A 115,343-nucleotide genomic window follows, 5' to 3' on the forward strand; every position below is an offset into this window, starting at 1 on the left:
TCCGCCACTCGTCAGCAAGAAAGCAAGCTTTCTCCTGCTACCGTTCGACTTGCATGTGTTAAGCCTGCCGCCAGCGTTCAATCTGAGCCATGATCAAACTCTTCAATTCAAGTTCAATCGCTCAATATACTGCTTAGCTATAAATAAAAACACTACTTAAAAAAGTAATTATGAATTTTCAGTTAAGCACCTATTAAGACTTCAAAATTAAAAATATTTTTAAAACAAGTCAATCAACAAGTGCCCACACAGATTGTCTGATACATTGTTAAAGAGCAAAAAACAACGACGCACTTGGAAACTTAAAGACTTCACGACAGTGCGTCGTTGTGTGCGGTGCATTATAGAGATTTTCAAAACCCTTGCAAGTACTTTTTTGTAAAAATATTTAAAAAAATGATCTTTTGATGGAAATATAAACGGATCCCTCAAAAGTGCGGTTAGAATATTCAAATTTTATCGCTATTATTTCTTACGCAATGAAACTTCGCCACCATTAAACATCTGGATTTTATTACCACATAATACTTTTAAATAACCACGTTCATCTATGCCTTGTTCAATACCTGAAATAGCACCTTGTTCAGTCAGCACATTTACTTCATTATTTGAAAACGCATTATATGATTGCCATGCTCGCTGAAATTCAGCATTAATACCATTTTTCTCAAATATATTTAAACGTATATACAAATGTTGTATGAGTTTTGGTAATAAGGTTTGTCGATCTACATCAGGATCAATTTCACATATTTCCGCATAAGGCTGACTAATTTCCGTTTGTTTTGGCAACGACACATTAATACCTACGCCAATCACTAAATTGAGCATACCATTTTTATGGTTAGCAATTTCAACCAAAATTCCGCCTAACTTTCTCCCATCAAACAAAATATCATTTGGCCATTTCACTTGCACATTTAGCACCTCGGCAATCGCCAATCCGATGACTAAACTTAAACCTTCAATTGATTTTTTAGGATCAAATGCCCAATAAAAACTAAACATAATTTGCCCAGCAAAAGGCGATAACCATTGGCGACCACGTCGACCGCGTCCTGCAGTTTGATATTCAGCCACACAAAGATCACCTTTTTTTAAGGAAGGAATATTTTGTAGTATCCATTCATTTGTAGAGGAAATAATCGGCTGATAATAGATATTATAAGGAAAAAGTGCGGTTGAAATTTGCTGAGGATTTAATAAAGGAAGACTAGGCACTAAGCAATAATTTTGGTCATCAACGACAATTTCCAAGCCTAGCTCACGTAATTGTTTAATGTCCTCTTCAATATCTGGAGAAAACTTTTCCAATTCAAACCGCACTTTCGGCTGACAATCAGATAAGTATGTCAATAAAGCGAAATTCATCATTTATTCCTTGTAGCAAACGGAGCGAAAATCATAGCACAAATCCAAAAATTTCGTTTTCAAAATCAAGTAAAATCTGTATAATCCCGCCGCAATATTTTTTAACTTCAACTTAGCGAGAATATTGCAATGTCATTACGCATTAAACAAGAAGCCCTTACTTTTGACGATGTTCTACTCGTCCCAGCACATTCAACAGTGCTTCCAAATACAGCCAATCTTTCAACCAAACTCACTAAAGAAATTAACTTGAATATTCCTATGCTTTCAGCAGCAATGGATACTGTGACCGAAACCAAACTTGCGATCTCTTTAGCACAAGAAGGTGGCATCGGCTTTATTCATAAAAATATGACGATCGAACGCCAAGCTGACCGGGTTCGTAAAGTGAAAAAATTCGAAAGCGGTATCGTTTCTGAACCAGTAACTGTTTCACCAAATTTAACCCTTGCCGAACTTGCTGAAATGGTGAAGAAAAATGGCTTTGCAGGCTACCCTGTTGTCGATAGTGAAAATAACCTAATCGGTATCATTACTGGACGCGATACCCGTTTCGTAAAAGATTTGAGCAAAACTGTTTCACAAGTAATGACGAAAAAAGAAGACTTGGTAACAGTAAAAGAAGGGGCGAGTCGCGAAGAAATTTTGGAATTAATGCATCAACACCGTGTTGAAAAAGTATTAGTGGTTAATGATAGTTTCAAACTTAAAGGTATGATTACCGTTAAAGACTTTCAAAAAGCAGAACAAAAACCAAATGCATGTAAAGATGAATTCGGTCGTTTACGTGTCGGTGCGGCTGTAGGCGCAGGTCCTGGTAACGAAGAACGTATTGATGCTTTAGTGAAAGCTGGCGTAGATGTATTGTTAATCGACTCGTCTCACGGTCATTCCGAAGGTGTATTACAGCGTGTTCGTGAAACGCGTGCAAAATATCCAAACTTACCTATCGTGGCCGGTAACGTAGCAACGGCTGAAGGTGCTATCGCACTTGCAGACGCAGGCGCAAGCGCAGTGAAAGTAGGTATAGGCCCTGGTTCAATTTGTACAACTCGCATCGTAACTGGTGTAGGTGTTCCACAAATCACGGCTATCGCAGATGCAGCAGCAGCATTAAAAGATCGTGGTATTCCAGTTATCGCCGACGGCGGTATCCGTTTCTCTGGTGATATCGCAAAAGCTATCGCAGCGGGCGCAAGCTGTGTAATGGTTGGTTCTATGTTCGCGGGTACAGAAGAAGCACCAGGTGAAATCGAACTTTACCAAGGTCGTGCATTTAAATCTTATCGTGGTATGGGCTCATTAGGCGCCATGGCGAAAGGTTCATCAGATCGTTACTTCCAATCAGATAACGCGGCAGACAAACTTGTACCAGAAGGTATCGAAGGCCGTATTCCATATAAAGGTTACTTAAAAGAAATCATCCACCAACAAATGGGTGGCTTACGTTCTTGCATGGGCTTAACTGGCTGCGCAACCATCGAAGAATTACGTACGAAAGCAGAATTTGTTCGCATCAGTGGCGCAGGTATTAAAGAAAGCCATGTTCACGATGTAACTATTACTAAAGAAGCACCAAACTATCGCATGGGCTAATCCGTAAGGTGGGCTTTAGTCCACCTTTTGTTATTTTAAGTATGAACAAACTCAAGAAATTTTTATGCAAATTTATAATGAATGGGAGAATATAAATTTTTCATGTAAAGGTGATGAAAAATTCCTAATAGATTGTGCTAATGAATTTATTGCATCTTTGAAGGGTAGAGATTCTTTTCAAGTATATGTTTCTAACACTAGCGTATATCCGACTATATGGTTAAACTCACTAAAACAGAATGTTCAATACAGATTGGATAGATACATAAATACAATAAATATAATAGCTGACATCTGTTATCCATCTACATTAAGGAAAATGCCCACATCGTTTTGGCGTCTATTTATAGAATTAGATACGATAGGAAACTTAACATTTTTATCTTTAGCTCCTAATCAAAAAATTCAAAGTAAATTGAATCAAAATAAATCTAAAAGTGTCATTTATAATCTGATAAAAGAAATAGTATTAATGGATGAATATGACAATTTTTCTGTAGATTTTGGATGTCTTCAAATTTCATTTAATTTACTAAATGAGCCCGATAATTTACCAGAAAAAATACTAAGCGCCTTAACTCAATTACATAAAATTAATAAACAATTACAGCAAAAATCACATAAAAGTTAAAATCAATTGTAAAATCTAGGAAAAAAAATGATAAATATCCACAATCACAAAATCCTAATCCTCGACTTTGGTTCACAATATACTCAACTGATTGCTCGTCGTGTGCGTGAAATCGGTGTGTACTGCGAACTTTGGGCGTGGGATGTAACCGAACAACAAATTCGTGAATTTGCTCCAACGGGTATTATTCTTTCTGGTGGTCCTGAAAGCACCACCGAAGAAAACAGCCCGCGTGCACCTGAATACGTATTTAATGCAGGGGTGCCAGTGTTGGGCATTTGCTACGGTATGCAAACTATGGCAATGCAACTTGGCGGTTTAACCGAAACGTCTGAGCACAGGGAGTTCGGCTACGCTTCTGTTTTAATGGATAATCCGACCGCGCTTTTCGCTCATCTAAATGATGGAGACAGCAAATTAGATGTATGGATGAGCCACGGCGATAAAGTGACTCGCTTACCTCAAAACTTCCAAGTAACAGGGACTACCCCAACCTGCCCAATCGCAGCAATGTCTGATGAAAGCCGTCGTTTCTACGGCGTACAATTCCACCCAGAAGTCACTCACACTAAAAAAGGTTTAGAATTATTAACTAATTTTGTCGTGAATATCTGTGGTTGCGAAACCAAATGGACAGCTGAAAACATTATCGAAGATGCCGTTGCTCGCATTAAAGAGCAAGTGGGCGATGATGAAGTGATTTTAGGTTTATCTGGTGGTGTGGACTCTTCTGTGGTTGCATTACTTTTACACCGTGCTATCGGTAAAAACTTACACTGCGTATTCGTCGATAACGGCTTGCTCCGCTTACATGAAGGCGATCAAGTAATGGAAATGTTTGGCAATAAATTCGGCTTGAACATTACCCGTGTTGATGCTGAAAGCCGTTTCTTAGGTGAACTTACAGGCGTATCAGATCCTGAAGCAAAACGCAAAATTATCGGTAAAGTATTCGTTGATGTATTTGATGATGAATCGAAAAAACTCACTAATGTGAAATGGTTGGCACAAGGTACGATCTACCCTGATGTGATAGAATCTGCAGCAAGCAAAACCGGTAAAGCACATGTGATCAAATCACACCACAACGTAGGTGGCTTACCAGACTATATGAAACTCGGCTTAGTTGAACCACTGCGTGAATTATTTAAAGATGAAGTACGTAAAATCGGTTTGGCATTGGGCTTACCAGCTGAAATGATCAACCGCCACCCATTCCCTGGCCCAGGCTTAGGCGTGCGTGTATTAGGCGAAGTGAAAAAAGAATACTGCGACTTATTACGCCGTGCCGATGCTATCTTTATCGAAGAATTATGCAACAGCGGTTGGTATGAAAAAACCAGCCAAGCCTTCAGCGTATTCTTACCTGTGAAATCTGTTGGCGTAATGGGCGATGGCCGTAAATACGACTGGGTTATTTCCCTACGCGCAGTAGAAACAATCGACTTTATGACCGCACATTGGGCTCATTTGCCTTATGATTTATTAGGCAAAGTATCTAACCGTATCATCAACGAGGTGAATGGTATTTCTCGTGTCGTGTACGACATCAGCGGAAAACCACCCGCAACGATCGAGTGGGAATAGAACCAGAATAAATAACGCCTTGTAAAACAAGGCGTTATTTTTTAATTTAACAATATTTTCGCTGCATCTATTACCACTGAAACGGCTTTCTCTTCGGTCTCTTTCATTGTCGCTTCATTTGGAATTTCTTGTTGAGTGCGGTTTACAATCACGCCTGCAACCATGCCTGCTCGTAACCCCAATGCGCTACACATGGTAAACAATGTTGACGATTCCATTTCATAGTTCATAACATTCAAATCTTGCCACTGTTTAAGTAGTCCTTGGTAATCACGATATACTTTACCACTATAGGTATCATAACGTTCTTGACCTGGATAGAATGTATCAGATGATGCGGTCACTCCTACGTAAGGTTCAATCCCTTTTGCTTTCGCTGCATTATAAAGTGCAGTTGTACATTCAAAGTTTGACACAGCCGGATATTCTAACGGTGCAAAATGGCGGCTTGCACCATCTAAGCGAACAGAAGCCGTTGTAATAAGAACATCACCCACATTAACATGTGGTTGAATTGCCCCCGTTGTACCAATACGTAAGAAAGTGCGAATGCCAAGTTGAGCCAGCTCTTCCACACAAATTGAGGTTGATGGCCCGCCAATACCGGTAGAGCATACAACAACAGGTTGCCCATTAAGATAACCTAACCATGAAGTAAATTCACGCGTGCTAGCAAGAAACTCTGGATTATCAAGTTGTTTAGCAATACGCTCACTACGCGCAGGATCGCCGGGGACAATAGCGAGTGTTGCGCCTTTAAGTTGAGATTTTGTAAGATTAAGATGGAATACATCTGACATAGTCGCCTCCTTATTATTTTTATATTGTATGTTTACATGCCAAAAAAATTAAAGCAATAGCATTGAACCCCATTTGATGATATCAAAGAAGAATTTATTTTCATTCGTCGCGATACCATCAGGATTTTTCGGTGTGCCATCTTCATTTTTCTGCACTTCCACCATGCCATTTTTATATTGACCTTTCACGACAGCCAAATCATCGCGCGCTTCATTACGTAATTTTAAACACGCCTGTTCAGTTAAAGGTTCAACATTACCCACTTCGGTACGGAATTTTTTAAACTGATAGCTTGCATAATTCATCGATTTTTCATCTCCTTGAATAATCTTCACATATTGCTCACCAATAATTTTTTCCAATGGGTAAAAAAAGACATATTGTGAATGAATATAGCTATCTTCTTTAGAAAAATGCTGTTGCAAAATTCGAGTTAAATTTGGGTAAACGCATTGTTCTGCTTGCTTACTTGCAATCGCCCATTGTTTTGCATCTTGATCGGAAAGTTGGTAATCCGCACCCGCAAATTCACCTGGGATTGCGGATTGTGAGTTTCCAAAAATTGAGCAGCCAGACAGCAATGCTGCCATACCTAAGGTTGCAATTAATTTCACATTTGATCCTTATAAAAGTGAGAATGCGCAAAATTCTAGCAATATCTTCACAACAGATAAAGCAACAAATGAATTTAGTTTTCCTGATCCGAAAAACTTCCGCTATAATGACCGCACTTTTTTACGTTAATTAAAAGGAATTCTCATGCAAAATCCAAAAGATGATGTGTTATATGCGCCTGTTGAGTGGGTTGATCACAGTGAAGGCTACAGTGACATTCACTATCATAAATCCACTGACGGTATTGCCAGAATCACGATTAACCGCCCAGAAGTTCGTAATGCGTTCCGTCCACAAACAGTGAAAGAAATGATCACTGCATTTTCTGATGCACGCTTCGATGAAAACATTGGTGTCATTGTATTAACTGGCGAAGGCGAAAAAGCATTCTGTTCTGGTGGTGACCAAAAAGTGCGGGGTGACTACGGTGGTTACAAAGATGATAGCGGCGTACATCACTTAAACGTATTAGATTTCCAACGCGATATTCGTTCTTGTCCAAAACCGGTCGTGGCAATGGTGGCAGGTTATGCAATTGGTGGTGGCCATGTATTACATATGCTTTGCGACTTAACAATTGCTGCTGAAAATGCCATTTTCGGGCAAACTGGGCCAAAAGTCGGTTCATTCGATGGTGGCTGGGGCGCAAGCTATATGGCTCGTTTAGTGGGTCAGAAAAAAGCACGTGAAATTTGGTTCTTATGCCGTCAATATAATGCACAAGAAGCATTAGATATGGGCTTAGTCAATACTGTTGTGCCTTATGCTGATCTTGAAAAAGAAACCGTGCGTTGGTGTCGTGAAATGTTACGCAATAGCCCAATCGCGATTCGTTGTTTGAAAGCAGCATTAAATGCGGACTGTGATGGCCAAGCAGGTCTTCAAGAATTAGCGGGTAACGCAACAATGTTGTTCTACATGACTGAAGAAGGTCAAGAAGGCCGCAATGCGTTTAACGAAAAACGCGCCCCAGACTTCAGTAAATTCAGACGTAACCCTTAATTTATTGTTCTAAAGTGCGGTTAAAAATCTTCGTGAATTTTGACCGCACTTTTGTATTGGGAGCAAGCATGGCTGAAAAATCATTTAATCTTTACCGTTATTCCATCCCCGTTGATAGCCAACTTATTCTGCGTGATCGTTTTTTAAAACGCCGTGAAGGCTTAATCGTAAGAGTGAGTTGCAGCCGAGACGGTTGGGGAGAAATCGCCCCGCTACCTGGTTTTAGCGAAGAAACCTTAGACCAAGCTCAAAAACAAGCAATTGAATGGCTAACGACATGGTGCAATGCAAGCTGTGACGCACCTCGCGTACCATTAGATGGCACCTATCCCTCCGTTGCTTTTGGTATCAGTTGCGCAATGGATGAAATGAAAGGTTATTTACAAGCTGAAGGCAATTATCATACGGCACCACTTTGTTATGGTGATCCCGATGAACTGTACGCCAAACTTGCGAGCATGGAAGGCGAAAAAGTGGCAAAGATGAAAGTGGGCATATACGAAGCCAATCGGGATGGATTAATTGCCGATATGTTTTTAGAAGCCATTCCCGATTTACAATTACGACTAGATGCAAACCGCCATTGGTCGTTAGAAAAAGCGTTGCAATTTGCCGCTAAAGTAAAACCGGAACATAGAAAACGTATTCAATTTTTAGAAGAACCTTGTAAAACACAAGAACTCAGTCGTGAATTTGCAGATCAAACCGACATTGCGATTGCATGGGATGAATCCGTGCGAGAGCCTAATTTTTGCCTGGAAAAAGAACCGCACTTATCGGCTGTCGTAATCAAACCCACTTTAATTGGTTCAATTCAACGTTGTACTGAACTCATTAACCAAGCACATTCGTTAGGTCTAAAAGCGGTTATTAGTTCAAGTATCGAAAGCAGTTTAGGGCTCTCTCAGCTCGCGCGAATAGCACAACAATATACCTCGAATGTGACTCCAGGCTTAGACACGTTAGATTTGATGGAATATCAAGTGCTACGTGCTTGGCCTGGTTCTGATTTACCTATTGTGGATTTAGAATCTGAATTTATCACTAAAATTATCTGATTCGACCACCCGAAATCGAAAAATCAGTATAATGCGCCACACAAAAAGGATTAAAAATGTCGCAAACACACAGAATTTTGCTGTTAAATGGCCCGAACTTAAACATGTTAGGGGCTCGCGAGCCAAAACATTATGGCAGTATTTCTCTTACATCCATTGAAGAGAAAATACAAACATTAGCCACTCATCACAATGTAAAAGTGGAATGTTTTCAAGCCAATAGTGAAGAAAAATTAATTAATAAGATCCACGAAAGTTTTCAACAAGTCGATTTTATTTTAATTAATCCTGCTGCTTACACCCATACCAGTGTAGCATTGCGCGATGCACTTTTAGCTGTTTCAATTCCTTTTGTGGAGATTCATTTATCCAACGTACATAAACGTGAACCATTTCGTCATCATTCTTATTTTAGCGATGTGGCTGAAGGCGTTATTTGCGGTTTGGGCGCAAAAGGTTACGAGTTTGCCTTTTTATTTGCTATCGATTACCTTGCTAAAAAATAAGAAAATTGAGCATTTTTGGCGAAATTCACAGAATTTTATCGCAAATTTGCAAAATTTAAGGTAACCTTTACAACATAAAAAATAAGTTTATTCATAACCGCACTTTTTCATTTAAAAGTGCGGTTAAAATTTCAATCTTTTTAGGAAAAACGTATGGACATTCGTAAAATCAAAAAATTAATCGAATTAGTAGAAGAATCTGGCATTACTGAATTAGAAGTGCAAGAGGAAGAAGGTACAGTACGTATTAGCCGTGCAGCCCCAGCAGTTGCTCCAGCAGCAGTTCAATACGCTGCGGCACCAGTAGTAGCACCAACTCCGACTGCTGCGCCAGCTCAAGCGCCAGCAGCGGCGACATCCGCACCAGCTGCATCTGATGAATTATCAGGCCATCTTGTACGTTCACCAATGGTGGGAACGTTCTATCGCAGTCCAAGCCCAGAAGCAAAAGCATTCGTTGAAGTGGGTCAGTCTGTGAAAGTTGGCGATGCACTTTGTATTGTTGAAGCAATGAAAATGATGAACCGCATTGAAGCAGACAAGGCTGGCGTAGTAAAAGCAATTCTTATCAACGACGGTGACGCTGTTGAATTTGACGAACCATTAATCGTTATTGAATAATTTCCAATATTTTCGTCGGGCGGACTTTAGTCCGCCTATTTCATATACAAATAATTAGAGCGAATTTATCGTAGGCGATATAAATTGAAATCTGTTCACGCCAAATTTGAATAGAGAGAACAATATTTCAAAAACCTACATAAAAATTCACGTCTATCTGACTAAACGGACTCTTTTATGTTAGAAAAAGTTGTGATTGCTAACCGCGGTGAAATTGCACTACGCATTTTACGTGCTTGTAAAGAATTAGGTATTAAAACAGTGGCGGTTCACTCCACCGCTGATCGTGATTTAAAACACGTTTTACTCGCTGATGAAACCGTTTGTATCGGTCCAGCACCTTCCGCAAAAAGTTATTTAAATATTCCAGCTATCATTGCTGCCGCCGAAGTAACAGGCGCAGATGCAATTCATCCAGGATACGGGTTTTTATCTGAAAATGCTGACTTTGCTGAACAAGTTGAACGTTCAGGTTTCACTTTCATCGGCCCTACTGCAGATGTCATCCGTTTAATGGGCGATAAAGTTTCAGCTATTAAAGCAATGAAAAAAGCAGGCGTGCCTTGCGTACCGGGTTCTGATGGCCCTGTAGGTAACGACATTGCTAAAAATAAAGAAATTGCTAAACGTATTGGCTATCCAATCATCATCAAAGCATCAGGCGGTGGTGGCGGCCGAGGAATGCGTGTTGTACGTAGCGAAGACACATTAGAAGAATCTATTGCTATGACAAAAGCAGAAGCGAAAGCTGCATTCAACAATGATATGGTCTATATGGAAAAATACTTAGAAAATCCACGTCACGTGGAAATTCAAGTATTAGCAGATACTCATGGCAATGCAGTTTATTTGGCTGAACGTGACTGCTCAATGCAGCGTCGTCACCAAAAAGTTGTGGAAGAAGCACCAGCTCCAGGTATCACAGAAGAAGTTCGCCGTGATATTGGTTCACGCTGTGCAAAAGCCTGCGTAGAAATCGGCTATCGCGGAGCAGGTACGTTTGAATTCTTATATGAAAATGGCGAATTCTATTTCATTGAAATGAATACGCGTATCCAAGTGGAACACCCAGTAACTGAAATGATTACAGGTGTAGATTTAGTGAAAGAGCAATTGCGTATTGCGGCAGGCTTGCCAATTTCCTTTAAACAAGAAGACATCAAAGTTAAAGGCCATGCAATCGAATGCCGTATTAATGCAGAAGATCCAAAAACATTCTTACCATCTCCGGGCAAAGTAAATCACTTACATTCACCGGGCGGATTGGGCGTTCGTTGGGATTCTCATGTTTATGGCGGATATACGGTGCCTCCACATTACGACTCTATGATCGCAAAACTTATCACTTATGGTGATACACGTGAAGTTGCAATCCGTCGTATGCAAAATGCATTATCTGAAACAATTATTGATGGTATCAAGACCAACATCCCACTTCATGAATTAATTCTTGAAGATGAAAATTTCCAAAAAGGTGGAACAAACATCCACTATTTGGAGAAAAAATTAGGTATGCATGAATAATTAAAATTTAAATGGCTAACAGGTGTTAGCCATTTTCTTATTGATTTTATAGACTTTTATTATAAAAAAACAATTATATCGATAGTTTATTAAGACAATTAATCGTTTTTTCTATATAATCCTCCATCAGTTATTTTAGGAGAAATTATGAACATCAATTTAAAAAAATTTAGTTTAACGATACTTGCAGCCCTAACATTAACGGCTTGTGGAAGTGGTGGTGGAAGTGGTAATTCACAATCAGCACATACACCTAGTACATCAATTCATACACCGGATAATTCCAAAAATAATTCTACTCCAAACAAGAATATATTAAATCCCCCAGTAAACGTTTCTAATCCTAATAATCTGGAAATAAAAGATAATGATAAAATTGGAGGTGCTTTTATTATTTCAGGAGAAGATGAACACGTAACATTAAAAACAGTAGATATTACTACTAATTCTGATCTAAATACTTTATATATTGATGGTACTAAAATCCCTCTTTCCTCACTTTCTGTTAAATCAGATAGATGGTTAGATATTAGATCGGACAAAGTTTCTATAGATGGAATAGAAACCTCTCGAGATCTTAAAGTTTGTTGTGGCAAATACACCGATACTCGTATTGGCACAGTATTAAGTAAAAATGAAAATGAAGATACCTACTTCTTTTATAATGGTAACCTAACGAGAAATATGCCCGTTGGTGGTACGGTAAATTATAATACAGGCGATAGCATCCTATCATCTTACCATGACGAATTAGGTGATACTGATGAAGCCGTTGGCACTTCTCAATTTAGTGCTGATTTTATAAATAAAAAATTAACAGGTTCTTTATCTGTTAATAACACAAAATTAAATATTAAGGCTGATATTTCAGGAAATACCTTCTCAGGTATCGCTCAATCCGATGCTTTTAAATCTCAAGGTATTGCCGAAGGTAAATTTTATGGTGAAAACGCGAAAGAATTAGGCGGTTTAGTGAAAGCAAATGATAATTCTTGGGGTGGTACATTCGCAGCCAAAAAATAATCTTTATTTTATTTAATTAAAGCAAGCTCAGGCTTGCTTTATTTTTTCTCAATAAGAATAAAAATGAATATACAAACTAAATTTATTTTATTTCTCAGCTCATCATTATTTCTTACTTCATATTCTCTTGCTGAGGAAAAATCTCCTCAGCCACATGATGGGCGTTTAGATGAACAGCTACATTTGGCTAAACCAAATTTGCCACAAAAAACACCCGCACTTTTGACGAATAATAATCCGTCAAAATTATCGATTACAAAAGAAGAATTAGCGAAACATCCAGATTTGATTATTCGCGGTCTTATTCCTGCCGTATTACAAAATAATGGTGAAGTAGTACAGCTTTTGTTACCGCTATATCAGCCTTTACCTAAAAAAGATCCATTTTTGTTAGAATGGGCTGAAGCGATTAATTTACGAGAAAAAGGACATTTTTCTGATTCCGTTAAAGCCTACCGACACTTATTTTCACAAAAAACTGATCTTTTACCTTTACGCTATCAATTAGCTCAAGCCTTGTTTCTGAATAATGATAACGAGGCGGCAAAAGATCAATTTCAAAAGTTAAGAGCAGAGCAAGTTTCTCCTGATTCCGTAAAAATAATTGAACAATATCTTTCTGCATTGAATCAACGAGATCAATGGAAAATCCAAGGTGGATTTAGTTTTTTAAATGAAAGTAATATCAATAATGCACCAAAAGCAGGCACCAAAATTGACAACTGGACAGCTTGGGAAAAAGAAAGTGCCAGAGGATTTTCGTATTTTGGGAATGCTGAAAAGAAATGGTCATTACCTCACAACTACTTTACAAAATTATCCTTGGAAGGTAGTGGGAAATATTATTGGGATAACAAGAAATATAATGAATTTAACGCGAGAGCTGGTGTGGGTCTTGGATACCAAACTGCACGATTTGAACTCTCATTAATGCCATTTACTGAGAAGCGTTGGTATGCGGGCGGCTCATCTGGCGGAAATACGATGAAACAATACTCTAAAAATTCAGGTGCTAGATTGGATTTATCCAATTGGCTAAATGAAAAATGGCAAATTTCGACCGCACTTGAGTATGGTGAACAACGCTATGAAACTCGTAAACATTTAAATGGAAATAACTATCTAGCTTCCGCTACGCTACTTTACCTGGCGAAAAGTGGACAATATTGGTTTGGTGGCGTTGATTATAATCGCGAAAATACTCGAGATTTAGATAACGCTTATCAACGAAAAAATGTCCGATTAGGATGCGGGAAAGAATGGAAAGCGGGAATATCAACTCGTTTAATCCTGAATTATGCACAACGTGCCTATAAAGAAAAAGATCTTATTGGTATTCGCCAGAAAAATAAGGAATATGCATCAGTATTTACTATCTGGCATAGAAACTTTCATATCTGGGGAATCACACCGAAATTATCTTGGTCGTATCAAAAGGTAAGCAGTACTCATCCTTTTTATGAATATGATAAAAATCGAATTTACTTAGAAATCAGCAAAACATTTTGAATTATTCAAAAAAGTTGTAAGATTAGCAAACATAAGGGGCGTATAAAATATATGCCCCTTATACCATTCAAAAATATACTTTCACTTATAAAAATTTTAAGGAAGAAACATGACATTAAAACAACGTTACCAACAAGCGGCCAAGGAAGCTAGTTGGGCATTAGGTCTATCTATTTTATATGTGATAGGTTGGTGCTTATGTGCTTATTTGCCTAAAGAAACTCAAGGGCCGATTGGTTTCCCCCTCTGGTTCGAACTCTCTTGTATTTATTTGCCTATTCTGTTTATTGTAATTGGCCATTGGATTATCAAAATTATTTATCAAGATATCTCTCTTGAAATCAAGGATGAGGAGAATCAAAAATGAATTTAGGTATTATTCTCCCTTTAATTATTTATCTTGCATTTATATTTGGTGCTGCGATTTTCGCTTATGTAAAACGAACCAAAGGCGATTTCCTAACGGAATATTATGTAGGTAATCGCTCGATGACTGGTTTTGTTCTTGCAATGACAACCGCGTCAACTTATGCCAGTGCAAGTTCTTTTGTAGGCGGCCCTGGAGCAGCTTATAAATATGGATTAGGCTGGGTATTACTTGCGATGATTCAAGTCCCAGCAGCGTGGCTTGCATTAGGCGCATTAGGTAAAAAATTCGCGCTATTATCAAGAGAAACCAATGCGTTAACGATTAACGATCTTTTCCTTTATCGTTATAAAAACAAATATTTAGTCTGGCTATCAAGCCTTGCCCTTCTTCTCGCATTTTTTGCGGCCATGACCGTGCAATTTATTGGTGGTGCGCGTTTATTAGAAACAACCATAGGTATTTCTTATACTCAAGCATTGCTCTTATTTGCTTTAACGGTAGGTATCTATACATTTATCGGGGGGTTTCGTGCCGTCGTACTCACGGATACCATTCAAGGTACTGTCATGATTTTAGGTACTATTATTCTCCTTGTAGGAACCATTTATGCGCTCGGTGGGGTAGAAAGTGCGGTTAATAAATTAACTGAAATCGATCCTGCTTTAGTCACGCCTTACGGGCCAAATGGAATGCTAGATTTTCAATTTATGGCTTCCTTCTGGGTGCTCGTCTGTTTCGGTGTCGTCGGTCTTCCACATACTGCTGTTCGATGCATGGCATTTAAAGATAGCAAAGCCTTACATAGAGGCATGCTGATAGGAACAATTGTTCTTTCCATCATTATGTTCGGTATGCACTTAGCCGGTGCACTTGGTCGTGCAGTGATTCCAAATTTAACCGTATCAGATCAAGTAATTCCAACTTTAATGCTAAAAGTCTTACCACCTATTATTGCCGGTATTTTCTTAGCCGCACCAATGTCAGCAATTATGTCCACAATTGATGCGCAACTTATTCAATCTTCTTCTATTTTTGTAAAAGATTTATACCTTTCTACGAAACCAGAAGCAGCAAAAAATGAGAAAAAAGTAAGTTATTTTTCATCTATTATTACTCTGATTTTGACCGCACTTTTAATCTTTGCTGCACTCAATCCACCAGATATGATTATTTGGTTAAATCTGTTTGCCTTTGGTGGACTAGAAGCCGCATTTTTATGGGTGATTGTGCTGGGTATTTACTGGGATAAAGCAAATGCTTATGGTGCGTTAAGCTCAATGATTATCGGCTTGGGAAGTTATATCTTGCTCACTCAACTTGGCATAAAATTATTTAATTTCCATCAAATCGTACCGTCATTAGTATTTGGATTAATTGCCTTTTTAGTGGGTAATAAATTGGGCGAACGTCGTATTGAAAAAACTCAATTAAAAGTTACCGCACTTTAAGCATTAATCAATATGCTGTCACCTTCTTCTAAATGAGAGGAAGGTGATATTTAATTTTCTCACTTTCAGCAATTTCTACGCTAAAACATAGAATTGGAACAATTCACAGGGATACATCAATGCTCTATCAAATTCTTGCGCTACTTATTTGGAGCAGTTCATTAATCGTCGGTAAACTCACTTATTCGATGATGGATCCTGTGCTTGTTGTGCAAGTGCGGTTAATTATTGCAATGATTATTGTCATGCCACTCTTTTTACGCCGTTGGAAAAAAATTGATAAACCAATGCGTAAACAGCTTTGGTGGTTAGCATTCTTTAACTATACCGCCGTATTTTTATTGCAATTCATCGGACTAAAATATACATCTGCGTCCAGTGCAGTCACCATGATTGGGCTAGAACCGCTGCTCGTTGTATTTGTCGGGCATTTCTTCTTTAAAGACAAAGCGAAATGGTTTCACTGGCTATTCGGTGCAATGGCATTTATTGGCGTGGCGATTTTAATCAATGGTGGAAAAAATAATGAAGGCATTGATAACATCAGTTTATTCGGCTGTTTATTAGTACTAAGTGCTGGGATCATTTTCGCTGCCGTATTACGTTGGACACAGCGAGTTGTGGCCAAAGTCTCAACGCAAGCCTATACTTCCGTCAGCATTGTACTTGGGACAGTCACAACGTTACCATTTACACTATTACTCACAGAAAACTGGCAAATATCATTAAATTCTACGGGTATTGCTGGTTTATTATATCTTGCCATTGGCTGTAGTTGGCTTGCCTATTGGTTATGGAATAAAGGCCTTAATAGTGTGGATGCCAATATCTCCGGTATTTTAGTTGCACTTGAACCGCTATTCGGCATCTTATTTGCCGTATCATTACTTGGCGAAACGCTGTCATTTTCAGCCGCACTTGGTATAACAATCATCATGCTAGCTACACTTGGTTCGACTTTACTGCCGAAACTTTTGAAAAAATCGGTATAATACGCCCCATTTTATGAAATAAAGGATAAAACAAATGGCTTGGATTCAAATTCGCCTAAATAGCACCAATGAAAAAGCAGAACAAATGAGTGATTTTTTAGAAGAAATCGGCTCCGTTTCTGTGACTTTTATGGATAGTCAAGATACACCGATTTTTGAGCCTTTGCCTGGTGAAACTCGTTTATGGGGCAACACCGATGTTATTGCGTTATTTGATGCAGAAACAGATATGGCAGAAATCGTTCGATTATTAAAAGAAGCGAAACACTTAGATAGCAATACGGCATACAAAATTGAACAAATAGAAGATAAAGACTGGGAGCGCGAATGGATGGATAACTTCCACCCAATGCAATTTGGTCAGCGTTTATGGATTTGTCCAAGTTGGCGTGATGTGCCTGATGAAAACGCCGTCAATGTGATGCTCGACCCAGGTTTAGCGTTTGGTACTGGCACTCATCCTACAACGGCACTATGTTTAGAATGGCTAGATGGCCTTGATTTAAAAGATAAAACCGTCATCGATTTTGGTTGTGGTTCAGGCATTTTAGCTATTGCATCATTAAAACTTGGTGCGAAAAGTGCGGTGGGAATTGATATCGATCCACAAGCAATTCTAGCCAGTCGCAATAATGCCGAGCAAAATGGCGTTGCAGATCGCCTACAGCTGTTCTTATCTGATGAAAAACCCTCTGATTTAAAAGCTGATGTCGTGGTGGCAAATATTCTTGCTGGCCCTCTCAAAGAACTTTACCCAATCATTAGTCAACTTGTTAAACCTAATGGCGTTCTTGGTTTATCGGGCATTTTAGAAACTCAAGCTCAATCGGTATGTGACGCCTATACGCAAACATTTACGTTAGAGCCTGTCGCAGTGAGAGAAGAATGGTGCCGAATTACGGGTAAATTAAAAACGCTTTAATTTCTTTTTGTCAATCAAAAAAAGTGTATTTTTTAAACAAATTTCACTTTGCAAAGTAAGGCAAAATGCGTATTATAGCCAGCCTTGTCGGTCGTCGACCAGTTCGACACTAATTAGATTTAGGCTTGCTAGGAAGGTAACGTAAAATGCGAATCGGTTCATACCAATTAAGAAATCGTGTTTTACTTGCACCAATGGCGGGTATTACCGACCAGCCTTTCCGTCGTCTTTGTGCATATTATGGTGCTGGACTCACATTTTCAGAAATGATGTCCACAAATCCGCAAGTTTGGCATACTGAAAAATCCAAATTGCGTTTGGCACATAGCGAAGATTTAGGTCTCAATGCCGTGCAAATTGCAGGCAGTGATCCACTAGAAATGGCACAAGCTGCGGCTATTAACGTGGAATATGGCGCACAAATCATTGACATTAATATGGGGTGTCCTGCCAAAAAAGTAAATCGCAAACTCGCAGGCTCTGCATTGTTGCAATTTCCAGATTTGGTGGAAAAAATCTTGCGAGAAGTAGTGGCAGCCGTCAATGTGCCGGTGACCTTAAAAATTCGTACAGGCTGGGATAAATCTAATCGTAACTGCGTTCAAATCGGCAAAATTGCAGAACAATGTGGCATACAAGCATTAACAGTGCATGGTCGTACACGCGCTTGTCTTTTTGAAGGTGAAGCGGAATATGACAACATCAAAGCCGTTAAACAAGCGATTGCCATACCGGTTATAGCCAATGGTGATATTGATTCTGCTCGGAAAGCAAAATTCGTTCTCGATTATACCGGAGCGGATGCCATTATGATCGGCCGTGCTGCGCTAGGTAACCCTTGGCTATTTCAAGCTGTGGAAAACCTAATTGAGCATGACTCGATAAGCCAAATGCCAAGTTTAAACGAAAAGTGCGGTCAAATTTTGCGTCATATTCAAGAATTACATCAATTCTATGGCGAACAAAAAGGCTATCGCATTGCGCGTAAACACGTGGCTTGGTATTTACAGGGAATTCAACCTGATTCCGTTTTTAAACAGACTTTTAATGCAATTAGTGATCCAAAAGAGCAACTTATTGTATTGGAAGATTTTTTCAATTTAATTTTGGATAAAGAAAAATGTTAGAACAACAACGTAATCCTGCTGAAGCCTTAACGGTATCAGTATTAAATGCGCAATCACAAGTGACCAACAAACCATTACGCGATTCAGTAAAACAAGCATTGCGTAATTATTTAGCGCAATTAGATGGTCAAGATGTGAATGATCTTTACGAATTAGTATTAGCGGAAGTTGAACACCCGATGTTAGATATGATTATGCAATATACTCGTGGTAATCAAACCCGTGCAGCAAATATGCTTGGTATCAACCGTGGTACATTACGTAAAAAACTAAAAAAATACGGTATGGGCTAAGTTATACGTTTTTTTAGATAGAAAAGGGCGAACATTTTTATGTTCGCCCTTTTCATTCAATCAGATAAAGCACAAGCTATAACCTGTGCTTTAAATTTATCTTAAAATCAACCGCACTTTATTCTACGGTGACGGATTTCGCTAAGTTACGAGGTTGATCTACATCAGTACCTTTAATTAAAGCCACATGATAAGAAAGCAACTGCATTGGAATAGTATAAAAAATCGGTGCAACAATATCATTGACTTTTGGCATCGTGATGATTTTCATTCCTTCACTTGGTGTAAAGCCCGCTTCTTTATCAGCAAATACGTATAATTGGCCACCACGAGCACGAACCTCTTCAATGTTCGATTTTACTTTCTCTAATAATTCATTATTTGGTGCCACAACAATTACTGGCATATCAGCATCGATCAACGCTAATGGACCATGTTTCAATTCTCCAGCCGCATACGCTTCAGCATGAATATAAGAAATCTCTTTCAATTTCAAAGAGGCCTCTACGGCAATTGGATAAAATGCACCACGACCTAAGAAAAGCGCATGATGTTTTTCAGCAAAATCTTCAGCCAATGCTTCAATTTCTGTATCAAATGCTAACGCTTTTTCGATTTCCGCAGGTAAAGATTGCATTGCTTTGATAATTTCATGCTCTTTTTCTGCAGAAATATGACCTTTAACTTTACCAAGTGCCGTCACCAACATTAATAACGCAGCGAGCTGTGTCGTAAATGCTTTTGTTGATGCCACTCCCACCTCAACACCGGCACGAGTCATAAATGCAAGATCTGATTCGCGTACTAGCGAAGAGCCTGCCACATTACAAATTGTTAAGGCCGCCATGTAGCCCTTTTCTTTCGCTAAACGAAGTGCAGCTAAAGTATCGGCTGTTTCGCCAGATTGAGAAAGTGTAATCAATAAGCTATTTGGACGGGTAACAAATTTGCGATAACGGAACTCTGAGGCAATTTCAACATCACAGCTCACTCCAGCCAAAGATTCAAACCAATAACGCGCCACCATACCTGCATTATAGGATGTACCACAAGCAACAATTTGAATATGCTCAACTTTTTCTAAAATGCCTTTTGCACCATTGCCAATTGAATCGACGATCACATTTTCATGATTGATACGCCCTTCCATTGTATTGATAAGTGCGGTTGGCTGTTCGTAAATTTCTTTCTGCATAAAATGACGGAATTTACCTTTCTCTGCCGCATCATTTTCAAGATTAGATTCGTGAATTTCACGCTCAACTTTATTTCCGTACGTATCATAAATATCAACTGTACGGCGTGTAATTTCTGCAATATCCCCTTCTTCTAAAAAGATAAAACGGCGGGTAACACTTAAAAGCGCAAGTTGATCTGAGGCTAAGAAATTTTCACCGATACCTAAGCCAATCACTAGCGGACTGCCAGAACGAGCTGCGACTAAATGTTCAGGATAACGGCTGTCCATTACCACCATACCATATGCGCCCGTGAGTTGTTTTACTGCTTTTTTCACAGCTTCTAAAAGTGAATCCGTGCTACGCATTTCCCACTCAACGAGGTGAGCGATCACTTCAGTATCTGTTTGTGATAAAAAGACATAACCACGAGATTTTAGTAATGCTCGAAGTTCCTCATGATTTTCAATAATCCCGTTATGTACTACGGCAAAGGTACCTGACACATGTGGATGAGCATTGGTTTCCGATGGCTCACCATGCGTTGCCCAACGAGTATGCGCAATCCCTGTACCACCAATCAATGGTTTCTCCGATACAGCCTCATCTAATGCTTTAACCTTACCTAAGCAGCGCACGCGTTGTAATTCATAATTTTCATTTACCACTGCTACGCCTGCAGAATCATAACCACGATATTCCAAACGATGTAAACCATTAATTAAGATTTCCGCTACATCACGTTGCGCTACCGCGCCGACAATACCACACATAAGCTTTCCTTACTGTTCATTAAATAAAAAATACGTCTATTTTTTAACCGCACTTTATACGCAAATTACTTCTACGCCATGAGCCAAAATGGCTTGTTTATCTTGTTCTGATAATCCCGTATCAGTAATAAGCACATCAATTTGTTGCCAAGTTAATTCTAAATTTGGCATTTTCCGACCAATTTTCTGAGATTCCACCATCACAACAACTTCACGTGAAACTTCCGCCATCACCTGGCTTAATCCTACAAGTTCATTAAAAGTCGTAGAGCCTCGCGCTAAATCAATGCCATCCGCACCAATAAAAAGTTGGTCAAAATCGTAAGAACGCAGCACCTGTTCAGCTACTTTTCCTTGAAACGATTCCGAACGAGTATCCCAAGTTCCACCAGTCATCAGCAACGTTGGCTCATTTTCTAATGCTCTCAATTCTGTTGCCACCGAAAGTGAATTCGTCATGACCACTAAGCCTTGTTTTAAATTAAGTTGTTTAATCAGAGCCGCCGTAGTACTACCGCTATCTACGATAATACGGTTATGATCGCGAATACGCTCGGCGGCGGCTTTTGCTATGACAAACTTTCGTTTCATAAGTTCATCATTTTCGTTTTCATCCATAATTTCTTTTGGCATTAAAATTGCGCCGCCGTATTTACGCAATAAAAAACCATTTGTTTCTAGCGCACTTAAGTCTTTACGAATAGTCACTTCAGATATATCAAAAAGCTGCACTAGCTGTTCTACGCTCACTTCACCTTGTTCTTGTAAAAGTTGCATAATAGTATGGCGACGTTGTTTAGTATTACGAGACTGGCTATTTTTTTTCATTAAGCTATCTTTAGATAAAAAAATTTCGATTCAAAAGTTTATGCAAGTAATATTGTTTTGTAAAGTAAATTTTAGGTAACAAAAAACCCTGCTCACTAGCAGGGTTTAAAATCATTCAAATATTAATTATTTAATTGCGTCTTTTAATGCTTTACCAGATACGAATGCTGGTACTTTAGATGCGGCGATTTTAATTTCAGCACCAGTTTGTGGGTTACGACCAGTACGCGCTGCGCGTTTATTTACTTTGAATGTACCGAAACCGATTAATTGTACAGGCTCTTCTTTTTTAAGACTTGCTGTGATTGCATCTAAAGTAGCTTCTAATGCAGCCTTAGCTTGTTTTTTATTTAATTCTGCTGCGCTTGCAATCGCATCAATTAGATCTGTTTTGTTCATAAATTTGTACCTTCTGTTAAAAGAAAAATTTTACTATTTAAATACGCCAGCGGGCTTTACCGCAATAGCTTTGCAAAGGATAATCTAACTTTCAAAGAAATAAAAGAAAGATTTTCATTTTTTGTGACAAATATCACATTATTGATGGAATTCTATACCAATATTAGATATACCTTCAGCTCTAATTTCATTCTTTAAGCCTAAAATTAAAGCAATATCTCGCTTTTCACACTCTTTAAGCAAACGATAAACTTGCCATTGTATATCTAATTCACCTTGGATCTCTTCACTTTCTTTCAATTCATGTTCAGTCCAATCTCGTCCTGTTTCAGTTTCTAGCAAACTCGTGATTGTACCTAAAGAAATTTGACTAATTTCAACCGCTCTTTCTAAGGTTTCGCCCGCTATGATGCCGTGTAATATCTCTGAAAGAGATTGACACGCATCTAACGCTGGAATAACCCCAAAACTATTATAATCATTTACATCAGGAATAATTTCTTCTAATTTTTCAAGCTGACTCTCAAAATTGATTTTCGCATCTTTTACGGTTAAATATTCCCATACTAGATTAAGTATGTTTTGATAAACCTTTACTTCCATTTCAAGATTATTCATCTGACAGAATAAATTGAAATTAGGTGCCATTCGTTCACATAATGCAGCCATAAAAGTAAGATGTTGCCAACTTTCTAAATTCTCCAAACGTTTATGAATTGGATTTCGCATGATATTCTCTTATTTATGATAGATTCTAGAATAATGGTGCACCGCATCTACAAAAACTTTAGGTGCATTTTCTGGCACATCTTGATGAATTCCATGCCCAAGATTAAATACATGACCACTTCCAGTACCAAAATCAGCTAAGATTGATTGAACTTCTTGTTCGATACGCTCTGATGATGCATACAATACGCTTGGATCCATATTACCCTGCAATGCAACTTTATGCCCTACACGTGCTTTAGCATCAGCAAGATTCACTGTCCAATCTAATCCAATCGCATCACATCCGGTATTAGCTATGGCTTCTAACCATAAACCACCACCTTTGGTGAACAATGTTACGGGGACTCGACGACCATCATTCTCACGAATCAATCCATCTACAATTTTATGCATATACTGAAGAGAGAAATCTAAATATTCTCTATGTCCCAACACTCCGCCCCAAGTATCAAAGATCATCACAGCCTGAGCGCCAGCCTTAATTTGGGCACTCAAATAAAGCGTGATGGAATCAGCCAGTTTATCGAGTAATAAATGAAGTGTTTTCGGATCAGAATACATCATTTTTTTGATTTTTCCGAAAGTCTTACTTGAGCCACCTTCTACCATATAAGTAGCTAATGTCCAAGGACTACCAGAGAAACCAATGAGAGGGACCTCGCCTTTTAGCTCACCACGAATTGTGCGTACAGCATTCATAACATATTGAAGTTCTTCCTCAGGATCTGGAATAGGTAAATTTTCTACCGCGCTTTTACACTCAATTGGTCGGGCAAATTTAGGACCTTCCCCCGCACCAAAACTTAAACCTAGCCCCATAGCATCTGGAATAGTCAAAATATCAGAAAATAAAATCGCAGCATCTAAATCATAACGACGAAGCGGTTGGAGCGTCACCTCACAAGCTAAGTCAGCATTGCGACAAAGTGACATAAAATCTCCTGCTTGGGCACGCGTCGCTTTATATTCAGGCAAATAACGTCCAGCTTGACGCATCATCCAAACAGGGGTGTAATCCACTGATTCACGTAATAAAGCTTTTAAATAACGATCATTTTTTAATACTGACATTTAGATTTCCTTCTGATTATCCTCTGCTCGACAAAGCTCAAGCGTCGCATGTATAAGTTTATGTGCGATAGTACCTGTTGGCGGTAATTCTGGCAAGAGTTGATCATAAGAAAACCACTTCGCATCATGAATTTCACTTTCCTGCAAAGTAATTTCACCGCTCTCATAATCAGCAAGAAAACCGACCATTTGAGAATTCGGAAATGCCCAAGGCTGGCTACCAAAATAACGAATATTTTTTATCAAAATCCCTGTTTCCTCAAAAACCTCTCTCCGCACCGCTTGTTCAAATGTTTCACCGACCTCTACAAAACCTGCAAGAGTGGTATACATTCCTCCGTTCGGGTGATAATGACGCTTGTGATTAGCAAGCAATATTTCTTTGCCACGTCGAATTGCAACAATAATGGATGGGCAAATTACAGGATAAGTTCGATACCCGCAGTGAGTGCATTGCACGGCAAGCTCTTCTTGAGTTTGTTGTGTTTTATGACCGCACTTTCCACAGAATTTATGGGTTTTCAGGAAATGATTAATTTCCACACCTCGGCTTAATACATGGAATTCATCCTCTGGTAGTGAAAGTAATCCACGTAAACTTACATATTCCCGTTCATCACTTTCTTGCTCAGCCACAAGCCGTAACGGATGATTTTTCCATTCCCCGATTTGCATTGCCTGCAATCCTTCCATTCCAAGTGTTTTAGCCGTACCACAAGGCAACTCATTATTCAGCAAATAAAGATTCGAACCTTGAGTAAGCAACCAATAACCAAAATCATCTGGATGAAGTGTTTTCATTTTTTACTCCATAAAAATAACCGCACTTTCAAAGTGCGGTTATTATAAATCTTCTTTTTACCACTCACTAATAATAAGAGTGCTCTCCACGCTGATGTTCGGTTACATCTTTTGCACCTTTTAATTCATTAGGGAATAGGCTAATAAGTTGTTTTTCTACGCCATCTTTTAACGTAACGTCCACCATTGAGCAACCATTACAGCCACCACCAAATTGTAAAATTGCGTAACCATCTTCAGTAATTTCAATTAAGGTTATGCGTCCACCATGACTTGCAAGCTGTGGATTAATTTGAGTTTGTATCACATATTCAACACGTTCAATTAATGGCGCATCATCAGCCACCTTACGCATTTTGGCATTTGGTGCTTTTAAGGTAAGTTGCGCACCAAGTTCTTCAGTAACATAATCAATTTCTGCTTCTTCTAAGAAAGGCAGGCTGACCTCATCAATAAATGCAGAAAAAGTGTCATATTTCATTTCAAAATCACTTTCTTCTACGGCATTCGGTGGGCAATAAGATACGCCACATTCCGCGTTGGGTGTGCCTGGATTAACCACGAAAATACGAATATTCGTTCCTTCTTCTTGCGTGTCTAAAAGTTTTCGAAAATGCGCTTGTGCGGCATCAGAAATAGCGATTTGCTGGGTTGCTTGTTCCATAATATTATGTCCTAAATACTTGAGAGAAAGTATCGGGAATAATACGCTCATCGCGCTTTTTTTTCCAGTGCTTTATATTAAGCCCGCGCCAGCCCCCACACTTGGATCTCCTCTACACCTAATTTTCGCAATAATTTTGAGATTTCATTGAGTGTAGAACCAGTAGTAATTACATCATCCACCAGCGCGACACGACGATAAGGAAATTCATTTTTCGAAACAGCAAGAGAAAAGGCATTTTTTAAATTCTGACGACGATCTTTTGCACTCAAACCACGTTGGGGATGCGTGTGTCTCACGCGTTTTACGATATTATTCAAATTAGGAATATCCAGCCAACGACTTAATTGCTGAGATAATAAATCAGCCTGATTATAACTCCGTCGCCACTGACGAAAATGATATAAAGGCACAGGAATGATTGCTTCTGGCAATTTAAGTTGATGCGTTCGTTTAGCATCACGCACCGCAAGATATAAAAGCCGAGCCAAAGTGCGGTCAATCCAAAATTGATTTTGAAATTTAAAACGGTGAATCAATATAGAAAGTGGCTCAACATAATGCCCAATAATGACTATCTTATCCCAACTAGGTTCTTGTTTAAGGCAATTACCACAATGCTGCGCATAATATTGCAATTCCGAACCACAATGACCGCAATAAGGAAAAGATTTAATTTGTTTTTGGCAACGTGAACATAGCCCATTTTTTGCGACATAAAGATTGCCACGACAGTGGATACAGCGAAAATTAAAAAAATTCATCATCTAAAAAAGTTATTTTTTACCCGCACTTTTTTGCTTCAAAGCATCTAACGTTTCTCCTGCTTTTAAAATATGCGGCGTCACGAAAATCACTAGCTCACGTTTTTGATGTCGTTCACTTTCTTTACTAAACAATCGTTTAATCCCTGGTATATCGCCAAGTACTGGCACTTTATCTTCGCTTTTTGTGATCGTATCGTGGAACACGCCGCCAAGCACAATGGTTTCCCCATCTTTGGCAAAAACTTGAGTATTAATTTCTTGCTTATCAATAGAAACCACCTCGTTTTGTCCATAAGCGACACGAGAACCTGGGGAATTTTGGCTCACCAATAAATCAAGCAAAATATTGTTATCTTTAGAAATATGTGGTGTCACTTCCAAACCTAGCACTGCCTCACGAAATTCCACAGATTGCGTATCGTTACGAGTATTGCTCACAACATAAGGAATTTCTGTTCCCTGTTTAATACTCGCACTTTTCTTATTCGTGGTTAGTAAGCGAGGACTAGCGATAATTTCTACATTATTTTCACGCTCCAACGCACTCAATTCTAAATCAAGCAATCGCCCATTAATTTTCGCGACTTGTAATGCTATCGAGCCAGCAGGTGTCGTCGTTGTCGCAAAATTTACATTAAGATTATCCGCAATATTTTCAAAGCCATTACCGGCTAAGCTGCCGGCTACACGCGCAGCATTTTCCGTTGGATTAAAAATCCCCCACTGAACGCCAAGTTCTTTCAAACTCTCATCCGTAATTGTCACAATACGAGCTTCAATAGCGATCTGCTCAATAGGTTTATCCATTTCAGAAATTAATTTTTTAATATTTTGCACAGAACGAGGTTCATCCTGAATAACCAGTAAATTACTACGATCATCAAAGGTAATGCTCCCTGCAGGCGAAAGCAACGATCCACTTCCTGTTGTTAAGGATTTCATTAATTCAGAGGCTTTAGCAAAATGGAGTTTTACCGTATGGCTCACTAAGTGCAGTTCATTTGTAGCAAGATTTCCTGCAACTTGACCTTTGCCTGATAGCCCTCCATTCAGATAATAAATACCCTCATCTTTATTCAAAGTAAGCTTCTTACTTTTAGCGATTATTTGTAGCAAACGTGGCATGTCAATATTATCTAATTTCAAAGAAATATTGCCTTCTAGCGTCTCATCCATCACTAAATTGACGTCATGTTGGAAAGCTAATTGCTCCAGAGTTTGAGCTAAAGGCGCTTGCGACAAACGAATAAAAAAACGTTCGTTATCAGTTTTGGGGTTAGCAAAAACGATTAATGGCAACCAAAAATACATTAAAAAACAACCGCACTTTAAAAGATATTTCTTCATAATCTTCCTTTAAAAACTTAATTCTTTCTGTTCAGTGCTATCACATTGCTCACCGAGCTTACGCATAAATTGCACTTTATTTTGATGAATTTTTTCCACTAGATAGCCCTCTTTAGCCACATCAACGCCCTCTAAAACACTGTAAATTTGCAAATCCTGATCCTGCAATAACGCAAAGGCTTTATCTTTAGAAATCACTACGCCTACCAATTTTAAAGCGTTCAAAGGAATTTCAACTGCTTGGCGATTTTCATCCGCTCCACATAGATTATTAGGTACATCTGAGGAAATTATTTCTGTCTGTTCCATTACTGTTTGTGCGTTATCAAACTGAGAACTGTTACGCTGTGTTTTATCGAAAGGATCTTGTCCCCAACTACAATTCATAAAAAATAATATAATCAGGAAAAACCAATGTTTCATTTTGTCTCCTTATCTAGCTGAAAAATAATCTCGGTTTGCAATGGGCTGTCTTCGGGTTTCATAAATTGCAGCCGACTTACAGAAAGCTGTGACGTATTAGCTAAAAGTGCGGTTAAAAATGTCTTCGTTTTTTCAAAATGCCCTGTAAGCTGTAAATGCAAAATGGGCTGTTGCCCCATTTCCCAACGTAAATTCTGAGATAAACCGTTACGCGCAGCTAAACGTTGAATTTGTTTATTCAACGGCATAATTTGTGCAGCCTGTTCTGAAGAAAGTTTTCGACTTTCCGATTGCTGCTGTAAAGAAGTTAAAATTTTCTGTTGATGTAACAATTCTGAACGTTTCACCGCTAACTCATTTTCGATTTCATGAAAACGCGAGCTCCCCTCGATATAATCTAAAACGGGGCGAAAAATCACCACACTTAATAACAATAAAAAAGTTAAACCGTGCACATAAAAAGGCTGACTTAGCCATTTTCCAAAAGGAGTAAAAGGATCGTTAAAAAAGGCTTTCACTTTTCCTCTCCTTGCTCCATATCAAAGCGAAAAAACAATGTATGTTGTTCAGGCTGAACTTGACTTAATTTCACATTGGGAAAATGTTTATTTAAAAATTGATGTACCGATTCAAATTCTGTTTGATCTTGTGCTCGACCTTCCAAACTTAAGTTATAGGCATCTTGTTTAAATCGGTTTAATTCGCCTTTCTGAAGAGGCAATTCACTTAATTGCTGCAAACTATTTTGAACTTGTCTATTCGTGAGAGAGTGCAAAATTTCACCAACTTTCACAGCACTACGTAACTGTTCAATTTGCGTGGTGGTTTTGTAAAGTTGCTGATTAAGTTGTTCAAACGACTTTTGTTGTGCTTGCAAATTTTGTTTCTGTTGTTCAATCAAATTGCTAAAAGCCAACATTAAATTAATAGCAAGCAAGATAAATAAAGCGATATAAAAAGCTAAACGACGTAAACGCTTTTGATGTTGATAAGTACGCCAAGGCAATAAATTCATCGACATTTAGCTACTCACTTTTTGTTGATGTAAATCTTTTTGCCACAGCGCATTGCCAAGTGCGATAAAAGGTAAATCCGTTTCTACTCGCTGCCAGTTTTCTGGTAATGGCGTATGACTTGAAGGAATTTGATAAACAAAAATTCGTTCAATTTGCCCTTCAAAACGTTCGGTAAATTGCTCATAAAGTGCGGTCAAATTTTCATGAGATTGTAAAATTTGCGATTGCTGCGCTCTTTCACAAATCGCCAAGCAATAGTCATCTTCTTGAAATAAAAATAGGGTATTTTCTGACCGCACTTGCTCATTCAACAAATATTGAAATGCACGCAAGATGCTATGAGGAACAACATCTAACACATTAATTCTAAATGGTTGAAAATCCTGCAGATAAGTTTTAGCACTCGCCTCTCGAATGGCTGTAATCTCTAAACGGAAACCTTGCTTTAACGGAGTAGAAATATAATCAAACCACAATTCATCCAAAGGAATAGGCAACTCTTTCTCAATCACAAATTTACATTGTTGATGACATTCTTGCACATTTAATATTTGCGGCAACATTAATACTTTCGACCAAGTCAAGTGAGCAGAAATACTCGCCACAAACTGCAAAGAAAAGGTTTTCCCTTGAGATTGGTTTTTTAAATGTCGCAAAAAACGATTTTTTAAATCACTATCATTGATAGAGGCTTGATAACATTGTGGCTGTTCAAGTTCATCAAACCACACAAAATCAAAATAATCCTGCTTACAATGAACTCCGATTTGTAAAGTGCGGTGATTTTTCAGGGAGAATTGCATATTCTTTCCTATTCTTTAAAGACTGAATCTTTTATACTTAGCAGCCAAATCATAGGTCTCTTGACAAGAATATTCATTAACGAAGCGAGAATTTTACGATGCGGATCGCAAAATTAATATTTAGTACCCTATTAACTTTATGTATTTTAGGTTTAGTCGCAGGCGGAATGCTGTATTTCCACCTAAAATCAGAATTGCCCTCAGTAGAAGCATTAAAAACCGTTGAATTACAACAGCCAATGCAGATTTATACGGCCGACGGTAAATTAATTGGTGAAGTGGGTGAGCAACGACGTATTCCAGTGAAATTAGCAGATGTGCCACAACGCTTAATTGATGCATTTTTAGCGACAGAAGATAGCCGCTTTTACGATCACCACGGATTAGACCCTATCGGCATTGCCCGAGCATTGTTTGTTGCAGTGAATAATGGTGGCGCATCACAAGGTGCAAGTACGATCACCCAACAATTAGCACGTAACTTTTTCTTAACCCCAGAAAAAACCATTATTCGTAAAGCTCGTGAAGCCGTGCTTGCGGTAGAAATTGAAAATACTCTCACTAAACAAGAAATCTTAGAGCTTTATTTAAACAAAATCTTTTTAGGCTATCGTTCTTATGGTGTTGCGGCTGCTGCACAAACCTATTTCGGTAAATCATTAAATGAATTGACGTTATCGGAAATGGCCATTATCGCAGGCTTACCAAAAGCACCTTCAACCATGAACCCGCTTTATTCTTTAAAACGTTCAGAAGAACGCCGCAATGTGGTGCTAAGCCGAATGTTAGATGAAAAATACATCAGCAAAGAAGAATATGATGCGGCATTAAAAGAGCCTATCGTTGCCAGTTATCATGGTGCAAAATTTGAATTTCGTGCTGATTATGTCACTGAAATGGTACGCCAAGAAATGGTTCGCCGTTTTGGTGAAGAAAACGCCTACACCAGTGGTTATAAAGTATTTACCACTGTACTTTCAAAAGACCAAGCTGAAGCCCAAAAAGCCGTACGTAACAACTTAATTGATTACGATATGCGTCGTGGGTATCGTGGTGGTGCGCCTTTATGGCAAAAAAATGAAGCGGCTTGGGATGATGAACGTATTCTAGCATTTTTACGTAAATTGCCAGATTCTAACCCATTTATTCCAGCGGCTGTGGTTGGCATGGCAAAAGGTGGTGCAGATCTATTATTAGCATCCGGTGAAAAAATGACGCTCTCCACTAATGCAATGCGTTGGACTGGCAGAAGCACTCCTGTAAAAGTAGGTGAGCAAATTTGGATTCGTCAACGCACTAATGGTGAATGGCAATTAGGACAAATTCCAGCAGCTAACTCTGCGTTAGTATCGCTTAACTCAGATAATGGTGCGATTGAAGCTATTGTTGGTGGCTTTAGCTATGAACAAAGTAAGTTCAATCGAGCAACTCAATCCTTAGTTCAAGTGGGTTCCTCTATTAAACCATTTATTTACGCAGCGGCATTAGAAAAAGGCTTAACACTTTCTAGTGTATTACAAGACAGCCCAATTTCTATTCAAAAACCTGGACAAAAATTGTGGCAACCCAAAAACTCACCTGATCGTTATGATGGTCCAATGCGTTTACGCGTAGGATTAGGTCAATCTAAAAATATGATTGCTATTCGCGCTATTCAAACAGCAGGTATTGATTTCACAGCAGAGTTTTTACAGCGTTTTGGTTTTAAACGTGATCAATATTTTGCAAGTGAAGCCTTAGCGCTTGGCGCAGCCTCTTTCACACCATTAGAAATGGCTAGAGCTTATGCGGTGTTTGATAATGGCGGTTTCCTCATTGAACCTTATATCATTGAAAAAATTCAAGATAACACGGGTAAAGACTTATTCGTTGCAAACCCTAAAATTGCTTGTATTGAATGTAATGATATCCCTGTTGTTTATGGTGAAACGAAAGACAAAATCAACGGATTTGCGAATATTCCTTTAGGCGAAAATGCCTTAAAACCATCAGATGACAGTACAAACGGTGAAGAAGTTGATCAACAACCTGAAACTGTGCCTGAACTGCCAGAATTACAGTCAAATGTCACCGCACTTAAAGAAGATGCGATTGATTTAATGGCGGATGCAAAAAATGGTTCATCTAAAACTGAATATGCCCCTCGAGTAATCAGTGGCGAATTAGCATTTTTAATTCGCAGCGCCTTAAATACTGCGATTTATGGTGAACAAGGTTTAAGCTGGAAAGGCACCAGCTGGCGTATCGCACAAACTATTAAACGTAGCGATATAGGCGGTAAAACAGGTACCACCAATAGTGCAAAAGTGGCTTGGTATGCGGGATTTGGTGCAAACTTAGTAACCACAACTTATGTCGGGTTTGATGATAACAAACGCGAATTAGGTAAAGGTGAAGCGGGTGCGAAAACTGCAATGCCAGCTTGGGTCGCTTATATGAAAACAGCATTGAGCGATAAACCAGAACGTAAATTATCGTTACCACCAAAAATTATGGAAAAAAGTATTGATACGATGACTGGTTTACTCTCTCCATCCGGTGGACGAAAAGAATACTTTATTGTGGGAACTGAACCAACCCGTACATACGTTTCCGAAATGCAAGAACGCGGTTACTATGTTCCACCAGAATTACAACAACGCTTAAATGGTACTGGAGGCAAAGCGCCCGTGCCAGTTAGCCAGCCAGAAGAACTCTTCTAAAAATGACCGCACTTTAGTGCATAATCAGGCGAGTCAATGGGCTCGCCTTCGTTATTAAACAAAGGATATATTATGCTGAGTTATCGTCACTCATTCCACGCAGGCAATTATGCTGATGTCTTGAAACATATCGTCTTAATGCTCATTTTGGAAAATCTTAAACTCAAAGAAAAAGGCTTTTTTTACTTGGACACACACTCTGGTGTAGGTCGTTATCGTTTATCCTCAAACGAATCAGAAAAAACGGGGGAATATAAAGAAGGTATTGGACGCTTGTGGGATCAAACAGACTTACCCGAAGATATTGCTCGTTATGTAAAAATGATCAAAAAACTCAATTATGGTGGCAAAGAACTACGTTATTACGCTGGCTCACCGTTAATTGCCGCTGAATTGTTGCGCCCACAAGATCGCGCACTATTGACCGAGCTTCATCCTAGCGATTATCCAATTCTTCGCAATAATTTTAGTGACTACAAAAATGTCACCGTAAAATGTGACAATGGCTTTCAACAAGTCAAAGCAACACTACCTCCAAAAGAACGCCGTGGCTTAGTACTAATCGATCCGCCTTATGAATTAAAAGAAGATTATGATCTCGTTGTCAAAGCCATTGAAGAAGGCTATAAACGTTTTGCCACTGGTACCTATGCGATTTGGTATCCTGTTGTATTACGCCAACAAACTAAACGTATTTTTAAGGGATTAGAAGCAACGGGGATTAGAAAAATTCTAAAAATTGAACTCGCCGTTCGCCCTGATAGCGATCAACGAGGTATGACGGCAAGCGGTATGATAGTAATTAACCCACCTTGGACATTAGAAACCCAAATGAAAGAAATTTTGCCTTATCTCACAAAAACATTAGTTCCAAAAGGTACAGGAAGCTGGACGGTCGACTGGATTACACCGGAATAGAAAAATGAGCATCACCAGAAGATAACGCTCATTTTAATCAACTTAACTCTATGGAATAACAGGTGATTAACCTTTCTGTACGTTATATGCTTCCAATGCACGTAAAGAATAAGTATAAGCAGCGCCTGCATTTAATGCGATAGACATTGCTAATGCTGCAGCGACTTCAGCTTCGCTTGCGCCAGCTTTTACAGCTTCTTCTGCGTGTACGCTAATGCAGCTTTCGCAACGAGTTGTTACCGCAACGGCTAATGCGATAAGTTCACGAGTTTTAGCGTCAAGCACATTGCCTTCTGCCGCTGCTGCGCCTAATGCTTGATAAGCTTGTAACATTTTTGGATATTGTTTACCTAACGCACCAAATGATTTTTTAACGTGTGATGTTTCTTCTTTCCAATCTGCAAACATAATGTTCTCCTAAATATATTGAATTAATAACGAACTGGTATGGCAAATTATAGGCAGATTGGATTATGATACTTGCTTATTTATCTCAATTTTTATCGCTAACATCTCATTATGGATTATTTAGATAAACTCACCCATTTAGCACAAGTGCGTGGGGAAATTAATATTCGCTGTGAATTTCAAGGTGAATGGCAAGTCGCCCATCAAGAAAAAGATGCAGGAAAAGGCGTATTCCATCTTATTGAACAAGGCGAATGCTGGCTTACACTCGAACAAAAGCAATTTCATTTAAAGGAAGGTGATATCTTTTTCCTTCCCCAAAATCAACCGCACTTTATGCGTCATTCATCCAACCAAATAAAGGACGCATCATTGAAAAAAAGCTGGCAAGGTGCATTTGAATTGTATCAAGTAGGGCAAGGCACACCAGATTTAAAAATGTTCTGCGGTGCATTTTATTATCAGCAAGATGCTCTCCTCACAGCTTCTATGCCTGAATATTTGCATCTCAATTTATGTGATACACCGATTCATCCTTTGGTTCAACTTTTTCTACAAGAAGCACAAAAAAACGATGCAGGTACGAAATCAGTCGTCGATGCACTTTCGAATGTGCTTTTAATTTATATTTTACGCCATGCGATTCAAGAGAACTTAATTACAGGCGGTGTGCTACTTGCGTTGCAAGACAAGCGATTAAATACGGTGCTAGGTGCGATATTACAACGCCCTCAAGAAGATTGGCGAATTGAACAGTTAGCCGATCTTTCTGCAATGTCTCGTGCAAACTTTATTCGTGTTTTTCAGCAACAACTTGGTATGTCGCCAGGGCGTTTTATTACTCAAGTGCGGTTACAATCGGCAGCGTTTTTATTAAAGCAATCCCAACAATCTGTGCTTGCCATTGCTTTAGAGGTAGGATATCAATCGGAAGCGCATTTTAGTAAAGCCTTCAAGAATTACTACCAAATTTCGCCAAGCCAATACAGAAAATCTGCCAGCCTATAAATTGGAGAATTTTTGCGCTATAATCGCCAAGTTTTTTTGAAAGGCAACATCTGTTGCCTTTTCTTTTTAAGGAAAAGATATGTTTAACAAAATTTTTTCGTGGTTTGAAAACCGTTTAAATCCTTATCCAGAAGGTAATCCAACAACACCTAAAAAAGGCTTATTGCGTTTTATTTGGTCTAGCATTGAAGGAATGAAAGGCTGGATTCTCTTACTGACAGTACTAACGGTTGGTACTGGTGTAATGGAAGCCGTATTATTCCAATTTATGGGAACGCTTGTAGATTGGTTAGGGACATTCACGCCTGAGGCATTATGGCAAGAAAAAGGTCATTTATTAATTGGTATGGCTGCCCTATTACTTGTTAGCGTCGTGTGGGGATTTTTAGCCTCTACCGTACGTTTACAAACCTTACAAGGCGTATTTCCAATGCGATTACGTTGGAATTTCCATCGTTTAATGCTTGGACAAAGTTTGAGTTTCTATCAAGATGAATTTGCTGGCAGAGTGTCTGCCAAAGTAATGCAAACCGCACTTGCTGTTCGTGATACAGTGCTCACACTTGCGGATATGTTTGTATATGTCATCGTATATTTTATTACATCAGGATTAGTTCTAGCAGCATTAGATTCTTGGTTCTTACTGCCATTTATTGCTTGGATTACGATTTTTGTTTTTATCCTACGAACCCTCATTCCTAAATTATCAAAGACAGCTCAACGACAAGCGGATGCTCGTTCTTTAATGACAGGACGCATTACAGATGCTTATTCCAATATTGCCACAGTAAAATTATTCTCTCATGGTTCGCGTGAGGCCGCTTATGCCAAACGTTCTATGGAAGATTTTATGGTCACAGTGCACGCCCAAATGCGCTTAGCCACATCACTAGATACACTCACTTACGCTACAAATATTCTACTTACGTTAAGTACGGCAATACTTGGTATTATTTTATGGAAAAATGGGCAAGTTGGCGTGGGTGCAATTGCAACGGCAACCGCAATGGCATTACGAGTAAATGGGCTGTCTCGCTGGATTATGTGGGAATCTGCCCGTTTATTTGAGAATATCGGCACCGTAAACGACGGAATGAATACTTTAACCAAACCTCACACTATTGTGGATAAACCACAAGCATCTCCGTTACAGGTGACACAAGGGGAAATTAAGTTTAACGATATTACCTTTGCTTATGATCCGACGAAACCATTACTCAATCATTTCAATCTCACCATCAAACCTGGTGAAAAAGTCGGACTGATCGGCCGTTCTGGTGCTGGTAAATCTACAATTGTGAACTTATTACTGCGTTTCTATGAAGCACAACAAGGCTCGATTACTATTGATGGGCAAGATGTACTAGATGTGCAACAAGAAAGTCTACGAAGCCAAATCGGTTTAGTAACTCAAGACACTTCGCTTCTACATCGCTCTGTTCGTGACAATATTATTTACGGACGCCCGAATGCCACAGATGAAGAGATGATTTTAGCTGCTGAACGAGCGGAAGCCGCTGATTTCATTCCATTCCTCACTGATGCTCAGGGCAGAAAAGGCTATGATGCTCATGTGGGTGAAAGAGGTGTAAAACTTTCAGGTGGTCAGCGTCAGCGCATTGCTATTGCTCGTGTCATGTTAAAAGATGCACCAATTCTATTGTTAGATGAAGCCACAAGTGCATTGGATTCGGAAGTGGAAGTGGCGATACAAGAAAGTCTCGATAAGATGATGGAAAATAAAACTGTGATTGCTATTGCCCATCGTTTATCCACCATCGCCGCAATGGATCGCCTGATTGTGCTTGATAAAGGACAAATTGTTGAACAAGGTACCCATGCTGAATTACTGGAGCAAAATGGACTATATGCAAAACTATGGGCTCACCAAAGCGGTGGATTCTTGAGTGAACATATAGAATAAAACCCAAAGTGCGGTTTGTTTTTACCTATTTTTTATTGGAGTCTCAATGAAAAAATTATTACTTCCTATGTTAATTCTCCCCACTCTATGTCTAGCACAGGAAACAAAAATCGATCCTATTTTACTCGGTCTTGGAGAGGTTTTCTTTTTTGATAAATCCCTCTCTCATAATAAGACCCAATCCTGCTCCACTTGCCATATGCCAGCAGCAGCCTTTGCGGACTTGCGTCAAAATGACATCGCTCATATGGTCTCTCAAGGAGATGATCCAACAAAATTTGGTAACCGTAACACGCCAACTGCACTTTATGCTAAGTATTCACCTAGCTTCCATTTTGATGAAAAAATTAAAGATTATGTGGGCGGACAATTCTGGGATGGTAGAGCAAAAGATCTTGCAGAACAAGCTGGAGGTCCGCCATTAAACCCTGTAGAAATGGGCATGAAAGATAAAACAGATGTAGTAAAACGTATTGAAGAAAATCAAGCCGTGAAAGATTACATTACAAAATATTTCGGTGCCGAAATATGGAAAGATAATCAGAAAATATATGCCATTATGGAACAAGCATTAGCTACTTTTGAACATTTAGATTTATTTAACCAATTCAGCTCAAAATACGACCGCACTTTAGCTGGAAAGGATACCCTCACAGAACAAGAATCTTTAGGAAAAGCATTATTTTTTGATAAAGAAAAAACAAATTGCAGTAATTGTCATCAATTACAGACAGACGATCACGAAGAAGAAACTTTCACAAACTATCGTTATTTCAATCTTGGTGTTCCTAAGAATGAAGCCTTAATTGCACATAATAAATTAGACAATAACTGGATTGATAATGGCTTGCTTGATAATCCAATGGTAAAGGGAGATGAAAAACAAAAAGGAAAATTCAAAGTGCCCACACTCCGTAATGTCGCAGTTACTGCACCTTACATGCACAATGGAGTATTTAAAGAACTTCGCACCGTATTATTATTCTTAGATAGCTACAATAACCCTGCACGAAAAATTAATCCAGAAACCAGTAAGCCCTGGGATTTGCCCGAATATGCACCAACTGTAAGCCACGACGCGCTTAAAGGAAAACCATTAACTGATACAGAAATTGATGCACTAGAATCTTTTTTAAAAACCTTAACGGATGCACCTTATGAAAGAAATTAAGAAAACTAGACAATTTTTAATTAAATTGAATCCATCCTAAAATCTAGGCTCTTCTTTACTTAATCTAGCGAGTAAAATAAATAACCCAACTTGTCTCATATAAGTTGGGTTATTTTCTAACTAATAAAGTACTCGCGCACGAATTGTGCCATCGATTTCCTTCAATTTCGCCAGTAATGGCGATGCATCATTTGTTTCTACATCAACGACAACATAACCAATTTTCGGGTCAGTTTGTAAATATTGCGCGGCAATATTCAGGTTGGCTTCGACGAAAATTTGGTTCAGTTTATTCAATATACCAGGACGATTTTCATGAATATGCAATAAACGTTTTGTTCCCTCGTGTTCTGGTAAAGATACTTCAGGGAAGTTGACGGAAGAAAGTGTTGAACCATTGTCTGAATATTTGACAAATTTACCTGCTACTTCAAAACCGATATTTTCCTGTGCCTCTGCTGTTGAACCACCGATATGTGGAGTTAAAATCACATTATCAAATTCGCGTAACGGTGAGACAAATTCTTCATTAATTGACGCAGGTTCAATTGGGAATACATCAATGGCAGCACCGTGAATTTTACCGTCTTTTAAGGCTTGAGCGAGAGAATCAATATCTACCACTGTACCACGCGCAGCATTGATCAAAATTGCACCTTGTTTTAATTGTGCGATACGCTCAGCATTCATTAAGTTTTTGGTAGATGGCAGCTCTGGCACATGTAATGAAACCACATCGCAAGAACTGAGTAATTCTTCAAGGCTACGAACCTGTTTGGCATTACCGAGCGGAAGTTTATTTTCGATATCGTAGAAATGTACATCCATGCCTAATGATTCCGCAATAATACTTAATTGTGAACCAATGTGGCCGTAACCAATAATTCCAAGTTTTTTACCCCGCACTTCATGAGATCCCGTCGCTGATTTATTCCAGACGCCACGATGTACTTCGGCATTCGCCTGTGGCACATTGCGCATAAGTAATAAAATCTCGCCTAATACAAGTTCTGCGACAGAACGAGTGTTTGAGAATGGCGCATTAAATACAGGGATTCCACGCGCTTTTGCCGCATTTAAATCCACTTGGTTGGTACCAATACAGAAACAGCCTACTGCGATTAATTTGGGTGCGGCCTCAATCATTTCTGCCGTTAAATGGGTGCGAGAACGCAAGCCGATAAAGTGTGCATCTTTAATGGCTTCTTTTAATTCATTACCATCTAGTGCTTTTTTATAGTAATCAATATTGGTATAGCCTGCCGCATGGAGCGTATCAAGTGCGCTTTGATGCACACCTTCAAACAATACAAATTTGATTTTTGATTTGTCTAGAGAGACTTTGTTTGTCATGTTTGCTTCCTTATGATTTTTATTATGAATTAGTCAATAATTTTGGCGCCTTCAGGCGTACCGACGATCACAACGTCTGCGCCACGTAACGCGAATATCCCGTTAGTGACGACACCCGCAACGTTGTTTAATTCTTTTTCCATTTCAACTGGATTTAAAATAGTAAAGTTGTGCACATCTAAAATCACATTGCCGTTGTCAGTCACCACTCCTTCACGATATTCCGGTGCGCCACCAAGTGCGGCTAATTTTCTGCCTACTTGTGAACGAGCCATTGAAATAACTTCAACTGGTAATGGGAAGGTCGAACCTAACACATCCACTTGTTTACTCGAATCCACAATACAAATAAATTTTTTCGCTAATGCAGCGACGATTTTTTCACGAGTGAGTGCTGCGCCACCACCTTTAATCATCATTTTTTGTGGATTGATTTCATCTGCACCATCCACATAAATATCTAAGCTCGAGACATCATTTGCATTAAATACTTCGATACCTTGTTTACGGAGTAATTCTTCTGATGCTTTGGAAGCCGCAACTGCGCCTTGAATTTTATCTTTGATTGTACCTAAAGCTTCAATAAAGCAGTTCACAGTGGAGCCACTTCCCACGCCAACAATTGTGTCAGCTTTTACATATTGTAATGCAGCTTGTGCTGCGAGTTTTTTCATTTCTAATTGATTCATTTCTTTTCCTTATTTTAATAAGTAAACGATTGCGTTACTTTATTACGAGAGTATTTAATAAACAAGTGTAATTTTCAGCAGTGATAGGTTTAACGGATAAGCTACGATTCCGTTAAAAATAATTCCAAAAGTCCATTGAGAAATAATTTGCCATGCTCAGTGATTTGCCAAGAATCATTGTTTTCCACAATATAGTTTTGTTGAATAGCAAAATCAATTTGATTTTTCACCGCACTTTGCGATAAACCTGTGTAATCTTCAAATTCTTGTTTGGGTACCGCTTCTAACAAACGAAAGCGATTCATAAAAAATTCAAAAGGGCGGTCAATTTCTGGCACGTTTTTTTCTTCGTAAAGATATTCGCCACGCAAATAACCTTTCGGGTGCTTAGTTTTAGAAAAGCGGGTAATCTCGCCATTCGGAAACGTCAATTTCCCGTGTGCGCCACAGCCAATGGCTAAATAATCCCCAAACCGCCAATAATTCAAATTATGTTTACATTGAAAACCCGCTTTTGTGTAAGCCGATGTTTCATATTGCTGGTAGCCTGCCGCAGTTAACAGTTGGTGGCCTTGTTCAAAAATATCCCAAAGCTCATCATCATCTGGCAATTTAGGTGGGCGGTAAGCAAACATCGTATTTGGCTCAATAGTAAGCTGGTACCAAGAAAGGTGAGGAGGAGATAGCTCAATAGCTTGGCGAAGATCATCTAAGGCTTCTTCCAACGTTTGGTTTGGCAAACCGTGCATTAAATCTAAGTTGAAACTTTTTAGCCCAGAAACTTTCGCTAAATTGACCGCACTTTTTGCCTCTGCTGCATTATGAATCCGCCCAAGACGCTGTAATTTGTCATCATCAAAGCTTTGTATCCCCATAGAAATTCGCGTAATGCCTGCTGATACATAACCTTTAAAACGTTCAGCTTCTACCGTGCCAGGATTCGCTTCTAATGTGATTTCAATATTATCTTCAAAATCAATCTGCGTTTTTATTTCTTTTAAGAGATATGCAATGCTTTTTGCTGAAAATAAACTTGGCGTACCGCCACCAATAAAAATTGAATGGAGTTTTCGTTGTTGAATTGAATCTTTAAAGCGCTGTAAATCAGCCCGTAGATCTTGCAGAAGGTGGTAAATATAGTCTTGTTCTGGTATATCGCCTTTTTGTGCGTGAGAATTAAAATCACAATAAGGGCATTTTTGAACGCACCATGGAATGTGTACATAAAGGGAAAGTGGAGGAAGTTTGAGCATGCTGTTATTAACAAGTTTTAAATGTGAGAACAGTTGAAAAAGTACAAATTAACGTTGTGTAAATATGAAATCTTAGCTGACACTATGAATGTTGATAAAAAGGGCCTGTTTTCACAAGCCCTAAAACATTCAATTAATTGACCGCTCTTGTTGTCTTACTGGTCGCTTTACGGCGGGGTGATTTTGCCGCTTTAGCTTCAACTTTGACAAACTCAATGCCTTCAGGCGGATTTTCCAATGCAAGGCCAAGTACTTCATCAATGGTTTCTACTGCATGAATCGCAAGATTTTGTTTTACGTTTTCTGGAATTTCTTCGAGATCTTTAACGTTCTCTTTTGGAATTAATACGGTTTTAATTCCGCCACGATGTGCAGCAAGAAGTTTTTCTTTTAATCCACCGATTGGTAATACTTTACCGCGTAAACTGATTTCACCTGTCATGGCTACATCCGCACGTACAGGATTACCTGTTAAACAAGAAACTAATGCAGTACACATTGCAATACCTGCACTCGGACCATCTTTTGGTGTTGCACCATCTGGCACATGAATGTGAATATCGCGTTTCTCATGGAATTCAGAATTAATACCAAGTTTATCCGCACGAGCGCGCACAACAGTCATAGCCGCTTGGATGGATTCTTTCATTACATCACCTAATGAACCGGTAAATGTGAGTTTTCCTTTACCAACAACGGAGGCAGTTTCAATAGTGAGTAAGTCGCCGCCGACTTCTGTCCAAGCTAGACCTGTCACTTCACCAATGCGGTTTTGTGTGTCGGCTTTGCCAAATTCAAAGCGTTTGACACCAAGATAATCGTGCAGATTATCTGAATTTACGGTGATAGATTTAAGTTTTGGATTTACCAATAAATTTTTCACTGCTTTACGGCAGATTTTTGAAATTTCACGTTCTAATCCACGAACGCCCGCTTCACGTGTGTAATAGCGGATAATATCTAAAATTGCGCTTTCTTCGACGGTAAGTTCGCCTTTCTTTAAACCATTACGTTCAATTTGTTTCGCTAACAAATGACGCATCGCGATATTAAGTTTTTCATCTTCTGTATAACCAGAAAGACGAATAACTTCCATACGATCCAATAATGGGCCTGGAATGTTCATAGAGTTTGATGTCGCCACAAACATTACATCAGAAAGATCATAATCCACTTCTAAATAGTGATCGTTAAACGTGGTGTTTTGCTCAGGGTCGAGCACCTCAAGTAATGCTGAGGCTGGATCGCCTCGCATATCGGATGCCATTTTGTCGATTTCATCAAGCAAGAATAATGGATTTTTCACCCCCACTTTTGCCATTTTTTGAATTAATTTACCCGGCAATGCACCAATATAGGTTTTACGGTGACCACGGATTTCTGCCTCATCGCGAACACCGCCTAATGCCATGCGTACATATTTACGACCAGTGGCATTCGCAATAGATTGACCAAGAGAGGTTTTACCTACGCCTGGAGGGCCAACTAAGCAAAGAATGGGTCCTTTCACTTTGTTTAAACGAGCTTGTACTGCAAGATATTCAAGAATACGTTCTTTCACTCGTTCTAAACCATAGTGATCGGCATCTAATACTTGTTGTGCTTTCGAAATGTCTTTTTTCACTTTAGAACGTTGATGCCAAGGCACTTGGATCATCCATTCAATGTAACTACGAACAACGGTTGCTTCAGAAGACATGGCTGACATCATTTTGAGTTTTTGTAGCTCATTTTCCACTTTATTGCGCACATCTGCTGGCATGCCAGCAGCTTCTACTTTTTGACGAAGTTGTTCAACTTCATCAATCGTATCCTCACTTTCACCATCATCCATTTCTTTACGAATGGCTTTAATTTGTTCGCTAAGATAATAGTTGCGCTGGCTTTTCTCCATTTGTTTTTTTACTCGGCCACGAATACGTTTTTCAATTTGGAGAATGTCTGCTTCTGATTCCATCATGCCAAGCAGATATTCTAGTCGGTCTTGTACGTTAGCAAGTTCCAAGACACTTTGTTTATGGCGAACACTTACTGGTAAATGAGCTGCCATTGTATCTGATAAACGATCTGCATCACCAAGACGATGAAGTGCATTTAATACATCTGCAGGGATTTTTTTATTTAAGGTGAGATAATTTTCGAATTCAGAAAGTACCGCTTTTTTCGCAACATCTAACTCTTTCTCATCACCATAAGTGGTTTCGATAGGGGTAATTTTTGCGGAAAAGCACTTTTCGCCATCTTCAAGGCTGTTAATTTTCGCGCGATTTTGACCTTCAACTAGCACTTTCACTGTGCCATCAGGTAATTTTAGCAATTGAATAATATTAGCAATGGTACCCACGTCAAATAAATCTTCAGGGGTAGGTTCTTCCAAATCAGCTTCTCTTTGAGATACCAAAAGAAGCTGTTTATCATCGTTCATCGCTTCTTCAAGGGCATTAATTGATTTTGCACGCCCTACAAAAAGTGGCATCACCATATAAGGGAAAACGACGACATCGCGTAATGGCAATACGGGCATCGTACGTTGGGTATTCTTCGCCATAATTTATCTCTCTTAATTCTTTCCGATAATTTGGGTAAATATTGGGATAGGGAAAAAGGAATTCAAGGAAAAGATTATAACAAAATCTGAGTTATAAAGTGGGTTTTAAACAAAAAAGAATTTTGGCAAATGAAGTGATAATCGCTAAAATGGCCGATAATTTTATTAAATTTCACAAAATATTGAGTTATGTCCACGAAAAATAATTTTATTTTCCCCACTTACGTTCAAATGTATCCTTATTCCAAGGATCGCCCTTTTCTCAAACAAGTGCGGGAAAAATTACGCTATTATGGCTATAAATGGTTATATCAAAAGCAATGTAACCAATTAGTGGATTTTCTTAATACAGAAACTCAATGGCAGCCTTTATTTACACAAGATTATTATCGTATCAATACGGTTCTGACTACTTTTTGCGATAAACGCTTTTCTGCTTCAGAACGTTTAACGGCGATTACGGAGAATTTACGTTTGGCTGAAGAGAAAATGGGACGTTCGCTTTGCCAACAATTATTAGAACAACAAAATATCGTGTTAACACAATTAACTGACGATTTGCGTTTATCTTTGAGTATCAACCATATCGATCCCTTTGAAGGGTATTTTTCTATTAATATTCGTAATCAACATAATGAGCGAGTATACGATGCTTCTTTCACTTTTTTGAGCCCAAATAAATTGCTTATCGCCTCGATTCAAGGCCCTTCAAGTGACAATGCTCAAGAACTTGTAAAACAGGCTACGAAGGCATTGCACGGTATGCGCCCAATGTTTCTGTTGGTTAATGCATTCAAAATGCTTGCTGAAAAATGGCAATGTGAGCTAGTGGGCATTCCGCACAAAGCGCAAGGAAAATATCGTCTTGCTGCGCGCAGTAAGATTTTGTTTAATTACGATGAGTTCTGGCAAGAGAATCAAGGGAAATATCGCCATAATTATTGGCAATTACCTTTGGATATTGAACGCAAACAGTTAGAAGATATCGCAAGTAAAAAACGTTCTATGTATCGTAAACGTTATGAAATGTTAGACCAAATGGCATTGGATATTCAGCAACTTTAACAAAGAAAGTGCGGTAAAAATGAGAGAAATTTTTACCGCTCTTCTCAATTAGTTTCCTTGTTTTTTCACTTCATCCCACAACAAATCTAACTCAATAAGTGGCACATCATTAACTTGCTTACCTTGTTGTTGAACCGCTTGTTCTACTGCTCTAAAACGACGTTCAAATTTTAAATTCGCTTTTCTTAATGCATCTTCAGGATCACATTTTAAATGGCGAGCAAGATTGACGGTTGCGAACAATAAATCGCCGATTTCTTCTTCCACTTTGTTCTGTTCAATCGAAGTGCGGTGAATTTCAGCTTGAACTTCTTCTAATTCTTCCTGCACTTTGTCAAATACTGGGGAAATTTCTTCCCAATCAAACCCTACTTTAGAACAACGTTTTTGTAATTTTGCTGCTCGAGTAAGAGAAGGCAAAGCACAAGGTACATTATCTAAAATAGAGGTTTCTTCACTTTTACCTTGTTTTTCTTTCGCTTTCATTTCGTTCCAACGAGAAAGGGCTTCTGTTTCATCCCCAGCTTTTTCATCACCAAACACGTGAGGATGACGGCGCACAATTTTTTCAGCAACATCTTGCAATACATCGTCAAAAGTAAAGTATTTATCTTCCGTAGCAAGCTGGCTGAAGAAAACAACTTGTAACAATAAATCCCCTAGTTCTTCGCGTAAATTTGGTATATCTTTTTTCTCAATCGCTTCGATTACTTCGTAAGTTTCTTCCGTTAAGCAAGGAATCATAGATTCATAATTTTGTTTTAAATCCCAAGGACATCCGTCATTTGGATTGCGCAATTGAGCAATAAGTTGAATAAAATCCTGAATAGAATAATGCATTGTCTCGCCTCCTAATCAATAATCTATCTGTTTAGTAGTATAACGGAACAATAAGAAAAAGGGTGTAAATACAATCGCTTTTTAACTACTTTTTCTTTATACTCTAGCCCCTAGAAAATCTTTTATTAAGCTGGACAAGATGGAAAAAATTATTATCGATCACGATCGTTTTTCTCGTACAATTTCACGCATTTCCCATGAAATCATTGAAAAACACCAATCTCTCGATAATGTAGTGATTGTTGGAATCAAACGCCGAGGGGCTGAAATTGCCGCATTATTACAGCATAGAGTAGAGAAATTAAGTGGTAATAAATTACCATCTATGGAACTGGATATTACCTTTTACCGAGACGATCTAACCTTAGTAGATCAAGAGGATAAAATGCCGGTATACAGTGGCTCCTCACAATATTTGAATATTCAAGACAAAACAGTAATTCTTGTCGATGATGTACTTTTTACTGGTCGAACCATTCGAGCAGCAATGGATGCACTCACTGATTTTGGTAGAGCGGCAAAAATTGAGTTAGTCATTTTTATCGATCGTGGACATCGAGAACTACCAATTAGAGCTGACTATGTAGGAAAAAATGTCCCAACAAGTCGCGAGGAATTAGTACAAGTTCGCACTGAAAAATATGATGGTTGCTATGAAGTTGCTATTATTGGGAAATAATTACTGTCACTTGTGAACCTTCTTTAGAACTGATAATCTAAAGAACATTGTTGATACTTTTTGATAAAACAGAAATGAAAAAATCTACATTTAAATCATTGTTTTTAGCCACTATTAGCGCCATTGTTTTAGCTTCTGTTGTAAAAGCCGAAGAACGTGTTGTAGCAATGGTGAATGGCGTTCCAATCCTTGAAAGCCAGGTTCAAGCAAATATAGGAAAAAGTGGAAATCGCCAAGTTGCTTTAGATAAAATTATTGATGACATTTTGCTTCATCAAGCAATGCAAGATGTGAAAGCCCCTTCAATTGACCCTAAAGCATTAAATGCAGCTGTAGAGCAACAGCTTAATCATATTGCTGCAGCAAACAATTTAACCTTGGGGCAGTTCGCTATTGCGCTAAGTAATGAAGGTTCCTCACTAAATGAATTTCGCCAACGTATCGCAAAAGATGTCAAAAAAGCCTGGGAAAACCAATTACAAACGATGACCCGCGATGCAATTCGAAATAGAGCAATTCATGAAAGCGTGGATGTTGAACAAGCACGTAGTGAAGCTTGGGCCCTTGGACAAAAAATGTTAGAGGAAGCAAAAGAAAAAGGTTCTGCACAGAAAATAACAGGAAAAGAATATGAAGTTCGTCATATTTTGCTTAAACTAAATCCAATGCTAAATGATGCTCAAGCTAAAGCAGAACTTACAAAAATTCGCTCAGATATTCTTGCTGGAAAAATTTCTTTCGCAGATGCAGCGTTAAAATATTCAAAAGATTATTTATCCGGCGCAAATGGCGGCAGTTTAGGTTATGCATTCCCCGAAACTTATGCGCCACAGTTTGCACAAACTGTTGTACAAAGTAAACAAGGTGTAATTTCTGCACCGTTTAAAACAGAGTTTGGCTGGCACATTTTAGAAGTGACAGGGATGAGAGACGGCGATCTTACTGCAGAGGCCTACGCACAAAAAGCCTATGAACATTTAGTAAACTCTCAGTTGCAAGATGCAACAAAAGACTGGGTTAAAGCATTGCGTAAAAAAGCAGATATCCAATATTTTAATAAATGATTTAATATTTAAAAGAAAGGGGCTTAATTGCCCCTTTTGTTGTTTTTTATTTTCTCTTTCTTATATCTTATGAAGAAATTTTTAATTGCGATTTTACTTTTAATTTTGATTTTAGCGGGCGTGGTTAATTTTGGTTATTACAAAATTACTGAATTTGTAAAAACTCCGGTAAATGTGCAGGCAGATCAACTTTTAACTATTGAACGTGGCACAACTGGTTCAAAATTAGCCGCACTTTTTGAGCAAGAAAAGTTAATTGATGATGGGAAATTATTACCTTATTTGCTGAAGTTGAAACCTGAGCTAAATAAAATAAAAGCAGGGACTTATTCTCTTGAGAATGTTAAAACTGTGCAAGATTTACTGGATTTGCTTAATTCAGGTAAGGAAGTGCAGTTCAATGTAAAATGGATTGAAGGAAAAACCTTCAAGGATTGGCGAAAAGATCTTGAAAATACACCGCACTTGGTGCAAACCTTGAAAGATAAGAGTAATGAAGAAATTTTCACATTACTTGATTTGCCAGATTTTGGTCGAAATCTTGAACTAAAAAATGTGGAAGGTTGGCTTTATCCTGATACTTATAACTACACGCCTAAATCGACAGACTTGGAGCTACTTAAGCGATCGGCTGAGCAAATGAAAAAGGCGTTAAATAAGGCGTGGAACGAGCGTGATAAGGATTTACCTTTAGCTAATCCTTATGAAATGTTGATTCTGGCTTCTATCGTAGAAAAAGAAACAGGCATTGCTACTGAGAGAGCAAAAGTGGCCTCTGTATTTATCAACCGTTTGAAGGCAAAAATGAAATTACAAACGGATCCAACGGTAATTTATGGTATGGGTGAGAATTACAGTGGTAATATTCGTAAAAAAGATTTAGAAATGTCAACGCCTTATAATACCTATGTGATTGATGGATTGCCGCCAACACCAATTGCTATGCCAAGTGAAAGTTCGTTACAAGCTGTTGCAAAACCTGAAAAAACAGATTTTTATTATTTTGTGGCAGATGGTTCTGGTGGGCATAAATTTACCCGCAATTTGAATGAACATAATAAAGCGGTACAAGAATATTTACGTTGGTATAGCAGTCAGAAAAATGCCAAATAAAAGAGCGGAAGAAAATATGAAAGGAAAGTTTATTGTTATTGAAGGCTTAGAAGGCGCGGGAAAAAGCTCTGCTCACCAGTCTGTTGTGCAAGTCTTGCATGAACTGGGAATTAAAGATGTGGTGTTTACTCGCGAACCGGGCGGAACGCCATTGGCAGAAAAATTACGTCATCTAATCAAATATGAAACTGAAGAACCTGTGACAGCAAAAGCAGAGTTATTAATGCTTTATGCAGCACGTATTCAGTTAGTAGAAAATGTGATTAAACCTGCTTTAATGCAAGGAAAATGGGTGGTAGGTGATCGCCACGATATGTCATCTCAGGCGTATCAAGGTGGTGGACGTCAATTAGACCCGCATTTTATGCTCACCTTGAAAGAAACCGTATTAGGTGATTTTGAGCCTGATCTCACAATTTATTTGGATATAGAACCGAGTGTCGGTTTAGCACGAGCTCGTGGACGAGGTGAATTAGATCGTATTGAGCAAATGGATTTGGATTTTTTCCATCGCACTCGAGCACGCTATTTAGCGTTAGTAAAAGATAATCCAAAAGCAGTGGTGATTAATGCTGAGCCGAGTATTGAACTTGTTCAAGCTGATATCGAAAGCGCGGTAAAAAATTGGTGGAAATCAAACGAAAAATGATCGCACTTTACCCTTGGCTAATGCCAATTTATCATCAAATTGCTCAAACCTTTGACGAAGGTTTGGGGCATCATGCTGTGCTGATTAAAGCTGATTCTGGTTTAGGTGTAGAACGTTTATTTGATGCACTTGTACAGAAAATAATGTGTGTGGCTCAAGGCGATAAACCTTGTGGTCAATGCCATTCTTGTCATTTAATGCAAGCCCATAGCCATCCAGATTATCATGAATTGAGCCCTATTGATGGTAAGGATATTGGCGTTGATCAAGTGCGCGATATTAATGAAATGGTTGCTCAACACGCACAACAAAACGGCAATAAAGTGGTCTATGTGCAAGGTGCGGAGCGTTTAACGGAAGCGGCTGCCAATGCATTATTGAAAACATTGGAAGAGCCTCGTCCAAATACTTATTTTTTACTTCAGGCGGATAGTTCAGCAAGTTTATTAGCAACCATTTATAGTCGATGCCAAGTGTGGAATTTGTCCGTGCCTAATGAGCAAACGGCTCTTGATTGGTTGAAATCAGAAAGTGCGGCTGAAAATCAGGAAATTTTGACCGCACTTGCGATGAATCTTGGGCGTCCGCTTTTAGCATTAGAGACTTTACAACAAGGGCTTATTGAACAGCGTAAAAACTTCTTACGTCAATTTTGGGTGTTCTATCGCCGACGTTCACCATTGGAATTGCTTCCGTTGTTTGATAAAGAACGCTATGTTCAGCAAGTGGATTGGATTTTGGCTTTTCTTTCCGATTGTTTAAAACATAAACTTGAAATTGATAGTCATCGACAAGTTGCCGATCTTGGCCGCGGTATCGAACAATTCAGCGATGAGCAAACCGCTCTTGGTTTATTACAAGCAATCAAAATTATGCAAAAAGTGCGGTCAGATTTGCTTACAATTAATGGTGTGAATGTTGAATTGATGCTATTAGATAGCTTGACCAGATTAGTCACAGAAGTATTTGAAACGCAATAAATTAAAGATATATCGTCTATGGCGTTCAAGCCTTAGGTATAAGGAAAAATAATTATGTTCATTGTTGACTCCCACTGCCATTTAGATGCATTGGATTATGAAAATTTACATAAAAACATTGCAGATGTGGTGGAAAAAGCGCGCGCGCGTGATGTGAAACATTTGCTCGCAATTGGTGTAACGTTAAGCCGTTTTGAGCAGGCTTATGAATCTTTACGCGAATTTAATAATGTCTCGCTTGCTTGTGGTGTTCACCCACTGGATTTTGAAGAAGAACCTTATGACGCAGAACGCTTATTGCGTTTAGCGCAAGATCCAAAAGTGATTGCGATTGGCGAAATTGGATTAGATTATTATTACAGCGCGGACAATAAAGCGGAGCAACAAGCGGTGTTTGGTAGCCAAATCGATATTGCAAACCAGTTAGATAAGCCTGTAATTATTCATACACGTTCTGCAGGTGATGATACCATTTCAATGTTACGCCAACACCATGCTGAAAAGTGCGGTGGCGTTATTCATTGTTTTACGGAAACCATGGAATTTGCGAAAAAAGCGTTAGATTTAGGTTTTTACATTTCTTGTTCTGGCATTGTGACCTTTAAAAATGCCGAAGTGATTCGTGAGGTTATTCGTTATGTGCCAACGGATCGCTTATTGGTGGAAACAGATTCGCCTTATCTTGCGCCAGTGCCTTATCGGGGAAAAGAAAATCAACCGGCTTATACGAGAGAAGTATGTGAATACGTGGCAACCTTAAAGGGCTTTTCTACTGAGGAGTTTGCTCGAATCACTACGCAAAATTTCGAGCGTTTATTTAAAATTCGTGTAGAATAAATGCACAGTTCTGACAAGGGAAAAGTATGCGAAAGTTTTTTAAATATTTCTTATTTATTGTTGTTTTTTTATTCCACGGTTTTATGTTTTCTGTGGTGAATTATGTGTTCCCTCATTATGATGTGACACGTGTTACTGGCGTAGAAGTTAAACGTGTTGATAAAGATGGGCCAATCACAAAATCGAATCCAGCTGATGGCCCAACACGTGATGTGTATTACATCAACACGCAAAATGACGATGGCAAAATTATGGTGTATCGCAATGAAGATACACGTTGGGGTTTTCCGTTCTACTTCAAATTTGGCTCAGCCAATTTACAGGCTGAAGCGCAGGCTTTGGGTAATGACAACAAACTTGTGCAAATTAAATACTATGGTTGGCGTATTACGATGATGGATGAATATCGCAATGCAACCTCAATTAAAGAAATTACGGCTGATGACACGCCAAGTCATCCAATCGTTTCTTGGATTTTCTATGCATTCCTGTTAGCTACCTTATTCTTGTCTATTCAATTTGTTCGCGGCTGGTTTGACAGCGAAGAGTAATATCCTGAACGGCCGCAAAGTGCGGTCGTTTTCTTTCATATTTTTGAGTAATGATTATGGAATTATTTCATACTATTTTGGCGATTATTGCCTTAATTCTAATTAGTGCGGTTGTTTCTTCTGCAGAAATTTCACTGGCGGGTTCGCGTAAATTGAAACTACAAACCCTTGCGAATGAAGGGGATGTGCGCGCGCTTCAAGTGCTTAAATTGCAAGAGCACCCTGGTCGTTTTATTACCGTGGTTCAAATCGGTTTGAATATGGTGGCGATTCTTGGCGGGGGAATTGGTGAAAGCGCACTAAGCCCTTATATCGCGGAAATTTTAAGCCGCTCTTTTGTGGGCGATTGGATTGAGCCAACCGCTTCTACAATTGCGTTTGTGTTGGTTACTTGTTTCTTTATCTTATTTGCTGATCTTATTCCAAAACGTATTGCCATTACTTATCCTGAAATGGTGGCATTGCGCGTTGTCGGCATTATGAATTTCAGTATGTTTGTCTTTAAGCCGCTTGTGTGGTTTTTTGATACGATTGCTAATGTATTTTTCCGCTTATTTCGTATTTCCACTGTGCGTGAAGATGGCATGACGTCTGAAGATATTTTCGCTGTAGTAGAAGCGGGGGCTGAAGCTGGTGTATTAAAAACTCAAGAGCATTATCTCATTGAAAACATTTTCGATATGCAATCACGTACAGTGACTTCCACCATGACAACGCGTGAAAATATCGTGTATTTAGACCGCACTTTTTCTCGCCAAGAAGTCATGGATACGCTTTCTCGTGATTCTCATTCTAAAATTGTGATTTGTGACAATAGCCTCGACAAAATCTTAGGTTATGTAGAATCCCATACGTTGCTCACCATGTATTTGCAGAATGAAAATGTGGTGCTCACAGATCCTAAACTACTCCGTAAAGCATTATTTGTGCCGGATACGCTTTCTCTTTACGAAGTATTAGAATTGTTTAAATCTACCGGTGAAGATTTTGCGATTATTGTAAATGAATATGCCCTCGTAGTGGGTATTGTTACGCTAAATGATGTCATGAGTATTGTTATGGGGGAATTAGTTTCTAACGAAGAAGAATATATTGTGAGTCGTGATGAAAACTCATGGCTTATTGATGGCGCAACGCCATTAGAAGATGTGACACGAGTATTAGATATTGAATCTTTCCCAGATGAAGAAAATTACGAAACCATCAGTGGCTTTATGATGTATATGCTACGTAAAATCCCGAAAAAAACCGATTCTGTGGTTTACGGAAAATACAAGTTTGAAGTGATTGATACGGAAAACTTTAAAATCGATCAGATTTTGGTGTCTTTAGTAAAAGAGGCGGAATAATTACCGCCCTTTCTTTAATCCCCTTCAGCCAGTATAATGGCGGCGTTTTATTAACTTTAATCAGGTATGACTATGTTTAAAAAAATCTCTGTTTTATTTTTTACGTTAATGTTGGCAGGTTGTTCTTCTTGGTCATCGGTTACCAACTATATTCCATTTATGGGGAACGATAAAAAAGTGATTGATTTAGATAAAGATAAAATCGATCAGAAATCTTATGCAGCAGCTTATGAAGCGACTGTGGCGACATATAAAGGTCGCGTGAATGAAAATTTCTTTGTAGATAATTTTGCAAGTGGTGCGAATGACTGGTATTTGGGGCGTATTTTAGTTCCTGTGAAACAAATTCAAGATAAACTTTACACTGGCGGACATGATTCTGATGTATATGCTTATTATAGTGGTGTGTTACATGCGGAAGCATTGCAAGCTAATATTAAACGTTTGAACGCAAATTGTTGGGAAAAAGTGGATTCGCAAAGCATGACTCAAGGTATTTATGATGCGATGCGTGATTTGCAAAAAGGCAAAGAGCGCGGTGAAAATGATGAATATATTGCGCAAGGTAGTGAAGCACTGCTGAAAGCCTGTACATCTAAATAATTGTTTTTCAACAAGCTGCTGGTCGATTTATTTCACCAGCAGCTTTATTTTTAAATTATTAAGGAGCAAGAATGTTAGAACTTTCGGAAAGCAACATTCATTTAAATGCTAACGCAACTGATAAAGAACAAGCGATTGAAATGGCCGCGTCCGCATTAGTTCAAGCAGATAATGTGGAAAATGGTTACTTGCAAGGAATGTTGGCGCGTGAACAGCAAACCTCAACTTTTTTAGGCAATGGCATCGCTATTCCTCATGGCACCTTGGATACTCGTTCGATGGTAAAGAAAACGGGAGTGCAAGTGTTTCAATTTCCTCAAGGCATAGAATGGGGTGAGGGAAATATTGCTTATGTCGTGATTGGTATTGCGGCGCGATCTGATGAGCATTTGTCCTTATTACGTCAACTTACTCACGTTTTGAGTGATGAAGATACCGCAGCGAAATTAGCAAAAATAACGGATGTTGCTGAATTTCGTGCGATTTTAATGGGCGAGACAATTGAGCCATTTGAAATTCCTGCTGCCAATATCAGTGTAGATGTAGATACCCAAAGTTTATTAACTTTAGTCGCGATTAATGCGGGGCAATTACAGGTGCAAAGTGCGGTAGAAAATCGCTTTATTTCTGAGGTGATTAATAATGCGGCATTACCGCTTGGCAAAGGGTTATGGGTAACGGATTCTGTCGTAGGAAATGTGAAAAATGCCTTGGCATTTAGTCGTGTCAAAACGATTTTTAGCCACAATGGCAAAGCCGTAAAAGGCGTGATAACTGTTGCAGCCGTCAGTGATCAAATTAATCCAACTTTAGCGCGTTTATTAGATGACGATGTTCAAACAACCTTGCTCAATGGTAATTCAACAGAAATTTTGACCGCACTTTTGGGTTCATCGAGTGATGTTGAAACTCAATCTGTAGAAGGTGCTGTTGTAGGAACCTTTACGATTCGTAATGAACACGGTTTACATGCGCGCCCAAGTGCAAATTTGGTTAATGAAGTGAAAAAATTCACTTCGAAAATTACCGTGCAAAATCTTACTCGTGAAAGTGAAGTCGTCAGCGCAAAAAGCTTGATGAAGATTGTTGCGCTTGGTGTAACACAAGGACATCGTTTACGTTTTGTGGCAGAGGGGGAAGATGCAAAACAAGCTATTGAAACATTGGGCAAAGCGATTGCTGATGGTTTGGGTGAGAATGTTTCTGCAGTGCCACCATCTGAACCAGACACCATTGAGATTATGGGAGAACAAATTCACGTACTAGCGGTAAGCGAAGATCATAACTTACCGGCAAATGCCATTGAGGCTGTGTTTGTAATTAAGAACGAACACGGTTTGCACGCTCGCCCAAGTGCAGTGTTAGTAAACGAAGTGAAAAAATATAATGCCTCTGTGGCAGTTCAGAATCTTGATCGTAATTCTCAATTAGTGAGCGCTAAAAGCTTGATGAAAATTGTTGCGCTTGGAGTGGTGAAAGGGACTCGTTTACGTTTTGTTGCGACAGGCGATGAAGCGCAACAGGCTATTGACGGAATCGGTGCTGTGATTGAATCGGGTTTAGGGGAATAGTATGGCAAGCGTCGTAACAATTACTTTAAATGCCGCCTATGATTTAGTCGGGCGTTTAAATCGTATCCAACTTGGTGAAGTAAATACGGTAGAAACCCTTGGCTTATTTCCTGCGGGGAAAGGTATTAATGTTGCAAAAGTACTAAAAGATTTAGGCGTTGATGTTGCAGTAGGCGGTTTCTTGGGCGAGGATAATTCAGCTGATTTCGAGCAAATGTTTAATAAGTACGGTTTGGAAGATAAATTCCACCGTGTTGATGGCAAAACGCGCATCAATGTAAAAATTACCGAGACTGAAGCGGATGTGACAGATTTAAATTTCTTGGGATATCAAATAAGCCCACAAGTTTGGCAACAATTTGTGACTGATTCTTTGGCTTATTGTTTAGATTATGACATTGTCGCAGTTTGTGGCAGTTTACCTCGAGGTGTATCTTCTGAATTATTTGCTGATTGGTTGAATCAGCTTCATCAAGCTGGCGTAAAAGTTGTGCTTGATAGTAGCAATGATGCGCTCACCGCTGGATTAAAAGCGAAACCTTGGCTAGTAAAACCCAATCATCGAGAACTTGAGGCTTGGGTTGGTCATCCATTAAATAGTCTTGAGGAAATTATTGCCGCTGCACAGCAACTCAAAGCACAAGGCATTGAAAACGTGATTATTTCAATGGGCGCAAAAGGTTCTTTATGGATTAATAATGAAGGCGTGCTCAAAGCCGAACCACCAAAATGTGAAAATGTAGTGAGTACCGTTGGGGCTGGGGATTCAATGGTAGCAGGCTTAATCTATGGTTTTGAAAAAGGGTTATCGGAAACAGAAACTTTGTCTTTTGCTACGGCTGTGTCCGCTTTTGCGGTGTCTCAAAGTAATGTTGGTGTGAGTGATTTGAGTTTACTTGACCCCATTTTAGAAAAAGTACAAATAACGATGATTGAAGGATAGTATGAAGTTATTTTTAACCCAATCAGCTAATGTAGGTGATGCGAAAGCCTATTTATTACATGAAGTTTTTCGAGCGGCTGCACAAAAAGCGAATGTCTCTATTGTAGAAACACCAGCCGAAGCAGATCTTGTTCTTGTATTTGGTTCAGTATTACCAAATAACTCTGCGTTAGTTGGTAAAAAAGTCTTTATTATCGGCGAAGCTATCGCCATGATTTCTCCTGAAGTCACGCTGGCAAATGCCTTAGCGAATGGAGCTGATTATGTTGCACCGAAAAGTGCGGTGAGTTTTACAGGTGTTTCTGGTGTAAAAAATATTGTTGCGGTAACTGCTTGTCCGACAGGCGTTGCACATACGTTTATGTCAGCCGAAGCGATCGAAACCTATGCGAAAAAACAAGGTTGGAATGTAAAAGTTGAAACCCGTGGTCAAGTTGGGGCGGGCAATGAAATTACTGCAGAAGAAGTCGCTGCGGCTGATTTGGTATTTGTTGCAGCAGATATTGATGTGCCTTTAGATAAATTTAAAGGTAAACCAATGTACCGAACTTCAACAGGATTAGCCTTGAAGAAAACCGAGCAAGAATTTGATAAAGCATTTAAAGAAGCCAAAATTTTTGATGGTGGAAATAATTCGGAATCAAAAGAAGAAAGCCGTGAGAAAAAAGGTGTGTACAAACACTTAATGACTGGCGTTTCTCATATGTTACCGTTAGTGGTTGCGGGTGGGTTGTTGATCGCGATGTCCTTTATGTTCAGTTTTAATGTAATTGAAAATACAGGAGTTTTACAGGATCTTCCAAATATGTTGATGAATATCGGTAGTGGAGTGGCGTTCAAGTTAATGATTGCCGTGTTTGCCGGTTACGTTGCATTTTCTATCGCGGATCGTCCAGGACTTGCAGTTGGTTTGATTGCGGGGATGCTGGCAAGTGAAGCGGGTGCAGGGATTCTTGGCGGTATTATTGCTGGTTTCTTAGCGGGCTATGTGGTGAAAGGGCTGAATGTGATTATTCGATTGCCAGCAAGCCTGACTTCATTAAAACCGATTTTAATTTTACCGCTCTTAGGTTCGATGATTGTTGGCTTGACGATGATTTACCTCATCAATCCACCAGTGGCTGAAATTATGAAAGAGCTAAGTAATTGGCTTACTTCAATGGGCGAAGTGAATGCGATTGTGTTAGGCGCAATTATCGGTGCAATGATGTGTATAGATATGGGCGGACCGGTAAATAAAGCAGCGTACACCTTTTCTGTTGGATTGATTGCATCCCAAGTTTATACGCCAATGGCTGCTGCAATGGCCGCGGGTATGGTTCCACCAATTGGTATGACAGTTGCGACTTGGATTGCTCGCAATAAATTCACAGTTAGCCAACGCGATGCGGGGAAAGCGTCATTTGTTCTTGGTTTATGTTTTATTTCTGAAGGTGCATTACCATTTGTGGCAGCAGATCCAATTCGAGTCATTATTAGCTCAGTGATTGGTGGTGCGGTGGCTGGTGCGATTTCAATGGGATTAAATATTACATTACAAGCTCCACACGGCGGATTATTTGTCATTCCATTTGTATCTGAGCCATTGAAATATCTTGGTGCAATTGCGATTGGTGCTTTATCAACAGGTGTGGTTTACGCCATTATTAAATCGAAAAACAATGCGGAATAATACCGCACTTTGAATGTAAAAAAGCCGATTCATTTGAATCGGCTTTTGTTTTGGAATAGATTTATTTTTCACGATCGTCGATAGTTTGTAGCAAATAATTTCCATCTGCATCAGCAAGACTGCGGAAACCTACATTCGTGATTTTGTAGGGATACTTTGTTCGATAAGTAAAGTTTTCGTGATGATGACCGTGGAATACTTGCTTAACTCCCATCTTCATGGCCAAATCATTGATTACTTGGAAACCCATCGGATGTGGTTTAGGGGCTTCGTGACAAACCAACACATCCGCTTGTTGGTTTTCTAAGATTTCAATATCTGATGGAAAAATTGACGTGCGATGACGCAAAGGCACACCGCCTCGCCAGATTTTCTCTTGTGGGCTATATTGACAATAATGAATAGGATCAAAAAACATGGGGCGATTGGGCGGCATCCAAATTTGCCCGCGGAATACACCGCCTAATCCTGCAATGCGGGTTCCTTGAATATCAACTACGCGATTGTGTAAATTCCGTGATTGCCATTCAGAGCCCCAAATCGCATCAAAAGCACTAATTGTTTTGCTATCATGATTTCCATGAATAAACCAAATATCACAATGTTGTGCGAGTTTATCCAACTCATCTGTTGTAGTGAGCTGTAAATCGCCTAAAATTATGAGTGCGACATTTTCCTGCTCTCTCACAAAAGGGTAAATATGATCGTAGCTTCCGTGTGGATCACCGGCAAATAAGATCATTGATGTTTTCCTTTTATAACAAATGGACTATTTTGTAATTCACTGATTTCTTCTTCATTTAACACTTTCTCAATGACTGCTTTAACTTGGTTATAGCGATCAAGATAACTTGGCGATTCAATCTCTATATAAGGAACTTTATATTTATCTAACAGTTTTTTGAGCAGTTGTTGAAATTGTTGGCGCTGCTTTTGTGAGCCTAAGCTACGTAAGCCATCATCCACCCATTCAGTATTATTTTTCAGCAAAATAGTGACATCGAAAGGATATTCTTTAATCATCGAATCTAAAAATGGGTGAGCTTTTCCTTCATATTGAATGCAGAACGCTTGCGTAGTGATGAAATCCGTATCTATAAATGCAATTTTATGTGCATGGCGCACAGCATAATCAATGTATCGTTGATGACCAAGTGCCATTTGCGGATAGTCAGAATATTGCATCGCTTGCTCATTGCCACCTAGCTTTTCAAATACAAATTCACGTCCGTATTCCCATGCAGAAGTGGTATTAAATACGGCAGCTAACTTATTCACAAGCACACTTTTACCACTGCTTTCTCCACCTAAAATCGCCACAGTTTTGGCAAAGAAAGGTCGAACTTCTTTCGGAATAAATTTCCAATATTGAAATGGTGTGGTGCGAATTTTGGTTGCGGACACATTAAAGAAAGTGCGGTCGGGATCGACTAACGAAACTTCTAAACCTAAGTATTTTTCGTAAGGTGCTTTATCTTGAGGTTCGCTACTAAATACGATTGAAGGTTCAAAATGTTTTTCATTAAATAGGGTTTTAACCGCTTCACTCCAAGATTGCCAGCCATTTGGATAACTCGGAATACCGTCTTCAACCAAATGATGAATAAAAATCTGATTTTTTTGATATTTGAAAATTTGCTGCATCCAACGCAAACGATCTTGCACAGTTGGCATGCGTTTCATTTTACTATCGTAAAACAATTTCAAATCGCGCTCTGTATCACTACACACGATAACGTGCAGTTCATCTACTTTACTGAACGCTTCATAAATCATATTTATATGGCCTGTGTGTACGGGATAAAATTTCCCAAAAATAACACCGACTTTTTTCTCTTTTGCTTTTGACATAATCCGCTCTTGATAGCGTAAGAATTGAGTGCGTTTATTGTAGGCTAAATGAAAATATTTTTCACGTTCTGATTTAGTGCCTAAGTATTTTGCGCTATACTTAGCGTGCATTCTCAGGGCAGGGTGAAATTCCCTACCGGTGGTAAAGCCCACGAGCGTTTAAAAGTGCGGTCAATTTTTGGCAAATTTTCCCTGCTAAATTGTCCTGATTTTCACTTTTAAAGTCAGCAGATTTGGTGAAATTCCAAAGCCGACAGTAAAGTCTGGATGAAAGAGAATAAAACGAATTGGGTTCCCAAATCGTTCATTTTATTTGCATTTCTCAGCCCTGATTCTGGTATTTAATTGAAATCTCAAATTAGGAAATTACTATGAATCAGTCAATTTTATCTCCATTCGGCAATACCGCTGAAGAACGCGTACTTAACGCAATTAATGCCTTCAAAAATGGAAATGGCGTATTGGTTTTAGATGATGAAGATCGTGAAAATGAAGGCGATTTAATTTTCCCAGCAGAAACAATCACGCCAGAACAAATGGCAAAATTAATTCGTTATGGAAGTGGTATCGTTTGTTTGTGCATTACCGATGAACTTTGCCAACAACTCGATTTACCGCCAATGGTAGAACACAATAATAGCGTAAACAAAACAGCTTTTACGGTGACGATTGAAGCCGCGAAAGGTGTGTCTACAGGCGTATCTGCCGCAGACCGAGTAACCACGATTCAAACGGCGATTGCTGATGATGCAGTTCCAACAGATTTACATCGTCCCGGTCATGTCTTTCCACTTCGTGCAGCAAATGGTGGCGTACTTACTCGCCGCGGACACACTGAAGCTTCCGTTGATTTAGCGCGTCTGGCAGGATTTAAACATGCAGGTGTGATTTGTGAAATTACTAACGATGATGGCACAATGGCTCGCGCTCCCGAGATTGTAGAATTTGCGAAAAAATTTGGTTATTCTGTGCTTACCATTGAAGATTTGGTTGAATATCGTTTAGCGCATAATATTTAAAATGAAGAAGTGCGGTGAAAATTTCTATGATTTTTCACCACACTTTTTATCTTATACCATTCCACATTTTATTTATTTGGGTAACTTTTATGCACAGCACAGCACAGCACAGCACAATTATGTCATTAGTTTAACTACTGAACAAAAACGTCGAAAACATATCACCGAAGAATTCGGTAAGCAGAATATTCCTTTCGAATTTTTTGATGCTATCACGCCTGAACTTATTGAAGAAACAGCTAAAAAATTCAATATCACCTTTGATCGTTCATCAAAAGCAACTTTGTGTGACGGTGAGATAGCCTGTGCACTAAGCCATATCGTTTTATGGAATTTCGTTTTAGAAAATAATTTAGATTATATTAATATTTTTGAAGATGATATTTATTTGGGGGAAAATGCAAAAGAATTACTTGAAATCGATTACATCCCCAAAGATACCGATATTCTTAAACTAGAAACATTGTACGGTAAAATTATGCTCGGCAGTATGTATAAAATAAAATGTCAACGAAATATATTTCAATTAAAGTATAAACATACTGGTATGGGAGGGTATACCATCACAGCCAAAGGTGCTCGATATTTATTGAATAAAATCCAAAATAGACAACTTGTTCTAGCAATAGACACGCTTATTTTTGATAAACTCTTAAACCAAAGAGAATATAAAGTTATGCAACTCTATCCCGCTGTCTGTATCCAAGATTTAATTATAAATGGTGAAAGTAAATTTAAGAGTAGCTTACAAGATGGTAGAGAAACCGTTCATGCTAATCAAACCAAAACAACCCCATTAGAAAAAGTGATCAATGAATTGGGGCGAATTAAAAGACGAATATTCGGTAAACCAGTACCATTTAAATAATACTTATTTAATCAAAAATACAATAATTTGAGATTCTAAGCAAAGTGATTACTTAAGATACGCAGTAATATAATAGGAAATTTATTAATACAAGGACTATGTTATGAATTCAACAAAAACATTCCCGCTTCCTACGGGTTATTTCGGTATTCCTCTTGGACTGGCAGCATTATCTCTAGCTTGGTTGCACTTAGAAAATCACTTTCCTGTAGCTCGCACTATAAGTGATGTAATTGGTATCATAGCAAGTGCAATTTGGATTCTATTTATTCTAATGTATGCCTATAAACTTCGTTATTACAGTGATGAGGTTCGCTCAGAATATCATTGCCCAGTACGTTTTTCTTTCATTGCACTCATTCCTATCACCACAATGCTTATAGGCGATATTACTTATCGCTGGACTCCATGGCTTGCGGAAGTAATGATTTGGCTTGGTACTATTGGTCAATTACTTTTCTCGTCCTTACGCATTAGTGAACTATGGCAAGGTGGTGTATTTGAACAAAAATCTACTCGCCCGCCTTTTTATTTACCTGCAGTTGCAGCCAACTTCACGAGTGCAAGCTCTCTTGCCTTACTTGGCTATCACGATTTAGGGTATTTATTTTTTGGTGCAGGTCTAATAGCATGGATCATTTTTGAACCCGTATTGCTTCAACACCTACGAATTTCATCACTTGAACCACCATTTCGAGCTACGATGGGAATCATTCTTGCTCCAGCGTTTGTAGGGGCTGCGGCATATTTATCTCTAAATAAAGGGGAAATTGATACATTCGTCAAAATTCTTTGGGGATATGGCTTTCTACAACTCTTTTTCTTATTACGGTTATTACCTTGGATTATGGAAAAAGGCTTGAATATTGGATTATGGGGATTCTCATTCGGATTAGCGTCTATGGCAAATAGCTCAATTGCCTTTTTTCACGGCGACGTATTACAAGGTATCTCAATTTTTGCCTTTGTATTCTCTAACCTTATGATTGGCTTACTCGTATTAATGACCATCTACAAATTAGCCAAAGGACAATTTTTCTTAAAATAAAACACAATTAAAAAATAAGGCGTATGTGATGTGAATAAACATACGCCATTTTAATAAAAACATCATTGATAAAATATAGAATTACTCGGCTTACGTCGTTTGCCGATATTTTTCGTATCCTTATGACGTAATTTCACTTTTTTCTTTGCCTCTGTTTTTTTCTTTTCTTCACGTTTTTCTTTAATACGTGCCTTTTGTTTTTTACTTACAGATTTCACTTCACCGTCTTTTGGTGGCTTAGTGCGAGGTTCTAAACCTTCTAAAATGCGCGCCTTTAAAATTTCCTCAGTATAACGTTTGATTTTACCTAGTAACTTGTAATCATGGGCTTCGACAAAAGAGACCGCCGTGCCCTTTTTACCTGCTCGCGCTGTACGTCCAATTCGATGCAAATAAGTATCCGCACTATAGGGCAAATCAAAATTCATAACATGGCTTACATCGTCAATATCAATACCACGCGCAGCCACATCCGTTGCAACCAATACCGTCACAATACCTGATTTCAACTTATCAATTGCATTATTACGTTGAGTTTGTGCCATTTCGCCTTCTAAATACGCGGAACGAATGCCTCGTTTACGCAATGTTTCAGAAAGTTCACGCGCATCTTCACGACGGCGAACAAACACAATTCCACGCGTCACTTCTTCAGTTTCAATAAAACGCGCAAGCAATTTGATTTTGTGTTCATTGCTGTCTGCGTGGTAATACCATTGGTTGATTTTTTTTCTTTCTCGACGGCTTGGTTCAGCATCCACTTTAACAGGATCATTCAACAAACGCTCCGCGAAATCGACCAATAGCTCACCTTCTAACGTTGCAGAAAATAACAAGGTTTGTTTCCGCCAACGGGTTTCAGCCGCAATTTTTTCCGCATCTTGTCCAAATCCCATTTGTAACATTCTATCGGCTTCGTCAAAAATCAGCATTTCAACTGAACGGCAATCAAAATTTTCTTCCTTAATGTATTGCAATAAACGACCAGGCGTAGCCACCACCAAATCTTGATTGGTATTAAACACATCGCCATGATTTTGATATGCCACACCGCCTGTAATTGTCGCAATATTTAAATGAGTGAACTGCGCTAATTCTTCCGCTTGCTCTGCCACTTGCATTGCCAGTTCACGGGTTGGTGTTAATACCAAAATACGCGGTGGGCCTGGCTTACGACGCGGATAATCCAATAAATGTTGTAGCGCAGGTAATAAAAAAGCAGCCGTTTTCCCTGTTCCCGTTGGTGCAGAGCCTAATACATCACGCTCTTCCATTGCTGCAGGAATGGCTTCCATTTGAATTGCTGTTGGGCGGGAATAACCTTTTTTCTCAAGCGCCTTTAAAAGTTCGGGAGAAAGATCAAATTGTTCAAATTGGGATAAATTCATTATTGTGCGGTTCTTTGTTAAAATTGGCGCGGATTATACCTGAAATTAGGGGCTGTTGATAACTCATTTCACGCTTGAGTTATCGTTTAAAATGCTAAACTTTGCCGCTTTCGCCTTGTTCTCACCAAAAATAGTCTCCAGCTCAAACGGGAAATGAGTTATCAACAGCCCCAAGTGCGGTCAATTTACGAAAAATTTATGAGCGGATTTACCTTTAAACAATTCCATATCAAGCAAGATTCTTGTGCGATGAAAGTCGGCACTGATGGCATTTTGTTAGGTGCTTGGGCTGATGTAAAACATTGTAAAAATATTTTAGATATGGGCAGTGGCACAGGATTGTTGGCTTTAATGTTAGCACAACGAACAGAAGAAAGCTGCCAAATTAAAGCGGTTGAGTTGGATCCCATTGCAGCAAAACAAGCGCAAGAAAACATCAATGATTCAGTATGGAAAAATCGCATTCAACTTATTCAAACGGATATACAGCATTTTTTACAAACCACTGAACAAACCTTTGATTTAATTGTGGCAAATCCACCTTATTTTGAACAAGGTATTGCCTGCAAAAACGAGGAAAGAGAATTAGCTCGTTATACCAAGCAAAGCCACTTAAATTGGTTAGAATGGGCTGCAATGCGCTTATCGGAAAATGGGAGAATAAGTTTTGTTTTGCCTTATGATGCAGGCAAAATACTCATAAAATCCACCGCACTTTTTTGCATAAAACAGACGAATGTCATTACTAAAGTGGGAAAAACGCCCCAAAGAATGCTACTCACGTTTTCTAAACAACCCCAAGTTTCAATACAAGATCAATTGGTAATTTATGATGAGGATAATCAATACACTGAAGCGTTTATTGAATTGACTAAAGACTTTTATTTGAAATTTTAAAGGGGAAATCATTTTCCCCTTTAATCATACACTATCTAAAATACCACTTCGCCAACAACACCCCAGCATTCACTGCAATGTTTAAGCCTGATTTAATTGGACTTGCAAGCGTTAAACGTACTCGTGTGTCTTCTGAAGTTGCTAAACCTTCCGTAGAACTTTCACTTAGCACAAAAACCACTTTATTTTTTAACCGCACTTTATCCAACGGCTCACCTTGCTTATTATGCGACACGTGTATAATTTGATAGCCTGATTTACGCAATTGCATCACAGCAGAATCAATATAATCCGTTTCTAACACACGAATATATTCCGCACCACCTTCTGCTACGCGCATTGAGGCTGCCGAATACAGATTTTCCACATTATCAGCGACAATATTTTTCACGCCAAAATAAGCACAAGTACGTAATACCCCACCAATATTTTGTGCATTATTCACGTTGTCTAATAGCACTAAACAATCCTCTTCACGAGGAATATCTAAATACCCTTGCAACGTGAAAGCACGCGGTTTCTTCACCAATAAGCAAATGCCACCATGATGTTCTGTTCCACTCACTCGAGCTAATTCTTCGCTATCTACAACATGATAAGCCTTCTTGTTTTCGGCTAAATAACTCAATGCCTCGCCAATTTTGTGTGACATTTGTACGGTTGCCCATAAGCGCACAATACTTTCAGGACGCTCGGCAAATAAAGCTAAACAGGCATTTTCACCATAAACTTTCATTTCTTCCGCACGGTTTTTCTTAATTTTTTCAGGTGCACGAGGAGAAAGCGCGCCAGTTTTCTTTTCTTTTGTTTTATAAACCGTACCCGTACTTTTTATCGTCACTTGAACCTTAGGTTGTTCTGCATTTTTATTTGATGGCGCACGAGATAAAGAGAGTTGCGTAATTTTAGTTTCTTTCACTTCTTGTTTATCACGAGAAAAACGAGATTTTTCGTTTCTCTTTCCATTAAATTTATCATTAGAGTGCGGTCGATTTTGAGTTGGTTTTTCTCTGTATTTTTCACCTACTGAGCGTTCTTGAAAGGATCTGCCGGCGGCTTGAAAAGACGGTTTGCTTTTATCGTTCATAGGGTTTCCCTGAATAAAAATGAATATTTTTTAGCCAAAAAATGCTAAAATTTGTGAGCATTATAACGAAAAAAAGCCTTTTTTCTATTAATAAGCGCGTGAAATATTGTAAACTAACGCACTAGTCTTTAATCACGAGATGGATTATGTTAATCAATAAAACCAAACGAGCTGAACAAAATTTAAATAATTTGCCATTCCTTGCTTTGCAAGCTGAGCAAATTGAATTTTTGGGTAGCCCGGCTGAATTTAAAACTCAAATTATTGAATTAATCAGAAACGCAAAAAAACGTATTTATGTCACCGCACTTTATTGGCAAAAAGATGAAGCGGGGCAGGAAATCCTCGATGAAATTTATCGCGTGAAGCAAGAAAATCCACACTTGGATGTAAAAATTCTCATAGATTGGCATCGCGCACAACGCAATTTATTAGGCGCGGAAAAATCGGCCACCAATGCAGATTGGTATTGCGAGCAACGCCAAACTTATCAGTTACCTGATGATCCGAATATGTTCTTTGGTGTGCCAATTAACACGCGAGAAGTTTTTGGTGTATTGCACGTTAAAGGCTTTGTATTTGATGATACGGTGCTTTATAGCGGTGCAAGCATTAATAATGTCTATCTTCATCAATTTGAAAAATATCGTTACGACCGCTATCAAAAAATCACTCATGCCGAATTAGCTGATTCGATGGTGAATTTCATCAATGATTACTTGTTAGATTTCAGTGCAGTTTATCCACTTGATATCACCAACCGCCCTCTCACCAAAGAGATCCGTGGCAATATTCGCGCTTATCGTAAAGACCTTGCGCAAAATGGTGAATATTCATTAAAAAGTGCGGTGAAATTACCTGATGTTTTAAGCGTATCACCACTGTTTGGCTTAGGGGCATCAGGCAATGAATTAAATCAAGTGATTGAAGATTTATTCTTGCAAGTACAAGAAAAATTGGTGATTTGTACGCCATACTTTAATTTCCCACGCACATTGCAACATAAAATAGCAACGTTATTGGAAAACGGTAAACGAGTAGAAATTATTGTTGGCGATAAAGTCGCAAACGATTTTTATATTCCACCAGAACAACCATTCAAAATGGCAGGGGCGTTACCTTATCTTTATGAAAGTAATCTTCGCCGTTTCTGTGAAAAATTTGAGACTCAAATTGAAAATGGCCAGCTTGTGGTGCGTTTATGGCGTGATGGAGATAATAGTTACCACTTAAAAGGTGTGTGGGTAGATGACCGTTATATTTTACTTACGGGCAATAATCTTAACCCTCGAGCATGGCGTTTGGATGCTGAAAATGGCTTATTAATTTACGATCCTCAACAACAACTTTTAGCCCAAGTGGAAAAAGAGCAAAACCAAATTCGTCAACATACAAGAGTATTAAAACATTACACTGAATTAGAAGAATTGAATCAATACCCAGAACCAGTGCAAAAACTTTTGAAAAAATTTGCACGAATTAAAGCGGATAAATTGGTGAAAATGATTCTTTAGGTTCTTTTTGTAAAAAATAAGGGAACGTTAAGTTCCCTTTATCATATTTGCTTAATCACCGAGCTTTAATGACTTAAATGCCCGATGATTTAGATCAAGATTATTTATTTAATTTCGCTTTATAAGTTGGATTCATTAAGTTTTCTACAGAAAGAATGTCATCTAATTGTTCTTCTGTTAATAAACCTTTTTCTAACACAACTTCACGTACGCCTTTACCTGTTTGCGCACAGATTTTACCCACTAAGTCGCCGTTGTGGTGACCGATAAATGGATTCAAGTAAGTCACGATACCGATTGAATTAAACACGTAGTTTTCACAAATTTCTTTGTTTACAGTGATGCCATCCACGCATTTATCACGTAAGTTCACACAAGCATTCGTTAAGATGTCGATAGATTCGAACATTGCTTGACCAATCACGGGTTCCATTACGTTTAATTGTAATTGACCGGCTTCAGATGCGAAGGTCACAGTGGTATCGTTACCAATTACTTTAAAGCATACTTGGTTCACTACTTCAGGAACAACTGGGTTTACTTTTGCAGGCATGATAGAAGAGCCAGCTTGTAATTCAGGTAAGTTAATTTCTTTAATACCAGCACGTGGACCAGAAGAAAGTAAACGTAAGTCATTACATACTTTAGAAAGTTTCACTGCTGTACGTTTTAATGCTCCGTGAACCATGACATAAGCACCACAGTCAGATGTTGCTTCGATTAAGTTTTCTGCCGGTACGCAAGCTAATCCGGTTACCTCAGCAAGATGTTTTACAACTAGTTCTGTATAGCCTTGCGGAGTATTTAAACCAGTACCGATTGCAGTCGCACCAAGGTTTACTTCAAGGAGTAAATCTGCTGTACGTTTTAAGTTACGCACTTCTTCTTCAAGTAATACGGCGAAAGCTTTGAATTCTTGGCCTACAGTCATTGGCACAGCATCTTGTAATTGAGTACGACCCATTTTTAAGATGTTCGCAAATTCTTTTGCTTTATTATCAAAACCGTCGTGTAAATATTGAATTTTATCGATCAATTTTAAGATACTGTTATACACTGCAATACGGAAACCAGTAGGATACGCATCATTGGTTGATTGGCTTGCATTAACGTGGTCCATCGGGTTAATCACGTTATATTCGCCTTTTTTATGACCAATTTTTTCAAGCGCAAGATTAGCAACCACTTCATTGGTATTCATATTGACAGAAGTACCAGCACCACCTTGATATACGTCTGATGGGAATTGATCTAAGCATTTTCCCGTGGTAAGGATGTCATCACAAGCTGCTACAATCGCTTTTGCAATATCACTTGGAATTGCACCTAATTCACCATTAGCTAAAGCCGTTGCTTTTTTCACCATCACCATGCCACGTACAAACTCAGGCACGTCAGAAATGGTTACGTTAGAAATATTGAAATTTTCTACCGCTCTTAATGTATGAATACCCCAGTACGCATCTGCTGGTACATCACGTTCGCCGAGTAAATCTACTTCTTTTCTAAATTGAGTCATTTGAATCACCTTTTCTGGTTAGTTAATTTGACGCCATTATAAAAATTTTAAGGAGAAAAAACTTGACCAAGATCACATTTTCAAAAAATGCTCTCAAGACATATTTTCATTTTTCGGATTAGTTTTTTTAGGGGAAAATAAGTTTTCTATCAATCTTACGCAGCTTTTAACTGCTCACCAATTTTCTCAAACAGTTTCTGAATTTGCTCTGCTCTATGCCCTAACACTCGCACAATCAATCCACCTTCATTCAACTGAGATATACCAAGAAGTAAGGATTTATCTGTTTCTTGCTGTTGAAGCTGTTGTGCTATCTGCTTAATTTCTGCAGATGTTTTTTGTAAGTTAATGTAAACCAATGATCCCTGATGTGAAAAACCTTCCATTTGGCTTAACGCAGTTAAATTCATTTTAGCTGGCAACCACTGAATACAATCTAACATCAGCGGTTTAACTTTCCCATTTTCTTGTACAAGCTGAACTTTTAAATGAGAAGAAAATTGGCGAAATTCAAAACGCTCATCATTAGCCACTCGCCCAATAGCCACAATTTCACCATAAATTAGCGTACTCTCAGATTGCATATTGATTAACGTTTTTTGCTTAAGGGCTGAATTCTTATGCAAAACTAATGGATGAGGTAAATAAAATAAACGACTTTTCTCAGCAAGTTGAATCAATGTATTTTGCTCGGCAAAATCTCCCTCATTCATTGCCTGAACTCGAGTAAATGCCTGCGTATTTAAAGAAAGTGCGGTAGATTTTTCGAGCGTTATTTGAATATCAACTCGATCCCCTGCCAATAACCCTGGCGAAGATGACATTTGCATTGCGCTAAGTCCATTTTCCCAAGAATCAGCGTAAGCAGGCAATGTCATTACTTTAAAAGGTGGCGTCACAAAGTATTCATTAAGTTGAGTTTTGCCGTTTGAGGAAAGTTTGGTTGAAAGTTTGAGGGTACTATTCATAATCTTTTTAATTTGTAAAAAACTCCCCTCTTTAAAGGAGTGGGGATGATTCTTTATCTCACTAATGCCTCAGGTTCTTCTATATTCTTCAACAACGCATATTTTTCAATCCAACCAATCACGCCATCGAGATTTTCTTTTTTCATCAAATTAGTGAAAATAAACGGCTGACCATTACGCATACGACGCGCATCTCGTTCCATAATACTTAAATCCGCGCCAACAAATGGTGCAAGGTCTGTTTTGTTAATCACTAACAAATCTGAACGAGTGATACCTGGCCCACCTTTGCGTGGGATTTTCTCGCCTTGTGCGACGTCAATCACGAAAATTGTCACGTCTGCTAAATCAGGGCTAAAAGTTGCCGATAAGTTATCACCGCCTGATTCGATAAAAACAATTTCTACATCAGGGAAACGTGCCACCATTTCATCGACCGCTTCTAAATTCATTGAGGCATCTTCACGAATTGCCGTATGTGGGCAACCGCCTGTTTCTACCCCCATAATTCGCTCTGGCGGAAGTAAACTATTTTTCGTTAAAAATTCCGCATCTTCTTGGGTGTAAATATCGTTAGTAATTACTGCCACGCTATATTTACTCGCCATTTCACGAGTGAGTTTTTCAATTAAGGCCGTTTTGCCCGCGCCAACAGGGCCTGCCACGCCAATTTTAATGTAGTTACGCATAATGTTCCTGATTTGATTAATATGTCTTGAAATAAAATTAATGATTGTTAACGAATTACTGAAACAGAATCAACCTCCCCTTCAGCACCTATAAAACGGACTTCTGGCTGTAAACATACACCAAATTTAATTTCCACAGTATGACGCACATGACGAGCTAGATTTGCCACATCTTCACCAGTAGCTCCGCCCTTATTAATCAACACCAGTGCTTGTTTTTCATGTACTGCTGCTCCACCAATTTGATAACCTTTGAATTGACATTGATCGATTAACCATCCAGCAGCAAGTTTGACTGAGCCATCAGGTTGTGGAAAGTGCGGTAAATTTTCGTGATATTTTTTGATTTCCGCAAAATGCTCTGCACTCACTACGGGATTTTTAAAGAAACTTCCTGCATTACCAAATTCATCTGGGTTAGGCAATTTACTTTGACGAATTTGACATATTTCATCAAAAATTTGTTTTGCCGTAACTTTCAGAGAATCAAACTCAGTTAAAGAGCCATATTTTAGCACTGGCTGCCAGTTTTTGTTTAATTTCAATCCTATCGCAGTGATCACATAGCCAGACTGATAATGGTGTTTAAAGATACTGTCTCGATAACCGAATTTACATTCTTCAGCTGTTAATCGAAATATTTCATGAGTACTTAAATTTAACACCTCTACATAATGGCATATATCTTTAAATTCTACGCCATAAGCACCAATATTTTGGATCGGTGCCGAGCCTGCACAACCTGGAATGAGTGCAAGATTTTCCAAACCATAGATACCTTCATTTACACTCCATTCCACCAAATGATGCCAGTTTTCGCCACCATTTACATGAAGATAATGAAATTCAGTATCTTGTGTATGTGTAATCCCCATTAATCGATTAAGCACAACAATACCACTGAAGTCTGCTAAAAATAGCATATTGCTTCCTTGACCAAGAAAAAGTATGGGAAGATTCATTGTTTTTGCATGATCCCAAGCTTCTTGCAATTGTACCACACTATGCGCATCAATAATTTCATGGGCTTGAACAGAAATATGAAAAGTATGAAAAGGTTGTAAATTTTGCATTTAAAATACCATTTTAGGATGCACTTATGCTTTGCTACTCGTGCATGAATTATCAAAAGTGTATGAATTTTTAAATTCACTCTACGTTTAAACTAGGGTATGAGGTAAAGTAATTTTTACCTGAGTCCCCCCCTCTTCTCGACGTCGAATATCTAATTCTGCATTCAATTGACGACAACGTTCTGTCATAATATTCAAACCATAATGTCCTTCGGGCTCTTCAAGATTAAGAATACCGATGCCATTATCTAGCACAGAAATTTCATACTCTCCCTCAGGGTTAATCAGGGCATGAATTTCAATGGCAGAACCTTTAGAATGTTTTATCGCATTTGTTGTTGCTTCACGTACGATTTGCAACACATGTACTAACTGCTGAGGATTTAAACTTTGTGAAGGCAAATGACTATTCACACTCATTTTCATACTAGTTTGAGCACGTAAAGAATCAATCACTTGCTCCAAAGCCAGTTGTAAGTTAGCTTCTTGAATCGTTAATCGGAATGTTGCTAAAAGTTCACGCAATTGTGCATAACCACCTGAAAGTGCTTGTTCAAAATCAGCAATAATCCCCAAGCTTTTTTCTCTTGCGTGTGGTTCTTCTTTCCTTAAATTATGTTTAAGCAACGTAAGTTGAATTTGCAGGAATGATAATACTTGAGCTAAAGAATCATGCAGTTCTCTTGCAATAATAGAACGTTCTTCCATCAACAAAAGCTGTTCTTGCTGACGCAAACTTTTATGGAAATACAAAGCTCGTGCAAGCATTTGTGCTAAATTCTGCATCATTCTAGGGTCGGGACAAGGTAATCCTGATTGCCAAGAAAGTACGCCTAAATCTTCATTATCTACCGATAGCACTTCGAGTTGTAAAGTACGATGAGCATCCTGCTCTCCAAAAGCAATATTCCAATGCTCCGCCCCCATAACTTCTATTTTAATATATTGCAAATGCTCACTCACACGTATGAGATCTAATACTTGGCTTAAAATTTTATCATTAATAGAATTCGCATTAAGAATCTGTGAACTTTGATAAAGGTTTGTCAAAGAGCGGTTGGTTTGGCGTAATTTTTGTGTTTTTTCATTTACGGCATCTTCTAAACGAGAATAGAGTTGACCTAATTCCATCGACATTTGTGTAAAAACATGTGCCAATGTGCCCAATTCATTCTGTTTTGTTGTATCTAATGAAATATGATTAAACTGACGCATCTGCACTTGCATACTTGCTTTTGTCATTAGCTCTAAAGGTTTCACTACCTCACGATGAGTGTACCAAATCAAATAGGAAACCATGACCAAAATTAATAACATAGCTAAACAAAGTACAAATACGCCAAGGATCCATTTTTGCTCACTAAAACGCTGTAATTCAAACACAAAACGATCAACATCTGCGACATAATCCGTTAATTGTTCGCTATAACTTTTTACATTTTTCTGTTGGGCATATTTTTCCATTAATGCCCAACGCTGTAAAATAGTATGGTAGGATTGTTTGACTGCATCTGGAGTAAAAAATTGACGTTGAATTTCTAATAATGCAGATGAATGGAGACTAATATTATAATGCCGTAAATTAGCCTCGACTGTTGAGGGTTGAGATTGCATTTCATAGAGCAACCGATAGCTTTGCATGCGCAATGAACCTGAAATATTGATCGCTTCAGCATCATACTTATTGCTACTCATAATTGCTAAACTTAGTGAGCTAATAACACCAGAAACAATAAGGATAATAAATAAATATTTAGCAATACGTGTAGAAACAGAATGTTTAGTATGCACAGAAACTCCAATGAAATAACATCAATTTATAGATAAAAGTGCGGTTATTTTCTTACTTCTTTTTTAGTTGACTCCAAACTTTATCTTCCTGACCTCGCCATAAACGTTGAATATTATCGTGATGACGATAAATCAATAAACAACAAACTAAAGCAACAGGGAAAGTAAATTCAGGTTTAAACCACCATACATAAAAAGGCACAAGCAATGCCGCAAGTACGGCACTTAATGATGCATAACGACTAACAAGAAAGATCAATATCCACGTTCCAAACATTGAACCCGCAACAGCCCATGAAATAGGTGCTATCGCACCAAATGCAGTCGGTACACCTTTTCCTCCCTTAAATTGAAAGAACAGTGGGAAAATATGGCCTAAACATGCAGCTAAAGCAACCATACCTAATTCAAATTGAGTTAAACCTAAATAATAACCAGCCCATACGGGGAGCATCCCCTTTAAAAGATCAAGGATTAATACAATTAATGCAGCCCAATAATTACCAATACGAAATACATTTGTTACATCTGGGGTACATGAGCCATTTTGACGAGGATCAGGCAAGCCTGCAATGCGACAAATTAGAATAGCGCTGGAAATAGAGCCTAAAAGATAGGCACAAAGCATATAAAAAAGGGCGAAAAGGCTCATTTTGTACTCCAGCAAGAAAAATTATTCGTTATTCTACCCAAAGTTGATAGCATACGCCTACAATAATTTTAGAGGAAATCTTATGGATCGTGTTTTTATTGAAGAATTGACTGTTTTTGCACAAATCGGTGTATATGATTGGGAACAGCAAATTAAGCAAAAACTTGTGTTTGATTTAGAAATGGCTTGGGATTGTAAACAAGCGGCGGAAACGGATGATGTTGCATATTGTTTGAATTATGCTGAGGTGAGCCAAGTGATAATTGATTATGTGGAAAGTAAACCTTTTTTGTTGATTGAACGAGTGGCTTATGAAGTGGCGGATTTGCTTGAATCATGTTATCAACTTCAAGGATTAAAAATTAAACTGAGTAAACCGAAAGCTGTCGCACAAGCTCGAAATGTTGGCGTATTGATTGTACGTGGATGTTTAAAATAATGTGAAATTTTAGTAAAAACTTGTCGGCTTTTTAAACGAAATTGACTAAAATAGTCATGAGTTTTTACTGCAATAAAGGAGATTGCAATGAATATGAAAACCTTATTAGCACTAGCGGTTAGTGCGGTATGTTCAGTTGGTGTGGCGCAAGCACATGAGCATAATCATGATCACAATATGGCACCCAAAGGTGCTTCTATTGAAGTGAAAGTGCAACAACTTGATCCAGTAAACGGTAACAAAGATGTGGGTACAGTGACTATTACTGAATCTAACTATGGTCTTGTGTTTACCCCTAATTTACAAGGATTAAGCGAAGGCTTACATGGTTTCCACATCCATGAAAACCCAAGCTGTGAGCCAAAAGAAAAAGAGGGTAAATTGACAGCTGGTTTAGGTGCTGGTGGTCACTGGGATCCTAAAGGTGCAAAACAACATGGTTATCCATGGCAAGATGACGCACACTTAGGTGATTTACCTGCATTAACTGTATTACATGATGGCACTGCAACTAATCCTGTTTTAGCACCACGTCTTAAACATTTAGATGATGTTCGCGGTCACTCTATTATGATCCACGCAGGTGGCGATAATCACTCCGATCATCCAGCTCCACTTGGCGGTGGCGGCCCACGTATGGCATGTGGTGTGATTAAATAATTCGATTGTTCGAAACGAAAAGTGCGGTGAATTTTCACCGCACTTTTTTTGCTAAATATTTCGCGTTTAATTCACGACTTCAGCAGTATATTTTAGCTTATGAATCGCATCGAATAATTGTTGGTTTGTGACTTTTGGATCTTCCACAACCGTCACTAAACCATCTTTAATAGATGCTTTTGTTGAAATGACACCATCGATATTACGTAATTCTTTATTGACTAAGTAAGCACAAAGCTGGCAATTCATTTCTTTTACTTTTAGCACAATTTGTTTGGTTTCATTCGCATGAGCGAAAGAAATGGCAAACAGCGAAAGCAAAAGTGCGGTACATAATTTCTTCATTTTTATTCCTAATTAGCTAATTCTAAAATCCAAGGCAAAATTGTTGGATAGGTTAAGAAAAAAATCATCACGATAAATACAATCCAATATAAAACGATGAGTTTTTTACGGGAAATATATTTGCTGCAAATAATTTTTTGGGAAAACATCAGCAGCCAAAATCCATAGGCAAAGGCGCATAATGAAATAATGAGCATTGGAATACGCAAATAATCATATTCGCCTAAGCCAATCAACCAAGTAGATGATACGCCGAACACTAAATAGATTAATGGTGCGATGCAGCATAAAGTTGACGCCACCGCGGCACTAAGTGCGGTGGCTATGGCAACCCAAAAGGATTTATTAGAGTTTTTTAGAGACGTAGTCATATTTAAATTCTTTTGGATCAAAGGAATTTAACGGATCGCCACCCACTTCAGCATACGGATAGCCGAAGTTATTGATCGGAGCTAGTTCTGGTTGTGGATATAAATCGAAGTCACGGGCATGATTAAATCCGACCCAGTTTGCTTCCCAGTTACCAAACAAATATTTTGCTACGGCTTGTGTATCTTTATCTTCAACAGATTTTTTCTCTGCTAAACGCATTTTGGCAACGTCTGCGGAATCAACTGGTACCCATCCAAACCCTGCAAGGTAGAATTCAGCACGGCAGTGTTGACCACCACTTACGTTTGCGATGCCTTGTTCATTCGCACTACCGAAAGCACCTTTGGAATATTTGCCCATTTTCTCTGCCGCACCTAAGCGAATACCAAAAATTTCACGGGCTGGGATGCCTGCCGCACGAGCTAGTGCCACAAATACAGAGTTAATATCGGTACATTTACCTTTTAATACGCCAGTGGTAAGAATTTTTTCTACATCGCCGTCGCCACAACCTAATACAGAATTATCACGTTCCATATTTTTTACGATCCAATGGTGAATAAGTTCTGCTTTCTTCAATGGATTACTTTCTTTACCTACGATTTTGTCTGCAAATTCTTTCACAATACCATCAGTTTTAATATGTGGAGTAGCTTTTAAGTACTCTTGTACATCCACGGAATACTGAATATCTTTTGGCGGAGTATAATTCTCTAAGGCACCTTTCACCATTGGCTCACGGTCTTTTGTTTCAATGACCATAGTGACTTTTAAATCACGTTTTTGTGCATCTTTATCCCAAGTGGCAAATAAGGTTTTCGCACCATATTTATTGTTTTCTGTCACATAGGCATTCATGTAATTACCTTCAAAGTGAATCGATTTCACTTGTTGGTATTCTCCATTAAATGGCAATGGAACCCATAAATTAGTTTGTCCTTGCGAGCCTTTTGGCGCAACTAAATCGTAGGTTTGCGTGAATTCGTAAAGATGGGTGTCTGTATTGTAGTTTGGAATGTTGGTGTTTGCATGAGCTAACGAGCTACATGCAGAAAGCACCGCAACTGCGATAAGTTTCTTCATGAAGAGATCCTCTAGTTAATAATAGTTAAACTTAACATATTAGATAAACTAATACGCCACTATGCTAACGGATTTTTGAGCAATAATTCAACCGTTTTACATAAAATTTTTATCTTTCTTATATGAAAAATATTTTATTTTCCAACCGCACTTTCCTTCTAACATTTGACACCCCTAGCCCTTACACCTATTATTCCCTCGTTATTTATTAAGATTTACGGAACAAAATAATGATGGTGAATAAAACCGCTCAACTTAAACAAGCTCTAGAAAATCGTATTCTCATTTTAGACGGTGCGATGGGGACGATGATACAAAAATATAAACTCACCGAAGCGGATTTTCGCGGCGAGCGGTTTAAGGAAAGTGCGGTCGATTTGCGCGGCAATAATGACTTGCTCACGCTTACACAACCGTTGTTGATTTCATCGATTCACGAAAAATATTTGGCAGCAGGTGCCGATATTATTGAAACCAATACTTTTAGTTCAACTACGATTGCTCAAGCGGATTACGATTTGCAATCTATCGCTTATGAACTCAATTTTGTTGGCGCAAAATTAGCGCGTTTGGCAGCAGATAAATATAGCACGCCAGAAAAACCTCGCTTTGTCGCGGGCGTGTTAGGGCCAACAAACCGCACAGCCTCTATTTCACCCGATGTAAACGACCCAGGTTTCCGTAATGTGACTTTTATGGAGTTGGTGGATGCTTATGCCCAAGCAACAAAAGGCTTAATCGAAGGTGGCGCGGATTTAATTATGATCGAAACCATTTTCGACACGCTTAACGCTAAAGCAGCAGTTTTCGCCATTGAAAGTGTATTCGAAGAATTAGGCGTGGAATTGCCAATCATGATTTCCGGCACCATTACTGATGCTTCAGGGCGTACCCTTTCTGGGCAAACTACCGAGGCTTTCTATAACTCCCTTCGTCACGCAAAACCGCTCACTTTCGGTTTGAACTGTGCTTTAGGTCCAAAAGAATTACGCCAATATGTAGAACAGCTTTCAAAAATCAGTGAAACCTATGTTTCTGTGCATCCGAATGCGGGCTTGCCAAATGCTTTTGGTGGTTATGATTTAGGGGCAGAAGAGATGGCCGCTCACTTAAAAGAGTGGGCAGAAAGTGGTTTTGTGAACATTATCGGCGGTTGTTGTGGTACCACACCGGAACACATCAAGGCCTTTGCTGAGGCGGTAGAAAATATCCCGCCCCGCAAATTGCCACAAATCAAAACCGCCATGCGTTTATCCGGTTTAGAACCACTCAATATTGACGATGAAAGCCTGTTTGTGAACGTAGGCGAGCGTAATAACGTGACGGGTTCGGCGAAATTTAAGCGCTTAATTAAAGAAGACAAATTTGCCGAAGCTATTGAAATTGCCATCGACCAAGTGGAAAACGGCGCACAAGTGATTGATGTGAACATGGACGAAGCCTTACTCGATGGCAAAAAATGCATGACCCGTTTCCTCAACATTATGGCAACCGAACCCGATGCAGCCAAAGTGCCGGTGATGATCGACTCCTCCAAATGGGAAGTGATTGAGGCAGGTTTGCAATCAGTACAAGGTAAACCAATCGTTAACTCTATTTCTTTAAAAGAGGGAGAGGAAAAATTTATTCATCAGGCTAAATTGGTGCGTAAATACGGTTCGGCCGTTGTGGTAATGGCATTTGATGAAGTGGGGCAGGCTGATACCGAAGAGCGTAAAGTGGAAATCTGTACCCGTGCTTATAACATCTTAGTTAACCAAGTAGGCTTCCCGCCAGAAGACATTATTTTTGACCCGAATATTTTCGCCATTGGCACGGGGATTGAAGAACACAATAACTACGGCGTGGATTTCATTAACGCAACAGGTCGTATTAAACGCTCTTTACCGCATGCGAAAATTTCGGGCGGGGTGTCAAACGTGTCCTTCTCCTTCCGCGGCAACAACGTGATGCGTGAAGCCATTCACGCGGTCTTCCTCTATCATGCCATCAAACAAGGGATGGACATGGGGATCGTGAACGCAGGACAGCTTGCAATTTACGATGATCTGGATCCGGAATTACGTAATGTGATTGAAGATGCCGTATTAAACCGTACACCAGATGGCACAGAACGTTTACTGGATATTGCGGAAAAATATCGCAATCAAGGCAACGATGAAAGTGCGGTGGATTCTGTCGCCGAATGGCGTACGTGGCCGGTGGAAGAACGTTTAAAACATGCCCTCGTGAAAGGCATTACCATGCACATCATCGAGGACACCGAAGAAGCCCGCCAAAAATTGCCAACACCGTTAGAGGTGATCGAAGGCCCACTCATGGCGGGCATGGATGTGGTGGGCGATTTGTTTGGCGACGGCAAAATGTTCCTGCCGCAAGTGGTGAAATCCGCGCGCGTGATGAAACAATCAGTGGCGTATTTAGAGCCGTTTATCAACGCGACGAAACAAAAAGGATCCAGTAACGGTAAAGTGGTGATCGCCACAGTGAAAGGCGATGTGCATGACATCGGTAAAAACATCGTGAGCGTGGTGTTGCAATGTAATAACTTTGAAGTCATTGACTTGGGCGTTATGGTGCCGGCGGATAAAATCATTCAAACGGCGATTGATGAAAAAGCGGATCTTATCGGCTTGAGCGGTTTAATTACGCCATCTTTAGACGAAATGGAATACTTCCTCGGTGAAATGACTCGCTTAGGTTTGAACTTGCCTGTATTGATTGGCGGGGCAACTACATCGAAAGAGCATACTGCGATTAAACTTTATCCCAAATACAAGCAACATGGTGTGTTCTATACCTCAAATGCCTCCCGTGCGGTCACAGTTTGTGCGACCTTGATGAATCCGGAAGGTCGCGCGGCATTATGGGAACAATTCAAGAAAGATTACGAGAAAATTCAGCAATCTTTCTCTAACCGTAAACCACTGCGTAAACAGCTTAGCATTGAAGAAGCACGAGCAAACCGCTTTGATGGCTTTAGTGGCGAATGGGCGGATTATGTACCGCCAACACCAAAACAAACGGGCATTGTGGAATTTAAAAACGTACCAATCGCCGAGCTACGCAAATTTATCGACTGGTCACCATTCTTCCGCATTTGGGGCTTGATGGGCGGTTATCCTGATGCCTTTGATTATCCGGAAGGCGGCGAAGAAGCACGCAAAGTGTGGAATGATGCACAAGTGGTATTGGATGAATTCGAGCAAAACCACAAGCTCAACCCAAGCGGCATTTTAGGCATTTTCCCTGCGGAACGTGTGGGCGATGATGTGGTGCTTTTCGCTGATGAAGAACGTACACAAACCATTGGCACAGCTTACGGCTTACGCCAACAAACGGAACGTGGAAAAAACAGCAAAAGTCCATTTAACTTCTGCTTAAGCGACTTTATCGCGGATCGCGAAAGCGGCAAAAAAGACTGGTTCGGCATGTTCGCTGTGTGTGCCGGTGTTGAAGAAATGGATTTAGTGGAAGGCTACAAAGTCGCAGGCGATGACTACAATGCTATCTTGCTACAAGCTGTGGGCGACCGCTTAGCGGAAGCGATGGCTGAATACTTGCACTTTGAGCTTCGCACCCGCATCTGGGGCTACACGCAAGAGGAATTCGACAACCAAGGGTTAATCAATGAAAACTATGTCGGCGTCCGCCCTGCACCAGGTTATCCAAGCTGCCCAGAACATACGGAAAAAGCCTTGATTTGGGATTTATTAGAAGTAGAACAACGTATCGGCATGAAACTCACCGAAAGCTACGCTATGTGGCCGGCAGCCTCTGTCTGCGGTTGGTACTTCACCCACCCTGCAAGCAACTATTTCACTTTAGGTCGCATCGATGAAGACCAAGCTCAAGATTATGCCAAACGCAAAGGTTGGGATGAGAGAGAGATGATGAAGTGGTTGGGTGTGGCGATGAAGTAGGGTTACACATAAAAGATATGAGCATTTACTAAAGGAAAATATATGGAATTAATAAGCGATAATCCAATAAAAGATTCTAGCAATGATTTATTAGGTAGAGCTAGTAGTGCAGAAGCATTTGCTAAACACATTTTTTCATTTGACTATAAAGAAGGTTTGGTTGTGGGATTATGTGGAGAATGGGGAAATGGTAAAACATCCTATATAAATTTAATGCGACCAGAATTAGAAAAAAATTCTTTTGTACTTGATTTTAATCCTTGGATGTTTAGTGATGCTCATAACTTAGTTGCTTTATTTTTTACTGAAATCTCTGCTCAGTTAAGAGATTATGAGGATGATAATGAGCTAATTGATAGTTTGAGTAGTTTTGGAGAGTTGTTATCTAATTTAAAACCTCTTCCATTTGTAGGAAATTATTTTAGTGTCTTGGGTGGCTGTTTAAGTTTTTTTTCAAAGAAAAAGAAAGAAAAAAACAGTTTGAAAAATCAACGTGATAAATTAATTAAAGTTCTAAAGGAAATAAGTAAACCTATTACTGTAATTTTAGATGATATAGACCGTTTATCATCTGATGAATTACAATCAATTCTAAAATTGGTCAGAGTTACAGGAAACTTTCCTAATATTGTTTATGTTTTATCATTTGATAAAAATAGAGTAATTAAAACATTAAATGATAATAACATTGATGGACGGGATTATTTAGAGAAGATAATTCAGATTCCATTCGATATACCACAGGTACCTAAAAAACTATTACAAGAAAATTTATTTTCATCTTTAGATAAGATTTTAAGGGATGTTTACCTAGATAAGGCGCGTTGGTCTAATGCATATTGGAATATCATTAAGCCAACAATAAAAAATATTCGAGATATTAAGCGTTACACATCTTCTCTATCGAATATCTTTAAACAATTAGGTAAAGAAATTGATGTGGTTGATTTACTCACTATTGAAGCGATAAGAATTTTCTTTCCAGATAAATTTAAAGAAATTTTTGAACTAAAAGATTATCTCTTGGCACGATCAGATAATGACAAAAGAAAAGTTAAGTTAAGTGATTTTATTCAAGATAATGAAATGTATGAGTCTTTTCTAGAAGTTTTATTTGATATTGATAATATAAATTCAAATAATGAATTCCTAAAAAATAGAAGGATTGCTTATTCGGCATTCTTTGATTTATATTTTGAACAAGTTATGAGTCCTGAGTTCATAAATGTTAAATTATCACAAAAAGTTTGGCTTGCAATGCAGTCAGAAGAAGATTTCAAGATCACTTTATCAGCTGTTCCTGACGATTCTCTAGAAAATGTAGTTAACAATTTAATTGACTATGAAAAAGACTTTACTAAAGAAATAGCTCTAGCAACTATACCAACATTATATAGAAATTTACCAAGAGTGCCTGAAAAAGAACTAGGATTCTTTGACTTTGGGGCGGATATGGTTTGGAGTCGCTTAGTTTATAGATTACTTAGAAGACTTCCTGAGAAGGATAAAAAAGAAGTTATTACTCAACTATTAAATTCTAGCGATCTATATGGGCAATATCAAATTGTAGGAATTATTGGATATCGAAAGGGCCGAGGTCATCAATTAGTATCTGAATCGGATGCAAAAGACTTAGAGGAAATATTTTTAAATAATATTCGCTCTGCAACAATTAAAGAACTTGCAGGAACCTATAATTTGTCACATATAATCTATTTCTTTGTTTCAATTGGAAACCCTTTTTCTGATGATATATTAAGTTCCCCTGAAGTATTTTTATCATTACTTAAATCTTCAATATCAGAACGTAAATCTCAAAGAGGGGATGATCCTACAATACATAGAGAGAAAATTCTACTTTGGGATGCCTTAATTAAAATTTGTGGAGATGAGGATAAAGTAAATAGTTTAATTGAAAAAATAGCTGAAGATGAAGAACTTAGAAATAAAGATTATATGGAACTTGCAATTAAATATAAGAATGGATACCGACATAAAAAATCAATGAATCATGAAGATGATTTAGATGAGTTTTAATGCTTTTTTCAAAAGAACAAGCGGTAAGATTTTGCAAAAAATTTGCAAGATTTCACCGCTTATTTTTTCCCATGCACGGCAAAGCCGTACATGGTTACGCATAATTCAGCCCCGCTGGGGCTGTGTTCTCCAACAAGAGTGGCAACGCCACTCACTTATGATTAACCGATTGCGACGCAGTCTCGTCGGATTGAGGCGGCACTAACGTGGACGCTAGCTTATTAGCACAATCTGTTGGTGCACGCTTCCTAGCGTGTGCCTAATTTCACTAAAAAACACCTGAAAAACTAACCGCACTTTATTTACTTTCTAGGGCACCGTTAGGAAACACGCGCTGGCATAAGCGTTAAATACAAAAAAGTACGGTAACAATTTTCAACATTTTTGAATTTACTGCAGCAACCAATCCACCACATAAATCACTTCAATCCCATCAATATCTATTTGCTCGTAATATTTCCCCGTAACTAAGATCTTCTTATAGTTATCTTTAATATGCAAAAGATTATCTGTTTCGTGGGTATTTTCAGAGATTTCAAAGGCGACTTGTACATATAGAATTTCATCGGCTTTTCGGGCAATAAAATCAATTTCTTTGCTGTCGAGTTTGCCCACATCAACGGTATAACCCCGTCTGAGTAATTCAATAAAAACGATATTTTCTAAGCGATTGGCATAATTCGCCCCTTTTTTGCCGATAGCGTGTCGTCTTAAACCGTTATCCACAATAAAATATTTTGCATTAGTTTTTAAATAGCCTTTTCCGCGAATATCGTATTGTTTTGCTTTATAAAAAAGAAAGGCATTTTCCAACAGTTCAAGGTATTTGCTGATGGTATGGTTTGAAGTGGGGACACGTTCGGACGTGAGCGTGTTACTAATTTTGCTCGGATTCACCAACTGCCCTACATTATCTGCTAAAAAGAGAATCACGTTTTTAAGAATATGTGTGTCTTTCACTCCAGCTCGGTGGGCAATATCATTTAGCACGATAGAATCAAAAATGCCTGATAAAATCGTTTCTTTTAAAGGTTCATCCGCAATGGCGACACTGGGGAAACCGCCATATTTTTCATATTCTGAATAGAGTTTATCGACCAATCTTGATTGGCTATCCACATTTTTGGCGTGCAAAAATTCTTTGAAAGAAAGCGGGTAAATTTTGATTTCTACATACCGACCGCTTAACAGCGTCGCAAGCTCGCCAGAAAGCAAATTGGCATTGGAACCCGTGATCACAATATCGGTGTTAAAACTCACGCGAAGCGCATTGACGATTTTTTGCCAACCTTCTACAAACTGAATTTCATCAATCAGAAAGTAGATTTTCTCTTGAGAAGACGGCATTTTTTCTTGAATAAGCTGTTGGAAGTCTTGAGCGTCTTTCACCCATTGATATTCAAAAGATTCAAAATTGAGGTAAAGAATATTTTCAGGAGAAATTCCTTGTTGTTGAAGGTAATCACGGTATTGCATGAGTAACACTGATTTACCAGAACGACGAACACCAGAGATGACTTTAATAAAATCGGTATCTTTAAATTGAATCAGTTGCTGTAAATAATTTTCACGAGAGATCATGGCTTTACTCATTGGAAGTTAATTTCATATTTTAAAAAGCATACGGAAATTGGAAGTCAATTTCCATATTATTTGTTTCTTGATGTATTTGGAATTACATTTCCAGTTTTTATTTCGGTTTTTTAGTCTCATTCCAATCCCTTGCACAATCCCCAATTTCCGTTATCATACGCGCTTTCTTATTTCTCGGAATTTTGTATTTATGAATAAATTAAAGATGGCATTGTTTGTGGGTGTCCTTGTGAGTTTATTTGCTTGTACCACAACACATCAGCCGAAGAAGACGGTTAAATCTCGATTTTTAAAGAACAATATTAGTCAAGTTGAGTTAAATAATTCTGTTAATTACAAGCCATATCATTATCGTTGTAATAATAAAGAAACTGGGGGAATTTCTCATTTGACGACTTATTTCCCTCTTTCGCGTGAAAGCCGTATGAAAGATAACTTTGGGTTTTATTTCCAGTTAGATAATGGTAAGGCGGTGCCTTTTGATCATTCATACACGCTGACACTGAATGCGCGCGGTACAAAATTTGAAGTGGTTTATCGTTCGTATGATCCGATTCAAGGAAGTTATGTGGATTTAATCGCGCGATCTCAAAGTTCAATTTACTACAAGAATCAACAAGGCAAGCAAGTTCCTTGGTTGATTTGTAAGGGCGGTTGATTTTTCTCGAGAATAACTTTTACTTTCAGCAAAATGAGAAATTGGAATTAGGTTTCCAATTTCTCTATTCCATAAATTTCTCTTCTTTCTACGTCAAATTTCACGCTTATATCAAAGGCTTGTGCAAGATTCGCTGAATTTAGCACCGCTTGTGTTTTGCCAGTCGCAATGATTTTGCCCTTGTCGAGCAAAATCACTTCATCACAGTATTTATATGCAAGGGATAAATGATGGATCGCTACAACGCAAGTATGCTGTGGTGTCAGCGATTTTAATTGTTCCATCATGTCTATTTGGTAATAGGGATCGAGTGGTGCGATTGGTTCATCGGCAAGCAATACTGGCGCATTTTTGATACAACAACGAGCGAGTTGCACTCGTGCTTTTTCTCCGCCTGACAGTTTCTGAAAGGATTTATTAAGCAAATGTTCTATCGAAAATTTTTGTGAAATCTCCGTGATTTTTGACCGCTCTTTTGCCGATGATAATGGCGAATTTAAGCCGAGAGCAATGACATCATAAACCGATAAATCCCAATGGATATTGGTATCTTGCGCAAGATAAGCGAGTTGCTGGCTTTTTTCCGTTGTACTCATTTTGCTTAATGGGCTGTTTCCAAAATAAATTTCACCTTTTGCAATAGGTAAAATTCCTGCAATCGTTTTGAGCAAAGTTGATTTACCCGCACCGTTTGCGCCCATAATGCCGATAAGTTTTCCTTTAGGAAGCGTGCAGCAGATGTTGTTTAAGCCATAAGGCTGAGAAAGGTTTTCGATTCTAATCATTATCTTGCCAACTTGCGTTGCTCCGTAATTAAAATCCAAATTAAGCAAGGTGCGCCAATGATTGCAATGAGCGTGCCAATATAAATATGTGAGAAGACAGGAATATATTGCACGCAAAGATCCGCAATAAGTAGCAATAATGCGCCAAGTAATGCACTGGTGATGTAAAGTTGTGAAGGGCGTTTTTTTAGCAGAAGGCGAGCAAAGTGCGGTGCGATTAAGCCAACAAAACCGATAGTGCCTGTTTGCGGAATAGTTGCACCAACTAATAATGCCACGCCAAAGGTCGTGACGAAAAAGCTACGTTTAGGATTCACGCCCATTGTGCTTGCGGTTTCTTCACCGAAAGTGAGCAAGTCAATATAGCGGCGTTCACGATATAAACAGAACAATCCCAATAATACGATTGGAAATGAAATGAGTAGCGTATCAAGTTTTGCCCACACAAGAGAACCTTGTAGCCAGCGGTACAGTTCAGCTAACGCCCATGGGCTTTCTGCGTTCGAAAGTAGCAATGCAACGGCAGCTGAGAGCAACATATTGACGGCTAAACCACTTAAAATCATCGCCGTTGTACCGTGGTTTTTAGCGATTAAATAAACCAATAAAAAACTAGATAACGCACCAGCCACACCGCCAATAAGCAACAGACTTAAGGGTACGGAAAAATAGTAAAGCAAAAAGACACTGGTAGTGGTGGCACCGGCACTACTTCCCAATAATCCAGGGCTTGCCAGCGGATTTTGAAATATCCCTTGCATTGCATTGCCCGCTAAAGCAAGGCTTGCGCCAGTTAAAATGGCTAATCCGAGACGCGGTAGGCGAATATCAAGCAATACGAGCGAGCGCATATCTGTGAGCACACCATCGGCATTTTTGAGATGAGCAAAATCGCTGAGCTGATGATAAATTGCAAATCCGCTAATCAACAGCAACGCTAAGAAAAGTGCGGTATTTAATTTTAGTGTTTTGGTCAATGATCAATTTCCTATGTAATCCAAATATCATTTTAATTGTTGATAAATCTTCTCCGCCCCTTGCCACACGCCGTGATCAAAGCAATAAGTATATTTCATTGGAATACGAAAGTGCGGTCGATTTTTAAAAAGGTTTTGCAAAAGCGGATGTTTTAGCAGTTCTGCTTGTTCGTTATAACTTTGTTGGTCGCTGATTTCAATCAACACGTTGGGTTCAGCTCGTAACACTTTTTCAAGAGAAAAATTTTGTGCCGTAAGTGGTGTTTTTAGCGGGGTTAAGCCTAGCAAGTTAAGTAAAGTGGGATACTGTGGCGTATAAGTTTCTACAATGCCCGTATCTGAAAGTATTAATGTGTCAGTGAGTGATAGATTGAGGCGAGAATCTTGTAATTTAAGTTTATCGATTAAAGATTCTGCCTGCGTTTCGTTACCCGTGAGTTTACCCAAGTGCAATATTAGCACAAATAATTCTTCTGCCGTTTGTGGCGTGTCATTAATTGGCTCAATTTTTGCCCCGAGTTTTTTCAACTCTGCCACAAGTTGTGGATAAAAGGTTTCATTGATAAGAAACGTTTTATCGAGATAGGGCAATAATGCGGTAAGTTGCGGCTCAAGGGTTGGCTTATCCACATTGAGTTTATCCAACATCATCAAGGGATTTTTAGAATAAGGCGACTGTGCGGCAATTTGCTCAGGACGCGCAATTTCCGACAAAAGACGATCGCTACAAAGCGTGAGCGAGACAAATTTCTCCGACGCATGCGAAGTCAAGGGCAAGAAAAGTGCGGTTAAAATCAAACAAGTTTTTTGCATATAGATAATGATACGCTACGCCATCAATAATGTAAAAAGGCGTGCTAAGCACGCCCTTATAGGTGGATAATAATTAGAACGATCCTTTCAACCCAACGTAAACATTACGTCCGTCTTGGCCATAGCCTACAATGTTTTCGTATTTTTTGTTGAATACGTTGTTAAGGTTGGCATAAATCGTCAAACTATCCACCACTTTGTAGTTCACGCCTAAGTTTGCCAAGGTGTAGGATGGCATTTTGAAATCGCCGGAATCAAGGCGTTTACCTACATAAGAAACATTCACATCAGAACTTAATTTTTCCGTGATTTGATAAGCTAAACCAAGGTTTCCTGTGTGTTTTGGGCGACGAACATAATTTAAACCATATTTATCATTTTCAGATTTAATATAGGTGTAAGTATAGTTCGCGTAACCTGACAACTGCTCGGTAAATTTACCGTTATACGCCACTTCTACGCCTTTGATTTTTGTTTTACCGTCACGATTGATTGTGCGATAAGCTGTAGAACCTCTAACTGGGACTGCAGAAAGGAAATTATCTACATTACGGGCAAAGAGTGTGGTATCTAAGCTATGACGTTTGTCATTACTTTCAACTAATAAACCTAATTCACCACCTAAGCTTTTTTCTGGTTTTAAATTTGGGTTTGCAGCCCAACTGGTAGAATTACCCCATCCATAAACATCAATAAATGTTGGATTGTGGATTGCTTTACCAATACTTGCGTGTGCTTTTAAATTTTGTGATAAACGATAAGCTCCAGCAAGGCGAGCCGTGAATGCATTTTCAAATAAGCTGTTATCTGTATAACGACCGCTTACAGAGAGACTATGGTCAGATTCAGTAAATAAACGGTACTCTGTGGCAACACTTTTCTCGGTTAATTTTTTCTCAGCAAAATTGTAAGCGGAAGCAATATATTTCGTATTTTGGTAATCTGCTAATACGCTGACGGCTTGTTTGACTTCACCTTCACGGTCGAAGTTAATATCAAGTTGATAGTTCGTATTCAACTTTTTGCTGTCGTATTCTGTTTTACCAATAGCGGAAGCCCAACTTTGATATTGTGCAGTATCAGCATCCATTTTAACGTGACTTACCGCCGCTTTATGCACGAATAAATCTTCTGCATTACCAAAATAACCGCTTAATTTATAGCGAGTTTCGCGTGTACGGGTATTATCATCAAATTTTAATTCATCTGCTGCACTATTATCCAAATGCAAGGTTTGAGAAGAGTGAGAAGCAAGGAAATCCACTCCTTTTTTACTATCATCAAAACCTAAACGCATAGACACGTTATCACGGTGGAAGCCATCCTTTTCAGTTGCCGGTACATTTGTACTTTTCGCACCGGATATGCTCGTATAATTAAATACGCGTTCACTACGCGCAGAAATCCCTTGCGTACGATGGCTATCACCATGAAGGGCATAGTAAAGACCGTGATGTTGACCAGAAAGGGTGACAGAACCATCACGGGTGCGATGAGAACCTGCGCCTAAATCAAAATCGACGTTAAATTCCTTGTCTTTATATAACCCGCTTTTGGTGGTGATATAAACTACGCCGCCCATAGCATCACTGCCCCAAAGTGCAGATTGTTCGCCACGCAATACTTCAATTTGTTCAATATTACTTAATGCTAAACCGCCAAAATCAAAGTTAGTATCAGCCGGATTAACGCGAATGCCGTCAATAATGACCGCAGTATGTTTTGAATTTGCACCACGCAAGAATAAACTAGTTACCGCACCACGCCCCCCATTAGCTCCCATCGCCACACCTGGCACAGTCTTCAACACATCACTCACATAAGTCGCATTACGCTGTGCAAAATCTTTTTCTGTTAATACGGTGACTGATGATGCAGTTTGATCTTGGTTTACAGGAGTTGCGTAAGTCGAATACACATTGATCGGTTCAAGCTCGGTTTTGGTTTCAGCTTGTACAAAAGCCGATGTACTCAATAAAAGTGCGGTAGTAATTAAGTTAGTTTTCATTAAGTTGGTTCCTCTTTTAAAAAAGAGCGCTATTTTGGCACAATAGAAATTCATTTCCTAGTTGAGAATTTTCATTCACTTACAAATTCTGTTCATTTTGTAAAAAAATTCGTTTTTTGACCATACTTTTTCGCCTTTATCCGCTTTGCGCTTTTAAGTATAATGTTTCAAACTATTGAATGAATTATGATGGTTTAGAATTTCTATTTTGAGCTATTTATCTTCTAACATAAATCCACACTTTATCTTCCTCCAGCGTCCTTTAATTGCTTAATTAAATCCTTCAGGAATAACCGTGTCTTTATCGTTTAATTCTTTTTGTAATATGAAACATTCTTTCAGGTGATTTCTATGAAAAAAAATGTATTTCGTCTTAATTTTCTAACCGCTTGTATTTCACTAGGGATAGCATCACAAGCGTGGGCAGGACATACTTATTTTGGTATTAATTACCAATATTATCGTGATTTTGCTGAGAATAAAGGGAAGTTCACAGTTGGAGCCCAGAATATTGAGGTTTATAACAAGAAAGGGGAAATGCTAGGTACGATGATGAAAGATGTACCGATGCCTGATTTATCTTCCCTAGCAAAAGGTGGATATGCGACGTTGGTCGGTGATCAAACGTTAATCAGTGTTGCGCATAATGTGGGTTATCAAGATGTTGATTTTGGGATGACAGGACATAATCCAGATCAACACAATTTCAAATATAAAGTCGTCAAGCGTTATAACTATAAAAATGATAGTACGCACCGTTATATGACTGACTATCAACATCCAAGACTAGCTAAATTTGTCACGGAAGTTGCCCCGATTGAAATGGTTTCTCGTATGGACGGGAGCGTTTATACCGATTTGAAAAAATATCCAATGCGTGTTCGTGTCGGTAGTGGTCATCAATATTGGAAAGATGATAACAATGATACGAATGCAGACTTAGCCTATGGCGGTGCTTGGCTTACAGGCGGTAATACCTTTATGAATGGTGGCACAGGAGATGGGCATCTCTATTTAAATGGCCGTGTGCAAACCCCTAATGAATATGGCCCATTGCCAATTGCAGGTGCTCAAGGTGATAGTGGTTCTCCTTTCTTTATTTATGATAAGGAACATGGAAAATGGCTATTAAATGGTGTACTACGTGAAGGGCATCCTTATGCTGCGGTGGGTAATGGATATCAAATTGCGCGCCAAGATTATCTTGAAGAGGTTCTTGAGCAAGATCTTGCTGCTAGATTCTTTTTAAATAACGCAAATTACACATTAAAAACAACCCGAGATGGGAATGGCACCATTACGCAAAATGGCAGACGTACCCAAACCATTGGTTTGTATAATAGCGCTTTACCATTTGATTCTCGTGGCGGAAACAATGGTGATGAATCGCCAACTTATAAAGGGCCAAATCCATGGTCGCCAGCATTACATCATGGTAAAAATATCTACTTAGGGGATATGGGAAAAGGCACACTGACTATCGAAAATACGGTCAATCAAGGTGCTGGTGGTATATATTTTGAAGGGGATTTTGCTGTTAAACCAAGTGATAACAACGTAACTTGGCAAGGCGCTGGTGTCTCTGTTGGAGAAGAAAGTACTGTTGAATGGCAGGTGCATAATCCAGAAGGCGATCGCTTATCCAAAATTGGGCTGGGAACCTTACTTGTTAATGGTAAAGGGAAAAACTTAGGAAGCTTGAGTGTCGGTAATGGTTTGGTTGTGTTAGATCAACAATCAGATGAATCGGGTCAAAAACAAGCCTTTAAAGAAGTTGGCATTGTAAGCGGTAGAGCAACTGTTCAACTAAATAGTGCAGATCAAGTTGATTCTAATAATATTTATTTCGGCTTCCGTGGTGGTCGTTTAGATCTTAATGGTAACTCATTGACTTTCAAACGTATTCAAAATACTGACGAAGGAGCGATGTTAGTTAACCACAATGCAACTCAAGCATCAGAAATTATCATTACTGGCAGTGATATTACCAATAATCAAGGAGGCGACTTAACCAATAAACGTGATATTGCTTTTAATGGTTGGTTTGGTGATAAAGATGATACTAAAAATACTGGACGTTTGAATGTTAATTACAATCCACTTAACAAAGATAATCACTTCCTTCTATCAGGTGGAACAAATTTAAAAGGGAATATTACCCAAAATGGCGGTAACTTAATTTTTAGCGGTCGTCCAACGCCTCATGCTTACAATCATTTAAATCAAAATCATGCCAAGATGGAAGGTTCAACGCGAGGAGAGGTCATCATCGATGATGATTGGATCAACCGCACTTTTAAGGCTGAAAATTTTCAAATTCAAGGTGGAAAAGCTATTGTTTCTCGTAATGTTTCCGAAATTAATGGTAATTGGCAATTAAGTAATAATGCTAAAGCCACTTTTGGTGTGACGCCAAATCAAGAGAATTTGGTGTGTATTCGTTCAGATTGGACGGGATTAACAGAATGTAAATCGGAAAATCTAACGAAACAGAAAACAATCGACTCATTACCAAGAACAAAAGTAAATGGCAACGTGCAGTTATCTAATACCGCAAGCCTCGTTGCATCAGGATTCGTGGATTTAATTGGCAACGTGAATTTAACCGAACAGAGTCAATTTACATTAAGCCATCATGCAACCCAAACTGGTTCGTTAAACCTTGTTAATCAGGCGAATGCAACCGTGAATAATGCCCAATTAATGGGGAATGTAACATTATCAGATTCTGCTCAGTTTAATTTAGCGAATAGTCATTTTTCACATCAAATTAGCGGTGCAGAAAGCACTACGGTTAATTTAGACAATGCAAATTGGACAATGCCAGCGAGTACTACTTTAGGTAGTTTGGCACTCAATAATAGCGAAATTACGCTGAACCCAGATTTTGTTACTCAAGCGAACAATAGCCAATTTAATACGTTAACGATCAATGGCAATTTAAGTGGCAATGGGACGTTTAATTATCGTACTTATCTGACCCAGTATTTAGGCGATAAATTACAAATTAATGGACGTGCACAAGGTGACTTTAAGCTTAATGTGCATAATACGGGGGCTGAACCCACAACACTTGAACAATTAACACTAGTTACCCTTAAACAAGCGGTAGATTCAGGCTTGAATTTTACCTTAGCCAATCAACACGTTGATGCAGGTACTTGGCGTTATGAGTTAATTAAAAAAGGTAATGAATATCGTCTATATAATCCAATTAAAGAACAAGAGTTAACTCAAAACTTAACCAATGAAGCTCAAAAGTTAAGCGAATTATTAGCGAAAAAAACGGCATTAACCGAAAAACGTCATGCTCAAGAAGAAAAAGTGCGGTCAAAAAGTTCAGTATTATCTGAAGCATTGCCTGATCAAAGCCATCTCAACATATTAAAAACGGAATTAGCAGCACTTCAACGTAACCAAAATGCAGCGCAGGAAGTGCAAAATCAGAAAGAAATGGCACTAACCCAAGCACAAGCTACAGTACAAGCTGCTCAAGAAAAAGCACAGACTGCAATTAATGCGTACGAATCCGCTAAAAGCCTAGAAACTGCTCAAGCTTTAGATAAAGCAAATATTGCTTTAGCTACAGCACAGGTGAAGAAAGAGGAAGCTCAAATTGAGTTTGCCACAGCTAAACTGACACAACTTAATCTCACAAAACAGCAACAAGAAAAAGCACTTGCTGTTGCTAAAGAGGAAAAAGTGTTATCTGAAAAAGGAGCATCTTTACAGGCTGAAAAGCAGGCTTTCTATTTTATGGTGTTATCACTTGAAGACGTGAAAGAGGAACTTATCATCACAGAAGAACTTCTCCGACAAGCACAAGCTAACAATGCAGAATTGAAAGCGAAAAAAGCATTACTTGAACGCGACTTAGAAGAACAAGCTAATCAAAATAAAGAGGCTCAAACCTTCAAAACTAATCTTGCAGAAACACAGCAAGAGAAAGCAACCGCGGCTCAAGAAAAAGCAAAAGCAACAGAGCAAAATAATAGTAGCTTAAGTGCTCTTAATCTGGCAAATCAAGCTGTTATTGCTAAACAACAAGCGGTCGAAAATCTTAAAAATAGCACTAATGCACAAACTCAAGCATTAACGGCAGAGCAAGCAAAAGTCGAACAAGATAAAACGCAAGCAGAGCATTACAAAGCAAATGCTCAACAACGTCAAACCATTGAGCAAACTATGCCAGTTACTGCTCAATTCCGTCAAGAGGAAGAAAAACGTATCGAGGAAGAGAAACGTGTAGCTGAAGAGAAACGTATCGCGGAAGAAAAACGTATCGCGGAAGAAAAACGTGTAGCTGAAGAAGCTCGCAAAGCCGAAGAAGCACGTAAGGAAGAGCAACGCAAAGCCGAAGAAGCTCGCAAAGCTGAAGAGGCACGTAAAGCCGAAGAAGCTCGTAAGGCTGAAGAGGCACGCAAAGTCGAAGAAGCTCGTAAGGCTGAAGAAGCTCGTAAGGCTGAAGAGGCACGCAAAGCCGAAGAAGCTCGTAAAGCTGAAGAAGCACGCAAAGCTGAAGAGGCACGTAAGGCTGAAGAAGCTCGTAAAGCGGAAGAAGCCAAACGCTTAGCCGAAGAACAACGTAAAGCGGAAGAAGCCAAACGTCTTGCTGAAGAGCGACGCAAGGCTGAAGAGGCACGCAAAGCCGAAGAAGCTCGCAAAGCTGAAGAAGCCCGTAAAGCAGAAGAAGCACGTAAAGCTGAAGAAGCCCGTAAAGCAGAAGAAGCACGTAAGGCTGAAGAAGCTCGTAAAGCGGAAGAAGCCAAACGTCTTGCTGAAGAGCGACGCAAGGCTGAAGAGGCACGTAAAGCTGAAGAAGCACGCAAAGCTGAAGAAGCCCGTAAAGCAGAAGAAGCACGTAAATCAGAAGAAGCACGCAAAGCTGAAGAAGCCCGTAAAGCAGAAGAAGCACGCAAAGCTGAAGAAGCCCGTAAAGCAGAAGAAGCACGTAAATCAGAAGAAGCACGCAAAGCTGAAGAGGCACGTAAAGCTGAAGAGGCACGTAAAGCTGAAGAGGCACGTAAAGTAGAAGAAGCACGCAAAGCTGAAGAGGCACGTAAGGCTGAAGAAGCTCGTAAAGCGGAAGAAGCCAAACGCTTAGCCGAAGAACAACGTAAAGCCGAAGAGGCTCGTAAAGCTGAAGAAGCACGCAAAGCGGAAGAAAGACGTATCGCAGAAGAGAAACGTCAAGCCGAAGAAGCACGCAAAGTGGAAGAAGCTCGTAAGGCTGAAGAGGCACGCAAGCAAAAAGAGCTTATTAGTCGTTATTCAAATAGTGCTCTTTCTGAATTGTCTGCAACGACAAATAGCATACTTTCAGTTCAACATGAGCTTGATAGAGTTTTGGTTTCGGATTCAGATCTTTCAGTATGGACGAATATTACGCAAGATAAAAAACGTTATGACTCAGATGATTTCCGTGCTTATCAACAAAATATGAATTTACGCCAAATTGGTGTTCAGAAAAAAGTTGAGAATGGACGGATGGGGGGGATTTTCTCACATGGTCGTGCTAATAATACCTTTGATGAGCAGATCTCCAATCAGATGGATCTCACGATGGTGTCTGCGTTTGCACAATATCAATGGCATGATTGGCAACTGGGTATCAACGCGGGTTATGGGGTGAGTTCAAGTAAAATTTCAGGTGAACAAAGCCAAAAAATTCATCGTCGTGTGATGAGTTATGGCCTTAATGCGAACTATCAGTTCCGTTTAGGAGAATTAGGTATTCAGCCTTATCTTGGTTTAAATCGCCATTTTATTGAAGGAGAAAATTACCAATACGAAGGTGTAAATATTCAGACACCGAAAATAGCATTTAATAGTTATACTACAGGGGCTAAAGTAGATTACACCTTTACACCAGCTCAAAATGTAACAATTAAACCGTATTTCTCGGTAAATTATGTCGATGCTTCAAATGCTCGCGTGCAAACTAAAGTCAATCAGGCGACCTTACAACAACAGTTCGGGCGTTATTGGCAAAAAGAATTGGGTGTAAGTGGTGAGATCTCGCATTTCCATATGTCGGTATATGCAACTCAATCTCAAGGTTCACAATTAAGTAAACAGAGAACAATTGGTGTGAAATTAGGGTATTGTTGGTAGCCTAAGATCTGTTCTTAAAGAGGCTTTTATGTTGTAACTGAAACAATGTAAAAGCCTCTTTTTTATTCTTTTCAACTGCATTTTTTCGCCTTTATCCGTTTTACGGATTCAAGTATAATACCAATATTTTTAATCACATCAGATCAACGATTATGAGCACAAAATTTAACGTAAAAACATTCCAAGGTATGATTTTAGCCCTGCAAGAATATTGGGCAAACCAAGGCTGCACCATTGTGCAACCTTTTGATATGGAAGTGGGCGCTGGGACTTCTCACCCAATGACTGCATTACGTGCATTAGGTCCAGAGCCGATGGCATTTGCTTATGTTCAACCTTCACGTCGTCCGACCGATGGTCGTTATGGCGAAAATCCAAACCGTTTACAACATTACTATCAATTCCAAGTGGTGATTAAACCCTCTCCGGACAATATTCAAGAACTTTATTTAGGTTCCCTTGAAATGCTTGGTTTCGATCCGACCCAAAACGACATTCGTTTCGTAGAAGATAACTGGGAAAACCCAACCTTAGGCGCATGGGGCTTGGGCTGGGAAGTGTGGCTAAACGGCATGGAAGTGACTCAATTTACCTATTTCCAACAAGTGGGCGGTTTAGAATGTAAACCTGTAACGGGCGAAGTGACTTACGGTTTAGAGCGTTTAGCCATGTACATTCAAGGCGTCGATTCTGTGTATGACTTAGTTTGGTCTGATGGTCCATTAGGCAAAACCACTTATGGCGATGTTTTCCATCAAAATGAAGTTGAGCAATCAACCTATAACTTTGAATACGCAAACACAGATTTCTTATTCTACTGCTTCGATCAATACGAAAAAGAGGCACAAGAGTTATTAGCCTTAGAAAAACCGTTACCATTGCCTGCTTATGAACGTATTTTGAAAGCAGCACACAGCTTTAACTTATTAGATGCGCGTAAAGCAATTTCGGTAACCGAACGCCAACGCTATATTTTACGTATTCGAGCCTTAACCAAAGGCGTGGCGGAAGCCTATTATGCAAGCCGTGAAGCCTTAGGGTTCCCGGGTTGTAAAAAATAACGTTTAAAGGTAATTCAAAAAGTGCGGTGAAATTTGACCGCACTTTAGGAGAGCAAAATGAGCAAACCAATTCTTTTTTATGCAGAAACATGCCCAGATACCGCACCATTTGTCGCGGAGTTGGATCGTTTAGGTCTAGATTACGATGAAGTAGAAATTATGACTTCACTACCTAATCTCAAACAATTTATTCGTTTACGCGATAGCAATACAGAATTTGATAACTCGAAATCAAATGGCTATTTGGGTATTCCTGCGTTGTTATTACCAAATGGCGATGTTGTTTTAGATGAATCCAAATTAAAAGAGATTTTCTAAAGTGATAAAAAAAACGTTAGCTCTTGCAACTTCAGCGATGATTTTGACCGCTTGTAGCAATGCTCAACCGCAAGCTGAAATGCCAACTGTGGGCTTTCAAACCGATGCTCATAGTTGCTTACCAAGTGCGGGGCAGTCTTATTCTTATTTGAGAAAAGCCTGTGTACAAGTGTTTAATGTAGCGGATATTAAGCTAGACGATCCTGCGAATAAAACCCAAGCGGTTTATGGTATTCTTTCGGAAGATAAACAACAGGTTGAAGTGTTTGCGTCTGATTTGCCAGAAAATACGATTTTAGATGTGGTAAAAGGCGGCTATATCTCAAAAGATGGTAAAGTGCGTTTAATGAAAACCAAGAAAAGTTGGAAGATTAGTAAGTAATGAAGAAGGTCAGTTTTTTACAATTTTTATTTAAAATTGGCGATGACTATTTAATGTTTCTACGAAATTTAACACCCGCTGTGTTGTTTTTATCACTCGCGTTATTTATGTATTCTGAGCTGAATTGGACACATTGGGGGTGGAGTGATGTACCAGTGCTGTTTTTATGCCTCGCTTCTGGATTTATTGCACTCAGCGTCATGGCAATCAATACTGTCGCTTTTGTACGCGAGATGCTGAAAGCCTTAAGAACACTAAGCGGAGAGAGCGAACTTGATGAAAATATTGGTACGCTCGCATTATTTAAAATGCTCTGGGTGGAGAGCAACAGTAAACAACTAATCTTTTTTGCGGTAGTCAATATTGTTGCAGTATTTATGGTGTTAGTTTACGGCACCAAATATGCCTTGAATTTTTATAGCTCAATTTCAACATTAAATGATTAGGTCTCGAATATGAAAAAAATAACCCTAAAATTCACCGCACTTTTGCTTGGCTCTGCTTTAGCAACTAGTGTGTTAGCAACAGAAAATAGCTCAAATTCCTCAAGTTCTGATTATGAATTAGAGAAAGTATTGATTTTCAGCCGACACGGATTGCGTTCACCAGTGGAAAAAGATCCGCAAGAAATGGCGAAATATTCCCCTTATGAATGGGCAAAATGGAATGTACCATCTGGCTATCTCACGGCAAAAGGGACGGTGCTAGAAACCTATTTCGGACAGTATTTAGGTCAATGGCTTGCAGATAAAGGGGTACTAACAACAGAACGTTGTGCATCGGGCGAAGGTATTTTTGCTTATGCAAATGGTGTGCAACGCACCATTGCAACAGGGCAAGCGATTGTTTCTGGTGCATTTGCAGGCTGTAATGTTCAACTGCAACATCACGGTAAAATTGGTTCAGAAAAAGATCCGATTTTTAAAACGCAAGCGCATAATCCAAGCAAAGCCTTGATTGAATCTGCAAAAAATAACGTTGATTTAACCGCTTTACAGCAAAAATTAGCGCCAAATTATGCGCTATTGAGTGAAATCATCGATTATAAAAATTCACCAAACTGCTTACAAAAAGGCGATTGTGATTTAGGTGGAAAAGTCGGTGAATACAGTATTAAAGACGGCAAGTCAGTTAAAATTACTGGCTCTATCAGCAAAGGAAAGAAAATTGTCAGTGCATTATTGCTCGCTCATTATGTGGGTAAGCCTGATTCAGAAATCGCAAACGGCCGCGTGGATAGCCAAGAAAAATGGCGTGCAATTAACGAAATTAAAAACGAATATTACCGCACTTTATTTAAAAATAACGAAGCGTTAGCACAAAATGTCTCATATCCGTTGTTAGCATTTATTCAGCAACAGTTAAACAGTGAAAACAAAATTAACTTATTGGTTGGACACGATTCTAATATCGTCGCTCTGCTGGCAGCACTAGGTGTTGAGCCTTATGAGTTGAATGATTCATTGGAAAATATCCCAATCGGTGGCAAGTTGCTATTTGAAGTATGGAAACACAAACCAAGTGGCAAACTCAAATTTAAGTTGGATTATGTGTATCAAACTACTGACCAGCTGATTAACATCACGCCACTAAGTTTAGCAACACCACCAAACCAAATGGCATTAACCCTTAAAGGCTGTGAAAAAGATGAACATGGCTTTTGTGATTATGAGCAGTTTCAAAAGGTGTTGAGTGAGGGTATTAAGAACGGTAAAAACTAGTTGATTATCAGAAAAAAGATGCATTACGAGATACAGAATTAAATTCACTTGGTTTTACAACTGTGCAATTTAGATGAAGTAATATGTGAAAGAGAACATAAAAAATGCAGAATGATAATTTAGACGAAAATAATACAGATAAACTAATTTCGCTTACTAACTCTGTGTTAGGAGAATTTCCTGGTGGCTCTATTGTTAGCGGAATTATCAATAACTTAGTGCCAAATCAACGCCAAGATAGAATAGTTAAGTATCTTAGAGAATTAGAGAAAAGAGTATCTAAATTAGAATGTTTAATAAATTCAGATGCTAAAAAATTATCTGAATACATAGCACTGTTTGAAGATGGTCTGTTTTACGCTTTTAGAGCAGTTAGCGAAAAACGTCTTGAGCATATTGCTTCTGTTGTAGCAAATGGATTAAATACAGAAGAGATCCAGATATCTCAATATGTCTATTTACTTAATTTATTGTCAGAGTTAAATGATGAGGAGATTATTTGGTTAAGGTTTTATTTACATCCAACACTCGGTGGTGATGAAGAATTTAGAAGTAAGCATCAAAGTGTCTTAAATTTAGCTAGAAATTATATTGGAGCTCCAGAGGAGCAAATAGATAAATCTGCTATTCAAAATAGCTATAAAGATCATTTAGAAAGATTAGGTTTAATAAAAACTAAACTCGACATAGATAGAAATACGAATATGCCTATCTATGATAAATTATCAGGAAAGCCTAGAGGCTCTAAATTTATAACTCATTTAGGAAAAATGTTACTTAACGAGATTGGTTTTTCTGAATAACTGTAATTCGTAGTGTGTTTGTAAATACATTACAAAATTTAAAATTAATGGTGAAATTAAGCACACCTTACAAGAGAAACAAAATGACAACCCAAAACTTCCTAGTAGAAATCGGCACAGAAGAGCTGCCACCAAAAGCTCTCAAAACATTAGCAACCTCTTTTGCGGATAATGTTGAGGCGGAATTAAACCAAGCGGGTTTATCATTCGATAAAATCGAATGGTTTGCAGCGCCGCGTCGTTTGGCGGTGAAAGTGTTGAACTTAGCCACACAACAGCCAAGCAAAGAAATTGAAAAACGTGGACCAGCAGTGTCTGCAGCCTTTGATGCAGAAGGCAAACCAACTAAAGCGGCAGAAGGCTGGGCGCGTGGTTGTGGTATTACCGTTGAGCAAGCAGAACGCATTGCGACTGATAAAGGTGAATGGTTAGTTCACCGTGCAAAAATTGAAGGTCAACCGACCAAAAACTTGCTGAACAGCATCGTGGCCAATGCGTTGGCGAAATTGCCAATTCCAAAACCAATGCGTTGGGCAGACAAAACCGTGCAATTTATCCGCCCGGTTCATACTGTAATTATGTTGTTAGGTGATGAATTAATCGAAGGCGAAATTTTAGGTGTGGCAAGTGCGCGTACTATTCGTGGTCACCGTTTCTTAGGCGAGAAAGAATTTGAAATTCAACATGCAGATCAATATCCACAATTATTACGTGAAAAAGGTTCTGTAGTAGCGGATTTCAACGAGCGTAAAGCAGAAATTTTGGCAAAATCTCAAGCAAAAGCAACCGCACTTGGCGGCGTGGCTGACATTGAGGAAAGTCTGCTTGAAGAAGTGACTTCCTTGGTGGAATATCCAAATGTATTAGCGGCTAAATTTGAAGAACGTTTCTTAGCGGTGCCTGCGGAAGCTTTGGTTTATACCATGAAAGGCGACCAAAAATATTTTCCGATTTATGACAAAGACGGCAAATTATTACCGCACTTTATTTTCGTATCGAACATCAACCCGGAAGATCCAACGGCAATCATCGAAGGGAACGAAAAAGTGGTTCGCCCACGTTTAACCGATGCGGAATTCTTCTTTAAAACCGACTTAAAACAAAAACTGGTCGATCGCTTACCACGTTTGGAAACCGTGTTATTCCAACAACAACTGGGTACATTGAAAGACAAAACTGATCGCATTGAACAACTTGCAGGCGAAATTGCAAAACAAATTGGTGCAGACGAAGCGAAAGCAAAACGTGCTGGTTTACTGTCAAAATGTGACTTGATGACTAATATGGTATTTGAGTTTACTGATACTCAAGGCGTAATGGGTATGCACTATGCTCGTCATGATGGTGAAGATGAAGAAGTAGCGGTGGCGTTAAACGAACAATATATGCCACGCTTTGCCGGTGATAAATTACCAAAATCACTCGTTGCAAGTGCGGTCGCTTTAGCGGATAAATTTGACACCTTAACGGGTATCTTCGGCATCGGCCAAGCACCAAAAGGTAGCGCAGACCCATTTGCATTACGTCGTGCGGCATTAGGTGCATTACGTATTATCGTAGAGAAAAATCTACCACTAGATTTAGAAGATTTAGTGAAAAAATCAGCCGCACTTTTCGGTGATAAACTCACGAATTCAAACGTGGTTGCTGATGTGGTGGACTTCATGCTTGGTCGTTTCCGCGCATGGTATCAAGATGAAGGTATTGCGGTGGATGTAATTCAAGCGGTATTGGCGCGCCGTCCAACTCGCCCTGCTGATTTTGATGCGCGCGTGCGTGCGGTTTCACACTTCCGTACTTTAGATTCAGCAGAAGCGTTAGCGGCAGCAAACAAACGTGTAAGCAACATCTTAGCGAAAGCGGATGCTGCAATTGGTGAGATTAATTTGACCACTTGCGTAGAGCCAGCAGAAAAAGCGCTTGCGGAAGCCGTACTTGCATTACGCACCGAAGTACAACCGCTTATCTCACAAGGCGATTACACCGCCGTATTAGATAAATTAGCGAACTTGCGCGCTCCAGTAGATAGCTTCTTTGATAACGTGATGGTAAATGCTGAAGACCCAGCACTACGCCAAAACCGCTTAGCGATTTTAAACACGTTACAAGGCTTGTTCTTACAAGTGGCTGATATTTCCGTGCTTCAATAATGATAAAAAGGGATGATTGATTTTTCATCAATCATCCCTTCTTTTATAGACTTCAAGTGATTATTTCTCTATAATCACCGCACTTTCCCCCCTTAGCTCAGTCGGTTAGAGCAGGCGACTCATAATCGCTTGGTCACTGGTTCAAGTCCGGTAGGGGGGACCAACTCAAATTTTCTCGTCTTATTTATTCTTTCATCTTCATTCAATAAGACCTTATAAATACTCACCTTACCAAGTTTTTATCTTTTACACTCTGGCGTTCCCCTGTTAACTTCTACGTTTACAACCATATTTTTAAGTTATATGCTTAGTTATTCTTATACTTTTAGCTCAATATTTTTGCTCACCGTGAGACTTATAGATTTAGGAATTTTAGGCATTTTTGTAACTAGGAAATTTAAACAATGATGAGATTATAAGGCTTGGTTAAAAAATAGTTATAAAATATATGGTTATAAATACTTGAAGCAGTTGAATTACACTTGTAAAAACTGTGATCAAGCTTTGTAAAAAACGGAAAAAAATACGATTAGTTATCGCTGGATTTGTTTAGTCAAATGATGCCCTCTATAATGTCTTTTTAGTGCATGATCCATAATTGCACCGACAAGCTGGTTGCATTTTTTGAGCGTGTTACTTCTATCTGCTATTTTTTCATAAATGCTAACTAACTCTTTAACTTTTATTTCTGATACATGCTTATCGCCAATATAAGGGAATATATGATTTTTCAATCGTTCCCAATTCTTTTCTCGTGTTTCTGGATTTTTAGCTTTTTCTTTGTAGATACCATTAAAGTAACTTTCTGCAACAGAATGGAAAGTATCTTTTAAACGGTTTTCATATTCTTGTTGGATGCGTATTTTTTCTTCTTGTGGATCGATACCTTTCGCAAGTAACGCACGATATTCTTCACGTTTAGCACGGGCATCTGCTAACGATAATTCTGGATAACCGCCTAAGGCCATTTTTGTTCTTTTCCCGGTGAGCGGTCTAGCGTAGTTAAATCGCCAGCTTTTAGAACCACTAGGTAAGATTAGCAGCAATAAGCCCTCACCATCAGATAGGGTATATTCTTTCTCTTTTGGTTTAGCATTTTTGATTTCAGTCGGAGATAAAGGTTTTACTATTTCGGAGATAAAGGTTTTACTATTCTGGCCATCTTGTAATTTCACTGATAAGGTTTTAGTAACCATTATAAGTTTTGGTTACTATTTTGGTTACTAAAATTTGTGATTAAAGACAATTAGAAACGATTAGATATGATGGGTGGAAGTGCCATAAACCCTTGTGAAACCTGGATAAAACAAAACCCCGCGATTAGTTTCGCGGGGCTTTGTTTAGTCAAATGGTGCTCTGGGCGAGACTTGAACTCGCACGACCTGTGGTCACTACCCCCTCAAGATAGCGTGTCTACCAATTCCACCACCAGAGCGCTAATTTTTATGCTAATCCTATTTTATTGTGGGATGTCGCTATTTTTATTTTCTTTTGCTGGAGCTGCTTGTTGTTGCTGAACTTGCTCTGCAGCTTGTGATAAATCGTCAAAAGCACCTTTTTGAATATTGCCTTTATGTGAATTCATGTTACCTAAAACAAGAGCAATAACAAAAAATGCGGTTGCTAAAATTGCACTGGTACGTGTTAAAAAGTTACCTGCACCAGCAGAGCCAAACATTGTACCTGATGCGCCACCACCAAAAGATGCGCCAGCGTTCGCTCCTTTACCTTGTTGAACGAGAATAAACCCGATCAAGGCAATCGCGACAACAACATAAATAAATAAAAGAACTTGATACATTTTTTCTCTCTAATTTGCAATTTTGCAAGAAAACTGGTCGTGAATGTTATAGAAAATTCAATTTTCTCGCAAGTGCTTTGCATAAAAAAAATATTAATTGGTTTAACTTTAATCAGTTTGACCGTTTGATTTACTCGATTTTTTTACCGCACTTTTAGGTTTCACTCTATCGGATTTAATCATTTTAATGCGGCTTAATTGTCTTAATGCATTAAGATCTACAAAATGGACTAGATCTGGCAACATTTGATTCAAGTTATGCATAAATTGCTGATAGGTTGCTTGTTTTTGACTAATGTCTGTGAGTTGCGATTCCCAATGGGCGGTCATATCTGGTTGGGTAGCAATATCTGGTAATGCCTGAATTAAAATTCTTCCAGTTTCAGTGCTATGAATATTTCGCCCTTTTTTCGTTAAAAAACCGCGTTTAAAAAGTAATTCAATGATGCCAGCGCGAGTAGCCTCTGTACCCAATCCATCTGTTTCTCGTAGGATTTTTTTGAGATCTTTATCCTGTACAAATCGAGCAATCCCCGTCATTGCTGAAAGCAAGGTTGCATCTGTGAAAGGCTTTGGCGGCTGAGTTTTTTTGCTTATGACTTCTCCGCGTTCACAATGCAAAATTTGTCCTTTCTTTACTATTGGTAATAAGGGTTCTTGATTTTCTGTGTCGTCTTCTTTGCCTAATAATTCTTTCCACCCAGCCGTTTGTAAATTTCGCGCTTGAGCTATAAAAGTACCGCCGGCAATATTCAGCGTAATTTTACTTTTACGATATTCTGCGTCAGGACAAAATTGCATTAAATATTGGCGAGCGATAAGGCTGTAAATATTACGTTCTTCTTGTGTTAGATTTACAGGACGATTTTTAGCCGTTGGAATGATTGCATGGTGAGCTTCTACTTTTTTATCATTCCAACAGCGATTTCGCTGTTCAGTTGAAATGACATTTGGTAAGGCTTGATAAGCTTCACAATGGGTTGAAATTGCATTTAGTACATTGTGTCGTTCGGCAAAATGTTCTTCGGGCAAATAGCGGCAATCAGAACGAGGATAAGTGATTAAACGATGAGTTTCATATAGGCGTTGGCACGTATCTAATACGGCTTGAGCGGACATAGCGAATCGTTTTGCTGCATCAATTTGTAACGCAGAAAGGGAATAAGGCAAGGGGGCCGTTTCTTTTTCACGAACGTCTTTGTATTCGGTTACTTCCGCAGGTTGATTTGTAATACGTTTTACAACGTTTTCTGCTAATCCTTTAGAGAGCACCCTGCCGTCATCATCTTGGTAATCTTCACAAGCTTTGCTGGGTTGCCATAAGGCACTGAAAAGTGCGGTTGATTTCTCCTGAGTTTTTTCTTCTTTACTCTCTGGATTAACCCAAGCTAGTACTTCAAAAAAGTCTTTGGGTTGGAAATGTTCAATTTCCAAATCTCGACGTACAATTAAACCCAGCACAGGGGTTTGTACTCGACCAACAGAAAGCACGCCATCATAGCCAGTTTGTCTGCCACGAATGGTATAGGCTCTGGTCATATTAATGCCATAAAGCCAATCAGCGCGGGCTCGTGCGAGTGCAGATGTGGCAAGAGGAATAAAGTTACGGTTGGGTTGTAATTTTTTTACTGCTTTTTCTACCGCACTTGGATTTAGGTCGCTAATCAAGCAGCGTAAAATTTTATCGCGTTTTTCGGCAGATAAATTGACATAACTGAATACTTCATCGACAAGTAATTGTCCTTCTCTATCCGGGTCTCCTGCATTTACAAGTGTATCCGCTTGATGGATCAGTTTTTCCACCACAGAAAGCTGTTTTTTTACTTCTTTTCGTGGTAAAAGTTGCCATTTTTCAGGAATGATAGGGAGATGTTCTAAACGCCATTGTTTGAATTTAGGATCATAGGCATCGGGTTCTGCTTGCTCGAGAAGATGCCCTACACACCAAGTTACCATATCATTATCGCCACATTTAATAAAACCATCCCCACGTTGATGGGGTTTGGGGAGCACATCAGCAATAGCGCGAGCTAAGCTTGGTTTTTCGGCGATAAATAAACGCATAATAGTATGAGAAGATTAGTCGATTTGACGACGACCTAGAAAAGAGTGAGTCAGTGTTGTACCGTCCACAGTTTCCAGTTCACCACCTACAGGAATTCCATGAGCGATACGACTCACTTTGATATTGTGCTGGCGGCACATTTCAGCGATGTAGTTTGCTGTTGCATCGCCTTCCACTGTTGGGTTTGTTGCAAGAATCACCTCGTGGAAAGATTCTTCTACTAAACGTTTTTGCAGTAAATCTAAGCCAATTTCACGAGGACCAATACCATCAAGTGGTGATAAGTGCCCCATTAAGACAAAATAACGTCCCGAAAATTGTCCCGTTTGCTCAATAGCTTGAATATCTGCGGGCATTTCAACGACACAAAGCAAACCTGAATTTTGACGGCGAGAGTTATTGCAAATGTTGCAAGTGTCTTCTTCCGTAAAGTCTCGACATTGTGAACAATGGCCAATTTTAGACATGGCTTCTGTGAGTGCTCGAGCTAAATTCATTCCACCGCTACGATTACGTTGTAAAAGATGATAAGCCATACGTTGCGCAGATTTAGGTCCTACGCCAGGAAGACAACGTAAGTTCTCAATAAGGTGTTCCAAAAGTGGGCTGCTTTGCATAGTGATTTAATGAGAGGTAAATGAGAGATGACGCGTGAATCGTATATTCACGCGCCTAATAATTAAAACGGAAATTTCATCCCTGGAGGCAATGGCATTCCAGCAGTAACCGATGCCATTTTTTCTTTTTGTAATTCTTCTGCACGACGTACCGCATCGTTAAAAGCGGCCGCGATTAAATCTTCTAACATTTCTTTATCGTCTTCCATTAAAGACGGATCAATGTCAATGCGACGGCAGTTATGTGCACCATTAATTGTGATTTTCACTAAACCTGCACCAGATTCACCCGTTACTTCTAGTTGCGCGATTTCTTCCTGCATTTTTTGCATTTTTTCTTGCATTTGTTGGGCTTGTTTCATTAAGCCGCCTAAACCGCCTTTTCCAAACATAATGTTATCCTTTATTAAGTCAAAAATTGACTGCATTCTAGCGAAAAAATTAATTCTTGGGAACAAAGAAATTAATACATGACGCTTGTGAAATCAGTGAAAATTTTAATATTTATCACATTGAATCATAAAGATGATGGTAATAAAAAATCTAATAAAATATAGAACCGAGAGAAAGCGAGGATTTCAAATACTTAATCAATTATCTTTTATTTAAAGTAATTTAGATATGCATCTTCTAAACGGAAACCCTCACATTTCATTTATCATCAACCTATTTTTTCAATGCCCCCATTATTCCTCTCATAATTTGCTTAGTAATTTGATTTCGAATATTTCGCCCAACTGATTTTGCTACACTGTTAACAATCTGCTCAGTTGGCGATAATTTTTCACCGCGCTTTTGCGTACCAAAAATCATTCGACTCAAACTACCTAAGAAGCCGTTTTCTTCTTCCGCTTGGGCTTGCTCTGCTTGTTTTTGTTGTACCGCAGCTAAATCCGCTTGAGCAGTTAATACTTCAAAGGCTGATTCGTTATCTACATATTCTTTATAATACGCATAAAGATCATCATCTTTCACCCAAACATTACGTTCATCTGTCGTTAATGGTAAAAGCTGACTTTTTGGCGGATAGATATAGGCAATTTCAACTGGCGTAGGCATGCCTTTTTCATCTAAAAATGATACCAATGCTTGTCCCACTCCAAGGGTTGAAATAGTCTCAACGACATTCACTGAAGGGTTTGCTCGGAAAGTTTCTGCAGCTGATTTTACAGCTTTTTGATCGCGTGGAGTAAATGCACGGAGAGCGTGTTGAACACGATTACCTAACTGCCCTAATACGGTATCTGGCAAATCAAGAGGGTTCTGCGTGACAAAATAGATTCCCACACCTTTAGAACGAATCAAACGCACAACTTGTTCTACTTTTTCTACTAATACGCTCGGTGCACCATCAAACAATAAGTGTGCTTCATCAAAAAACATAATAAATTTAGGTTTATCAGGATCACCCACTTCTGGCAGTTGTTCAAAGAGTTCCGCCATCAACCATAATAGAAATGCACTATACATTCTTGGGGAATTAATCAATTTTTCAGAATTGAGTACATTAATCACCCCTCGCCCATCGCGAGTTTGCATCCAATCATCTAGGTTCAATGCTGGCTCACCAAATAAATTTGCAGCACCTTCATTTTCAAGTGTAAGTAGTGCTCGTTGGATTGCACCAACACTTGCGGTCGAAACGTTGCCATACTCAACTTGGAAGGTTTTCGCATTCTCTGCAACATATTTCAGCATTGCACGAAGATCTTTTAAATCAATGAGCAATAAACCTTTATCATCTGCCACACGAAATACCAGGTTTAATAATCCTTCTTGCGTAGCATTGAGATTCAATAAACGAGAAAGCAACAACGGGCCCATTTCAGAAATAGTTGTTCGCAGAGGAATGCCCGTTTGGCCAAAAACATCCCAAAAAGAAACAGGATAGCCATTGAGATAACTATCATTGCCTAACCCGAACTGCTCAATTCGTTCCGCAATTTTGCCCTGAAATTGACCGCCCTTTACTAAGCCAGAAAGATCGCCTTTTACGTCTACTAAAAATACCGGTACCCCATCATCACTGAAGGCTTCTGCCATTTTACGTAATGTGACAGTTTTACCCGTACCTGTTGCGCCAGCAATAAGGCCATGGCGGTTAGCCATTTTGGCCGTGATGCCTAGGATTTTACCTTGTTCTGTGCGAGAGAGATCGTATTGCATAAATGAATTTTCCCTTTATTTTTTATTATATGTAAATGATAAGTAAAAAATGCAATGTGGTCAAAAAGTTAAACATTTTTCAGTTATAATTCAAATTAAATCTCTTTTATACCACTTCAGGACACTAAAATGTCAGAAAATTTTACCGCACCTTCATTGTGTTTTTGCCGTTCTGGCAAAGAGTACAAACATTGCTGTGCGCCCTTTCATTTACACACTGCCGTCCCAGAAACGGCAGAACAACTCATGCGTTCACGTTATACAGCTTACGTTTTAAAAAATATACCTTATATTGTTGCAACAACTGTGCCAAGCCAACAAACTTTATTAGAGACTCATCTATTGCAAGAATGGGCTGACAATACTACATGGCTAGGATTAGAAATCCTAAAAACAGAAAACCTCACAAAAACTCAAAGTGCGGTGGAATTTAAAGCGATTTTTCAAGGCGAAGAGGGAGAACTAGCCCATCAAGAACGGTCAATTTTTGTAAAAATTGAAAACCGTTGGTATTTTGTGGATCCGACCGTATCCTTGCCTACAATGAAACAACCTTGTGTATGTGGTTCTGGTAAAAAATTTAAACATTGCTGTGGGGAATTTTTATGATTTCATTGAAACAATTTAGCCAGCTCTTTTGGAAACGTTTTTCAGAAAATAAACTCAACCAAGCTGCTGGCGCACTAACTTACAGCACGATGCTTGCTATCGTGCCAATGGTGATGGTGATTTTTTCTATATTCTCTGCCTTTCCTGTATTCAATGAAGTCACTGGGGAATTGAAAGAAATGATTTTCACCAATTTTGCGCCATCGGCAAGTGATATGGTGGGCGAATATATCGATCAATTCGTATCAAACTCAAAGAAAATGAGTGCGGTGGGAATTGTAAGTTTAATTGCCGTTGCCTTGATGCTAATTAATAACATCGACCGAACCCTCAACAGCATTTGGCATGATACCAGTATTCGTCCTATTTTTACCTCTTTCGCGATTTACTGGATGATTCTGACTTTTGGGCCTCTCGTTATAGGTACAAGTATAGGGATTAGCTCTTATATAAAAGTGGTGTTTGAACAATCAGAAACGCTTTCACTCGGTGTGAAATTGCTCAGTTTACTCCCGTTCTTTTTCACATGGTTTATTTTCACATTAATTTATACCATCGTGCCAAATAAGAAAGTGGATATAAGATATTCTGCTTGTGGTGCACTTATTGCCGCTATTTTCTTTACACTCGGTAAACAAGCCTTTACTTGGTACATCACCACATTCCCTTCTTATCAACTAATCTATGGCGCAATGGCAACATTGCCGATTATGCTATTGTGGATTCAGATTAGCTGGCTAGTTGTGTTGGTCGGAGCGCAATTATCTGAAGTTTTAGGTGAGTTAAAAGAATAAAATAAAAGACCGATTATCAACATCGGTCTTTTTTATGTAGCTATTTTGCAATCTTTAAGGTTTGATAAAGGTAATGACGATAGTCATTCACAAATGCAGGATTAGGAGAATCTTCCAATTTTCCGTGACTTAGTTTACACATTGCCATATTTGCTTTCATAAATTCATCTTCTGCTGATAATCCAGCTACATTCATCAAGACGCCTCCGGCAAAAGCGAGATCTAAAAAATGTTGTTCTTGCTTAAATTGACTCGCACAATTACTTCTTACAACAAATTGTGTCACATAATCAGGCTGTACATAATCCCCTTTCTTCGGAGGGATAACATTATCAAATGCTACTTGGTGATCACCGAAATACCCTAGAACAAAAGGCTTTTTACGTTCATGTAAATAGTTATTCATTCCTTCAATCGCATCATTCAAGGCGACAATACGTTGAGTATAGTCATTCAATGCAGAAATACTTTTAGCCCCTAAATTAGGCATTTGAAGATTAAATGTATTTTCCATGCCCAATTCATATGGACCATGTTCACGCATAGTCAATACATAAACAAACATCGGCTGATCTACATTTTCTAACGCAGGATGCTGTTTTTCCAAAATCATTCGGGCGTACTTCATCATTTCTTCACTACTAATATCCCAAAGATTTTTACTGATAGGCGCAGGATAACCAAGATCTTGCGGCTGTAACATCAAATCAAAACCGAAATGATCATAAGCGGATTTCGCATTGTAATTACCTTTTGTAAAAGGCGACAAGGCAACACAAAAATATCCTTGTGCTTTTAGATTTTTCACTAAGCCTGATTGCAAGTGCGGTACAACAGAATAAAAAACACCACTTGCTAACGCGGCAAAATCAGTCGAAGGCACACCGGCTAAAAAAGCAAATTCTGATTTCCACGTTGCGCCAGCAAAAGTATGTACACGCAACGGAGAAGCAAATACCGTATCATTTTGGGGTTCAAACATGGAAAGTGGTGGAATAGATTGCTGACTAAAAGCAAATTGATGAGGGTTCAGCGTGGATTCCATTAATGTCACTACAATATCGGGTTTTGTTTCAGATACCTTGTTTGTATCAGATGAAAGTGCGGTCATTTTTTCAATAAAATTTTGGCTATTGCCATCAAAACTTGGCACCTTGAAAAAAATACCGCGGCAAGACATTGGTAAATTTAAAAACACATCACGACCATCATCGGGCAAAGAATCTAACCAAACTTGCACCGCACTTGGCTTTTTAGAATAATGCCACATCAAGCTAAAGCTAACGATAAACAATAACGCTCCAATGTTGTGACCTAATAGTCCTAAAGACTCGACATCATTAAAACCAAAAATCGCATAACCTAATAACGCAAGTAGCCCAATAACGCCAAATAACGCACCTTTATAATGAATTAAGGTTTCCCAATTTCGCCAATCCACTACAAGAAAGAAATCTGAAATTAACAAAGGCTGTTTGTAATAATGAATTTTTAAACGGTGAAATAACATCAGTACCACAAAAAGCACGGATGAAAAATTTAAAGCACGTTGCCATTGGCCAGAAACCATAAGCATCCCGCCAAATAAAAAAGTAAAAAGCGTAATAGCAAAGAAATAAGTCCAACGATAATGAGAGTTTACAATAAAAATCACTGCCGCAATCGTGAATAAAGCTAAGAAAATATAAGCGATCATGAATTTTCCCTATGATGCATAACAGACTAAAATGAGACATGACAATGTCTGCGCACTTTATCACGTAAACGTAATAGATTGAACGGGAAAAGAAAATTATTTAGATAATTTGAAAATAAAGTGGTGGGCGATACCGGTCTCGAACCAGTGACCCCCTCCTTGTAAGGGAGGTGCTCTCCCAACTGAGCTAATCGCCCGATAATATTAAGGTAAAACCCTAAATTTTCGGTTTATTTAAACACTTTTAAGTGGTGGGCGATACCGGTCTCGAACCAGTGACCCCCTCCTTGTAAGGGAGGTGCTCTCCCAACTGAGCTAATCGCCCACTAGAAAGCGTTTAAATACAACGGGAAAGTTTGAGCGGAAAGGACACTTTAGAAAAGTGGTGGGCGATACCGGTCTCGAACCAGTGACCCCCTCCTTGTAAGGGAGGTGCTCTCCCAACTGAGCTAATCGCCCGCTAGGTCAAACTTAGTAACATTAAGAACACTTTTTAGAGAAGTGGTGGGCGATACCGGTCTCGAACCAGTGACCCCCTCCTTGTAAGGGAGGTGCTCTCCCAACTGAGCTAATCGCCCTTAATGTTGTGGGTTGGCATTATAGGGAGAATGCATTTTCAGTCAATACCTTTTTACTAAATTTTGTTTAATTGTCGTAAAAATAAGCATAAAATCCGCTTTTTTATTTAGAAGTCAAACAAGTCGTAGTAGAATGACGACTAATATTTTATTGAAGATAGGTTATAAAAATGAAACTAGATGCTCCTTTTAATTTAGATCCAAATGTAAAAGTGCGTACACGTTTTGCTCCTAGTCCTACAGGTTATTTACATGTAGGTGGCGCACGTACTGCACTTTATTCTTGGTTATACGCAAAACATAATAACGGCGAATTTGTATTACGAATTGAAGACACGGATTTAGAGCGTTCAACACCAGAAGCAACTGCTGCAATTATTGAAGGAATGGAATGGTTAAATCTTCCTTGGGAACATGGTCCTTATTACCAAACTAAACGCTTTGATCGTTACAACCAAGTGATCGATGAAATGATTGAACAAGGCTTAGCATATCGTTGTTATTGTACTAAAGATCGCTTAGAAGAACTTCGTCATACTCAAGAACAAAATAAAGAAAAACCACGTTATGACCGTCACTGCTTACACGATCACAACCATTCACCTGATGAACCCCACATTGTACGTTTTAAAAATCCAACTGAAGGCTCAGTCGTATTTGATGATGCCGTGCGTGGCCGTATTGAAATCAGTAACAGTGAGCTTGATGATCTTATTATTCGTCGTACAGACGGTTCACCAACTTATAACTTCTGCGTAGTTGTGGATGACTGGGACATGGGTATCACTCATGTAGTACGTGGTGAAGATCATATCAACAACACGCCACGTCAAATCAATATTTTAAAAGCGATTGGTGCTCCAATTCCAACCTATGCGCACGTTTCCATGATTAATGGAGATGATGGTCAAAAATTATCTAAACGACATGGTGCAGTGAGCGTAATGCAATATCGTGATGATGGCTACTTACCAGAAGCTTTAATCAACTATCTTGTGCGTTTAGGTTGGGGACATGGCGACCAAGAAATTTTCAGTCGCGAAGAAATGATCAACTATTTCGAATTAGATCACGTCAGCAAATCAGCTAGCGCATTTAATACTGAAAAATTACAGTGGTTAAATCAACATTATATCCGTGAATTACCGCCAGAATACGTGGCTAAACACCTTGAATGGCATTACAAGGATCAAGGTATTGATACAAGCAATGGTCCAGCATTAACGGAAATAGTCACCATGCTTGCGGAACGTTGCAAAACCTTAAAAGAAATGGCTAGTTCAAGTCGCTACTTCTTTGAAGAATTTGAAACCTTTGATGAAGCAGCAGCAAAAAAACATTTCAAAGGCAACGCTGCCGAAGCACTAGCAAAAGTAAAAGAAAAATTAACCACACTTTCTAGCTGGGATTTACATTCTACTCACGAAGCGATTGAGCAAACGGCTGCTGAACTAGAAGTGGGCATGGGTAAAGTTGGCATGCCATTACGTGTCGCTGTGACAGGTTCTGGTCAATCTCCATCAATGGATGTTACCCTAGTCGGTATCGGTAGGGATCGCGTACTTGCGCGTATTCAGCGTGCTATTGATTTTATTCATGCACAAAACGCTTAATATTTAATCGGATAACAAACTCATAATAAAATCGTATTGACAGCCACATAGTCAAATTTTATCATGTTGCTGTCTTTTATGGGGATATAGCTCAGTTGGGAGAGCGCTTGAATGGCATTCAAGAGGTCGTCGGTTCGATCCCGATTATCTCCACCAAATTCTAATTTTATATAGTATGATATAGTCCGATAAAGCCTTGATATATAGCATATCAAGGCTTTTTTGTTGTTCTAACAAGTCCGATAGAAACCAACCAAATCCACAAATTCTAGTAACACTAATAGTAACACCATGCTATGATAGGATCATATAGTGTTACTAAATTAATTATAACTTTATGATTTATAAAATAAATTTATAAAGTTTTTAGTGTTACTTCATTTTGGAGGTATCTAATGGCAAGAAGAACAACTCCCTTAACAGATACGGAGATAAAAAAAGCTAAGCCAAAAGAAAAAGAGTATAGCTTATGTGATGGTTATGGGCTTTTATTAAGAATTAAGCCTAACGGCTCTAAATTATGGCTATTTAATTATATACGACCTATTCTTGGTACAAGGACTAATTTAGGGCTAGGTACATATCCGATAGTTAGCTTAGCTGAAGCTAGAATGTTAAGAGATGACTGTCGTAAATTATTAGCTCAACAAATTGATCCTAAAAAACATAGAGAAGAACTAGAAAGAAAGCAGCTTATGGATACTCAAAGTTCCTTTGAGAAAGTTGCAGAACTTTGGAAAGAGAAAAAAAGTTCAGAAGTTGAAGAGAAAACGATCAATAAATATTGGCGAAACTTAGAGCTTCATCTTTTTCCTTTGATAGGTCGATATTCTATTAAAGAAATTAAGCCTTCTTTAGTAGTCCAAATGTTAAAGAAAGTGGAGGAAAATGGATCTCCAGATATGGTTCATAGACTATGCGGTCATCTAAATGAAATCTTAAATTTTGCGGTTAATAGTGGGTTAATTGAAAGTAATACTTGCCTAAAAATTAGCTCTACATTCAAGTCTGTTCGTCAAAGAAATAACCCTAGAGTAAGTATTGAAGAAATTCCTACCCTTATAAAATCAATACATAGTGCTAAGATTGAAAAGAAAACTCAATTATTAA

General features: G+C 38.8%; 102 protein-coding genes, 7 tRNA genes, 1 rRNA gene, 1 pseudogene and 1 riboswitch (1 of these 112 running past the window's edge). Of the genes and pseudogenes, 58 read left to right on the forward strand and 53 right to left on the reverse strand.

Annotated elements, in window-relative coordinates; genetic code table 11:
• Both LIX50_RS05860 and birA read right to left on the reverse strand, forming a co-directional pair.
• Window positions 1-109 (reverse strand): 16S ribosomal RNA (locus LIX50_RS05860); the annotation flags it as partial.
• Between the two features lie 356 nt (window positions 110-465).
• Window positions 466-1,371, reverse strand: a complete 906-nt coding sequence (gene birA / locus LIX50_RS05865; RefSeq protein ID WP_048952911.1) for a bifunctional biotin--[acetyl-CoA-carboxylase] ligase/biotin operon repressor BirA — start codon at window positions 1,369-1,371, stop codon at window positions 466-468.
• A gap of 129 nt (window positions 1,372-1,500) precedes the next feature.
• Here birA and guaB point away from each other — a divergent pair, with 129 nt between their 5' ends.
• The 3 genes from guaB to guaA all read left to right on the forward strand — a co-directional run bounded on the left by guaB (window position 1,501) and on the right by guaA (window position 5,185).
• A complete protein-coding gene (gene guaB / locus LIX50_RS05870) occupies window positions 1,501-2,967 on the forward strand; it encodes an IMP dehydrogenase (protein ID WP_048952912.1) in 1,467 nt (488 codons plus the stop codon).
• A 64-nt stretch (window positions 2,968-3,031) separates the two neighbouring features.
• Window positions 3,032-3,598 (forward strand): hypothetical protein, encoded by a 567-nt coding sequence (locus tag LIX50_RS05875; protein WP_048952913.1) that lies wholly within the window; start codon window positions 3,032-3,034, stop codon window positions 3,596-3,598.
• A gap of 27 nt (window positions 3,599-3,625) precedes the next feature.
• Complete coding sequence (guaA, locus tag LIX50_RS05880) at window positions 3,626-5,185, forward strand: glutamine-hydrolyzing GMP synthase (protein ID WP_048952914.1); 1,560 nt, start codon at window positions 3,626-3,628, stop codon at window positions 5,183-5,185.
• Between the two features lie 41 nt (window positions 5,186-5,226).
• Here guaA and udp read toward each other — a convergent pair whose 3' ends face one another.
• Window positions 5,227-5,985 carry a uridine phosphorylase gene (gene udp / locus LIX50_RS05885; protein WP_048952915.1) on the reverse strand — a complete coding sequence of 253 codons (759 nt, stop codon included), beginning with the start codon at window positions 5,983-5,985 and terminating at the stop codon, window positions 5,227-5,229.
• A 48-nt stretch (window positions 5,986-6,033) separates the two neighbouring features.
• A complete protein-coding gene (locus tag LIX50_RS05890; protein WP_005626706.1) occupies window positions 6,034-6,600 on the reverse strand; it encodes a DUF5358 domain-containing protein in 567 nt (188 codons plus the stop codon).
• A gap of 145 nt (window positions 6,601-6,745) precedes the next feature.
• Here LIX50_RS05890 and menB point away from each other — a divergent pair, with 145 nt between their 5' ends.
• The 13 genes from menB (at window position 6,746) to fis (ending at window position 18,996) form a co-directional block, all read left to right on the forward strand.
• Entirely contained in the window at window positions 6,746-7,603 is an 858-nt protein-coding gene (menB, locus tag LIX50_RS05895) for a 1,4-dihydroxy-2-naphthoyl-CoA synthase (protein WP_048952916.1), read from the forward strand.
• Between the two features lie 68 nt (window positions 7,604-7,671).
• Entirely contained in the window at window positions 7,672-8,661 is a 990-nt protein-coding gene (gene menC, locus LIX50_RS05900) for an o-succinylbenzoate synthase (protein WP_048952917.1), read from the forward strand.
• Between the two features lie 56 nt (window positions 8,662-8,717).
• Complete coding sequence (gene aroQ, locus LIX50_RS05905) at window positions 8,718-9,167, forward strand: type II 3-dehydroquinate dehydratase (RefSeq protein WP_048952918.1); 450 nt, start codon at window positions 8,718-8,720, stop codon at window positions 9,165-9,167.
• A 153-nt stretch (window positions 9,168-9,320) separates the two neighbouring features.
• On the forward strand, window positions 9,321-9,788 hold the full coding sequence (gene accB / locus LIX50_RS05910; protein ID WP_046938806.1) for an acetyl-CoA carboxylase biotin carboxyl carrier protein: 468 nt from the start codon (window positions 9,321-9,323) through the stop codon (window positions 9,786-9,788).
• Window positions 9,789-9,965: 177 nt separating this feature from the next.
• The gene (gene accC / locus LIX50_RS05915) at window positions 9,966-11,312 is read left to right on the forward strand and encodes an acetyl-CoA carboxylase biotin carboxylase subunit (RefSeq protein WP_048952919.1); all 1,347 of its coding nucleotides are present in this window, start codon (window positions 9,966-9,968) and stop codon (window positions 11,310-11,312) included.
• Window positions 11,313-11,459: 147 nt separating this feature from the next.
• Window positions 11,460-12,335, forward strand: coding sequence for a Slam-dependent surface lipoprotein (locus LIX50_RS05920; protein ID WP_005646749.1), 876 nt, complete (start codon window positions 11,460-11,462; stop codon window positions 12,333-12,335).
• A gap of 63 nt (window positions 12,336-12,398) precedes the next feature.
• A complete protein-coding gene (locus tag LIX50_RS05925; RefSeq protein WP_048952920.1) occupies window positions 12,399-13,844 on the forward strand; it encodes a surface lipoprotein assembly modifier in 1,446 nt (481 codons plus the stop codon).
• Window positions 13,845-13,953: 109 nt separating this feature from the next.
• Complete coding sequence (locus LIX50_RS05930) at window positions 13,954-14,211, forward strand: YhdT family protein (RefSeq protein WP_005634512.1); 258 nt, start codon at window positions 13,954-13,956, stop codon at window positions 14,209-14,211.
• A complete protein-coding gene (gene panF / locus LIX50_RS05935) occupies window positions 14,208-15,662 on the forward strand; it encodes a sodium/pantothenate symporter (protein WP_048952921.1) in 1,455 nt (484 codons plus the stop codon). The genes LIX50_RS05930 and panF overlap by 4 nt, the downstream gene beginning before the upstream one ends.
• Window positions 15,663-15,781: 119 nt before the next feature.
• The gene (locus tag LIX50_RS05940) at window positions 15,782-16,654 is read left to right on the forward strand and encodes a DMT family transporter (protein ID WP_048952922.1); all 873 of its coding nucleotides are present in this window, start codon (window positions 15,782-15,784) and stop codon (window positions 16,652-16,654) included.
• Between the two features lie 34 nt (window positions 16,655-16,688).
• Complete coding sequence (gene prmA, locus LIX50_RS05945) at window positions 16,689-17,576, forward strand: 50S ribosomal protein L11 methyltransferase (RefSeq protein ID WP_048952923.1); 888 nt, start codon at window positions 16,689-16,691, stop codon at window positions 17,574-17,576.
• A 146-nt stretch (window positions 17,577-17,722) separates the two neighbouring features.
• A complete protein-coding gene (gene dusB, locus LIX50_RS05950; protein WP_048952924.1) occupies window positions 17,723-18,703 on the forward strand; it encodes a tRNA dihydrouridine synthase DusB in 981 nt (326 codons plus the stop codon).
• Window positions 18,697-18,996 (forward strand): DNA-binding transcriptional regulator Fis, encoded by a 300-nt coding sequence (gene fis, locus LIX50_RS05955; protein WP_009500196.1) that lies wholly within the window; start codon window positions 18,697-18,699, stop codon window positions 18,994-18,996. The genes dusB and fis overlap by 7 nt, the downstream gene beginning before the upstream one ends.
• A 118-nt stretch (window positions 18,997-19,114) precedes the next feature.
• Here the strand turns inward: fis and glmS are convergent, their stop codons facing one another.
• The 13 genes from glmS to LIX50_RS06020 form a co-directional block, all read right to left on the reverse strand.
• The gene (gene glmS, locus LIX50_RS05960; RefSeq protein WP_048952925.1) at window positions 19,115-20,947 is read right to left on the reverse strand and encodes a glutamine--fructose-6-phosphate transaminase (isomerizing); all 1,833 of its coding nucleotides are present in this window, start codon (window positions 20,945-20,947) and stop codon (window positions 19,115-19,117) included.
• Between the two features lie 54 nt (window positions 20,948-21,001).
• Window positions 21,002-21,775 (reverse strand): DeoR/GlpR family DNA-binding transcription regulator, encoded by a 774-nt coding sequence (locus tag LIX50_RS05965; RefSeq protein WP_048952926.1) that lies wholly within the window; start codon window positions 21,773-21,775, stop codon window positions 21,002-21,004.
• A 126-nt stretch (window positions 21,776-21,901) separates the two neighbouring features.
• Complete coding sequence (locus LIX50_RS05970; protein ID WP_048952927.1) at window positions 21,902-22,174, reverse strand: HU family DNA-binding protein; 273 nt, start codon at window positions 22,172-22,174, stop codon at window positions 21,902-21,904.
• A 138-nt stretch (window positions 22,175-22,312) separates the two neighbouring features.
• Entirely contained in the window at window positions 22,313-22,903 is a 591-nt protein-coding gene (locus LIX50_RS05975; protein WP_048952928.1) for a YjaG family protein, read from the reverse strand.
• Between the two features lie 9 nt (window positions 22,904-22,912).
• Window positions 22,913-23,977 carry a uroporphyrinogen decarboxylase gene (gene hemE, locus LIX50_RS05980; protein WP_048952929.1) on the reverse strand — a complete coding sequence of 355 codons (1,065 nt, stop codon included), beginning with the start codon at window positions 23,975-23,977 and terminating at the stop codon, window positions 22,913-22,915.
• The gene (nudC, locus tag LIX50_RS05985; protein WP_048952930.1) at window positions 23,978-24,778 is read right to left on the reverse strand and encodes an NAD(+) diphosphatase; all 801 of its coding nucleotides are present in this window, start codon (window positions 24,776-24,778) and stop codon (window positions 23,978-23,980) included. It lies immediately after the preceding gene.
• Window positions 24,779-24,845: 67 nt separating this feature from the next.
• Entirely contained in the window at window positions 24,846-25,442 is a 597-nt protein-coding gene (gene nfuA / locus LIX50_RS05990; protein WP_005634545.1) for a Fe-S biogenesis protein NfuA, read from the reverse strand.
• Window positions 25,443-25,519: 77 nt separating this feature from the next.
• Window positions 25,520-26,206, reverse strand: coding sequence for a ComF family protein (locus LIX50_RS05995; protein ID WP_048952931.1), 687 nt, complete (start codon window positions 26,204-26,206; stop codon window positions 25,520-25,522).
• 12 nt (window positions 26,207-26,218) lie between these two features.
• Window positions 26,219-27,556: a type IV pilus secretin PilQ family protein gene (locus LIX50_RS06000; RefSeq protein ID WP_048952932.1), complete on the reverse strand. Its 1,338-nt coding sequence runs from the start codon at window positions 27,554-27,556 to the stop codon at window positions 26,219-26,221.
• 9 nt (window positions 27,557-27,565) lie between these two features.
• On the reverse strand, window positions 27,566-27,979 hold the full coding sequence (locus LIX50_RS06005; RefSeq protein ID WP_048952933.1) for a pilus assembly protein PilP: 414 nt from the start codon (window positions 27,977-27,979) through the stop codon (window positions 27,566-27,568).
• Window positions 27,976-28,497, reverse strand: coding sequence for a competence protein ComC (comC, locus tag LIX50_RS06010; RefSeq protein WP_048952934.1), 522 nt, complete (start codon window positions 28,495-28,497; stop codon window positions 27,976-27,978). Before comC ends, LIX50_RS06005 begins: the two co-directional genes overlap by 4 nt.
• Window positions 28,494-29,000, reverse strand: a complete 507-nt coding sequence (locus LIX50_RS06015) for a hypothetical protein (RefSeq protein WP_048952935.1) — start codon at window positions 28,998-29,000, stop codon at window positions 28,494-28,496. Before LIX50_RS06015 ends, comC begins: the two co-directional genes overlap by 4 nt.
• Window positions 29,001-29,798 carry a hypothetical protein gene (locus LIX50_RS06020; RefSeq protein WP_048952936.1) on the reverse strand — a complete coding sequence of 266 codons (798 nt, stop codon included), beginning with the start codon at window positions 29,796-29,798 and terminating at the stop codon, window positions 29,001-29,003. It abuts the gene before it with no gap.
• Between the two features lie 98 nt (window positions 29,799-29,896).
• On the opposite strand from LIX50_RS06020, the gene LIX50_RS06025 reads away from it, so the two are divergent.
• Entirely contained in the window at window positions 29,897-32,500 is a 2,604-nt protein-coding gene (locus LIX50_RS06025) for a penicillin-binding protein 1A (protein ID WP_226385912.1), read from the forward strand.
• 72 nt (window positions 32,501-32,572) lie between these two features.
• The gene (locus LIX50_RS06030; RefSeq protein ID WP_048952938.1) at window positions 32,573-33,418 is read left to right on the forward strand and encodes a 23S rRNA (adenine(2030)-N(6))-methyltransferase RlmJ; all 846 of its coding nucleotides are present in this window, start codon (window positions 32,573-32,575) and stop codon (window positions 33,416-33,418) included.
• Between the two features lie 66 nt (window positions 33,419-33,484).
• On the opposite strand, the gene LIX50_RS06035 is transcribed toward LIX50_RS06030, so the two are convergent.
• Complete coding sequence (locus LIX50_RS06035; protein WP_005627672.1) at window positions 33,485-33,826, reverse strand: carboxymuconolactone decarboxylase family protein; 342 nt, start codon at window positions 33,824-33,826, stop codon at window positions 33,485-33,487.
• A 111-nt stretch (window positions 33,827-33,937) separates the two neighbouring features.
• On the opposite strand from LIX50_RS06035, the gene LIX50_RS06040 reads away from it, so the two are divergent.
• The 3 genes from LIX50_RS06040 (at window position 33,938) to LIX50_RS06050 (ending at window position 37,929) form a co-directional block, all read left to right on the forward strand.
• Window positions 33,938-34,834: a cupin domain-containing protein gene (locus LIX50_RS06040; RefSeq protein ID WP_048952939.1), complete on the forward strand. Its 897-nt coding sequence runs from the start codon at window positions 33,938-33,940 to the stop codon at window positions 34,832-34,834.
• A gap of 79 nt (window positions 34,835-34,913) precedes the next feature.
• The gene (locus LIX50_RS06045; protein ID WP_048952940.1) at window positions 34,914-36,758 is read left to right on the forward strand and encodes an ABC transporter ATP-binding protein; all 1,845 of its coding nucleotides are present in this window, start codon (window positions 34,914-34,916) and stop codon (window positions 36,756-36,758) included.
• Between the two features lie 46 nt (window positions 36,759-36,804).
• The gene (locus LIX50_RS06050) at window positions 36,805-37,929 is read left to right on the forward strand and encodes a cytochrome-c peroxidase (protein WP_048952941.1); all 1,125 of its coding nucleotides are present in this window, start codon (window positions 36,805-36,807) and stop codon (window positions 37,927-37,929) included.
• A 120-nt stretch (window positions 37,930-38,049) separates the two neighbouring features.
• Here the strand turns inward: LIX50_RS06050 and serA are convergent, their stop codons facing one another.
• The 4 genes from serA to lon form a co-directional block, all read right to left on the reverse strand.
• Complete coding sequence (gene serA / locus LIX50_RS06055) at window positions 38,050-39,282, reverse strand: phosphoglycerate dehydrogenase (protein WP_048952942.1); 1,233 nt, start codon at window positions 39,280-39,282, stop codon at window positions 38,050-38,052.
• 29 nt (window positions 39,283-39,311) lie between these two features.
• The gene (gene rpiA, locus LIX50_RS06060) at window positions 39,312-39,971 is read right to left on the reverse strand and encodes a ribose-5-phosphate isomerase RpiA (RefSeq protein WP_048952943.1); all 660 of its coding nucleotides are present in this window, start codon (window positions 39,969-39,971) and stop codon (window positions 39,312-39,314) included.
• A 101-nt stretch (window positions 39,972-40,072) separates the two neighbouring features.
• Entirely contained in the window at window positions 40,073-41,224 is a 1,152-nt protein-coding gene (gene hemW, locus LIX50_RS06065; RefSeq protein ID WP_048952944.1) for a radical SAM family heme chaperone HemW, read from the reverse strand.
• A gap of 133 nt (window positions 41,225-41,357) precedes the next feature.
• Window positions 41,358-43,772, reverse strand: coding sequence for an endopeptidase La (gene lon / locus LIX50_RS06070; protein ID WP_048952945.1), 2,415 nt, complete (start codon window positions 43,770-43,772; stop codon window positions 41,358-41,360).
• 189 nt (window positions 43,773-43,961) lie between these two features.
• Between lon and LIX50_RS06075 the strand changes: the two genes are divergently transcribed.
• On the forward strand, window positions 43,962-44,837 hold the full coding sequence (locus LIX50_RS06075) for a VirK/YbjX family protein (RefSeq protein ID WP_048952946.1): 876 nt from the start codon (window positions 43,962-43,964) through the stop codon (window positions 44,835-44,837).
• Between the two features lie 48 nt (window positions 44,838-44,885).
• Here the strand turns inward: LIX50_RS06075 and mazG are convergent, their stop codons facing one another.
• A complete protein-coding gene (gene mazG, locus LIX50_RS06080; RefSeq protein WP_048952947.1) occupies window positions 44,886-45,677 on the reverse strand; it encodes a nucleoside triphosphate pyrophosphohydrolase in 792 nt (263 codons plus the stop codon).
• A 139-nt stretch (window positions 45,678-45,816) separates the two neighbouring features.
• Here mazG and pyrR point away from each other — a divergent pair, with 139 nt between their 5' ends.
• The 12 genes from pyrR to LIX50_RS06140 all read left to right on the forward strand — a co-directional run bounded on the left by pyrR (window position 45,817) and on the right by LIX50_RS06140 (window position 57,688).
• Window positions 45,817-46,356 (forward strand): bifunctional pyr operon transcriptional regulator/uracil phosphoribosyltransferase PyrR, encoded by a 540-nt coding sequence (pyrR, locus tag LIX50_RS06085; RefSeq protein WP_048952948.1) that lies wholly within the window; start codon window positions 45,817-45,819, stop codon window positions 46,354-46,356.
• A 74-nt stretch (window positions 46,357-46,430) separates the two neighbouring features.
• The gene (locus LIX50_RS06090; protein WP_048952979.1) at window positions 46,431-47,420 is read left to right on the forward strand and encodes a peptidylprolyl isomerase; all 990 of its coding nucleotides are present in this window, start codon (window positions 46,431-46,433) and stop codon (window positions 47,418-47,420) included.
• Window positions 47,421-47,489: 69 nt separating this feature from the next.
• The gene (gene mltG, locus LIX50_RS06095; protein ID WP_048952980.1) at window positions 47,490-48,533 is read left to right on the forward strand and encodes an endolytic transglycosylase MltG; all 1,044 of its coding nucleotides are present in this window, start codon (window positions 47,490-47,492) and stop codon (window positions 48,531-48,533) included.
• Window positions 48,523-49,182, forward strand: coding sequence for a dTMP kinase (gene tmk / locus LIX50_RS06100; protein WP_048952949.1), 660 nt, complete (start codon window positions 48,523-48,525; stop codon window positions 49,180-49,182). Before mltG ends, tmk begins: the two co-directional genes overlap by 11 nt.
• Window positions 49,179-50,162, forward strand: a complete 984-nt coding sequence (locus LIX50_RS06105) for a DNA polymerase III subunit delta' (RefSeq protein ID WP_048952950.1) — start codon at window positions 49,179-49,181, stop codon at window positions 50,160-50,162. The genes tmk and LIX50_RS06105 overlap by 4 nt, the downstream gene beginning before the upstream one ends.
• A 54-nt stretch (window positions 50,163-50,216) precedes the next feature.
• Window positions 50,217-50,999, forward strand: coding sequence for a YchF/TatD family DNA exonuclease (locus LIX50_RS06110; protein ID WP_048952951.1), 783 nt, complete (start codon window positions 50,217-50,219; stop codon window positions 50,997-50,999).
• Between the two features lie 26 nt (window positions 51,000-51,025).
• On the forward strand, window positions 51,026-51,550 hold the full coding sequence (locus tag LIX50_RS06115) for a DUF1523 family protein (RefSeq protein WP_005626131.1): 525 nt from the start codon (window positions 51,026-51,028) through the stop codon (window positions 51,548-51,550).
• A 50-nt stretch (window positions 51,551-51,600) separates the two neighbouring features.
• Complete coding sequence (locus LIX50_RS06120; protein ID WP_048952952.1) at window positions 51,601-52,899, forward strand: hemolysin family protein; 1,299 nt, start codon at window positions 51,601-51,603, stop codon at window positions 52,897-52,899.
• A 72-nt stretch (window positions 52,900-52,971) separates the two neighbouring features.
• Window positions 52,972-53,502, forward strand: a complete 531-nt coding sequence (locus LIX50_RS06125) for a hypothetical protein (RefSeq protein WP_005632738.1) — start codon at window positions 52,972-52,974, stop codon at window positions 53,500-53,502.
• A gap of 71 nt (window positions 53,503-53,573) precedes the next feature.
• Window positions 53,574-55,073 carry a fused PTS fructose transporter subunit IIA/HPr protein gene (fruB, locus tag LIX50_RS06130; protein WP_005636215.1) on the forward strand — a complete coding sequence of 500 codons (1,500 nt, stop codon included), beginning with the start codon at window positions 53,574-53,576 and terminating at the stop codon, window positions 55,071-55,073.
• A gap of 1 nt (window position 55,074) precedes the next feature.
• Window positions 55,075-56,016, forward strand: coding sequence for a 1-phosphofructokinase (gene fruK / locus LIX50_RS06135; protein WP_005636217.1), 942 nt, complete (start codon window positions 55,075-55,077; stop codon window positions 56,014-56,016).
• Between the two features lies 1 nt (window position 56,017).
• Complete coding sequence (locus LIX50_RS06140) at window positions 56,018-57,688, forward strand: fructose-specific PTS transporter subunit EIIC (protein WP_005636220.1); 1,671 nt, start codon at window positions 56,018-56,020, stop codon at window positions 57,686-57,688.
• A gap of 61 nt (window positions 57,689-57,749) precedes the next feature.
• Here LIX50_RS06140 and LIX50_RS06145 read toward each other — a convergent pair whose 3' ends face one another.
• Both LIX50_RS06145 and nadR read right to left on the reverse strand, forming a co-directional pair.
• A complete protein-coding gene (locus tag LIX50_RS06145; RefSeq protein ID WP_005636223.1) occupies window positions 57,750-58,430 on the reverse strand; it encodes a metallophosphoesterase family protein in 681 nt (226 codons plus the stop codon).
• Window positions 58,427-59,668 (reverse strand): annotated as a pseudogene (gene nadR, locus LIX50_RS06150) (multifunctional transcriptional regulator/nicotinamide-nucleotide adenylyltransferase/ribosylnicotinamide kinase NadR); the annotation flags it as partial. The pseudogene nadR and the gene LIX50_RS06145, both read right to left, overlap by 4 nt.
• A riboswitch (FMN riboswitch) is annotated at window positions 59,645-59,822 on the forward strand. (Overlaps the previous pseudogene by 24 nt.)
• Window positions 59,823-59,910: 88 nt before the next feature.
• Between nadR and ribB the strand changes: the two are divergent.
• The 3 genes from ribB (at window position 59,911) to tehA (ending at window position 62,474) form a co-directional block, all read left to right on the forward strand.
• Entirely contained in the window at window positions 59,911-60,558 is a 648-nt protein-coding gene (ribB, locus tag LIX50_RS06155) for a 3,4-dihydroxy-2-butanone-4-phosphate synthase (protein WP_048952953.1), read from the forward strand.
• 1 nt (window position 60,559) lies between these two features.
• Window positions 60,560-61,426 carry a glycosyltransferase family 25 protein gene (locus tag LIX50_RS06160; protein ID WP_226385913.1) on the forward strand — a complete coding sequence of 289 codons (867 nt, stop codon included), beginning with the start codon at window positions 60,560-60,562 and terminating at the stop codon, window positions 61,424-61,426.
• Between the two features lie 103 nt (window positions 61,427-61,529).
• Window positions 61,530-62,474 carry a dicarboxylate transporter/tellurite-resistance protein TehA gene (gene tehA / locus LIX50_RS06165; RefSeq protein ID WP_048952955.1) on the forward strand — a complete coding sequence of 315 codons (945 nt, stop codon included), beginning with the start codon at window positions 61,530-61,532 and terminating at the stop codon, window positions 62,472-62,474.
• A gap of 62 nt (window positions 62,475-62,536) precedes the next feature.
• Here tehA and srmB read toward each other — a convergent pair whose 3' ends face one another.
• A complete protein-coding gene (gene srmB / locus LIX50_RS06170; protein ID WP_048952956.1) occupies window positions 62,537-63,862 on the reverse strand; it encodes an ATP-dependent RNA helicase SrmB in 1,326 nt (441 codons plus the stop codon).
• Between the two features lie 198 nt (window positions 63,863-64,060).
• On the opposite strand from srmB, the gene LIX50_RS06175 reads away from it, so the two are divergent.
• The gene (locus LIX50_RS06175) at window positions 64,061-64,759 is read left to right on the forward strand and encodes a tRNA1(Val) (adenine(37)-N6)-methyltransferase (protein WP_048952957.1); all 699 of its coding nucleotides are present in this window, start codon (window positions 64,061-64,063) and stop codon (window positions 64,757-64,759) included.
• A 31-nt stretch (window positions 64,760-64,790) separates the two neighbouring features.
• On the opposite strand, the gene LIX50_RS06180 is transcribed toward LIX50_RS06175, so the two are convergent.
• On the reverse strand, window positions 64,791-65,846 hold the full coding sequence (locus LIX50_RS06180; protein WP_048952958.1) for a tRNA/rRNA methyltransferase: 1,056 nt from the start codon (window positions 65,844-65,846) through the stop codon (window positions 64,791-64,793).
• Between the two features lie 146 nt (window positions 65,847-65,992).
• Between LIX50_RS06180 and pssA the strand changes: the two genes are divergently transcribed.
• Window positions 65,993-67,360, forward strand: coding sequence for a CDP-diacylglycerol--serine O-phosphatidyltransferase (gene pssA, locus LIX50_RS06185; protein WP_048952959.1), 1,368 nt, complete (start codon window positions 65,993-65,995; stop codon window positions 67,358-67,360).
• Window positions 67,361-67,460: 100 nt separating this feature from the next.
• Here pssA and aspA read toward each other — a convergent pair whose 3' ends face one another.
• From aspA to plsY, 6 genes are all read right to left on the reverse strand, one after another.
• Window positions 67,461-68,879: an aspartate ammonia-lyase gene (gene aspA, locus LIX50_RS06190; RefSeq protein WP_048952960.1), complete on the reverse strand. Its 1,419-nt coding sequence runs from the start codon at window positions 68,877-68,879 to the stop codon at window positions 67,461-67,463.
• A 155-nt stretch (window positions 68,880-69,034) separates the two neighbouring features.
• Window positions 69,035-69,847 carry an urease accessory protein UreD gene (locus LIX50_RS06195; protein ID WP_048952961.1) on the reverse strand — a complete coding sequence of 271 codons (813 nt, stop codon included), beginning with the start codon at window positions 69,845-69,847 and terminating at the stop codon, window positions 69,035-69,037.
• Window positions 69,848-69,900: 53 nt separating this feature from the next.
• Window positions 69,901-70,536, reverse strand: coding sequence for an urease accessory protein UreG (gene ureG, locus LIX50_RS06200; protein ID WP_048952962.1), 636 nt, complete (start codon window positions 70,534-70,536; stop codon window positions 69,901-69,903).
• Between the two features lie 47 nt (window positions 70,537-70,583).
• Window positions 70,584-71,609 (reverse strand): UDP-N-acetylmuramate dehydrogenase, encoded by a 1,026-nt coding sequence (murB, locus tag LIX50_RS06205; protein ID WP_048952963.1) that lies wholly within the window; start codon window positions 71,607-71,609, stop codon window positions 70,584-70,586.
• Between the two features lie 87 nt (window positions 71,610-71,696).
• The gene (gene narQ, locus LIX50_RS06210; protein ID WP_048952964.1) at window positions 71,697-73,400 is read right to left on the reverse strand and encodes a nitrate/nitrite two-component system sensor histidine kinase NarQ; all 1,704 of its coding nucleotides are present in this window, start codon (window positions 73,398-73,400) and stop codon (window positions 71,697-71,699) included.
• Between the two features lie 52 nt (window positions 73,401-73,452).
• Window positions 73,453-74,052 (reverse strand): glycerol-3-phosphate 1-O-acyltransferase PlsY, encoded by a 600-nt coding sequence (gene plsY, locus LIX50_RS06215; RefSeq protein ID WP_048952965.1) that lies wholly within the window; start codon window positions 74,050-74,052, stop codon window positions 73,453-73,455.
• Between the two features lie 82 nt (window positions 74,053-74,134).
• Here plsY and folB point away from each other — a divergent pair, with 82 nt between their 5' ends.
• Complete coding sequence (folB, locus tag LIX50_RS06220; RefSeq protein ID WP_048952966.1) at window positions 74,135-74,491, forward strand: dihydroneopterin aldolase; 357 nt, start codon at window positions 74,135-74,137, stop codon at window positions 74,489-74,491.
• Between the two features lie 87 nt (window positions 74,492-74,578).
• Complete coding sequence (gene sodC, locus LIX50_RS06225; protein ID WP_005626862.1) at window positions 74,579-75,151, forward strand: superoxide dismutase family protein; 573 nt, start codon at window positions 74,579-74,581, stop codon at window positions 75,149-75,151.
• A 66-nt stretch (window positions 75,152-75,217) separates the two neighbouring features.
• Here sodC and LIX50_RS06230 read toward each other — a convergent pair whose 3' ends face one another.
• From LIX50_RS06230 to LIX50_RS06240, 3 genes are read right to left on the reverse strand one after another with little or no spacing between them, the layout of a single operon-like run.
• Entirely contained in the window at window positions 75,218-75,496 is a 279-nt protein-coding gene (locus tag LIX50_RS06230; RefSeq protein WP_005651690.1) for a heavy-metal-associated domain-containing protein, read from the reverse strand.
• An 8-nt stretch (window positions 75,497-75,504) separates the two neighbouring features.
• The gene (locus LIX50_RS06235; RefSeq protein WP_048952967.1) at window positions 75,505-75,867 is read right to left on the reverse strand and encodes a mercuric transporter MerT family protein; all 363 of its coding nucleotides are present in this window, start codon (window positions 75,865-75,867) and stop codon (window positions 75,505-75,507) included.
• Complete coding sequence (locus tag LIX50_RS06240) at window positions 75,842-76,951, reverse strand: transglutaminase-like domain-containing protein (RefSeq protein ID WP_048952968.1); 1,110 nt, start codon at window positions 76,949-76,951, stop codon at window positions 75,842-75,844. Before LIX50_RS06240 ends, LIX50_RS06235 begins: the two co-directional genes overlap by 26 nt.
• A 233-nt stretch (window positions 76,952-77,184) precedes the next feature.
• On the opposite strand from LIX50_RS06240, the gene metH reads away from it, so the two are divergent.
• Window positions 77,185-80,874, forward strand: a complete 3,690-nt coding sequence (gene metH, locus LIX50_RS06245) for a methionine synthase (protein ID WP_373455030.1) — start codon at window positions 77,185-77,187, stop codon at window positions 80,872-80,874.
• A 42-nt stretch (window positions 80,875-80,916) separates the two neighbouring features.
• Window positions 80,917-82,911 (forward strand): P-loop NTPase fold protein, encoded by a 1,995-nt coding sequence (locus LIX50_RS06250; protein WP_048952970.1) that lies wholly within the window; start codon window positions 80,917-80,919, stop codon window positions 82,909-82,911.
• 390 nt (window positions 82,912-83,301) lie between these two features.
• On the opposite strand, the gene LIX50_RS06255 is transcribed toward LIX50_RS06250, so the two are convergent.
• A complete protein-coding gene (locus LIX50_RS06255; RefSeq protein ID WP_048952971.1) occupies window positions 83,302-84,504 on the reverse strand; it encodes an ATP-binding protein in 1,203 nt (400 codons plus the stop codon).
• A gap of 190 nt (window positions 84,505-84,694) precedes the next feature.
• Here LIX50_RS06255 and LIX50_RS06260 point away from each other — a divergent pair, with 190 nt between their 5' ends.
• Window positions 84,695-85,162 (forward strand): hypothetical protein, encoded by a 468-nt coding sequence (locus LIX50_RS06260; protein WP_048952972.1) that lies wholly within the window; start codon window positions 84,695-84,697, stop codon window positions 85,160-85,162.
• Window positions 85,163-85,209: 47 nt separating this feature from the next.
• Here LIX50_RS06260 and LIX50_RS06265 read toward each other — a convergent pair whose 3' ends face one another.
• The 4 genes from LIX50_RS06265 to LIX50_RS06280 all read right to left on the reverse strand — a co-directional run bounded on the left by LIX50_RS06265 (window position 85,210) and on the right by LIX50_RS06280 (window position 89,745).
• Entirely contained in the window at window positions 85,210-85,947 is a 738-nt protein-coding gene (locus LIX50_RS06265) for an ABC transporter ATP-binding protein (protein ID WP_048952973.1), read from the reverse strand.
• A complete protein-coding gene (locus LIX50_RS06270) occupies window positions 85,947-86,924 on the reverse strand; it encodes a FecCD family ABC transporter permease (protein WP_048952974.1) in 978 nt (325 codons plus the stop codon). Before LIX50_RS06270 ends, LIX50_RS06265 begins: the two co-directional genes overlap by 1 nt.
• A 27-nt stretch (window positions 86,925-86,951) precedes the next feature.
• On the reverse strand, window positions 86,952-87,737 hold the full coding sequence (locus LIX50_RS06275; RefSeq protein WP_048952975.1) for a helical backbone metal receptor: 786 nt from the start codon (window positions 87,735-87,737) through the stop codon (window positions 86,952-86,954).
• Window positions 87,738-87,810: 73 nt separating this feature from the next.
• Entirely contained in the window at window positions 87,811-89,745 is a 1,935-nt protein-coding gene (locus LIX50_RS06280; protein WP_048952976.1) for a TonB-dependent receptor plug domain-containing protein, read from the reverse strand.
• Between the two features lie 351 nt (window positions 89,746-90,096).
• On the opposite strand from LIX50_RS06280, the gene LIX50_RS06285 reads away from it, so the two are divergent.
• The 9 genes from LIX50_RS06285 (at window position 90,097) to LIX50_RS06325 (ending at window position 102,457) form a co-directional block, all read left to right on the forward strand.
• Window positions 90,097-95,859, forward strand: a complete 5,763-nt coding sequence (locus tag LIX50_RS06285; RefSeq protein WP_226385914.1) for a S6 family peptidase — start codon at window positions 90,097-90,099, stop codon at window positions 95,857-95,859.
• A gap of 152 nt (window positions 95,860-96,011) precedes the next feature.
• Window positions 96,012-96,920 (forward strand): glycine--tRNA ligase subunit alpha, encoded by a 909-nt coding sequence (gene glyQ, locus LIX50_RS06290; protein WP_048952637.1) that lies wholly within the window; start codon window positions 96,012-96,014, stop codon window positions 96,918-96,920.
• Between the two features lie 57 nt (window positions 96,921-96,977).
• Window positions 96,978-97,238, forward strand: a complete 261-nt coding sequence (locus LIX50_RS06295; protein WP_048952638.1) for a hypothetical protein — start codon at window positions 96,978-96,980, stop codon at window positions 97,236-97,238.
• A 1-nt stretch (window position 97,239) separates the two neighbouring features.
• The gene (locus tag LIX50_RS06300) at window positions 97,240-97,620 is read left to right on the forward strand and encodes a hypothetical protein (protein WP_048952639.1); all 381 of its coding nucleotides are present in this window, start codon (window positions 97,240-97,242) and stop codon (window positions 97,618-97,620) included.
• Window positions 97,620-98,066 (forward strand): hypothetical protein, encoded by a 447-nt coding sequence (locus LIX50_RS06305; RefSeq protein WP_048952640.1) that lies wholly within the window; start codon window positions 97,620-97,622, stop codon window positions 98,064-98,066. The genes LIX50_RS06300 and LIX50_RS06305 overlap by 1 nt, the downstream gene beginning before the upstream one ends.
• Window positions 98,067-98,075: 9 nt before the next feature.
• Window positions 98,076-99,341, forward strand: coding sequence for a histidine-type phosphatase (locus LIX50_RS06310; protein ID WP_048952641.1), 1,266 nt, complete (start codon window positions 98,076-98,078; stop codon window positions 99,339-99,341).
• Between the two features lie 104 nt (window positions 99,342-99,445).
• Window positions 99,446-100,144 (forward strand): hypothetical protein, encoded by a 699-nt coding sequence (locus tag LIX50_RS06315; RefSeq protein WP_048952642.1) that lies wholly within the window; start codon window positions 99,446-99,448, stop codon window positions 100,142-100,144.
• 83 nt (window positions 100,145-100,227) lie between these two features.
• On the forward strand, window positions 100,228-102,294 hold the full coding sequence (gene glyS / locus LIX50_RS06320; protein WP_048952649.1) for a glycine--tRNA ligase subunit beta: 2,067 nt from the start codon (window positions 100,228-100,230) through the stop codon (window positions 102,292-102,294).
• Between the two features lie 86 nt (window positions 102,295-102,380).
• Window positions 102,381-102,457: transfer RNA gene (locus tag LIX50_RS06325), tRNA-Ile, on the forward strand.
• Between the two features lie 370 nt (window positions 102,458-102,827).
• Here the strand turns inward: LIX50_RS06325 and LIX50_RS06330 are convergent.
• The 7 genes from LIX50_RS06330 to LIX50_RS06360 form a co-directional block, all read right to left on the reverse strand.
• Entirely contained in the window at window positions 102,828-103,469 is a 642-nt protein-coding gene (locus LIX50_RS06330; RefSeq protein ID WP_226385916.1) for an integrase arm-type DNA-binding domain-containing protein, read from the reverse strand.
• Between the two features lie 174 nt (window positions 103,470-103,643).
• Window positions 103,644-103,729: transfer RNA gene (locus LIX50_RS06335), tRNA-Leu, on the reverse strand.
• Between the two features lie 24 nt (window positions 103,730-103,753).
• Window positions 103,754-104,095: a preprotein translocase subunit SecG gene (gene secG / locus LIX50_RS06340; RefSeq protein WP_005676206.1), complete on the reverse strand. Its 342-nt coding sequence runs from the start codon at window positions 104,093-104,095 to the stop codon at window positions 103,754-103,756.
• A 108-nt stretch (window positions 104,096-104,203) separates the two neighbouring features.
• Window positions 104,204-106,159, reverse strand: coding sequence for a DNA topoisomerase III (locus tag LIX50_RS06345; RefSeq protein ID WP_048952643.1), 1,956 nt, complete (start codon window positions 106,157-106,159; stop codon window positions 104,204-104,206).
• 15 nt (window positions 106,160-106,174) lie between these two features.
• The gene (recR, locus tag LIX50_RS06350) at window positions 106,175-106,777 is read right to left on the reverse strand and encodes a recombination mediator RecR (RefSeq protein WP_048952644.1); all 603 of its coding nucleotides are present in this window, start codon (window positions 106,775-106,777) and stop codon (window positions 106,175-106,177) included.
• A gap of 62 nt (window positions 106,778-106,839) precedes the next feature.
• A complete protein-coding gene (locus LIX50_RS06355; protein WP_005629464.1) occupies window positions 106,840-107,169 on the reverse strand; it encodes a YbaB/EbfC family nucleoid-associated protein in 330 nt (109 codons plus the stop codon).
• A 274-nt stretch (window positions 107,170-107,443) separates the two neighbouring features.
• Complete coding sequence (locus LIX50_RS06360) at window positions 107,444-108,943, reverse strand: helicase HerA-like C-terminal domain-containing protein (protein ID WP_048952645.1); 1,500 nt, start codon at window positions 108,941-108,943, stop codon at window positions 107,444-107,446.
• A gap of 129 nt (window positions 108,944-109,072) precedes the next feature.
• Between LIX50_RS06360 and LIX50_RS06365 the strand changes: the two genes are divergently transcribed.
• Together LIX50_RS06365 and LIX50_RS06370 are read left to right on the forward strand one after the other, a co-directional pair.
• Window positions 109,073-109,552 carry a YchJ family protein gene (locus LIX50_RS06365; RefSeq protein ID WP_106013612.1) on the forward strand — a complete coding sequence of 160 codons (480 nt, stop codon included), beginning with the start codon at window positions 109,073-109,075 and terminating at the stop codon, window positions 109,550-109,552.
• The gene (locus LIX50_RS06370; RefSeq protein WP_005644271.1) at window positions 109,549-110,346 is read left to right on the forward strand and encodes a virulence factor BrkB family protein; all 798 of its coding nucleotides are present in this window, start codon (window positions 109,549-109,551) and stop codon (window positions 110,344-110,346) included. The genes LIX50_RS06365 and LIX50_RS06370 overlap by 4 nt, the downstream gene beginning before the upstream one ends.
• A 40-nt stretch (window positions 110,347-110,386) precedes the next feature.
• Here the strand turns inward: LIX50_RS06370 and lpt6 are convergent, their stop codons facing one another.
• The 5 genes from lpt6 to LIX50_RS06395 form a co-directional block, all read right to left on the reverse strand.
• Window positions 110,387-112,042, reverse strand: a complete 1,656-nt coding sequence (lpt6, locus tag LIX50_RS06375) for a phosphoethanolamine transferase Lpt6 (protein WP_048952647.1) — start codon at window positions 112,040-112,042, stop codon at window positions 110,387-110,389.
• Window positions 112,043-112,163: 121 nt separating this feature from the next.
• Window positions 112,164-112,239 (reverse strand) — tRNA-Val (locus LIX50_RS06380).
• Between the two features lie 52 nt (window positions 112,240-112,291).
• Window positions 112,292-112,367: transfer RNA gene (locus LIX50_RS06385), tRNA-Val, on the reverse strand.
• 58 nt (window positions 112,368-112,425) lie between these two features.
• Window positions 112,426-112,501: transfer RNA gene (locus LIX50_RS06390), tRNA-Val, on the reverse strand.
• A 43-nt stretch (window positions 112,502-112,544) separates the two neighbouring features.
• Window positions 112,545-112,620: transfer RNA gene (locus LIX50_RS06395), tRNA-Val, on the reverse strand.
• A 170-nt stretch (window positions 112,621-112,790) separates the two neighbouring features.
• On the opposite strand from LIX50_RS06395, the gene gltX reads away from it, so the two are divergent.
• The 3 genes from gltX to LIX50_RS06410 all read left to right on the forward strand — a co-directional run.
• Window positions 112,791-114,233, forward strand: a complete 1,443-nt coding sequence (gltX, locus tag LIX50_RS06400) for a glutamate--tRNA ligase (RefSeq protein ID WP_226385917.1) — start codon at window positions 112,791-112,793, stop codon at window positions 114,231-114,233.
• 80 nt (window positions 114,234-114,313) lie between these two features.
• A tRNA-Ala gene (locus LIX50_RS06405) sits at window positions 114,314-114,389 on the forward strand.
• Window positions 114,390-114,628: 239 nt separating this feature from the next.
• Window positions 114,629-115,343 carry the 5' portion of a tyrosine-type recombinase/integrase gene (locus tag LIX50_RS06410; protein WP_005644386.1) on the forward strand. 485 nt of this gene lie beyond the right edge of the window, so only the first 715 of its 1,200 coding nucleotides appear in the window; the start codon lies at window positions 114,629-114,631; its stop codon lies beyond the right edge, outside the window.

The organism is Haemophilus sp. Marseille-P9675, assembly GCF_916862695.1.
GTDB lineage: Bacteria > Pseudomonadota > Gammaproteobacteria > Enterobacterales > Pasteurellaceae > Haemophilus > Haemophilus haemolyticus_K.

Coding starts and splice junctions, on each gene's coding strand:
- birA (WP_048952911.1), bottom strand. CDS start 1,371: ATGAATTTCGCTTTATTGACATACTTATCTGATTGTCAGCCGAAAGTG.
- guaB (WP_048952912.1), top strand. CDS start 1,501: ATGTCATTACGCATTAAACAAGAAGCCCTTACTTTTGACGATGTTCTA.
- LIX50_RS05875 (WP_048952913.1), top strand. CDS start 3,032: ATGCAAATTTATAATGAATGGGAGAATATAAATTTTTCATGTAAAGGT.
- guaA (WP_048952914.1), top strand. CDS start 3,626: ATGATAAATATCCACAATCACAAAATCCTAATCCTCGACTTTGGTTCA.
- udp (WP_048952915.1), bottom strand. CDS start 5,985: ATGTCAGATGTATTCCATCTTAATCTTACAAAATCTCAACTTAAAGGC.
- menB (WP_048952916.1), top strand. CDS start 6,746: ATGCAAAATCCAAAAGATGATGTGTTATATGCGCCTGTTGAGTGGGTT.
- menC (WP_048952917.1), top strand. CDS start 7,672: ATGGCTGAAAAATCATTTAATCTTTACCGTTATTCCATCCCCGTTGAT.
- aroQ (WP_048952918.1), top strand. CDS start 8,718: ATGTCGCAAACACACAGAATTTTGCTGTTAAATGGCCCGAACTTAAAC.
- accB (WP_046938806.1), top strand. CDS start 9,321: ATGGACATTCGTAAAATCAAAAAATTAATCGAATTAGTAGAAGAATCT.
- accC (WP_048952919.1), top strand. CDS start 9,966: ATGTTAGAAAAAGTTGTGATTGCTAACCGCGGTGAAATTGCACTACGC.
- LIX50_RS05920 (WP_005646749.1), top strand. CDS start 11,460: ATGAACATCAATTTAAAAAAATTTAGTTTAACGATACTTGCAGCCCTA.
- LIX50_RS05925 (WP_048952920.1), top strand. CDS start 12,399: ATGAATATACAAACTAAATTTATTTTATTTCTCAGCTCATCATTATTT.
- LIX50_RS05930 (WP_005634512.1), top strand. CDS start 13,954: ATGACATTAAAACAACGTTACCAACAAGCGGCCAAGGAAGCTAGTTGG.
- panF (WP_048952921.1), top strand. CDS start 14,208: ATGAATTTAGGTATTATTCTCCCTTTAATTATTTATCTTGCATTTATA.
- LIX50_RS05940 (WP_048952922.1), top strand. CDS start 15,782: ATGCTCTATCAAATTCTTGCGCTACTTATTTGGAGCAGTTCATTAATC.
- prmA (WP_048952923.1), top strand. CDS start 16,689: ATGGCTTGGATTCAAATTCGCCTAAATAGCACCAATGAAAAAGCAGAA.
- dusB (WP_048952924.1), top strand. CDS start 17,723: ATGCGAATCGGTTCATACCAATTAAGAAATCGTGTTTTACTTGCACCA.
- fis (WP_009500196.1), top strand. CDS start 18,697: ATGTTAGAACAACAACGTAATCCTGCTGAAGCCTTAACGGTATCAGTA.
- glmS (WP_048952925.1), bottom strand. CDS start 20,947: ATGTGTGGTATTGTCGGCGCGGTAGCGCAACGTGATGTAGCGGAAATC.
- LIX50_RS05965 (WP_048952926.1), bottom strand. CDS start 21,775: ATGAAAAAAAATAGCCAGTCTCGTAATACTAAACAACGTCGCCATACT.
- LIX50_RS05970 (WP_048952927.1), bottom strand. CDS start 22,174: ATGAACAAAACAGATCTAATTGATGCGATTGCAAGCGCAGCAGAATTA.
- LIX50_RS05975 (WP_048952928.1), bottom strand. CDS start 22,903: ATGCGAAATCCAATTCATAAACGTTTGGAGAATTTAGAAAGTTGGCAA.
- hemE (WP_048952929.1), bottom strand. CDS start 23,977: ATGTCAGTATTAAAAAATGATCGTTATTTAAAAGCTTTATTACGTGAA.
- nudC (WP_048952930.1), bottom strand. CDS start 24,778: ATGAAAACACTTCATCCAGATGATTTTGGTTATTGGTTGCTTACTCAA.
- nfuA (WP_005634545.1), bottom strand. CDS start 25,442: ATGGAACAAGCAACCCAGCAAATCGCTATTTCTGATGCCGCACAAGCG.
- LIX50_RS05995 (WP_048952931.1), bottom strand. CDS start 26,206: ATGAATTTTTTTAATTTTCGCTGTATCCACTGTCGTGGCAATCTTTAT.
- LIX50_RS06000 (WP_048952932.1), bottom strand. CDS start 27,556: ATGAAGAAATATCTTTTAAAGTGCGGTTGTTTTTTAATGTATTTTTGG.
- LIX50_RS06005 (WP_048952933.1), bottom strand. CDS start 27,979: ATGAAACATTGGTTTTTCCTGATTATATTATTTTTTATGAATTGTAGT.
- LIX50_RS06015 (WP_048952935.1), bottom strand. CDS start 29,000: ATGTCGATGAATTTATTGCCTTGGCGTACTTATCAACATCAAAAGCGT.
- LIX50_RS06020 (WP_048952936.1), bottom strand. CDS start 29,798: ATGCAATTCTCCCTGAAAAATCACCGCACTTTACAAATCGGAGTTCAT.
- LIX50_RS06025 (WP_226385912.1), top strand. CDS start 29,897: ATGCGGATCGCAAAATTAATATTTAGTACCCTATTAACTTTATGTATT.
- LIX50_RS06030 (WP_048952938.1), top strand. CDS start 32,573: ATGCTGAGTTATCGTCACTCATTCCACGCAGGCAATTATGCTGATGTC.
- LIX50_RS06035 (WP_005627672.1), bottom strand. CDS start 33,826: ATGTTTGCAGATTGGAAAGAAGAAACATCACACGTTAAAAAATCATTT.
- LIX50_RS06040 (WP_048952939.1), top strand. CDS start 33,938: ATGGATTATTTAGATAAACTCACCCATTTAGCACAAGTGCGTGGGGAA.
- LIX50_RS06045 (WP_048952940.1), top strand. CDS start 34,914: ATGTTTAACAAAATTTTTTCGTGGTTTGAAAACCGTTTAAATCCTTAT.
- LIX50_RS06050 (WP_048952941.1), top strand. CDS start 36,805: ATGAAAAAATTATTACTTCCTATGTTAATTCTCCCCACTCTATGTCTA.
- serA (WP_048952942.1), bottom strand. CDS start 39,282: ATGACAAACAAAGTCTCTCTAGACAAATCAAAAATCAAATTTGTATTG.
- rpiA (WP_048952943.1), bottom strand. CDS start 39,971: ATGAATCAATTAGAAATGAAAAAACTCGCAGCACAAGCTGCATTACAA.
- hemW (WP_048952944.1), bottom strand. CDS start 41,224: ATGCTCAAACTTCCTCCACTTTCCCTTTATGTACACATTCCATGGTGC.
- lon (WP_048952945.1), bottom strand. CDS start 43,772: ATGGCGAAGAATACCCAACGTACGATGCCCGTATTGCCATTACGCGAT.
- LIX50_RS06075 (WP_048952946.1), top strand. CDS start 43,962: ATGTCCACGAAAAATAATTTTATTTTCCCCACTTACGTTCAAATGTAT.
- mazG (WP_048952947.1), bottom strand. CDS start 45,677: ATGCATTATTCTATTCAGGATTTTATTCAACTTATTGCTCAATTGCGC.
- pyrR (WP_048952948.1), top strand. CDS start 45,817: ATGGAAAAAATTATTATCGATCACGATCGTTTTTCTCGTACAATTTCA.
- LIX50_RS06090 (WP_048952979.1), top strand. CDS start 46,431: ATGAAAAAATCTACATTTAAATCATTGTTTTTAGCCACTATTAGCGCC.
- mltG (WP_048952980.1), top strand. CDS start 47,490: ATGAAGAAATTTTTAATTGCGATTTTACTTTTAATTTTGATTTTAGCG.
- tmk (WP_048952949.1), top strand. CDS start 48,523: ATGCCAAATAAAAGAGCGGAAGAAAATATGAAAGGAAAGTTTATTGTT.
- LIX50_RS06105 (WP_048952950.1), top strand. CDS start 49,179: ATGATCGCACTTTACCCTTGGCTAATGCCAATTTATCATCAAATTGCT.
- LIX50_RS06110 (WP_048952951.1), top strand. CDS start 50,217: ATGTTCATTGTTGACTCCCACTGCCATTTAGATGCATTGGATTATGAA.
- LIX50_RS06115 (WP_005626131.1), top strand. CDS start 51,026: ATGCGAAAGTTTTTTAAATATTTCTTATTTATTGTTGTTTTTTTATTC.
- LIX50_RS06120 (WP_048952952.1), top strand. CDS start 51,601: ATGATTATGGAATTATTTCATACTATTTTGGCGATTATTGCCTTAATT.
- LIX50_RS06125 (WP_005632738.1), top strand. CDS start 52,972: ATGTTTAAAAAAATCTCTGTTTTATTTTTTACGTTAATGTTGGCAGGT.
- fruB (WP_005636215.1), top strand. CDS start 53,574: ATGTTAGAACTTTCGGAAAGCAACATTCATTTAAATGCTAACGCAACT.
- fruK (WP_005636217.1), top strand. CDS start 55,075: ATGGCAAGCGTCGTAACAATTACTTTAAATGCCGCCTATGATTTAGTC.
- LIX50_RS06140 (WP_005636220.1), top strand. CDS start 56,018: ATGAAGTTATTTTTAACCCAATCAGCTAATGTAGGTGATGCGAAAGCC.
- LIX50_RS06145 (WP_005636223.1), bottom strand. CDS start 58,430: ATGATCTTATTTGCCGGTGATCCACACGGAAGCTACGATCATATTTAC.
- ribB (WP_048952953.1), top strand. CDS start 59,911: ATGAATCAGTCAATTTTATCTCCATTCGGCAATACCGCTGAAGAACGC.
- LIX50_RS06160 (WP_226385913.1), top strand. CDS start 60,560: ATGAAGAAGTGCGGTGAAAATTTCTATGATTTTTCACCACACTTTTTA.
- tehA (WP_048952955.1), top strand. CDS start 61,530: ATGAATTCAACAAAAACATTCCCGCTTCCTACGGGTTATTTCGGTATT.
- srmB (WP_048952956.1), bottom strand. CDS start 63,862: ATGAATTTATCCCAATTTGAACAATTTGATCTTTCTCCCGAACTTTTA.
- LIX50_RS06175 (WP_048952957.1), top strand. CDS start 64,061: ATGAGCGGATTTACCTTTAAACAATTCCATATCAAGCAAGATTCTTGT.
- LIX50_RS06180 (WP_048952958.1), bottom strand. CDS start 65,846: ATGAACGATAAAAGCAAACCGTCTTTTCAAGCCGCCGGCAGATCCTTT.
- pssA (WP_048952959.1), top strand. CDS start 65,993: ATGTTAATCAATAAAACCAAACGAGCTGAACAAAATTTAAATAATTTG.
- aspA (WP_048952960.1), bottom strand. CDS start 68,879: ATGACTCAATTTAGAAAAGAAGTAGATTTACTCGGCGAACGTGATGTA.
- LIX50_RS06195 (WP_048952961.1), bottom strand. CDS start 69,847: ATGAATAGTACCCTCAAACTTTCAACCAAACTTTCCTCAAACGGCAAA.
- ureG (WP_048952962.1), bottom strand. CDS start 70,536: ATGCGTAACTACATTAAAATTGGCGTGGCAGGCCCTGTTGGCGCGGGC.
- murB (WP_048952963.1), bottom strand. CDS start 71,609: ATGCAAAATTTACAACCTTTTCATACTTTTCATATTTCTGTTCAAGCC.
- plsY (WP_048952965.1), bottom strand. CDS start 74,052: ATGAGCCTTTTCGCCCTTTTTTATATGCTTTGTGCCTATCTTTTAGGC.
- folB (WP_048952966.1), top strand. CDS start 74,135: ATGGATCGTGTTTTTATTGAAGAATTGACTGTTTTTGCACAAATCGGT.
- sodC (WP_005626862.1), top strand. CDS start 74,579: ATGAATATGAAAACCTTATTAGCACTAGCGGTTAGTGCGGTATGTTCA.
- LIX50_RS06230 (WP_005651690.1), bottom strand. CDS start 75,496: ATGAAGAAATTATGTACCGCACTTTTGCTTTCGCTGTTTGCCATTTCT.
- LIX50_RS06235 (WP_048952967.1), bottom strand. CDS start 75,867: ATGACTACGTCTCTAAAAAACTCTAATAAATCCTTTTGGGTTGCCATA.
- LIX50_RS06240 (WP_048952968.1), bottom strand. CDS start 76,951: ATGAAGAAACTTATCGCAGTTGCGGTGCTTTCTGCATGTAGCTCGTTA.
- metH (WP_373455030.1), top strand. CDS start 77,185: ATGGTGAATAAAACCGCTCAACTTAAACAAGCTCTAGAAAATCGTATT.
- LIX50_RS06250 (WP_048952970.1), top strand. CDS start 80,917: ATGGAATTAATAAGCGATAATCCAATAAAAGATTCTAGCAATGATTTA.
- LIX50_RS06255 (WP_048952971.1), bottom strand. CDS start 84,504: ATGAGTAAAGCCATGATCTCTCGTGAAAATTATTTACAGCAACTGATT.
- LIX50_RS06260 (WP_048952972.1), top strand. CDS start 84,695: ATGAATAAATTAAAGATGGCATTGTTTGTGGGTGTCCTTGTGAGTTTA.
- LIX50_RS06265 (WP_048952973.1), bottom strand. CDS start 85,947: ATGATTAGAATCGAAAACCTTTCTCAGCCTTATGGCTTAAACAACATC.
- LIX50_RS06275 (WP_048952975.1), bottom strand. CDS start 87,737: ATGCAAAAAACTTGTTTGATTTTAACCGCACTTTTCTTGCCCTTGACT.
- LIX50_RS06280 (WP_048952976.1), bottom strand. CDS start 89,745: ATGAAAACTAACTTAATTACTACCGCACTTTTATTGAGTACATCGGCT.
- LIX50_RS06285 (WP_226385914.1), top strand. CDS start 90,097: ATGAAAAAAAATGTATTTCGTCTTAATTTTCTAACCGCTTGTATTTCA.
- glyQ (WP_048952637.1), top strand. CDS start 96,012: ATGAGCACAAAATTTAACGTAAAAACATTCCAAGGTATGATTTTAGCC.
- LIX50_RS06295 (WP_048952638.1), top strand. CDS start 96,978: ATGAGCAAACCAATTCTTTTTTATGCAGAAACATGCCCAGATACCGCA.
- LIX50_RS06305 (WP_048952640.1), top strand. CDS start 97,620: ATGAAGAAGGTCAGTTTTTTACAATTTTTATTTAAAATTGGCGATGAC.
- LIX50_RS06310 (WP_048952641.1), top strand. CDS start 98,076: ATGAAAAAAATAACCCTAAAATTCACCGCACTTTTGCTTGGCTCTGCT.
- LIX50_RS06315 (WP_048952642.1), top strand. CDS start 99,446: ATGCAGAATGATAATTTAGACGAAAATAATACAGATAAACTAATTTCG.
- glyS (WP_048952649.1), top strand. CDS start 100,228: ATGACAACCCAAAACTTCCTAGTAGAAATCGGCACAGAAGAGCTGCCA.
- secG (WP_005676206.1), bottom strand. CDS start 104,095: ATGTATCAAGTTCTTTTATTTATTTATGTTGTTGTCGCGATTGCCTTG.
- LIX50_RS06345 (WP_048952643.1), bottom strand. CDS start 106,159: ATGCGTTTATTTATCGCCGAAAAACCAAGCTTAGCTCGCGCTATTGCT.
- recR (WP_048952644.1), bottom strand. CDS start 106,777: ATGCAAAGCAGCCCACTTTTGGAACACCTTATTGAGAACTTACGTTGT.
- LIX50_RS06355 (WP_005629464.1), bottom strand. CDS start 107,169: ATGTTTGGAAAAGGCGGTTTAGGCGGCTTAATGAAACAAGCCCAACAA.
- LIX50_RS06360 (WP_048952645.1), bottom strand. CDS start 108,943: ATGCAATACGATCTCTCTCGCACAGAACAAGGTAAAATCCTAGGCATC.
- LIX50_RS06365 (WP_106013612.1), top strand. CDS start 109,073: ATGTCAGAAAATTTTACCGCACCTTCATTGTGTTTTTGCCGTTCTGGC.
- LIX50_RS06370 (WP_005644271.1), top strand. CDS start 109,549: ATGATTTCATTGAAACAATTTAGCCAGCTCTTTTGGAAACGTTTTTCA.
- lpt6 (WP_048952647.1), bottom strand. CDS start 112,042: ATGATCGCTTATATTTTCTTAGCTTTATTCACGATTGCGGCAGTGATT.
- gltX (WP_226385917.1), top strand. CDS start 112,791: ATGAAACTAGATGCTCCTTTTAATTTAGATCCAAATGTAAAAGTGCGT.